Source organism: Acinetobacter baylyi DSM 14961 = CIP 107474 (genome assembly GCF_000368685.1).
Classification (GTDB): domain Bacteria; phylum Pseudomonadota; class Gammaproteobacteria; order Pseudomonadales; family Moraxellaceae; genus Acinetobacter; species Acinetobacter baylyi.
Genome location: NZ_KB849628.1, coordinates 919,907 through 1,035,249, shown reverse-complemented (window position 1 = coordinate 1,035,249; position 115,343 = coordinate 919,907). Strand labels below are relative to the sequence as shown.

Sequence of the window (115,343 nt, the reverse complement as noted above, 5' to 3'; positions counted from 1 at the left end):
CGACTCTAAAGCTTGGTTGGTAAAGTAAATAACCTTGATGCCACCTTCAACAAACTCAAATTTAGAAAGTTTGAAATGCAAGTTTTCATTTAAAAAAGTCCACATCGCCATAATAGAGGGAAGTTGTTTGGTCATTTCAGTTTTCATGAGTGTTCTGTTCTTATTAATGATGCAGCTAAGTTATCATTGATCAAAATGCTCAAATAGAACCAAGCTGTTATACAAATAATGTGCTCGCGCAACAAAACGTTGGTTTTCCTTTAAATATGTAATTTTATTTAAATATAGATACATAAACTTTCTCACGATAAAGCGCAAATTGTTAGGCATTTAGCCTGATATGAAGTTTAAGTTTTGGGGATTATCATTTTTTTGATTCACGGAATACTTACAAAGGCTCACGTGCTGTATAAAATCTAAACATTAAACCTTCACTTGAAATGACGATTCGGTTTTAGATTGATAGACCCATGCTTGATCTTATTCCAAGGAAAATATATGTCACTTTATGAAAATGAATACAAGACAACATTAGAAAACACAAAAAATAAGGCAAAGTTATATGTGAAAGACTGGGGACAAGGTGAACCAGTTGTGCTTATTCATGGTTGGCCATTGTCATCAGATAGCTGGGATTGGATTGCCATTAAATTGGTAGAGGCGGGTTATCGGGTGATTAGTTATGATCGACGTGGTTTTGGTCGTTCAGAACAGACCTGGTCTGGCTATGACTACGATACTTTTGCAGATGATTTGCGCGGCGTGATTGAAGACAAACAACTCAGCAATGTAACCTTAGTTGGTTTCTCGATGGGCGGTGGTGAAATTGCACGTTATTTAAGCCGTTACCAAGCCAAAGACATTAAACAAGTGGCATTAATTTCGTCTGTGGTGCCATTTTTATTAAAAACCGATGATCATCCAGAAGGCGTAGACGGTTCCGTTTTTCAGGGTATGATTGAAGGTATTCTCGATGAACGCCCTAAATTCTTTAATGATTTCTTTAAAGATTTTTACGGTGTCAGCTTATTAAGCCATGCGGTCAGTGATGAGTTTATAAAATGGAATACGCAAGTCGCAATGCAGGCCAGCCTGAAAGCCACAGTCGATTGTGTCAGAGCATTTGCCTATACCGATTTTAGACCTGATTTGGCTGCGTTTACTGTACCCGTATTGGTCATTCATGGCACAGCGGATAAAACCGTTCCAATTGGTATCACTGCACACGCTGTGAAAAAAGCAATTCCAAGTGCAATTCTCATTGAATATGAAGGAGAGCCACATGGTGTGCTAGCGACTCAACAAGTACGTGTCGCACAGGATTTACTTGATTTCTTGGGCGCTACTCACTCGCTAGATCGTTTTTAATGGTGATGTTCTAGCCATTTCTTCGTTTTAGACTTTCATTTCAATCTCATCAACCTGCTCTAAGTGGCAGGTTTTTTTGTGAAACGAATTAAATTTGGAAATGAGTGACTTTCGTGATTTGACTCAAAACGTTTAAATGATGCTCGAAAATTTTTGCATAATCCAGTAAATTACACTGTTTTTTTGATTTGCGTATCGCTCTATGACGATCATCTGGATTTTATTTACGCTGATGGCGGCATTTATTTATGCAGGCATGGCGTAATGCATTTCAAAAGCAATTGAGTACAAGCGTCGATATCTATGGGACCACCTTAGCGCGATTTTTATTCTCTCCTATATTTGCATTTAGCTATCTGGCTTTTTTGTATAGCCAGCAACCTGTTACGGTGCATGTCAGTTTTTCTCACAAATTTTGGCTGTATATTGTGATTGCGGGTATTAGTCAGATTTATGCCACCGCGTTGATGGTTAAACTGTTTCAGCAGAAAAATTATGCCATTGGTGTAGGGCTTGCCAAAAGTGAAGCCATTTTGGCAGCTTTGGTCGGGGTGTTATTTTTACAAGAGCATTTAACGGCATGGGGCTGGGTCGGGGTTTCAATTGGTGCGGTCGCGGTATTTTTACTGAGTAAAGGTCGCCAGCACAGTGAGCTTTCATTTAAAACTTTGATAATTGGTTTGGGAAGTGGTCTTTGCTTTGCCATTACATCATTACTGGTGCGTGAAGCCAGTTTAGAACTTGGCATGTTGCCATTTTTACATCGGGCAGCATGGGTACTGTGCAGTCTGATCAGTTTTCAATGCGTGATCATGCTGTTGTATCTTGGGCTTTTTAGTCGACATACCCTATACCATATGTGGCAGAGAATTGGCCTGACCTTCAAGGTCAGCGTGTGTAGTTTTCTGGCATCATTAGGCTGGTTTAGTGCCATGAGTATGCAAACCGTCGCGATTGTAAAGACCCTAGGGCAGGTTGAAATTTTATTTAGCTTACTCATTTCGGCATTTTTCTTTAAAGAAAAACTGGCAAAAACAGATCATCTAGGCTTATGGCTTGTTATCGTTGCCGCGATTATGGTGATTTGGGCTTAAACTGAAACAAGTACATGGATAACTCGGCTGACAGCAGATCACTAGATCCGACATATTATCTTGATTCAGTGCATGTCATTTTAATCCTTTTAATACATCTTTTGCATCTTGATCGCCTGCATTGGCAGCGCGTTGTAACCATTTTTTGGCTAGAGGTGGGTTTTTAGAAGTCCCTTCGCCGTTCAGATACATGATGCCAAGGTTATATTGAGCATTACTTTGCTGATGTTCTGCGGCTTGAGTATACCACTTGATGGCTTGCTGTTTATTCTGGGCAACACCACGGCCATCGTTGTACATTAAGCCCAGACTAAATTCCGCAGGAGGATAACCCTGCAACGCTGCTTTTTGAATCCATTCAAATGCTTGAGGCATATTTTTTTCAACGCCTACACCTTCACTGTACATGCGTCCGACGGTATATTGTGCTTGAGCATGTCCAAACTTTGCAGCTTTACTGAACCATTCAAATGCAGTGGATTGATTTTGAGATACCCCCGTTCCTGTCATATACATCAAACCCAAGCTATATTTAGCACCTACGCTACCATTTTGATCGGCAAGCGTGAGCCATTTAAGCGCCTGAGTTGTATCTTTGGTGACGCCTTGTTCACCACTTAAATACATCATGCCAAGATGATATTGTGCCGTAGATTTGCCTTGTGCCGCCATTTGTTTGATGTCGCTGAGGGTAGGCTCGGCGTAAGTTTGAAAGCTGATCAACCCAATGCTTAGAGATATGATCAGTGTAATTGGAAACATTCTTTTGCGCATAATGATGGTCACAATGATCTGCAATGCATTTAACTCTAGAGATAAATTCTTGCAAACTCAATGATCGTTCGGTCAACAAAACCACTGGATCAGGCGATCCAAGAGAGGATTAAAGTACTTAGATCAACTTATAGAATTGGGATTACTGCTATCAGATTGAAGTAAAAACTAATTTGCAGGCCATTCCGAGTAACACTACTCCAATGCTTCGTTCAATCAAAGATTCTTTCTTTAAAAATGCCTGACGAATCCTGCTTTGAGAAAAAAGCAAACTGACCAATATGAACCATACTGCATTGACCATACACATCCAGACACCATAGAAAATTTGAATTTTTAATGGGGTTTGTGCACTGACCAAACTGGTAAAAATTGCAAGAAAAAAAACAGTCGCTTTGGGATTCAGTGCATTGGTCATAAATCCTGTACTCAATGCCTTGAATTTACTTATGGAATCTTTTGGCATTATGTCTTCTTCCCACATCGCAGGTTGAGCTGAACCCTGGCTTTTTAAAAGTGTCCACCCCAGATAGCACAAGTAAGCTGCACCTGCAATTTTAAAACCAAACATCAGCCATTCATGTTTTTGAATAAATAACCCGATACCAATCAGGGTATACAGTACATGTACAGAAATGCCCAGACCAATGCCCAATGCAGTAAGACATCCAATGACATGACCATAACGCATGCTTTGTCGAACCGTAATCGCAAAGTCTGGTCCAGGTAAAATGACCGCAAGAAAATGGACAATTGCCAAACTTAAAAACTCTGGCCAGTATTGAGCAAGCATCGATTCAGCCCTAACAATAATTCTTCCAATAGTTTAAGAAAGTAATGCAATGGTGATAATCTAGTAAAAAATCAAATCATTTTTGCGTCATGAGCACAAATCAAGGTATTCATCTTTTACAGGAAATGGCGATTTTTGTGAAAGTTGTCGAAACAGGTAGTTTTTCAGAAACATCACGTCAGATGGGAAGCACACCATCGGCAGTGAGCCGAGCCATTTCCAGACTCGAAAAAGCACTTGGAACACGGTTATTACAACGTACAACCCGAAAATTACGTTTAAGCGAAAGTGGACAGCAGATTTATGAAAACTGTCTGGATATGGTCAATGCTGCACAGGCAGTTATGCAAAGTTCAGGGCAGTTTCATGCAGAACCTCAAGGTACCGTGCGGATGAGTGTGCCTAAAGCGGTTGGGCATTTTATGATTCATCCTCACATGCCTGAGTTTTTGCAGCGTTATCCTAAAATTGATGTACAGATGTTATTAGAAGATCGTTATGTTGATTTTATTGATGATGGCGTTGATTTGGCGATCAGGATTACAGATCAGCCTCCAGGCGGTTTAATGGGGAGACGGCTAATTGAAATAGGGCATTTGCTCTGTGCTACGCCTGAATATCTTGCTATGCATGGAACTCCAGAGCATCCACATGATTTAAAACAACATGCGTGTATCTATTTAGGTGAGCAACCAAGTGATTCAAAATGGAAATTCCAGCAGGGCAGTAAAAGCATTACAGTTGCTGTGAAAGGACGCTATTCGGCCAATCATACTGGAATCCGTCTGGATGCTGCACTCAAGCATCTTGGTATTGCCAGTTTGCCATATTTCGTGGCTCGTCATGCGCTTGAGTCTGGAGATTTGATTCAGGTTTTGCCAGACTGGTACTTCAAAACTTATTATAGTGGCGATGCATGGTTGCTTTATCCACCCACTCGGCATTTACCTCCTAAGCTCAGTGTATTGATTCAATTTTTGGCAGAAAAACTGGCACAGGAGCCAAATTTATCATCGTTTTTTCAGGGAGATAAAAGCAGATATTAAATGACGATCTTAATGATAATACCGATACAAAAATACGCCGATAACAACATTATTTCTTGATGAAAGATCGTGATAATTAAACTTTCTATTTTAGACAGTAAAAATGGTTGAATGAAAAAAATGGTTTGTTCAACTGAATAGAGTACAAAAAATAAATCTTTTGAACGGTGAAAAATATGAGTGATACAACAGAAAACAGCCTGGAATCAGGGCAACCAACCTTAACGATAAATACCACAACAATCCCAAGATTTGCCTCCAAATACTGGCGTGTCGAAGGGCCGCAAACCATGTCATTTGCGATCACGAATTTCGAAAATGGCTTTGAAGCTGTATTTCGATCACGAATGAGTCATGATCTGGTGGGGATTATTTGGGATTCTGAGGATGTCAAGGATCATGCCTTGCTCGCCTACGAAACTCAATTCGATTATTCAGGAATGGTTTGGGATTTTGATCTTGCAGTATCTTCGAGTATGCCAGTATTCAACAATTCATCACTTGCATTAACATTGACTGTCATTTATGAGGAAAATAATCAGCAACATACGGCATATATCGCACTATTTAATTATGCAAATCATCCCGATGCCAGAGCCGCTCATATCCAGATTGACTGGAATACTGTAAAAGCAGGATTTAATGCAGATCAGGCATTTCCTGTAACCAATATTCGCAGGATCTTTTTTTCAGGATTTACATCAAGTCATATCTCCAACCCAGATAGCAATATCGCCTTAGCGACACCAGAAGATGGTTATTTGAGATTAACAAATTCGATTGTGACGGGTTCAAATTCAACATTGTCCTTGCAACAAGTTGTTGTAGCGCCACATCAGCTAGGCATATGTACCAGCTATGATGATCATTATGATCTGAATCCACAGCGGATAGTCGATAATTTGACTGCTCTGGGCTATCAGGGAATGATTAACCATTATTGTGGAATGTCGCGTTATCCCGAAATGTATTGGGACAGTTCTGTGCAGAAATGGCAAATTCCAGATCCATTGAATACAGGAATGAGTGTAGTCAATCCTTGTGCGTCTAAATGGCATCAGTTTTTTAGTACAGCACTACATGTTGCTGCATATCGTCCTGTATTTGGAATCAGTTTTGAAATGTATTCGCTGGCAGCCAATGAATATTGGGCGCAAAAAGACTGGAATGATCAATTGGGGCAAACGGGTTATACCCCGCCAAGTTATTTCTTCAGTCCGTGTCATGTCAATGCCATGGCATATTTGGATCAGGTATTTCAGGAATTTGCCAGCACATTGACAGTAGGTGGATGTGATGTGGTGATGCAAATTGGAGAACCGTGGTGGTGGTATAACAATTCTAGCAATCTCCCATGTGTTTATGATTATGCAACACGATTGGCTTTTCATGACGAAACTGGATTGTATGCCCCTGATTTAGGTACAATTACAGAAGCCATGACTAAGTCAGGTACGCCTTATGATGAATTTAAACTTTGGTTAAAGCAGAAACTGGGACAAACCTGTCAAAATATTCGAAGTCATCTAAAAGCACAGTATCCAGATGCAGAAGTAGGGCCTTTAATTTTTCTACCTTCGATTAATACTGATCCTGCTACCTTAATGACGCAGATTAACTATCCCGAATCATATTATGCTTATCCAAATTTTGATTTTGTGATGACAGAAGCCTACGACTGGATTTTGCAAGCCCGACTGGATCTGACGCATTTGGCTATTCAACAGATTCCTCAGACTGAGCTTGCTTATCCCTCCAATAAAGTCGGATATTTAGCTGGCTTTGTACCTGATGCGCAAATTGCTTATATTTATGGTTTTGATGCCACCAAACCTTATCGATTGCCTATTTGGCAAAGGGTGTTAGGCGATGTTAAAAATAATGAAGCGTCCATGATCATGAAACAGTTAGTTTGGGCGTATCCTCAAGTGATGTTTGATTCAATTACCATTGATGCTCAATATCCTGATGGTTTTTTCTCAGATCAAACCTATTATGATTTGATACAGGATAATACGCCTTATCCAGCGAATATCCTTTTATAAAATATCTTGGCTTCAATAGGTCTTGTTTATACGTACATCTAAATGACGTTGAGTCTGTACAGCGTCTCAGTTTGAGCAGGACTTTGTTGTGATTATGTTGTTAGCCAAATAAAAATCCAAAGTGAAACAAAAAACATGTTTCACTTTTTTGTTTTAAATTTTAATTAAAATCAGTAGCCTAAGTAAAAGTCATGGTCATGCATTCATTGTATAGAAGTAAAGCTGTTCGTCAGGGTATCCTGATCGAATAGGGTGCTGTCTGCTTTACATAGGCAGTCACTTCACTATAATAATAGACGACTGGTCTATTTTTAAATTGCAATGACAACACATCAAGTAAAGAAATCTGAAGCAAAACGACAGCACATCTTGGATTCAGGCTTTCATTTGGTTTTACGTAAAGGATTTGTTGGTGTCGGTTTGCAAGAAATTCTAAAAACCAGTGGTGTACCAAAGGGTTCCTTTTATCATTATTTTGAATCCAAGGAAGCCTTTGGTTGTGAGTTACTGAAGCACTACATCTCTGATTATCAAATACGCTTAAATCAACTGTGGACTACAGAGACCTCTGCACGTGACAAGCTCATGAACTATTTGCAGTGCTGGGTTAAAGATCCTGCAACCGAGCAGAGTTGGGCAGAATCTTGCCTGATTGTCAAAATGGCAGCAGAAGTGGCGGACTTGTCTGAAGATATGCGTTTGATCATGAATGATGGTGTCAAACGATTGATCGCGCGTATGGCAGATTTAATTCGTATAGGGCAGCAGGAGGGATCTATTCAAACCTCCGTAGTTCCAGATGTATTGGCTCAGGTGATTTATCAGATGTATCTGGGCGCAGCGTTATTAAGCAAACTTTATAAACATAAAGCACCTTTATTCCAAGCTTTGGAAAGTACCAAGATGATGCTGGATGGGTGTAATCACGTTCAACAGGATAAAAATCAATGAAAATTTTAATGGTTCTCACCTCTCACGATCAGCTTGGTAACACAGGCCATAAGACTGGATTTTGGTTGGAAGAATTTACTTCGCCTTATTATGTATTTAAAGATGCAGGTGCCGACATTACGTTGGCATCACCTAAAGGTGGGCAGCCGCCTTTAGATCCAAAAAGTAATGACCCAGATGCACAAACAGATTCAACACGTCGTTTTGAGCAAGACAAACAGGCTCAGCAGGCGCTTGCCAATACAGTTTTGCTGGATCAGGTACAGGCAGAGGATTTTGATGCGGTATTTTATCCTGGTGGACATGGCCCGCTGTGGGACTTAACGAATGACAAAAAATCGATTGAACTGATTGAGCAGATTACTGCTATGGATAAACCTTTGGGTTTGGTTTGTCATGCACCTGCTGTGCTTAAAAATGTCAAAACTGCAGCAGGCGACTCTTTTGTGAAAGGCAAGCATGTGACTGGTTTTTCAAACAGTGAAGAGGCTGCCGTGCAGTTGACTGATGTTGTACCGTTTTTGATTGAAGATGAATTTAAAGCTCAAGGTGCACATTATGAAAAAGGTGCAGACTGGCAATCATTTACAGTTCGGGAAGGGCAATTGATTACAGGTCAAAATCCTGCCAGTTCCGAAGCCGTTGCCGAGCATCTACTTGCACTTTTAAAAGCTTAATATTTTTATCATTTCACAACACGAGATAAGTTTAGAGTTTTATTATGCAAAGTATTATTCATAAGACGTTTGGTGAACCTGTAGACGTACTGGAGTTGGGTGACATGCCTATTCCACAACCAGAAGCAGGTCAAGTTCGTATCAAAACCATTATGACGCCAATCCATAATCATGATGTATGGACAGTTCGTGGAAGCTATGGCTATAAACCTGAATTACCTGCTATTGGTGGTAGTGAAGCAGTGGGGCTAATTGATGCTTTGGGCCAAGGTGTCGACCATGTGAAGGTTGGACAGCGTGTTGCTGTTGCATCTGTACACGGTTCTTGGGCTGAATATTTTATAGCGCCTGCCAATGGGCTCATTCCATTACCGGATGAAATTGATAATGAAACCGCGGCGCAACTGATTGGTATGCCCATTAGTGCACTCATGCTGCTCGATTTTATTGCAATTAAGCCTAAGCAATGGATGATTCAAAATACCGCCAATGGCGCAGTTGGAAAAACTGTTGCCCTTATTGCCAAATCTCGTGGTATTGGGGTGATTAACCTAGTACGACGTGAAAGTGCAATTGAAGAAATGGCTGCCCTTGGAATTGAGCATGTGGTCGCAACAGAACAGGCAGACTGGAAAGATCAGGTCAAATCTATTCTGGGGGAAAATACTTTGGTTGCGGGCGTTGATTCGATTGGTGGACAAGCCAGTGGCGAGATGCTGAACTTACTGGGTGAAAACAGTACCCTGGTTTCATTTGGAAGTATGACAGGAGAGCCGATGAAAATATCATCGGGTGATCTGATCTTTAAACAAGCGGTGGTCAAAGGCTTTTGGGCAAGTGTTGTCACTAAAACCATGGATCAGGCACGTAAGCGTGAATTGATAAGTGAGTTGTTACACTTAGCAGCGACCCACCAGTTACAGCTCCCTGTGGAGGCTGTTTTAAGATTTGATCAGGTCGATGAAGCAGCTAAACTGTCTACACAGGGTGCACGTAAAGGCAAAGTACTATTCAAATCGGGTATCTAAGCTTTAAAATTTAAACTCTCTTGATCATCGGAAGTGAAATCACCATTTCCGATGATTTTTTATAGTATAAAATCTTGATCTGTTATATTTTTTTGAAAAAATTCTGTATCTATTATTTCATAATGATCCTATTACACTCTAAACTGATCTAGTTTTAGGGCATCGCCATGAATTTTTTAAAAAAGAAAAATAAAGCGAGTTTCGTATTTTTTATTATTACATTTTATGCTTTGATCGGATTCGGTCTTGGATATGTCATCTGGGAATATTGGTTATAATCAAAGCACGACCCTTAGTAAAAAGACTGATATGTTGAAAAGACATTTGAGAAGCTTGGCTTTTTGAGTTTAAGTGTTTTGATGTGCAGGTGTGATTTTATTTTTTGTTTGAATGTTGTGCCAACTGCATCATCATCGGTTAAGATGATTGGCATAAGAAATATAAATTTGTATATTGACAGATCCAGCAGCAAATTTAATTTCGATTTCAAATAAACAATAAATGGAAATTTGCTCCATGAGTCAACCTTCCTCAGATCAATCCGTCGCATCTTTTGAATCGAAGTCTCTCAACATTTTAGGAGAACATATTCCTGTATCTGAATTGGCAGGTTGTGAAGAATGCGATACGGTTTATCGCAAAGTTAAACTTGCAGCAGGTGAGCGTGCCTATTGTGTGTGCTGTGGCGCCGAACTGTATCGAAAAACCAGATCTCTCACCTCATTGCTGGCTCTGGTTGTCACTGCACTCATTATTTTTGCAATTGCCAATAGTTTCCCTATTGTTAAGGTCGAATTACAGGGCAATACCTCTCAAACTACATTGCTTGGTGCAGCTTGGACCATGTTTCAAATTGATCGGGCATTAGTAGGCATATTAATTCTATTTACTACGTTCATTGTTCCATTACTTGATTTATTGCTCCTCACTTATATTTTGTCTTCTGTTGGAATTTTTAAGCAGCGCCCTCCCTATCTAAGATTGGCACTCAGAATACTGTTCCTGTTTCGGGTATGGGGCATGGTTGAAGTCTTTCTCATTGGGGTTTTAGTGACTTTAGTGAAATTGGTGGGCATGGTGGTGGTGATTCCAGGTGTAGCACTTTGGGCCTTTGCAATCTTAAGTTTACTGTTGGTTTATATCGCATCGGTCAAAATCAAGGATATTTGGGATGAAGTAGACAGGTGTGTGCCATGAGTCAAGAGCATCAAAATCCTACGCCGTTACCACAAGTTTCCGATATGGCTCCAGTGAATCCACCCAAAAACCAGCGCTATCCAAGAGCGGTAGATTTGTCCTTGATCGAATGTCATTGCTGTGGTTTGCTCAATCAGGTTGATTCTGATCATTCAGAACAAGCTCATTCTAGGCATTGTATACGCTGTCATAGCCCTTTACATGTACGTAAGCCCCGCAGTTTGGATCGAACACTGGCCTTGGTCATTGCTGCCAGTATTTTGTATATCCCTGCAAATGTCTTACCGATGACCATGACAGATTCGTTGCTTGGTCGTCAGCAAGATACTATTATGAGTGGTGTGATCTATTTCTGGCAAAATAGTGATTATTTGGTCGCAGTCGTCATTTTTATGGCGAGTATCTTCATTCCTATGTTAAAACTAATTATTCTGTGCTTTCTACTTATTGCAGTACGGATGCAGGAATCATCAAAATGGCATTTTTTGCCTGAACACTGTGCATTGTTATATCGAATTGTTGAATTTGTAGGTCGCTGGTCGATGATTGACGTATTTGTTGTGGCGCTTCTGACTGCTCTCATTCAGATCCAATCACTTGCAACAATTCTGGCAGGGCCAGGGGCTGTAGCATTTGGTGCAGTGGTGGTTCTTACCATGTTTGCTTCATTAAGTTTTGATCCACGCATCATCTGGGACAATTACTATAAAGCACAGGCAAAGCAGCATGATCCATTGCAGACGATAGACAATACATCTTCTATTTCTGTAGAACAGTAACATTGATAAACACTTTTGATTAATTCTGACCAATAAAAGAATGATAAGCATGTCTGAACATACGCCGAATACTGAACTCGCGGTTACTGATGAAAACCAGAAACAGCAAGGATTGCCAGAGCCCCAAAAGAAGAAGGGGCGTTGGCGACCTGCGTTGATCTGGCTAGTACCACTGGTCGCTTTGCTCATTGCGCTTTCTTTGGCTGTAAAAGCAATTATTGATACTGGTCCAAAAATTGATGTGTCTTTTCGCACAGCAGAAGGATTGGTCGCTGGTAAAACCACAGTTCGTTATAAACAGGTCGATATTGGTCTGGTTCGTCAGATTGATTTGGCAGAAGATGGCTCACATGTGATTGCCAAAATTGAACTACGTAAGGACGCGAGTAAATTTGCATCGAAAGATTCACGGTTCTGGGTAGTTCGACCACGCATTGGAACCAGCGGTGTATCGGGTATTGATACCTTGCTTTCTGGTGCATATATCGAGGTAGATGGTGGTCGGTCTAAAGAGAAGAAGGATGAATTTACGGGACTTGAGGTTCCACCTGTGGTTTCATCAGATGTTCCTGGAAAAGTTTTTTTCTTAAAAGCAGATGATTTGGGTTCGCTGGATGTCGGTTCCCCAATTTATTATCGACGAATTAATGTGGGGCAGATTACAGCTTATAATTTGTCTAAAGATGGAAAAAGTGTCGAGTTACAAACATTTGTTCGTTCACCTTATGACAAGTTTGTAACCACCGATGCACGGTTCTGGCAAGCAAGTGGCGTAGATGTGACATTAAATGCATCTGGATTTAATCTGGATACGCAATCACTTGCGAGTATTGTTGCGGGCGGGATCGCATTTGGCTATCCAGAATCATCAAATGCAGGTGTGGCAAACAATCATAGTCATTTCAATTTGTTTGATTCGCGCAGTGATGCCATGAAAGAGCCTGATGGTCGGCCACGACACATTATTATGTATTTCAATCATTCTTTACGCGGTTTATCGGCAGGTGCACCAATTGATTTTATGGGCATTGAAATTGGAAATGTAAAATCCATCAATGTTGAATTTAATGCGCAATATACGCAGCTTCGTATGCGTGTAGAGGCAGTGATCTATCCTTCACGCCTTGCACATGGTAAAGAGCTTGATCCAAATGGTGAAATTTTCAGATCGTTTATTCAGCAAGGCTGGCGTGCACAAATGCGAACAGGTAATCTGCTGACGGGTCAAAATTACATTGCACTGGATAAATTCCCTAAAGCCAAACCAGCTAGTCTGATCATGCATGCAGATGGTGCGGCTGAAGTACCGACGACACCGACTGAACTCAGTGGTTTACAGGCACAGGTATCACAAATTGCAGATAAGCTAACCAAGTTCCCATTGGTTGAAATTGGTCAGGATGTACGCAAGACACTCAATAATATGAACACAACGATTGAGTCGACGGATAAGCTGGTCAAACAACTTGATGGTAAAGTTGCGCCAGGTTTCCAAGCCACACTGGATGATGTCCGACGTACCATGCAGTCTAGCCAGTCGATTCTGTCAAGTGATGCCCCGATGCAACAAGATGTACGCCGTGCATTACAACAAATGACACGTGCTGCGGCTTCGTTACAATTGATGGCTGATTATATTGAACAACACCCAGAATCTCTGATTCGTGGAAAAACCCCAGAGGCTGACCGTGATAAATAAAAAAATGAGCATCACACGTGGGATAAAGCGCAGCGCAGGTTATGGTGGAATATTGATGCTACCCGTACTGCTCAGTGCCTGCTCAGGTTCTCCTACGCCAAACTACTATTCGCTGACACCCCAAGTCATGCCACTGGCCAGTTCTAGTGTGCGCGTGATTGAGGTATTACCTGTTGGCTTGCCAGACCGCTTAAGTCGGTCACCCTTGGTGATACAAGAAACCAACGGCCAGTCTAAAGTTCTTGACAATGAGCGCTGGACTTCAACATTCGATGCCGAGTTAAGAGATGGTCTTTCGGCAGGATTACAACAGAAACTCGGTGCTGTTGACCGTTATAGTAGTGGCATGACAGGGGGCAAGGTTTCATATCGTATTGCTACCGATTTTTCGCGTTTTGACATCGTGAAACAAGCAGAGTCCGGTAATCTGAATATTGATGTGGCTGTCGCCTGGATCATCAAGCGCGATGATCCTGCCAAAGCACTAACGTTACCAGCAAATGCCAGCCAGGCAGCAGACTGGAGTCGACAGTTAAGCTGTCGTTTGGCTTTTCAGCAAAAGGTAAGTAAAGGTGGACACGAAACTCGCGAAATCGTTCGTGCTTCTAGCTTGGCACTGAATCAAGTCGTTGAGGCAGTCTCTGCTTCAGTAATCGCATCAGAGGCTAAAACACCAGTCACGATGCAAGGTGTTATCTGTTCATCGTAGAAATCATAAAACTTCCAATGTGTTCGAGCCATTACATTTGATGTAATGGCTTTTATTTTTGTGGATCAAGCAATTGTATCGGTATCTTTACGGGAATAAAAAATTCATTTTGGGACAAGCTTAGAGTTGAATAACCAAGTCTGATTGACAGCATATTGAGAAACAGCTATGTTTTCATTAATAAGTTCTAAAAAGGAACTTTTTAATGAGCAGATTATATGTGTTAGGTGAGTGATATCTCTGTCGAAAAAATCAAGGCAAAAAGTACATGCATCTATACTAGTAGATTATACGGACGATGAGTTTCAGAATATTGAAAGATATGGCTGTAGAAGTACCTGACTATTAGCTCAAACAGAATTGAACATGGGGGCAGATTTAAGCCATGTTCAGTTAAACAGGAATGGATACTTCAAAGATTACCCGTTAAATTTTACCCAAGGAGATAATAATGAATCCACAACAAATGACTGGACTTGAAATCATGCAAGCATTTCAAAAAGGACTGGTACCAGCTCCTGGAATTGCCAAAACGATGGGCATGGATGAAGTGGCCGAGGTGGAATATGGCCGTGTGATATTTGTGGCGACTGCCGATGAACGTCATAGCAATCCATTAGGTGGTGTGCATGGTGGATTTGCAGCGACAGTGCTGGATTCGGTCACAGGCTGTGCAACACATACTGTGCTTACAGCGGGTGAAGGATATGGCACAACAGATTTGGCTATTAAAATGTGTCGACCTATGCCATTTAACAAAAAGTTAATTGCTGAAGGTAAAGTGATTAATACAGGTAAAAATTTAGTGATTTCAGAAGGTTATTTACGTGATGAAGATGGAAAACTGTATGCGCATGCCACCGCGACCAATATGATTATTCGACAAAAATAGGCATAAATCTGAACGTATTTGATTGAGCATCATAATTTTAAGCGCTTTATTTTTCTGCCAAATGATTACTCATCATGTATGTGATGTTCGCTTCAGGCAAGATTGCGTCATTTGACCAGATAATTAACAAATGAATGGGCAAGGGATGCAATCAAGCCAGATGGCGCAAGATTAATCATTCAAGTTACTCTAAAATAAACCCAGATTTAGCAGGCATGACTAAAGCCAGCAATCAGAGGTTGTAGACCTCTAGTAATATCTTGCAATGTTGAACCATCTATCCAGAATGTCTTCTTTAGCATTAGTGTCGTCATAATATGCTCGGCTTGTTCGGTATCTTTACAGACCAGCCCATAACGATTTTCTAGGATTTTATTATTTTCGATAAACTGAATGTAGTAAGCATGTAGCTCTTGGGCATAACCTAAAATTGCATCACGTTGATTCTTCATTTTAAACTCCCTATCAGAAATTGTAGATAATTTGATCTGATGAGGATCATTGTTATGCAAAAATTATCGTGCGTCAACTTGAATTTGTAACGATTTCAAGTTAGATTATTTTAACTTGAGAAAACATTGTGTTAGGAGGGCTGATGTCACAACAAAATAAAAATGAGCATGGTGGTGCCCGCACCAATGCTGGACGTAAGGCCAAATACCAAGAGCCAACTAAAGTCATTCGAGTGCCAGAATCTCAGGTTGCTTTTATTAAGCGTTGGCTTTTAGATAACGTGAAAACCGACAATCTTATTGATTTTAATTCGGCACTGAAAGTCCAGGCGATACAGCCCAATCCAACAAAGATCTACCAGATTCCGTTAGCAACAGAACGTGTTGCTGCTGGTTTGCCATCACCTGCACAGGAGCATGTCGAGCAGAGTCTGGATCTGAATGAATATTTGGTTCGTAATGAAAATGCGACGTTTATTGTAAAGGCCAATTCGTTATCTATGCTGGATGCAGGCATTGATATTGATGATCCATTGATTGTAGATCGAAGTATTACGGCCAAAGCAGGTGATATCGTGATTGCGATGGTTGACAATGAGTTTACGGTAAAACGTCTGATGATCGATCATCATTTTCATCCGCCTAAAGTCTGGTTAAAAGCAGAAAATCCTGATTTTCAGAATATTTATATCGATGAAGGTCAAGAACTCGTGATCTGGGGTGTAGTAACTTACAATCTGAAACCTATGCGTTAGTCATGAGTCAGAGAATCTTTGCGCTCATTGACATTAACAATGCCTATGTCAGTTGTGAGCGCATTTTTGAGCCAAAATTAAACGGACGCCCTGTGATTGTACTTTCAAGTAACGATGGTCAACGTTCTCCATTAGATTATGAAAAGACCCATTAAAAGATCGTTATGCGTGTCTAGAATTTTGGCGGCTATTCAGAATATATTAAAAGCCATCCAGATATGTCCCAAATACTTTGCCACAAATCACAAAGATATTATCCAATTAAATAATTAGTAAAAGAATCAAGAAAAATAAATATATCAATAAGGTAAATAATAATTTAAAGACTCGTATTTTATATTTTTTGGGGTCGTCATTAATATGGATATGTAAAGTTTTCATTCATTCTAAATGGCTTTTTCATTTTATAGACGGTCACAATATGGACTCTCTAAGAGTGAGTCGTAAAATTCATTAATTTTTCTCGTAAAAAATCAATAAAAACTCGAACTTTTGCAGGAAGTAAACGGGTTTCTGTCATTGCATAAGCAGGTAGAAAATCGCCTTGCCATTCAGTAAGAATGGGTACTAATAGCCCTTTATTTATATCATCATAAACTATCGCACGAGGTGTAAAAATAATTCCTTGGCCGAGAATTGATAATTTTCGCATCATACCAACACTATTTAGCATGAATCTTCCAGTAATCTTAACATCTACAGTCTCATTTTTATGATTCAGTTTCCACAGTAAATTGTTTGGAAAACTCAGACATTGATGATGGACTAAATCACTTGGATGATTTGGATGTCCATTTTTTTCTAAATAATCTGCGGATGCATAAAGTTGTCCTCGAAATTGCATTAATTTGTGGCCGATTAAATTTGAATCTGGTGGGTTTCCCATTCGAATAGCTACATCAATATTCTGTTTAACTAGATCAACCAGTTTGGGGGTCAAATCAATTTCAAAGTTAATTTCAGGATAAAGTTCTGCAAATTCTGTGAGTAGTGGAGCCAAAATCATTACTCCAAAATCAACCGGTAAAGAAATACGTAGTAACCCACTGGGTTTAGATAACATTTCTCCAAGCTGTTCATGAGCCAATAGTGCTTCGCTGACAATTGGTTTACAACGCTCAAAATAAACTTGGCCTGCTTCTGTTAGCTCTACTTTTCTTGTTGTTCGATGGAGCAATCGTAAACCTATTTCTTTTTCTAAATGACCAATTCTTCTTGATAGTGTTGAACTAGGCATATTCAGCTTATCAGCAGCTTTTCTAAAACTCATCACTTTGCAAACTTCTACGAACAATGCCATATCGTTAAGAAATTCCATCCAGATTATCCCAATAATGGATTAATAAGTTCCATTTTACCATATTTATCCCAAAGGCTGACTCGTTAATACTATTTCTACTTACTGGCATCTTTAACTTTTAATAAGGAATAGTGTCATGTCTAAAGGGACTATTGTCATCACTGGTACAGCAAATGCTATTGGTCAAGCTTACGCTTGAAGATGCAGTTGCAACTCGTCAGCTTGTTGCAGCAGATGATGGTGAAGTTCGTATCTAAGAAAATTAGATTAAGTTGCATCAAATTATCTAAATCAATTTATTGGACAGTGAATCATGAATCAAATATTTAAACCTATTCTTATCGGTCAGTATCAATTAGCAAACCGACTAGCTATGGCACCAATGACACGATCACGTGCTCAGTTTGATGGCACACCTAGCGAATTAGCAGCTGAGTATTATACTCAGCGTGCAAGTGTGGGATTAATCATTGCTGAAGGTGCACAGCCCTCTGAAGATGGTCAGGGCTATTTAGCAACGCCGGGTATTTATACAGATTCACATATTGCGGGCTGGAAAAAAATCACCAATGCAATACATGCTAAAGGTGGACGCATTTTCATTCAATTGATGCATGTTGGTCGTATGTCACATCCTGATAACACCCCGCATCATCGTCAAGCTGTTGCTCCTTCATCTATTGCTCCAGGTACAGTTACATTCACACCCACTGGAATGCAAGAAATTCCGAAACCTCGTGCATTGACGATTAAAGAAATTAAACAGACTATCCAGGATTTTAGACATGCTGCTCGATCTGCAATTGAAGCGGGTGCGGATGGTGTGGAAATTCATGGCGCCAATGCTTATCTATTTCAGCAATTTTTTGCACCAACGGCAAATACCCGTACAGATGAATATGGTGGTTCTATTGAGAATCGCGCTCGATTTGCTATTGAAGTAGCAACTGCTATTGCAGAAGAAATTGGTGCTGATAAAACTGCGATTCGTCTTTCTCCAGGTTCTTTGCTTTGGGGAATTGATGAAGGTCAAGAAGGCCCAGAATTATATCATTATCTTGTAAAAGAGCTTAATAAACTTGGACTTGTGTATCTACACATTATGCATCTTGGCAATGAAACATTGTTGCAAGATATACGTCAACTATGGACACAGGCATTAATAGTTAACCGGCCCGGACGTCCGCGTGAACAGATTGGAACAGATGTTGAATCAGGTTTAGCAGATTTAGAGTCTTATGGCGAAATGATTCTTGCAAACCCAGATTTTGTAAATCGTCTGCAACAAAATTTACCAATGAATGAAGCAGATAAAACGACATATTACGGTGGTGATGCAAAAGGTTATGTCGATTATCCAGCTTTAAATGCATCTGATAAAATTTAAAGGCTGCAATTATGTCTATTGTTATCGCTAAAGTTCAACGCGCTAGCCATGGTAATCAATTTTATGGCTATGGATTACGTGCAGAAGAATCGCTAATTTCTCCAATCTTGGGTGTCGATCATTATTGGATGAATGCTCCAACTTTCCCTCTTCACCGTCATCAGGGTATATCAGCTGTCTCTTACTTGTTAGAAGATTCTGAAACAGGAATGTTGAATCATGACTCTATTGGGACTCAGAATCTCATTCAGGCGGGGGGGATGCATTGGACCACGGCAGGCCGTGGGATCTCGCACGAGGAAGTTCCTGCCGAAACTGGAAAAACTGTCCATGGATTACAAATTTTTGTAGGTCTCTCTGAATCAAACAGTCAAATCGAGCCTTTTCCATTAATTCTTGAGGCTCAAGATGTCCCTGTAATTCACCTGTCAAACGCAACAGTTCGAGTACCTTTAGGTCGTTATGGTGATGTTCATTCCCCAGTGAACCCACCTACGGAAGTGACAATGCTCGATATTTCACTACAAGATGGTGCCGAGATTAATTTACCAATTGCAATTGGTCATAACATGTTTGTCATGCCTATAGCTGGAATATTTGAAGTAGAAGGTCAAAAATTTAATCCCGAGAGTCTTATAACTCCTGTATTCCCAGCCCAAAATTTTTCTCGGTATATGACATTTAAAGCCCCACAAGGGAGTGCCCATATCGTATTGTTCAGCGGACCTCCATTATATGCTTAATCCAAATTTAACAAGGAATTTACCATGACTAATCAACGTTTTACTCCTGAAAATTCAGCATTACTCCTTATTGATCACCAAGTTGGTACGATGCAACTGATAAAAAATATAGACAAGGAACTCGCTGCTAAGCAGTCAATTGCATTGGCTAAAATGGCTAAGATTCTTGGGATACCAGTAGTTATTACCTCTAGCCAAGAAGACAATGCGCAAGGACCAATTCTGCCAGAAATCGCAGAAACTTTACCTGAAGCCTATGAAGCTCGTGTTAAGCGTCTAGGTGTGGTTAATGCTTGGGCGGATCAAGAATTCCATGATGCTGTAGTAGCAACAGGTCGAAAAAATCTAATTATGGCGGGTGTTACTACAGATGTATGCCTTATTTTTCCAGCAATAGATGCTGTAGCTGAAGGATTTGCTGTACAAGCTGTGATAGATGCTTCTGGCTCACCAAGTGATTTGTCAGAAGAATTTTCTCGTCAGCGTATGCACGATGCGGGCGTTGTACTCACAGCCACTAATACACTCATGGCAGAAATCGCGCAAGACTGGTCTTCTCCCACGGGGCAACAATTGATTGGTCTGTTGTTTACAGATGTATTTCCAGCATTAGGTGCTGAAATTGCTTAAATGTTACTAGAGGGTCAAGGCTATATGTTTCGACAGATAGCCTTAACTAATCTAAACGTGGCTCTCATATCTATCGTTCCTTCAAATGAACTCTGGGTCAGTGTTAAGTTCAAAGAATCTCCACTAAAATATCTTTGTATTGGTCAACCTGTTGAATTGGCATCTGATGTATATGGACGAAATGTTCTTTACCATAAAAAAATCGTTGGTTTTCCTACTACACAGTTATTTCCAACAGTTAGATAGAAGTTTTACGTCATCATTTACTCATTGGCCTTACATAATATATTTAATGGTTGGTTCAAAACTATGAGTACTACACATCCAAAAATTGTAATTGTCGGTGGATCACTTGCAGGACTTACTTTAGCCTTAGCATGTGCTGTTAGAGGCATTTCCGTTGTCATCGTCGAACGTTCATCTCAAAGAAAACATGGCGGTGATAGTTTAACTATTGATCCTGACGCTTTAGCAGCAACAGTAGGTTATGATCCACGTAACCAACCCATTTTATCTGTTGTGCCAGCCTACCGACCCTTGACCACATGGTCTGCATTGTATTCATGGCTGTACGCTCATGCAGTTAATACGTCGAATATCATTATTGAAGAAAATAAAAATGTTAATTCAGTCGAAAATTTTGGTGAACAGGCAAAAATTATTTTTTCAGATGGGACTGTAAGTATAGTTGATGCAGTAATTGGTGCGGATGGTTATCAAAGTATTGTGCGACGTGCGATAGCTCCAGATGAACCATTCGCCACCTATGCAGGCTATCTCGTATGGAGAGGGCTGGTTGATGAGCAAAAATTAAAACGACCAGTGTCATGGCCTTCAAATGGTGGTCTATGGATAGATTTAGTTAAAGGCTATCGTTTAGTCGCTGCTGTGTTACCTGGAGAAAATGGGTCTATAGAAATAGGCCAACGTCAAATTACCTTTGCATGGTTTGATATTAATCAAAAAACTTTGCTTCGTGAAACTAAATGTCTTACTGAAGATGGCTATATCGTAAAAACACTTGCGAAAGGAATGATTGATAAAGATGTTCGAAATAAGTTAGTTAAGCTTGTTCCACAGCTTTGGCCAGAAATTTGGGCAGAAGCGGTAAGAGTAGGGTTACTATCAGATAATGTTGTCAGTGGAGCTCCTATCTGTGAATACAAACCAAAACGATTAGCATATGGGGCTCTAGCTATCATTGGGGATGCTGCACATGTAATTTCGCCAATGACAGGTCGTGGCTTTGCAACAGGTGTGGATGATGCAATGCTATTAGCAAATATGTTAGCTCATCGACAGGAGAATGAACCTATATCGTCAATATTCTCTGAATATAATGCTTTAAGATTGCCATTTATTCAGGCCTTAGTTACTCATTCAAAGCATCTTAGTGCTAACTATGTTAATTATGCAGATTCGAACTAATTTTTATTATATATAGTTCAAGAAAAGAATGAAATTATTAACTATATAACCAACTTCAGCTAAATAAGCTGAATGTTTGCGATATAGTTAAGAAACTTTTTAGTTAATGAAAATAGACATGGTATCTAAAACCCAAATAGGTTAACAAATATATTTTGCTTCTGAAGTTAAAATAGTTACTTCTATAAGTGTATGAAATAGTAAATATTTTTAAAAATTTATTATTAAACCTCATTCATAAATCAAAAAAATCATCTTTTTGTTCAATCTTTATTCTGTAAAATTTTAGATTTTTAAGCATAATCTATATATGAAATATCTCGATTCAAAAAAGCTTTCCAATTCTCAGTTTAAGCATTATACAGATATATCTCATTCAACATTTTCTCTAATGCTTGAACACATACAGATGCAAATTCCCTCTAACGGCAGCCCATTCGAGATCAACAAAATTTGGGTGAAGCACTCACACAATTTACCCAACGTGCGGTTAAAGGTTATACGCACAAAAACTACTATGTAAGGCAATTGGGATTAGCATCTGAACCAATCGCTTTGCAGATCATGACTATTTTCATCCTTATACCATTGTGCATTTAAAAGACTATACCGATAATCTGCTTGAAATTAATCAGGCGGTTCAATCCGGTTTAAAAATCATTTTTAAATCAGGTCATATCTATAAAAAAGCAAGAATTACTTTGCTGGATATTATTCCGAAGCATCATTATGCTCCAGATCTATTTGTCAATTCTGATCAAAGAGTTAAAAATCAAAAATTATTAGACACTTTAATCAAGATTAATACCAATCATGGTAAGAACCGAATTGTATTGGCTTCTTTGATTCATCATCAACCAAGATGTTGGGAAATGAATCAGTTATACAAATCGCCAAGCTATTTAATGCAATCAAAAGCTCTTTTACGTGTAAATTAAATCTAGATTGAACAATAAATTTATCCAGAAGCACTTTGAAGCAGCTTTAAAATAAGGTTATCTTGTCTCTAGGATACTATGAGTAATCCAAAGTTCTGGTCGCAGTCTTCCCCAAGATTGTACTACCTTATTATTTAAATAGAGAATTAGTTATAAACATAACTGATATTCTAGGAGATGATGATCAAGTGATTGATATTACATACATCTATACTTAGCAAAGTTGACTATAATATCAGTGAAAATTATGTTTCCTTCCGAAATGCAAATAAAAGGAAAAGTATAAAATACGCAGAGAAGTATCCTATTATAAAAAATTGTCTTAAACTTTCTTCAAAATACATAGGATATATGATTCTAATAGAAATAGAGAAAAAATAGATAAAATCATAAATACTAAAATGTAAAATAATTTTAAAAACATTATGTAATTTTTAGATTGATTTTTTTTGTTGAAGATTGTGCGTATTATTTTTTCTGTGAAAAATATAGAGACTATGGAAGATGATATACCATACAGAACACTCAATAAAATTATATTTAACATTTAAAAATCCTGCTATTAAAGAATAACCTAATTTTTGTGCTTCTTGAATAAATCATGAAGCACCAAAACTTTACCACTATTTCTTGGTTGCCACCAAGTATTATTATTTAACTGGGTTTTATCAGATGATTACTTTTTTATTAAAAATATAAGTGGTTGATGTGTTAATACTTTTGATCATAAATGAAGTCCTCACTTATTTTTAGGTGAGGACTAATTTAAGATTTTTAGAAATGTTGTGTAATGTTTGTCTAATGGGCGCTTACATAACTCCTTTTTTCTATAAATCTGGATTTCTAACTCTTTAGCATTAAATTTTCATAGATCCTAGTCTGAACTTCTATTTGATTACTGTATTCATCAATACTACCAATCAATTCAATCCAATACAAAGCACTACCTTTGTAAGTTATACAAAACAGTCGTCCATTTACACAAAATATATCAGCATCTAATTTATTAGATTCAAATTTGAGAGTCGTCGTCGCTAATAGAAGCTCTTCAGTTTTATTGGGGAATCTTAATAAATCGTCAAAGATAGGCTTTCCAGTTTTTAAATCAATGACGTAAAAATCACTTTCTACGCCATGAGGAAGTCGTTGAACTTTATTAATTAATTTTACTTGATTGTCCCATAAATTGATAGCTTCAGGTGATAGTTCACTACGAATGTTGTCTAAAATCAACATTTCTAACTCATTTAATTCGTTTAGACCATACAATTTTTTTTTAATCCAATTAATCATCGCTAATTATTCCTAAAGAGCTATAAGCACCATCTACAATAACGCCTTTATAAACTAAAGGTATTCTATTATATTATTGAATATAAGTATCTGACATCAAATTTTTTTCTTTAAATATTTTAGATATGGATTGATTATTTTCTAAGTTTTTCTTCGCTAGGTGCAAAGAAAATTGAACCTCCATCTAACGAAATAAAATGCGAATATAACATTGTGCTAGCGATAGTTAAATATATATAGAAGGAAAATAATGGCCTTCTATATATTTGAATAAAAATGAAAGATTTATATCCTTATGATGTATTAAAATATATCATTCCGTATTGCTATAACGACTAGAACAAGTAAAAAAGTTGCTACTCCTGCAGCACCACAAGCTAATGATAATAATTTTAAACCTAATTCATTAATAGATATAGTTCCATTATAAAAGAACTGTATTTGTTTCCAGTCCAAAGGGAATGATTTTGCCAGAATTAAAAAACAGATATCGTAGTTCCAAAAAAAACTAATGGTATTAGATATTTTAATTTCCAGCCAACTCTTACAATTAAAGATCCTATAATTAATAGAGTGGTAAAATAAAATAAATGTTCTAAAAAAGACATAATATTCTTATCCACTACTTAGTATGAGTTCATAATATATCGATTCCAATTTTACTCTGTTCTCTAAGTAATATCAAAACCTGATGAGTTCGGAGATAAGATTATCGTTGGCAAAATACCTCCAGTTCATGAGAACTGTGATTTCATTTGATATTGTTGATTTAATAACTGTTGATTCAATTGCATATTCATCTGTTGCATCGATCTTTGATCATTATAACTGCTTAACATGAGGCTGGTTGATATCTTACCTGCTGTTAAGTTTCCTGTAACGACTAAGCCTGCCATAGTGCTATATTCTCTTACCTTATTTGTATACGCATTATTAATCCATTTAGTTAATTTTTGGCTAATTGGTGCTCCTGTTGGAAGTGTGGTTTTTGCAAGGCGCACATCAACTGCTAAAAGGCTGCCTTACCTATTCTTCCAAATGCAGCCCCTACAACCATTTCTTGGCCTAGTTCAGTTCCTGAAAATGAATTATTAAAATTATCCCATGTTCCACTCATTAAACTTTGATTATTTTTTCTTGCATCAATAAATGCTCTTATACCAACCTTAGTTACGTATAAACCACCATTTATACTGGCTCCAACTCCCATTGCAATTATTACAGGATTTGTACCTGTTGTATCTACATACATAACAGGATTATCCAAAGCATAATTGTAAGGATTCAATCCGCCTTGTAAACTAATTGGATCAGGTTCCACATAACGACCTAGAGCAGGGTTATCTTACGCAGCTTTAATCTCTGCTCAGATTATGGTTGTAATTTTACGCCGTATATGGCTCATTAGTCACTTCATCATAGTACTGACCTCGGAAGCGGAAATTAAACTTCACAATCTGATTGCTCAGTCATTTTGTTATAGATAGATTCTGTAGAAAGTGCTTAACAATCTAATGATTTAAAAAGAGTCGAATTAAATCTGATTCCACTACAAAAGTAGTGAAATCACTATGGTTATATATATTGTTTTGGGAAGTATAAATAAATAAAACTGCTCATTGTTATTAAATAAACTATATATAATATAATTTTAATTTTTTTTAAATTACCTTCTTTGTTGGTAAGAAGAAAAAATGGAATAGTAAATAAAAATACTAATATTGAAATAAAAGTTATTGTTACCAAACCTTCTTTTTCATACATATTTAAATTTACTATATTATAGTATAAGTAGTGATATTTTGTATACGCACATATTAGAAGAATTAAAAAAAATAAAAAAGTAATATTAAACAATTTTCTCATTTTAAAGCTCCCATAATTTGGTTATATCTCTTAAATACTGATTCACCATAACTGTTTTTCCCTGGTCCATTGTACATATTTAAGATTCGAATATTTTGCTCTTTAGTTAATTCAATTCCACTAATATTAGGATAGAGGTCTTTTCTAATTTGGTCTAATAAGATTGCAGAATTCAATAGTGATCTATTTGTAGCATTATATCCAGTTCTATTAATCTGATATAAAGCCTCTGCTTGGCTTTTAATAGAACTATCAGTAAAATGTCGGAGCTGAACGGATGTATCTCCTATAGAAGTTTTTCCAGGGTCTTTGGCAAGAGTTTTTATACTACTTTCATAACCTGTTAAATTGGCAAAAACTTTATTTGCACTTCTAACTGTCCAAGCAATAGTATCCATAATTGATGGCATGCCCCTATATTCATTGAATGCTATGCCCGCTAATAAGATAGGTGATAAGTCATATTCTCGTGATAAAAATTGAATAGTAAAACGGTTATAATAAACAAAAGCATACTTATCATTCATGATATTATAGTTACCTATGCCTAATTGGCTTAAACCATATTGAAATCCCTGATTAATAGTAGTGTATAGTCCAGATGAGTCTACACTATTAATAGGATTTCCATTGGCATAGATGTAAGGATTCAATCCGCCTTGTAAACCAATACGGTCAGATTACACATAACAAATTAGTACAGGGTTATCTTACGCAGCTTTAATCTCTGCTCAGATTATGGTTGTAATTTTACGCCGTATACGGCTCATTAGTCACTTCATCATAGTACTGACCTGGGAAGCGGAAATTAAACTTCACAGTCTCAACACTTGGCGTACCTACACGAAAGGCCTTGCGCAATGACAAAGCTATAATCGTTTTGTTCATCATTGCTCATCCCATGCCCAAACAGTAGTTGTGCCATCAGCAGCATTGATTAAACGACGTGGAGTATTTTGAGCATCGGTTGTGATCCAGTAAGTTTTTGCTGTAGTACCCGCGCCATAGGTTGCTGCAACAGGCTTATCGCCTAAGCATATATATTTAACCAGTGGCACACCATCAGCATTGTATTCACCAATCAAGTGACTGTTTTCGTTATAAACAAATTAACTATATTTTTTTATATAGGATAAAAGACTTTCTTCATAGAAATCAAAACACATTTTTATATAATATGCAGATATATCACAAAGAATAAATAACCATTTTAGTTCTGAAGATATACCTTCTTGGTATAATCCGTGTTGAAAACCAAGATTTTCTATGGCAGGATGGTCAATCCTATTAAATATAAATTGATATGAATCAATATACATTCCTCCTATAATGAAAATTGGAAATGGAGGTAATCTTCCATATTTTTCTATTTCTTTATTGATGCATTTTGTATTTATTTCTATGAAAAAATAAGTGTCTTCTTTAATGTATTTCTTTATAATAAAATTTCCTTTAGTTTTTACTATAGAAAATTCTTTTCCTAAAGAAAAATGTAAAAAATTTGCGTAAGCTTCTCCATTAATCTTTATATATTTTTTTGTTTTTTCACTGAAAAAAAATTTCTTCTCCGAATTTAGGTTGTTCCAGTAATATTCATATAATTTTTTTTGATAAATATTGAATTTTAAATAATAGTCATCAGGTATTTTTCTTATGAAATCAAATTTTTTATCAAAATTTGAATCATATTCGTTTGTAAAAAAATCAGAAGGTTTGCTGATGGTATATGAATATTTCATCACTTCATTAAATAATCTTTCTATTCTATTCTTCATAGATTCCCCATAAAAAACAATCCTATCATCTTCATATTCACATAGTTTAAATGCATTCATAAGTAGATAACAATTTTCATTCAGTGTGGATATAATAAGAGCACGGCTTAACATTTTTTCTGAATTTTCTAAAAGAAAATTATTAAAATATTTTTTGAAAAGATCAATTTGGTCCATAGTGATTATCCTTTGTATAAAAGATGACTTATGTTATAAAGCCATCTTTTATATTGAGTTTTAAGGAATAATAGGAATTAATCCTGGTACTGGAAGGATGAATCCATACATTTCTAGTATTGGTTGCCATTTCAAATGATTTGGGAATATATGTTCCTTTCAGTAATGGTTGAATTTCTTTAATCCAGTCCAATACTAAATATTACCGGGATAGTTCATATTGAGCGATGTTACAGGTGCAATTTCACTTGTTAAGAAAGCTCTTTAATGGAAGAAGTTTTAAAGGCTTACCATTTAATTTCATAAATTTATGAGATATTTTTGCTATCAGGGTCGATTTCTGAGTTTAAATTTTTAAGTAGGTTATAAGTATAAGTTGTGCTTTTACCAGTAATGGTTTGATAGTTTTTTGATTGAAAATATCCCATCTTGTAATGATGGGATATTTTGCTAATTAATACTGAAAAGTTATACCTTTAAATTCACTTGTAAAGTCATCAATAAAATTAGTGCAAGCATTTATTAACTCTGGGTGTGATACATAAATATCACTTTGATCTTGGTTAAACCAAACCGAGTTGATTTTCCATAATTTGTCCTCCTTTTTTTCGAATGACAGAATAGGTTTTTCCTCAAATTCCATAGATTCATATATAAAATTTGAGTCTTTATCGCTATCAAGCCATTTTTTAATGTAAATAGCAAATTCCAATAACAGTATATCTTCTTCGTTGAAAATTGTATTATTTTTAACCTCTATCCTTAAGGTGCCTTCAATTTCTGATGCAACAATAGGATTTATAATGGAGCTTTGAGGACCTTGTGTGATTTTGTAAGAAATTTTCATATTATTTTACCGGGTATGCTGTCCAAATTTTACCATTTTTATCTACAATAACTTTAAGAGATGTCTGACCTTTTGTACCGATTACTCTATTCATATTAGTTATAACCTGATATGAATTTGAAGAAAAACCGTTAGATAAAAAAGTTGCATTTGGTGAGCGTAAAGCTTCAATTACTCGATCCTTTACTATTAATTGATCATTAGTATTAAATTTTGCATATTTTTTTGCGGTACTATTCATCATATGTTTATCTTTAGGGAGCCAGTTTTTTGTGTTTACTGATGCTCTATAAGCGCTTTCAGAAGCACTAGAGAGTGAAGTGCTTTTATCTACTAATGTTGAGGGTGCTGTTATTTTTTCAAAAAAGAAGGCTTCATTAGAGAATAGGTTAAATTTAGGTAAAGGCGCTAGAGTAACAACATCACTTGCAAAATTCTCGGACAACCGATCAGTAAATGAGCCACCTGTTGCAGTGTAGAAATTCGAGCCATCATCAACCCAATAGCCATTTACAACTCTAGCTGCCAGACCAGTAATATCTATACTATTAATTGAATTTGAGTCAACATAAATATAAGGATTCAATCCACCTTCTAAACCAATACGGTCTGGTTCCATATAACGACCTAGAGCAGGGTTATCTTACGCAGCTTTAATCTCTGCTCAGATTATGGTTGTAATTTTACGTCGTATACGGCTCATTAGTCACTTCATTGTAGTATTGGATTGGGAGAAGCAGGCTAAACTTCACCGTTTCAACACTTGGCGTACCTACACCAAAGGCCTTGCGCAATGACAAAGCTATAATCGTTTTGTTCATCATTGCTCATCCCATGCCCAAACAGTAGTTGTGCCATAAGCAGCATTGATTAAACGACGTGGAGTGTTTTGAGCATCGGTCGCAATCCAGTAAGTTTTAGCTGTAGTGCCAGAGTCATAAATTGATATAATAAAAAGGCTGGATTAATCCAGTCCTTTTATTATTTTTCTTTCCTATATCTAAAATCAAAACTTTTACATGAAATCACAATTTTTGTATCACTTGAAAATACAATATAGTGCTTTGTTAATTTATTTTTTTGGTCATATTCGATAGAATCCCATAGGAAGGTACCATGAATACTCATGGATTTGTCATATGTCTTTTCTAATTCTGGCACGCAGTCAATAGAATAACTAATAACATTTTGATATGAGAAATCCAATATATAGTCTTGATATGATCCTATTAAAGTGATTTTTAAATCTAAAGCATTTTCACCATTGTCAATCATATTAATTCTTTTAAGGATTGCATCATGTGGAGAATAATGGATATTCGTATCATAATGCCAGTCAGCAATAGCATAATTATATACAGATTGAGTAATGTGTGGACGAATTGAGTCTAAGTAAGCGTAGTACTCTTTGCGAAGCTTATCATACTCATCTATGGAGTCGCCTTCTAATATGTTGATATCTAACCAACGGAGAAACATCATATATTTAGTTCCTATAGTCTTGATAATAATAGTTAGTATTACCTGAACTATCTGCTGGGAATGTTATAGAGGGTGTAAATAAAGTCGAATTTCCTGAGCGACTAATTTCCCCTAGATCAATTAATGCATCATCTATCGTATAATTTGGATTGTTGTACAATTCGTATCCAATGAAGCCAATTCCTATGTAACTCAAAGCTTTTCCTGTTTTTGAAAAATATTCAAAATTTGTCGTAGCGTGTCTTTGAATTGGGTCTGCGATTTTATCTCTGTATTTCAAATCCTTAATGTTTACTTCTCCTCTAGAAGGTAATTTATTCATTTTGCTTAGTACTTTGATTCTAGCCAAAATAATAGACATATAGTTTCTCTAAAGATAAAGTTACCTTAACTTTTGAAATTTAAATAAAAGTTATCCTGCGCAGGAATGCTACTCAGATCCTAAATTCAAACAACAAGCAATTCATTATGCACTTGCAAACTTACATGAGTCTGTAGTTATGATCGCTTAAAAATTAGGGAGAACTGGACACAGTCTTTGATCGCACTGAAATAATGAATTTAAAAATTTCGACTTGGTTTTTGGTAAAAACAACCTAAATAACATCTATTGTTGAAATATAAGTTTGGTTTAAATTGGTTTAATTGAAATAATTTTCTATAATTTCTTAATATTTGAAAAATATTATCAAATATACAAAAAAAAAGGATTTTTTAGGGAAACAATCCCAGCGCGATCTGCCTAAACTATATCTCAAGGGTGTGATAGGGATCGAAAAGAGTAGCATGCACCAAAACGTATAACGTTAGTGTGTACTCACCCAAAAGGTCTCGATTCGGCTTAGGACGCTATAAATCAAGAGTTTATAGGCAAAAGTTATCGCTTACAAAGCTATAATGGTTGAAGTTAAACGAACTGTTTTCCCTAAACATCCTCAAGATTCTACATAATAAAGTTAATAATCAATTAAATTAAACGATAACGAAAGCAGCAACAGTTCTGATCTTTATTCCTTCCATTAGTCAAATTTCAACACTTTCCTTTTATGTCTATTTAGTATTTCTATCCTAACCAGTCACCGCATAATGATGCAAAATCATTTAAAATGTGGTTACTCAATAAAAATGTATATGGACAATCGAGACAATGAAATTTCCTCCTCAGAAAAAAATCGCAGCAACCTATATGCGTGGTGGAACCAGTAAAGGGGTATTTTTTAAGCTAGATGATTTACCTGAAGATGCACAGGTGGCTGGAGTTGCCAGAGACCAACTGCTACTACGTGTCATTGGAAGTCCCGATCCTTATGCCAAGCAAATTGACGGCATGGGCGGCGCAACATCGAGTACCAGTAAAACAGTGATTCTAGCCAAAAGCCAACAAGCTGAGCATGATGTTGATTATCTTTTTGGGCAGGTTTCGATTGATCAGCCTTTTGTGGACTGGAGTGGTAACTGTGGTAATTTGACCGCAGCAGTGGGCTCTTTTGCCATTAGTCATGGTTTGGTTGATGCAAGTCGAATTCCTGAAAATGGAATTTGTACAGTACGAATCTGGCAAAAAAATATTGAAAAAACCATTATTGCGCATGTTCCTATCACCCATGGTCAAGTACAGGAAACAGGTGATTTTGAACTGGATGGTGTGACTTTTCCAGCAGCAGAAGTACAAATTGAGTTTCTTGATCCTGCTGATGATGGTGACGATGGGGGAGCCATGTTCCCAACGGGTCATGTCGTCGATGAGCTTGATGTACCAGAAATTGGCAGCTTTCAAGCAACATTTATCAATGCAGGTATTCCTACAATTTTTCTCAATGCAGAAGAGCTTGGCTATGTAGGCACAGAATTACAGGATCATATTAATAGTGATCCTGCTGCATTGGCACGTTTTGAAACTATTCGTGCTTATGGTGCAGTGCAAATGGGCTTAATTCAACATATTAGCGAGGCTGCATCTCGTCAGCATACCCCTAAAATTGCTTTTGTTGCTCCAGCTAAAACCTATCAGGCTTCTAGTGGAAAATCAGTAGATGCCGAACAAATTGATCTCTTGGTTCGTGCATTGTCTATGGGCAAATTACACCATGCCATGATGGGAACGGCGGCAGTGGCAATTGGTACCGCGGCGGCGATTCCTGGCACCTTAGTCAATCTTGCTGCGGGTGGTGGAGAGCGTGAAGCAGTACGTTTTGGACATCCATCTGGCACATTACGGGTTGGAGCACAAGCCATGAAAGATGAAAATGGTCAATGGCAAGTCAAAAAAGCCATCATGAGTCGTAGTGCACGGGTCTTGATGGAAGGTTTTGTGCGAGTTCCTCAATAGCCAAGTGAGAGAAACGATCAACTGGCTGCATTGGCAGTTAATTGGCCTTCTGCAATTAACTGCTCAGCCATTTCCTTGGTTTTTCTCAAGCCTGGCATACGGTATTCGGTGTGTCCATAGTCCTGAATTGATTTCCAGCGGCCACCCCAAGTTAGACCTACAGATTCTGCAACTTCTCCATAGAGTTGATAGCCTCGCATTGCCCAGGGGTCTCTTTCAGAAATGACAACCTTACCATTGCGTTTAAACGCAACATCTGCGGCAAGACCAAATTGATGATAGCTTTGATAACCTCTAGCGCGTGTGGTATTTGGATTACCTGAGAGTAAATTTTGACGTTCAGGACTTCGATAACCCTCCAGTAGAACCAGCTCATACCCATAGCGTTCTTTCATTATTTTAAAGACCATTAACAGACGTTGCTTATAGCGCGGATTCATTTTGTCCCATTTACGGTCAACAAATTGGGTATCTATCAAATTATGATGCATCAAATTTTCAGATGCAGATGGGGCATTTGTTTCACTGTGCTGGCTTGCATATTGTTGTTCAAGTTGATTGGCTTCTACAATTGCAGCACTAATTAACGATTCATCGACTTCAGGCGGAGGCGTGAGCATTTCACCATTGAGTAAAGTATAAATTTGTGGATCAACTTCTTTTAAATACTCTGCTTCGATTTTGGTGGAACTAATCGGTCGAGTAAACGCAAACACCAGTACACTTCCAAAAAGAAAAAAACCCGCAATTAAAATCCACCATTGCTGCAAATGCCAGTGTGATTGTAATTGATCCGAGGCAGAGGCCTGATGCATTTTTTTTGCAAAATATTTTGCGTGCTGAAGTTTTTGTTTACTCTGAGGAAGTAGCGCTTTAAACATATCCAGTATTTTGAACCTAAATTCATAAGACATGAAAAAAGCAAGGATAAGGGCAACCCCAATAAAGCACAAAAAGATCAGCACTATCATAAAATTTTTATTACTGCGCCTCTGTCGGTTTTGGTGTATTTACAATGGCTGGTACAGTTTGAGATTCTTCAGTTTTTTTAGGCGCAGGTTGTGAGCGCTGTGTAGGAAATGGATCTGCAAAATTTTTGGCTGTATTTGGGCCGTCCAGTGACGAGGTTGTTTTATTAATCGCTGCTTTAGGCTGTGGCTTCGGATTATGCTCAAGAGACGAGTTGCGTTGCGCAGCAACCGCTGTGGGGGTATGTGAAAACAGCTGACTTAACTCGCTCTCCTTGGGTTGCTGAATGGTGGCTTCTGACTCATCTGTTTCATTGGATGATGAGAGGGAATGAGAATGACCTGTTTCTGTAGCCGGATGAGAACCAGATGCAGTGTGTGGTGCAGGATCTGTTGTTATGGCCTCAAGCACATGAGGTGTTTGCTGTTCAGATGTAGTAGCGACATTAATCGACGGTTGGAAAATGATAAAAAATGCGATTAATGTCACGCCGACACCTGTAACAAAACCCACTAAACTAAACAATAATGGGGAAACTGATTTCTTTTTAGGTGTTTGTAAAATACGTAGTGATGTTGGTTTTTCTTGTGCCATAACTGCGCTCTTATGGTAAATAAATCGTAATATGTGCTTCTTCGGCAGGTGCAGAAACGACATTTTGATAAGGCGCAAGCGCACGATCTGTTTGGTGAGACAACATATATCTTAGTCCACCGAAAGTAAGTAAGGCAAAAATCAGCAGAATAATCAGAATCCAGAAAAACGGCAATTCACCATGGATCATGTGTCTAATCTGATCAGGGATGGCGGAAAAAGGCGAAAACGCAGCCTTTTTTCCTTTCAGATAATCAATTTCATCTCCAACGCGCGCGACCAAATGGTTAAGACTTTCAATTGATTCAATGCGGTATTTACCCTGAAATCCTAGAAGTAAACAATAATGAAAGACTTCGAGTGAAGTCAGACGCTCTTTGCCTTTACTTCTTAATTGCTCCAGTATTTCAAAAAAGCGATAACCTGCAAGCTGAGAACCAAACAGGCTAAGTTGCAAGGGACTAATGAGCCAAGCATTTTGTAAATGAAAAAAGTTTGGGTCTTGTTGAGTCACAATTGTTTCATCAAGCAAAGCACAAAACGCATATTTCGCATCATAGATATCATCGCCTGAAAATTGCATTTTCTTTGCTTGCTGTTCAAAACGATTAAGCAAATCAAGGATTTTTTGACGGAACTCTTCAATATTGGCAGGTACGTATTGATTGCGAATCAGAAAAACAATATAAAAACCATCATGTAATAAATCGACCAGATTGACAGCCTGGCTGACATTTTGAGTATTTGGGGGAGAAAAATCTCCACCTATTTTGCCATCATCGAACAGAGAAGGGATGCCTGTAGGTTGACTCATATTTATTCTCCTTAGGCATTCATTACAGCAATTAATTCAATGCTAATGTCTTGGAAACCTGAAGGGATATAAATACATATCGATTCTGACTCTAGCATACGTTGATAAAGTTCATGATGGGGTTCAATTTCAAAATAACTCACACCTGAGCGTACAGGAATCGCGGTAGGTACCTGCATCAGGTGGTGTAATGGAATTGCAGGTAAAGCTGCGACAACACGTTGTTCAACATCCACCGTACTCCCCACTTTAAAACGTAAAGGAACAATTTGAACCAGTTCGTGGGTCTGCATCATGCTACTTGAAACCGCAATATAAAGTCTGCTATCTCGCGTAATTTTGTCTGATTCCAAGCTTCCGATCCAATAAGATGGACGAATCTCTTTAAGCGCAATACTGATATAGCGACTAGAAATAATGGTGTCTAACAGATCACGCAAAATCACATCAAGTTGCTGAAAACTATCTTGTAGTTGGTGATGTCGGTATTGAGGAAGATGATCTACTTCATATGCTGTAGAAAATGTTAGCAAAGAACCTGTCAAACGGAGTAATTCAAAGAAAAGTCGTTCGGGATGTATTTGCGGGTGTTGAAGCAGATGGTTGAGTGTGGCGTGAGCTGTGTTTAAAGCATTGACCAGCCAAAAAGAAACGATATCACCAGAACGGAATTCAATCAGTTTCTGTTCGTTTTCTCGATTATTGGTTTGAATGGTCTTAATTTTTGCTCGAATGACATTCAGAGTCCGTTTAAGATTTGAGGTCAGTGTATCTGATGCTTCAATATGTAAAATTGGTGGAATAAATTTTTGATCCAGCTCAAATGAACCAGAACTTTGGCGCTTGATCCGACCTAAAGGTAAATATAACAAACCATCAAATTCTTGTTGTGGCTCGGACAGAGGTGCAAGCAATCTAAACATTGCACGACGCCGTAACAGCGTAATGTCTGCAGCCTGAGCATTGGTATACAAATCGTGTGTTTCGGTTAGATGTGAGTGATAACGGCCAGATCGATGATCATCACCATCATGCAAGATATTTGTCTTATTGGGTTGTAATAACGGCAGGGTGAGATAGATCAACATCTCTCCCTTAAAATTGAGGTCATCGAGTAGCAAAGGTTCTGGTAATAAGTCGGTGCTTGGGGCTTGGTAAATTTCGCCGTCTTGCCAGATCATTTCGATGCTTTCTAATGCCAGTACATGATTGCCCAGTTGCAGCTCGTCGAAACGCAATTGATTAATCCCATAGGCGAACGGAATGGTCGCACGAATGGTCTGGTTTAAACGTTGCTCATGGTAACTATCCTGAATCTGGAAATGTTGCGGACGTAAAAATAAGCCTTCGCCCCATAGGATTTTTTCTGCTTTAAACATTTTGATCTACCAACATTTATTCATATTCATTTTTAGGTTGTACACCAAGAGCTTCTTGTACCAACTGTAACGGATGCTCATCTTTAATGACTTGTGCTAACCATTCATGTAATGGCATCTGGCTCCATTTAATCGTTTTTTGCAGCATATAACTGACGGGACTATGAGGCTCATTTGCCTGAAAGTAGTCAGAAATATCTTGCAATACCCGAATCGCTTGTTCACGATTTTGAATGTGATTTTGGGTTTGCGGTTGAAAGCTCGGCTGGTTTACATTGACATTTGAGGTAGGCATAGGCTCGGTACTCAATGTTTCAGAAGCATGGCTAGAAGCTGTAGCCGATGAAGTTGCTACTGGATTTGTATCGAAGGCTTCGGCTTTATAAATTTTACGGAGATTGACATCAATATCTTGCAGGCTGGAATCAATTGCTGCGAAACTTGGAGCATCCACTCCCATCAGGCGATCCAGTACATCCTTAAGCTGTTGCCATTGAGATACAACATGCTTAAACATTTGATAATTCTGATATTGAAAACTTTTTGATGTATTAAATAAAGCTTGTTCAAATAGTTCGATTTCAGAGGGACCATCTAACTGTTCATACTCGTCGCTTTGCTTACGTCGAATATTCTGATGATGTAAAAAATTTTCGTAATTGAGCAAATGATAATAAGGCGACGTATTAATTAAAGGTGTTTTCTTGATGAGTAAGGGCAGTTGATTAATTAAGCCCTGTAACAATGCGATTCTTTGATCCAGATCATCATCTTCTACCACAGGATGGATGTCATTCCAGAATTGATCCAGTAAACGATGACTTAATTCAATGCCCTGATAAATACCTTCAAATCCATATAGATTAGCCCATCCTTCACTCAGCCAAGTAAGTAAGCGAATATCCTTGGTTTTTGTTTTTAATAGGTTTGATGAGGTACTGGTCACTGTTTCCCAATCAGCCTGTTTCAATTCAGTGACCCAATCGCCCTGATCAAGTAAGACATCATCTTGTGTTCTGGCTTTTTTGATCAGATGAAATTCATTGGAAAATGAGTAATCCTCTCCACATGGAGATTGTTCAGTAATTGGCTGTAACAACTCTGAAATGTTTATACTCATGGTATGACTCTATTCTTAAGCTTCGGTTTCTTTGATGGTTTTAGCACTACGTTTCTTGGCTATCTTTTTTTCAACGGGATCAAGTTGATAAACGATGTCATCATTTTTGACATCAATCATGATGTGCTTTGGTAACTTCTGTTCTGCAAGTGCCACCAAAATCTGAGTAGCCAGTTCAGGTAATATGGTTGAGTTTAAGATGTGATCTACATTGCGTGCGCCACTATCTACTTCGGTGCAGCGTTGTAAAATTGTCTCAACCAGTGGCTCTGAATATTGCACTCGTGTGCCGTATTGTTTTTCAAGACGCGCAGTTACTTTACCCAGTTTATGGTGAATAATTTTAACCAGTAAATCGTCATGTAGTGGGAAGTAAGGCACAATACGCATGCGCCCCAAAAATGCGGGTTTAAATTGTTTGTAGAGACTTGGTTTTAGATGTTCAATTAACTCAATGGCATCTGGCCATTCCTCTACAGGCTGACTCAGGCAGACTTTCATGATCGCGCTTGAACCCGCATTTGAAGTGAGGAGAATCGTCGTATTTTTAAAATCGATTAAACGTCCTTCACCATCTTCGAGCATACCTTTATCAAAAACCTGATAAAAAAGTTCCTGAACATCGCTATGTGCTTTTTCAATTTCATCAAGTAAAACCACACTGTACGGGTGACGTCTTACTGCTTCTGTTAAAACACCGCCCTGACCATATCCAACATAGCCAGGAGGCGTACCTTTAAGAGAAGATACGGTATGGGCCTCTTGGTATTCAGACATATTGATAGTGATTAGATGCTGCTCTCCACCATAAAGCTCTTCAGCCAAGGCTAAAGCTGTTTCTGTTTTACCCACGCCACTTGGGCCAACCAGTAAAAATACACCTTGAGGTTTATTGGGATCTTCAAGTTTGGCTTTAGATGTTTTGATACCTTGAACCAGTTGCTGTAACGCATAATCTTGTCCCATTACGCGCTGAGCAAGTTTTTGTTCAAGTTGTAAGATATGCTGGATTTCATCATTCACCATATTTCCAATAGGAATACCTGTCCAGTCAGAAATAATTTCATTAATCATCTGAGCATTAACTCGCTCAAAGACTAGCGGTTCATGACCCTGTAATTGATAAAGCTCGGATCTTAATTCATTTATTTGTTGATCATCTGCTGTCTCAGGAGCATCTGTATTTATTTCAATATTTTGAATTTTTTGAACGAGCTCTCGTTCTTGTTGCCAGCGTTTATAGACTTCATCGATATTTTCTTCAAGCTGGCTAATTTCTTTGGCAAGTTTGGTCAGGCGTTCTTCATGCATAGAAGAATGGCGATGTTCAGTGTCTAGAATGTTTTGTTCGAGTTTTAGATTGTGTAGCTTGGCTTGTAACTGATCCAGCTTCACGGGTTGCGCATTTTGGGTCAATGCGACTCTGGCTGCTGCTGTATCGAGTACACTAATGGCCTTGTCTGGAAGCTGTCGCCCACTGATATAGCGATGAGAAGCATGTACTGCTGTAATGATGGCCTCATCGTCTATTTGTAGTTTAAAATGTTGCTGCATTACCGGAATCATGGCCCGTAGCATATCAATTGCAACAGTTTCGGTTGGCTCTTCAACCTTGACGACTTGAAAACGACGACTCAGCGCGGCATCTTTTTCAAAATATTGTTTATATTCGGCCCATGTTGTTGCCGCAATAGTGCGCAGCTCACCGCGTGCCAGCGCTGGTTTTAATAAATTAGCTGCATCATTCTGACCTGCTTGACCACCTGCACCAATTAACGTATGAGCTTCATCAATAAACAAAATAATAGGATGAGTAGAAGATTGTACTTCTTGAATAACTTGTTTTAGACGGTTTTCAAATTCACCTTTGACACTGGCTCCTGCTTGTAATAAACCAATATCTAAACTGTGAAGCTGCACATTTCTTAAAGCTGGAGGTACAAGACCCTGAGCAATTTTCAGAGCTAAACCTTCAACGACAGCCGTTTTTCCAACCCCTGGCTCACCTGTCAGAATAGGGTTATTTTGTCTTCTACGCATTAGAATATCGAGCATCAGTCGAATCTCGTATTCGCGTCCAATAACAGGATCAATCGAACCACTTTTTGCTTTTTCAGTAAGATTAATAGTGAATTGATCCAAGGCAGGTGTTTTATTTTTAGTTTCTATTGAAGCCTGTTGAGATACTGGATTTTCATCTTGTTGTAACTGAGCATTTTCTACGCTTTTTATACAATCTTCAATAAACTTATGTTTCATTAAATCAATAGGTAAAACATCGAATAAATCAGATGCGCGTACGGCAATCTGATAAAGATCTGGTGCTGTTAATAAAGCAATTAGTAAATGTCCACTTCGGATAATTGGGTTTTGATCTGCAGAGGCAAGTAACCATGCTTGTTCCAATAATCTTACAATCGATTTAGAAAAAATAGGGGTACGATTATTGCCTTTAGGCAGGCTAGATAGAGCCCTGTTTAAATCCTCTATCAACTCCTCAGTATTAATTTTGTATTTTTTTAGTAAAATCTGTATATCATTTGAACTATTCTGATTTAGTAATTCCAAAAACAGATGTTCTATTTCTATTTCAAAGTTTTGTAACAAAATACATGAATTTGCAGATTTTTCTAATGCTGTCCGAGAGTTACCCGATAATTTGGTAATTAGAATTTTTAAATTGCTCATCATAAATCTCAAGTCATTTTATTAATATCAATTCGGATTGTTGAATAAGAAAATCCATAATTTTAGAAAATAAAAAACATCTTTTTTAAACATAAATCATTGTTAAATAAACATTTATGTTTTTATTGCTCAGATGCAACTTTTATTTTACATAAAAAAAAGATTATTGGGTAGTTTGAAGTAATCCGATAAAATCATATTTTAACCATTATAGCTTATTTGTTTCATATAGGTTTAAAATAAATAGACAGATTAGTCTTGACGAACTTGGTATGTTTGTTGGTAAAATCCGTCCGTTCACATTTTATAAAAACTGATGAGCGTATTTGTGGTTAACAATAATTTGTAATGACTATCAATGATAAATTTAAATGATTAAGAGGCATATTTTGAGAAAAAGTATTGTATTTTCAGCGATTTTAGTTGGCTTATCATTTTTAAATTTTGCTCATGCTGCTGAAGAAAGTATTAAGTTAAAAAAAAGCTGTATACGCGATTATCCCCAAGTTTCTGGCCAAACTGATCCAGAGTTATTGGGTATTTATTCTCAGGTATGTGACAAGAAAAATGCCAGTAACAAAAATGATTTATTGGCACAAGCTGCAATGCGTTTTCATCAGCTTGGCCAGAATATGAATGCGTTATATCTCGCAAATAATTTAAAACAGCAAAATGTACGTGGAAATATGCTGACAGATGTTATTTTTCTCTCAAGCGTATCTATTGCAAATAGCAGCTTGAAAGAAATGCGGAATAACGAAATGCGTTATTTAAGCGAGGATGTGACGTATCCACCTGCCAAAGAGTTTGCGGACGCGATTAAAGCTTCTGTTCCAGCGCCAACCATGCATTCAAATTCGAAAGCAATTACGGATGAATCGATCAAATCTCAATCTCGTTCAAGCCGTTCCAATGTTGCTTCATCAAATACTAAACGTACAACAAAAACCACGAGTAAACCTCGATCTACAACACCTGCTGCAACCCCAAAACCTGCTGCTGCAGCAAATAAATCGAGTACCAATCCATTTGAATCTTTAAAGTAATTACACAGGAAAATTGACCATGGCGAAAAGAGAAAGCGTTCAAAAAAAGCTTCAGCGCATTCGACCACCACGTGTTCAGCTCACCTATGATGTTGAAATTGGTGATGGTAAAGAGGCGAAGGAATTACCATTTGTCGTGGGTGTAATGGGGGATTTTTCGGCTGCATCCGAGCTTGAAAAAACCAAACTTAAAGATAAAAAATTTATTAATGTTGATTTGGATAATATCGACGATGTTATGCAGTCTATGGCTCCACGAGCCGCTTTTGATGTCGAAAATACACTGACAGAGGAAGGCGGACGCATGAACGTGGATTTAACCTTTAATTCAATGCAGGATTTTAGTCCTGAACAAATTACACAGCAGGTAGAGCCATTACGTAAATTGGTAGAAGCCCGTGAAAGACTGACAGACTTGCGCAATAAAATTTCTAATAACGAGCGTCTAGAAGACTTGCTGGATGAGGTTCTAAAAAATACGGATCAAGTACGTAAACTCAGTGCGGAGGTTGATCATGAATAATCCTCAACTCGCAAATAATACTGCACTTGAACCTGAAAATACGACGTTGCTTGATTCGATTGTTGAGCAGAGTCGAATTGCCCGAAATGATGAAGAGCATGTTCGGGCTAAGAACCTGATCGGCGAGTTGGCAAAAGAGGTGATGGCTGGAACAATTACTGTTTCGGAAAATATGACTTTGTCGATTGATAAGCGTATTGCTGAAATTGATGCTCTTATCTCAGCACAGTTAAGTCAGATCATGCACCATGAAAAGTTTCAGAAAATTGAATCGACATGGCGCGGCTTATATTATTTTTGTCAGGAAACACCTTCAAATCCGCTGATTAAAATTCGGATGCTGAACACCACCAAGAAAGAACTGGTCAAAGATTTTCAGGGTGCAACAGATTTCGATCAGAGCACTTTGTTTAAAAAAATTTATGAAGAAGAATATGGTTCCTTTGGTGGAGCCCCTTATTCTGCACTGATTGGTGATTTTGAATTTGATCGTACCCCATCAGATATGTATTTGCTTGAGCAAATCTCACATGTTGCTGCTGCTGCTCATGCGCCGTTTATTTCGGCGGCAGATCCAAGCATGTTTGGTCTGGAAAGTTATACCGATATCGACCGTCCGCGTGACGTCTCCAAAATTTTTGAAACAGCCGAATATGTGCAGTGGCGATCTTTCCGTGACAGTGAAGATGCACGTTATGTCGCATTGACCATGCCGCGCGTGCTGGGTCGTTTGCCATATCATCCTAAAGAAGGAACCGCAACAGAAGGTTTCAATTTTATAGAGGATGTGACTGGTCAGGATCACAATGAATATCTATGGATGAATGCTGCTTATGCATTTGGTACACGTTTAACCAATGCCTTTGATTTGCATGGATGGTGTGCTGCGATTCGCGGTGTCGAAGGTGGTGGTTTAGTTGAAGGCTTACCTGTACATACCTTTAAGACTCACGATGGTGAGGTGGCGTTCAAATGTCCAACAGAAATTGCAATTACTGACCGACGTGAAAAAGAACTGAGTGATTTGGGTTTCATTCCACTCGTTCATTGTAAAAATACCGATTATGCCGCTTTCTTCGGTGCGCAATCGACACAGAAGCCAAAAAAATATGACAGTGATACTGCCAATGCCAATTCGGCATTGTCTAGCCAGATTCAATATATTATGGCGGTATCCAGAATTGCACATTATTTAAAAGCAATGATGCGCGATAAAGTCGGAAGTTTCGCTTCAGCAGGGAATGTCGAAGCATTCTTGAATGAATGGTTGTCTCAATATGTATTGCTTGATGATGGTGCTTCACAGGAAGCCAAAGCCCAGTATCCACTTCGTGAGGCATCCGTAAAGGTTGTAGAAGACCCAGCACAGCCTGGTCACTACAAATCTGTGGTCTTCTTAAGACCGCATTTCCAGCTGGATGAGTTGTCAGTTTCTTTAAGACTGGTGACGGAACTTCCGCAGTCCTCTAACTAGAGTGCAGCTCATAATAACGTTAAATTAAAATAGGATAATTTTGAAATGAAAGATATATACGTTCAATTTCGAGGTAAATATAAGGTTGATGGTGAGTCACGTGATTCTGAGCACAAAGACTGGCTTGAAGTCAACTCGTGGTCGCATAATATTCGCCAGCCAAAATCTGCAACTTCAAGTAGCGTAGGTGGTCACACTGCTGAACGTGTTGAGCATTCAGATATGCTTTTTGTTAAAGATTTGGATGCAACCAGCCCTAAACTGTGGGAAGCATGCTCTGCAGGTTATACCTTTGATGAAGTACAGATCGATTTTTATCGTGCCAATGGTGATAAACGTATCAAGTACCTTCAAATCAAACTCAAACATGTTTTAGTTTCAAGTGTAACTCCGACTGTAAATGAAGAGGGTGTACCTACTGAAGTGTTTGGTTTGAAATATGCTGCAGTTGAGTGGACTTATAACCAGCAAGACATTAACGGTTCTGCTAAAGGTGCTGTGACTAAAAAATGGTCTCTTTCAAATAACACTGCATCTTACGCTGCGTAATCATGTTTTGATGGATTTAATAAAGCGCAATACATTATTGCGCTTTATTAAGTTTAAGAATTTGAAGTTATGAATCTCGATCATTTGTATCCTTTTGGATTTAGGTCAACATTGTTTGATCGACTCACGCCTGAATATGAAGATCTAAAAGGTTTATCTATTCATCAGTTGCGTGAATCCGTCGCACGGGATCTGGAAGATCTCTTAAATAGTCGTGTGGCTAAAATGGATGATGTACTGGTTAATTATCCTCTGGCGCGTCAGTCTATTTTGCAATTTGGGATCATTGATTTTGTAGGATTATCGACAGCCAATCCGATGGATCGAGAAAAAATTTGTCAGTCTATCGAGCAATCGATTGCTGCACATGAGCCTCGATTAAAACAGGTAAAAGTTGAAATGCTACTGGATGGACACAATATGGGGGCGCTGTGTTTGAGTATTCAGGCCTATCTTAATATTCATCCACTCTATGAACCTGTTGTTTTTGATGCGTTGTTAAAGCCGACAACACAACAATATGTCATTTCTGCCCAGACTTAAGTGGAGTTGCTGTGATCGAAGAACTTTTGCCTTATTATGAAAAACAGCTTCAAGAGTTTAGTCAGCAATCACGTGAATTTGCGCTGAAATATCCTAAAATTGCACAGCGTTTGGCTTTAAATCAGGAACAAATTGACGATCCACATATTGAGCGTCTAATTCAGGCCTTTTCATTAATTGCAGCCCGAATCGATAAAAAAATTGCTGATAGTTATGATTTTTTTACACGTTCTCTATTTGAGGTGATGTTTCCACAGTATTTAAGACATTTTCCTGCGTGTAGTGTGGTCAGTTTTGAAGATTTGCAAAAATTAAAACAATTGACAGAGCCACATATTATTCCAAAGCAAACGAAACTTAAATCAAGAAGCTTTAAAGGCGTTCAATGTGAGTTTAATACGGCTTATGAGGTTCGATTATTGCCGATTAGTCTGGTCAAACTTGAATTTAAGACCTTACAACATACGCATGCACATCTCACACAAAATGCGAGCCTGAATTTTCATTTTAGCTTACTCAATCCTTTACAATCTTGGTTATATCAAGAAAAATTACCTATCTATTTAGATGCGATCTCTAATTTTCCTTTACAACTTCTTGATCAAATTTTTAAAAAAGAAACTCGTTTTTCTCTGCGTGTAGGGCATCAATCTTTTGATATTAATAATCCATTTGAAATGATGGGTTTTTCAGAAGCTGAGGCATTACTCCCACTTGACCAGCATACCCATCATGCTTATCGCTTATTGATGGAGTATTTTTGTTTCCCTGAAAAATTCAATTATTTGAATTTGAATTTATCACAGCTTAAGGCATTCATCACTACCCAAACTGAGTTTGAGCTTTTAATTCATCTAAAACTTAATCTGAATGATCCTGCAAGTGTGCGTAATTATTCAGAACTTGATGTCGAAAATTTTAAGCTTTTTACTACACCAGTGATTAATTTATTTGAAAAGCAGGCCGAACCGCAAAAAATCAATCATCAACAGCTTGAATATCCGTTAATCACAGATGCACATTATCCTGATGCTTATCAGGTGTATTCCATCATTGATATGCAAATGATTCGTGAAAAAACACATCAAGAGCAAGCGATTGTTCCTGTTTTACCCTTTTTTGCAATGAGTCACTATCATGATCATCAGGTTAAGTTTTTCTATGCATTACATCAGCAGAAGCTGACTAAACATCATGTAGAAACTCGTTTTTCCATTGTATCTAAACAGCTTGAACCCTATAACACCACTTCTGATTTTGTAAGTACTCAATTACTTTGTTCTAATCGGGATTTACCGTATGAAGTGCTTGGGCAGACTCACACTTCGCTCAATTTAAATGACAGTAATCTTGCGCGCCGCGCTGTAGTGTTAAAGAGACCAACACTGCCTTATCAGTTTGAGCAACATAAAAATGAGCAGTGGAGAATTATCTCCCATCTTTCATTAAATACTTTGGCACTGATGAAAGGGGAAAGTTTGTCTCATTTAAAAGAGCTGTTGGCTTTATATAATTTGCCACGTTCTAAAGAGAATCATTTATTGATTGATGCGATCAAACAATTGAATTTTAGTCTGACGCACAAGCTAGTTGAAGCCAAACCGTTTCCAATGTTTGTTCGTGGGGTCAAGGCCGAGATAAGTATCGATACATCAGTCTTTAGAGGTCATAGTGTTTATATTTTTAGTCAATTAGTGAGTCACATTTTAAATCTTAAAGTTCAAATGAACAGTTTTGTAGATGTGGTGATTCGGGATAGTGTTCGTCAACAGGAGTTATACCAATGCGTACAGAACGTTGGTGGCAAGACACTTCTGTAACCGATCATTTGTTTCGGCAATTTGGCAGATTTGAGTTTATTCAGGCAACACGATTATTACGTCATGTACCTTATCACATGGATCAAACTCAGTGGGCCAGTGAGTTCCAATTTGGTTCCTCTTTAGCACTTAGTTTTCCCAAGACTGAAATCGAGCATCTTGCTCAAAGCGATGAGCGGATTGAGATGACTAGTCTAGTAGTCGGTTTAACTGGAACACAAGGGGCTTTGCCTTATACCTATACCAATAAACTCAAGCAAAGTTCACGTCAGCAACGCCGTGAGATTCAGGCATTTTTAGGTCTGTTTAATCACACTTTAACTGTACAGTATGTCGATGCTAGTTTGGTTCATCATCTACCTGTACGTTATGAGGTAGAGCAAGAAAATCATTATTTAAATATTTTACATGCCTTGAATGGATATATTTCATCACATCATCAGCACAACGAATTAGATGAGTATTTTGCTGAATTTGCAGGACTAATGCAGGGACAAAATAATACTGCACATGCCTTAACTACAATGTTGACATGTATTTTTAAGCAAAAAGTGATGGTTAAAGAGTTTATTCGAGAAAAATTTTATTTAAGTGACGAACAAAAAACCTGTTTGGGAGGGGCACAACCCAGTTTGCTTGGTATCAATACTTTTTGTGGCGATACAATTGAACAGATTGATGGAAAAATTGAAATTCAGATTGGCCCTTTAAAACGTAAACAATACTTAGACTTTTTACCGAGTGGGCGCGCGAGTACACAGCTTAAGCATATTTTAGCAACATGGTGTAGTCCCACTTTACTGGTCGATCTACGCTTAATTCTGGATCAGGATGATGTACAACCTTTTTGTCTGGATTCAGTCCATCAAATGGGATTGGGACAGGGTGTTTTTCTGACTTCTCAGGCTTCCAATCAGGATAATCAAGATACGTGTTATTCGCTGATAGGAGCCGTAGCATGATTAAAAAGATTATATCTGTTCTGGTACTGGTTTTGGTAGTGGTCACCAGTGTCATGATTGTGTATTGGAAAGATAGCCAGTTTGATCCAAGTGCTCAAGATATCTGGCTTTATTTGGTGATACTACCACTGGTTCTTGGCAGTGTTTTACTGGCACCATGGTTGTTGTTTAAAGCATATCGTGCTTATCGGCAACGTCAGCAAGAGCTTGCTATACAAAAAGAAATAACGCCTGAAAAGTCTGAAATAGCATCTGAAACTACGCCTGAGTGGATTACACTTAACGTTTTTTCGAGTTATGCCTTTGCAACTGCTGGAGAGAATAACGAGCTTCTGGACGCAATAATGGACTATCAAAGTCCACAGTTGGATACCGAACTGGTCAACGCATATGGTCTTCCAATCTTGTCATATCGGATTACAGATTTAACCCTAGAACAAAACGAAACCGAGTATTCAGCGCGTCAGCAACGAATCCGTGCGTTGATAACTCAACAAATCCAACAACAACACATGACCTTATTAAACATTGCAGAGCATTTAAAGCATTCTAGCTTGTTTTATGAGACAGAACATGTACAGGCTTATCGGATGCATCCCGCCTGGATCAATGAGCAATATACTGATCAAGAAGAAGATTCCTCTCAAACTGCTCCAGAACCAGTTTCACAACTAACACGTTTGAATGTACACATTTTTTTACCAGAAGATTTGCTGCATTTTTGGAATGATGATGAAAATAATGATTTCCTAAATCAGCAACTTATACAGCTAGGTTTTATTCCAGAAAAAATATTCATTGAATATCAATTTGTCAGTGCTGTGTCTGCTTATACTGAATGGAACGAGCTATTAAAGCGTATTGCGATAAAAACAGATGAAGTGACTTTAGTTGTTTCAGTCGATTCTGAAATTGATCAGGAGCTGATTGAAGAACGATTCTGGCAACATCAGAATTATATTCCATCAGAATTTATTGCCAGTTGTTGTCTAGCTGCTGAATCAGTATTGATAAATTCACTGCAACCCTTAAAACAGTTAAAACTCTGCACCAATCATTCAGATACTGCTTTGGCATTAAACCATCTGCAATTGCATGATTTGCCACAATATCAAGATGAGCAGCCTTTTGTTTTTATTCTTGAACAAGCGGCCGATTTCGGGATGTCGAAATCACTTGATCAGCATTTTAATCGAACCTCCATCGAGCCACATCATTATCTATATGCATGTTCGCTAATTGGACATACTCAGCAGGTCAGTAAAATTTATGGTGCAATGCTGGCTTTGCAAACGATAGATCAATCTGTTGCATTTATTTTTAGTCGTCACGCGCTTTCGACATTCACTGTTGTTCAGAATGCAATCTCGGAAATAGAGCAAGAAGAAGAGGCAGCATGACATTACTTTATTTTAAATTTAAAACGAGAAACCGATGTATACAATTTTAGGCTACTTGTGGCAGTACATCACCAATCCTAAAGCAATCATTGCATTGTCGTTGCTGGTTGCGCTGATTTCAGCATACTCGTCTATTCCTCGACATATTTTCTGGATATTGGTGGCATTATATCTGTTGGGGATTTTAGCCTATGGTATTTATTGGCTCATTCAGCGACGTCGTCATGCACAGCAAGGTGAGCAACTTGCACAAGCCATAGAAAAAGATATTGAAGTAGAAAGTGGACTTCATAAAAATAAAGAAGAGCTCAGTTTAATCCAGCAGCAAATGAAAGAATCTGTGCAGCTCATCCGTAAATCTCGTCTTGGAGATAAAAAGGGCAATGCTGCACTTTACGAATTGCCTTGGTATATGGTGATTGGAAATCCAGCGGCAGGAAAAAGCTCTGCAATCTACAATTCGGGCTTAAAGTTTCCATTTGAAGAAAGTCATCAAAAAATGGTTTCTGCTGGGTTAAGTGGTACGCGTAACTGTGACTGGTTTTTTTCAACAGATGGTGTATTGCTGGATACCGCAGGTCGATATTCTGTTTACTCAGAAGATCATTCTGAATGGCTCGGATTCTTGAACTTACTCAAAAAGAATCGACCAAAAGCACCTGTGAATGGTTTGATTGTTATTGTGAGCATCGCGGAATTGATTAGTCAAAGTCCAGAAAGCTCCTTAAAACTTGCCAAAAATCTGCGCGCCCGTATTCAGGATCTCACTGAAAAACTGGAAGTGATTGTTCCTGTGTATTTGGTATTCTCCAAAATGGACTTGATTGCAGGCTTTACCGAGTTTTTCGAATGCTACGAAGCACAAGAATACAATCAGGCATGGGGAGCCACCTTGCCTTATGAGCAAAATTCCTCGCAAAATGCCGTCGATTTATTTGAGCAACATTACACGATTTTGTATGAAGGGCTTAAAGGGGTTAGTACAACGCATTTGAGTCGTCGCCATGCTCAAAATATTTCTCCAAGTGTCATGACCTTTCCGCTAGAGTTTAAAACGCTTAAACCAGCATTAAGAAGTTTTGTTTCAACATTATTTGAAGATAATCCTTATCAGTTCCAGCCTGTATTTAGAGGATTTTATTTCACGAGTGCATTACAAGAAGGGATTGTTGAAAGTCCAATGACTGAGCAGATTGCTCAGGAGTTTCATCTACATCCGATTGAAAATTCTGATCAGCAAAACCAGCATAGGGCACACGGACAAAATCATGGCTATTTTCTCAAAGGACTGTTTTCTGATGTCATCTTAAAAGATAAGGAGTTGGTGAAACAACATATCAATCCTGCCAAAAAACGCAAGCGTCATATTGCCTTTATTGGATCGTTGGTAGGGGTATCCATCATTTTAGGTGTTTGGGTTTGGTCGTATCGTAATAACCAACAACTGATTCAAGATGTTCAAGCCGATTTGAATAAAGTGGTACAACTGGAAAAAGTTTCTGGTCAACAATTATCAACACAGCTTGATGCCTTGCTTATTTTACAAGAGCGCTTACAACAGTTAGATGAATTTGATGAACATCGACCACTTAAATTCAGCTTTGGTCTTTATCAGGGCAATCACTTACGTGAACAACTCAAGACTGAATATCTTAAGGGTATCCGTCAAATTGTGTTAACACCAACCCAGCAAAATATTGCCCAATACTTGCAACGGGTAAAAGGAAATGAAGAAACACTCAAGGCCAATCATTCTAATGTTGAAATTAAGCAAGTTGCCAAGACCCAGCAATATCTAGAGCCATCTGATAGTAATCCTCAGGACGCTTATAATGCCCTGAAGGCTTATTTGATGATGAGCAATCCGCAATATCGTGAATCGAGTCATTTAAGCGATCAGGTGACACGCTTCTGGCGTTCATGGCTGGATGCCAATAAAGGACAAATGCCACGTGGTGAAATGATTCAAAAAGCAGAGCAGATTTTATCTTATGCGATGACTTTATCATCTGATACCCAATTTCCTGTTTTGCAGGCAGATAGCCAACTGGTAGATCAAACCCGACAAGTTTTATTGTCGGTGATTCGTGGCATGCCAGCACGAGACCGTGTTTATAATGAAATTAAAATGCGTGCTGCGGTCAGATATCCAGCCGTAACGGTCACCCAAATTGTTGGAGAGTCGAGTAAAGGAATCATTCTGGGAAGTTATGCTTTACCAGGCATGTTCACGCACAAGGCATGGACAGATTATGTCGATCAGGCTATTGAAGATGCAGCAAATAAACCAACCGATAGCAAGGATTGGGTACTCAATAGCCGTCAGTCAGATGATTTAACCTTTTCTGGTAGTCCAGATCAGATTCGCAAACAATTAACAGCACTCTATAAACAGGAATATATTGAAGAATGGCGCAAGTTCTTAAATGGTATTCATTATGCCAAAGCTGCTCAGTTTGCCCAGCAGGTTAAAAATATTGATGCATTGGGAGAGCCTCAAAACTCACCAATTCGAACCTTGCTTGATCGTGTCGCAATAGAAACCAACTGGGACAACCCTGTTGTTCAAGCAGAACTTGCAGCACCTCAAAAAGGTTTTGTCGCTTGGTTTAAGCGTAAAGTTCTCAATCGGGATGATCAGAAGCTCAAGCAACAAGCGATGGCCAAAGCTCAGGGACAAATTTCGCAACAGTATCAAATGTTTTATCAGTTGGTACGCAAGCGTGATGACCAGCAAAACAAGTCCTTGCTGGATGAATATATGGAAAGTCTGGCACAAGTACGAAGTAAATTTAATGAATTGAAAAATGCAGGTGAAATTGGTCCGAGCGCAATGGCACTGGTGAAACAGACTATTAATGATCAGAATTCGGTGTTTAATACAACACAGAAAATTATTGATGAAAAAATGTCTGTGGGAGTAGGTGAGTTGGATCAGCAATTATTGCAGCGTTTTCTTGGCGCTCCGCTGACTCAGTCATTTGATAGCCTTATCATTCCTGCTCAAGATGAAATGAATAAGCTGTGGGTGATGCAGGCTTATCAACCATTTACGACCAATTTAAGCCAAAAGTATCCATTTAATTCTTCTGCGAGTTTGCAAGCGACCAGCGCCGAAATTGGACAAATTTTTGGTGAGAATGGCAGTATTGCCCGATTTGTAAAAGAAAATCTTGATCCTTTGGTGATTCGTCGTGGTTATACCTTAACCTCTAAAACATGGAAAGATCTGGGAATTAGTTTAAATCCACAATTTGTAATGAACTTTCAGCGTTATGTCGCACCAACCAATGGTATGGCAACGGGAGAGTTAAATCAGGCACCAGCAGCTGCACCTGCGGCCAATCAATCCAATTTCCAGTTTTATCCATTACAAAATCCGCAGTTACTTTCATATTCCATCGATATTGATGGACAGCGTATGACCTATGAAAACGGCATTCAGCAATGGGTAAATTTTGTCTGGCCAAATCAGGGTGCAATTCCTGGTGCACGAATCACGGCAGTAGATTTACAAGGCAAAACACATACGATATTTGATGAGCCAGGTGAATACGGAATTAACCGTTTGATTGATAGTGCTCAACGTAAAGAACAAAATGGCAGCTTTGAGATGATCTGGAAAAGCAAGGCGGATCCGAATCTATTTGTCAAAGTCAATTTCCGTCTGATTAGTGGTAACCATTCAGGCAATATTGGATCAAGTCGTGGTTATGCAGGTTTACAACTGGTGGATAAGGTCACTACCACTAAAGCCGTACGTGTGGTTGCTGCACAACCAGCACCAGCATCATCTGTGGGTCAGGCGCAGAATCAGCCAGCAGTGACAACACCGCCACCTGTGGGAGAGCGCTAATGTTTTGGAATGAAGATCTAAAAATAGTAGGGGGGGTGATGTGCAACAGATAAATACAACGCCTTTATACTATGGAAAAAGTCCAGCCAGAGGTGATTTTCTCAAAAGCAAAGGGCAGCATACGCTGATTCAACTGATTGATCAGTGGATTACCGAAGCTTTAGAACATGCAATGCAAAAAGATCAGTTTCGGGAAGCTTATGCAAGCTTTCCAGCATTGGACTTTTTTATTGCAAATCCTCAGGAGAAGATGTTTCTCGCTGCAAATTTAATTACCAGTCGAGATAGTTCAGGGCGACCATTTCCTATGGTGCTTGGACACTTACTGGATGTCGAGCAGCCTTATGAAAACATGCTGTTTGCACCTTATCGTTATAAAATGGTGCTGGTCGATTTATATCAAAAAAATAAGGTTCTTAAAACCATTCAGGAACCTTCTATTCTGTTAGAAAAGCTCAATCATTTATCGCCGCAGGTTCAAGTTTTTACCACGACTGAATCTAGCAGTTTTTATGAAAATCATACAATGCATTCATTTGCACAACTAATGAAACTGAATGTCTATCAGCTGGTACAAAGTATGATTGGGCTGGGTTTATTGTTACAACCAATTTTGAAAAATGGTACCAGTCAGCTCAATAAGGTTCTGATTTTACCGCTCAATAATCCGATGTATTGTTATGAAATTGCTGCATTTTGGGTCAGTCTGATTGGACGTTTTCTGCAAAAAGACAATACAGAAGTTTTGATTGGATTATTACACAGAGAGCAACCCGTATTATTGTTTGGTTTTCAAGGTGCAGACATTGTGGCTTTGAGTGATTTGTTCATACAAAATATGCAAGGCTCACACTGGGTTTCATTGGTCGATGCACAGTGGATTGATACCTATTTAGAACAGAATGCAGGGTTGGCAACTCTGGAGCAATCTTTATGTCAAAGACAACTGAGTCTGTTACAGGGATTGAAACTTTTTCGGCAAACTTTTTTAGACGAATAATTATGAAAACTAGACATGCGACACAATTAAAATTATGCATATTCGTAAGTGGTTGGTTATCACTGACATCTGTATTTGCTCAGCCGATCATTGTTGAGGGGGTGGTTCCAAATGAAGCATCCAAACAAGCGATTCTACAAAAAATGCAGGCGGTATATGGTGCAGACCAAGTCGTTGATAAAGTACAGGTGCGTCCTGTATCTGCACCTTATGGCTGGAGTGACTCTGTAACGCAAGTGATTAGTCCTGATTTGAAAAAAGTCAAACAAGGCAAACTTACGGTACGTGGAACACAAGTTGAATTAACTGGAAAAATGAGTAATCCGAATGATATTCAACCGACTATCAGTCAATTTCAGTCACTGGTTCAGCCTCCTTATCGCTTTAATTCTCAGCTTACAATCAATCAGGCTGAACAAAAGATTGTTGATGATGCACTAAAAAATCGGATTATTGAGTTTGAATCTGGTAGCGCAATTCTCACTGCATCAGGCCAGCAGATCCTGGATGAAATGGCAGCCGCTTTGAAGAAAGTGGGGGGCAAGAAAGTTAAAATCATTGGGCATACTGACAGTTCAGGAGATGCCTCGAAAAACTTGGTACTCAGCCAGGAACGTGCAGTGGCTGTAAAAAATTATCTGATCACTAAAAATATATCTTCAGATAATCTAAGCACGGAAGGTGTAGGTTCAAATAAGCCTGTTGCAGACAATACAACAGCAGAAGGGCGCCGTAAAAATCGACGAATCGAATTTGAAGTCCTATAAAACGGTTTTAAATCAGATAAGGAAACCTTATGTCCCGTCCATATATTACCATTGGATCACCCACTACAGGCGGTGGTAAAGTCATTACTGCCAATCGTCGTTTTCTGATTAATGGCAAAGCGATTGCATGTGTTGGAGATAAAGCCACGTGTCCAACACACAAGACTGTCGCAACGATTATTGCTGGCGATAATCATATGCTGGTGATGGGGAAAGCTGCCGCGCAACACAATTCACCTTTGTCATGTGGATGTAAATGCATTGCTGATCAGTCGTTAACTGTCGGGAATAACTAGAAAGTATTGAATACGTCAATGAAAAGTAAAATTTTTGAGCGTATTGGTGTGGAATAGAAGATAAAGTTTATTTCATTTGACTTAAAAATGACAAATTTATAAGATCAAAGTGATTCTACATACTTATGATTATATTAAAAAATAATAAATCAATCGTTTGTGTCTATGATCGAAAAATTAAGTTTTTTTAAACTTATTGAATGAATAAATAATATATAGGAAATAATTATGTCACTTTCATATGAAATAGAAAATAATGGTGCATGGCAAACCTATTTGGCGCAGGTAGATCGTGTTGCACCTTATCTTGAAGCAGATCTCATTCCTTATATTAATACCTTAAAGCGACCAAAAAGAGCGTTGATTGTTGATGTTCCGATTGTGATGGATGATGGGGCGATCCAGCATTTTGAGGGTTACCGAGTCCAACATAATTTGTCTCGTGGTCCAGGCAAAGGCGGGATTCGCTATCATCCAGATGTTGAGCTCAACGAAGTGATGGCGCTCTCGGCATGGATGACGATCAAGACAGCAGTTTTAAATTTACCTTATGGCGGGGCAAAAGGAGGGATTCGAGTTGATCCTAAAAAGCTATCAGCCCGAGAGCTGGAACGTTTAACCCGTCGTTTTACCAGTGAAATTAGCCCGATTATTGGCCCACAGAATGATATTCCTGCACCAGATGTAGGAACCAATGCCGATATCATGGGCTGGATGATGGATACCTATTCAAGTATCAAAGGCCATACGGTTACAGGTGTGGTCACTGGTAAACCTGTCCATTTGGGAGGTTCCCTCGGGCGAGTACGCGCGACGGGTCGTGGTGTGTTTGTCACTGGACTTGAAGTCGCGAAAAAGATTAATTTGTCTATCGAAAATAGCCGTGTGGCTGTACAAGGCTTTGGTAATGTAGGTAGTGAAGCTGCTTATCTGTTTAATAAAGCGAATGCCAAAGTGGTCTGTGCACAGGATCATACAGGGACAATCTTTAATGATGACGGATTGGATGTTAAAAGTTTACAAGAGCATGTGGCACAAACAGGTGGTGTTGCAGGCTTTCCAGATTCAAGCAAAATAGAGGATGCTGAATTCTGGAATGTCGAGATGGATATTCTGGTTCCTGCTGCACTTGAAGGTCAAATCACAGCCGAACGTGCACAAACGCTGAAAGCAAAACTAGTGTTAGAAGGTGCAAATGGTCCAACGTATCCAGATGCAGATGATGTGTTGGGGCAGCGAAATATCATTGTAGTTCCTGATGTATTATGTAATGCAGGTGGTGTCACCGTCAGTTATTTTGAATGGGTACAGGATATGTCAAGTTATTTCTGGACTGAGGACGAAATTAATGCACGTTTGGATAAATTAATGATTCAGGCTGTGGATGATGTCTGGAAAAAAGCCCAAGAAAAATCTTGTACGATGCGTACAGCCGCTTATATTCTGGCCTGTGAGCGCATTTTAAAAGCACGTAAGGAACGTGGTATCTTTCCTGGTTAATAGCTTTAGCCAGAGCAGTTTATCATCAGAGACAAAAATAGAGTGTGATGACAGTGTATCAAGAATAGTACTAAATACGCTGTCATTTCTATCGGTTCAAATTTTTTGAATCAGGAGCTATACTAACAAAAAACAAGACTGCGTTGAAGTCGTGTTGGACATTGAGGTTAAGGAAAACCGTTGGGCTTTTACATGTGTAATTCTATGGCATATGAATTGCTTGAAAACAATTAAAGTATAGCTAGGTGAAAAAGGTATGTTATCACTCAGCCAAGAGATGGATTTGAATCATTATTCGAGTCAGGCAGATTTTGCACATCATCTAATGTCTAGCATTTGTGGTGAACATCGGCTTGAAACAAGCTGCCGAGACAAATTAGATTTTCATTATGAAGGTATTCGTCTGCCACATAAGCGTTTGGCCATGGGCAAAATTAGCTATGGCGCCCATGTATGTATCAATACCTCCAACTTACGTGCTTATAGCATTAGTCTGCCAGTTCAAGGCAAACAGGTTCTAAATGTGCGCGGCGCTGAATATATTTCTAACTGTGACAAAGGATTAATCCTCTCAAATAATGAATTACAAGACTTGGTTATTGATAAAGATTGTATTAAATATCAGGTTGTGATTCCTGAACATAGTATGCAACAAGTACTTGGTGAGCTTTTACATCAGCCGCTTGATTATCCCGTTCTTTTTAATCCAGAAATGAATTTGAATGTGGATAGTTCGCTCTTTGTCTGGTGGAAAAATATTGACAATTTTTTGAACTTGCGTGCCCAATTTAAGGGCGTACAGGGAATGCAGCTCTGGTCTGAAGATTATGAAAATTTTTTGATTAAAGCTTTACTACTGTCACAAGAGAATAATTATTCTGGCATGCTTCGTGCCTTATGCAATCAATATGAGCCAGAATATCTGCGTAAAATATGTGAATTTATCCGGCAACATGCGCATGAAAATATTTGTGCAGATGATTTACATCGTATCGCTGGCGTCTCGAAAACTAAATTATACCAAGAATTTCAACATTATTATGGAACCAGTCCTTTAGCGTTCTTACGTAAATATCGTTTGCAACAAATATATAAAATTCTAAAGAGTTCATCCAATAAAAAATTATCAATTTCTAAATTGGCTTATGACTGGGGCTTTAATCATTTAGGACGCTTTTCTCAAGAGTATCGTGATGAGTTTGGAGAAACTCCAACTGAAACTAAACATAAAATCAAATGGGAAAATACTAACAATTAAGCTCAATTGTTAAGTGCTAAAACCAGCCGTCGTTAGAATCTAAAAATAGTTAAAGCTTTTTAGCCAGAAATCTCTATTCTTTGAGCCCATATTATCATCCAGATTTTCCGTGTGATTTCACTTTTATGTCATAACAACAAAAAAATTTACTCTAGAAAGTTTTTTTTCATTTTGAAGAAACATTTCGCAGAAGCTGGATAATCCTCGCAGATTTTGGACAGACGCTAGTCACCTTTCACAGACATGATAACTGCAAGAGTTAGGTCTGGAGTGGGTGAAATGGCAGGTCAATATATTGAAGTAAAAACACAAACAGGGACGTCATTTGTTGCTTATCTAGCAGTTGCAGAAGGTGGACGAGGTCCTGGAATTGTACTGTGTCAGGAGATTTTTGGTGTTAACGCTGCCATGCGCGCCAAAGCAGATTTTCTGGCAGAAGAAGGTTATACCGTTATTGTGCCAGATTTGTTCTGGCGTACTGCACCGCGCATTGAGCTAGGTTATACCGAGCAGGACTTTCAAAAAGCGTTTGAGCTATATCAAAATTTTGATGAAAACTTGGGTGTAGAGGATATTCGAGAGACCTTGAACTATTTAAAAACACTTGCAAGCTGTGATGCCGATGCTGGCCTGGGGGTGGTGGGATATTGTCTGGGCGGTAAGCTGGCTTATCTGGCAGGCTGTCGTATTCCTGAGGTGGCTTGTGCCGTCGGTTACTATGGTGTAGGAATCGAAAAGGCCCTAGATGAACTTGCAAATGTTAAAGGCCGTATGGTGTTACATATTGCAGAACTGGATAAATTTACCCCACCAGAAGCACGTCAACAGATTTTGGATGCTGCCGCACAATACAACAATGTCAATGCTTATGTTTACGAAGGCGTAGATCATGCCTTTGCCCGTCCAAATAGCGAGCATTATCACAAGCCATCTGCACGTTTTGCCCATGAACGCAGTGTCACTGCACTGCATCAAACCATTGGGCCTGTTTATGATTTAGTTGCTTTATGGGAAGAGCACATCCGTCACGAATTTGATACGCGTGATGTGCCTGCCACGATGGCGACCATGGTTGCCGAGCCCTATGTCAATCATATTCCAACACTTACGGGTGGTGTTGGTTATAGCCAGCTTGCGCGTTTCTATCAATATCATTTTGTGCATCAGAACCCTCAAGATATGAAGATTACGTCGATCTCACGTACCGTCGGTTCAACGCAGGTGGTCGATGAATTCATTATGAGCTTTACCCATGACAGTGAGATTGACTGGTTGCTTCCTGGAGTTACACCGACAGGTAAATATGTTGAAATCCCGATGCTAGGCGTCATTCAGTTCCGTGGTCCAAAGCTTTGTCATGAACATATTTATTGGGATCAGGCTTCTGTTCTGGTCCAGATCGGATTGTTAAATCCTCAAGGTCTACCTGTTGCTGGTATTGAAACTGCCCAAAAACTGCTGGATGAGGAAATGCCATCCAATACTTTAATGCCGTCTTGGTCGAGCAGCGAAGGCAAATCGATTTAACGATTGAAAGGAATCATCAGGAGCAAGAGATGAATATTGAATTGAATCAAAAAATTGCCGTGGTGAGTGGTGGTGCGACACTGATTGGTCAGGCAGTGGTACAAGCATTGGTCAATGCGGGTGCAAAAGTTGTGATTCTGGATATTGCCGAGCAGGGGCAACAGGTCGCTGATGCCATGAACGGGCAGGCACAATTTATTCAAACCGATTTAAGCAGTGATGTCGCGATTGCCCGTGCAGTCAAGACTATTCATGAAACATTTGGAAAAGTCGATTACTTGGTCAATCTGGCCTGTACCTATCTGGATGATGGTTTTAAGTCTTCACGTGGCGATTGGTTACAGGCACTGGATGTCAATCTGGTGTCGGCGGTCGAATTGACCCGTGCTTTTTATCAAGATTTAAAAATTAATCAGGGGGCGATTGTGAATTTCACATCCATCTCTGCCAAATTTGCACAAACAGGCCGTTGGTTGTATCCCGTTTCAAAAGCGGCAATGCGCCAATTGACTCAATCCATGGCGATGGATTTTGCAGCTGATGGTATCCGTGTGAATTCGGTATCGCCAGGCTGGACATGGTCACGTGTCATTGCAGAAGTGAGTGGCAATAATCGAGCTAAGGCAGACGCTGTGGCAGCTGATTATCACTTGCTTGGACGCTTGGGCAATCCTGAAGAAGTCGCCAATGTTGTTTTATTTTTACTTTCACCCGCCGCAAGTTTTGTGACAGGTGCTGATTATGCCGTCGATGGAGGCTACTCCGTCATGGGGCCAGAAGGGAATCAACCTGCTATTCCACGCTTAAGTAATGAAGCGTAATAGCAAATCAATGTTTAAACCTTAAATGATTTAAAAAAATGTGGGAGAACCATGATGCGTCGTATAGCAATTGTTGGAGCGGGTCAGTCTGGATTACAGCTCGGTTTAAGCCTGTTAGACACAGGTTATGATGTCACAATTGTGACCAACCGTACCGCAGACCAAATTCGTCAGGGTAAGGTCATGTCAAGTCAGTGTATGTTTCATACCGCTTTGCAAACTGAACGTGATGTTGGGCTCAACTTCTGGGAAGAGCAATGTCCCGCTGTTGAAGGAATTGGATTTACCCTGGTTAGTCCAGAGACAGGAAAACCTGCATTTTCGTGGAGTGCACGTCTTGAGCGTTATGCTCAATCGGTGGATCAACGCGTAAAAATGCCTTACTGGATTGAAGAGTTTGAACGTCGCGGTGGCAAACTGATTATTCAGGATGTTGGGATTGATGAACTAGAACAACTGACTACCGAGTATGAACTGGTGTTGCTGGCAGCAGGTAAGGGCGAAGTGGTGAAACAGTTTGTGCGTGATGATGAGCGCAGCACATTCGATAAGCCACAGCGTGCGCTTGCTTTGACTTATGTCACAGGGATGAAACCGATGTCGCCGTATTCACGGGTGACCTTTAATGTGATTCCGGGCGTTGGCGAGTACTTTTGTTTCCCTGCACTCACCGTGACAGGCCCATGCGAAATTATGGTGTTCGAAGGGATTCCAGGTGGGCCAATGGACTGCTGGCAAGATGCCAAAACGCCTGAGCAACATTTGCAAATGAGTAAAGACATTCTCAATACCTATCTGCCTTGGGAAGCTGAGCGTTGTGAAAATATTGAAATCACCGATGCAGGCGGCTATTTGGCTGGACGCTTCCCACCGAGCGTGCGTAAACCGATACTGACGCTACCATCTGGTCGTCAGGTGTTTGGTATGGCAGATGCGCTGGTCGTGAATGATCCGATTACGGGTCAAGGTTCAAACAACGCCGCCAAATGCAGCAAGATTTATTTTGATGCCATTTTAGCGCATGACACGCAGTCTTTTACGCCTGAATGGATGCAACAAACCTTTGAACGTTACTGGTCTTATGCCGAAAAAGTGGTGGCTTGGACCAACAGCTTACTGGTTCCACCTCAGCCACAGATGATTGATGTATTGGCCGCAGCAAGCCAAAACCAAGCCATTGCCTCCACGATTGCCAATAACTTTGATGACCCTCGTAATTTCTCTCCGTGGTGGTTTGATGCAGAGCAGGCACAGCATTTTATCGAATCGAAAAGTTGTCAGAAAGTGGCTTAACACACAAGGAAGGTAAAAGGTGAATGTCATGAATATTAATACATCACATGAGCTCGGTTTAAAGCCGATTGATACAGAAAATCCGAGAGAAATCCGAAATTTACTTGGACAGTTTGCAACTGGCGTAACCGTGATTACCACGCGTGGTCGTGATGGACGAAAAATCGGAATGACCGCCAATTCATTTTCATCATTATCACTTGATCCACCCTTAATTTTGTGGAGTTTGTCAAAAACTGCACCGAGTCTGCCAGACTTTACTGAGGCGGAATATTTCGCGATTCACATGCTGGCTCAAGAGCATCATTCACTTTCTGGACATTTTGCACGGGGTTCAGAAGACAAATTCGCCAGTATTGCACATCGTGAATGTGAACGTGGCCTACCTTTGCTTGAAGATGTACTTGCGACATTGGTGTGTAAAAACATTAACCAATATGAAGGCGGTGATCACCTGATTTTTATCGGTCAGATTGAGCATTATCAACAACGCATCGGTGAGCCATTGGTTTTTCATGCGGGTAAATATCGTATTGCAGCAGAGCATCCAGAGCTCAGTGCATAACTACAATTATCACGATCACTTATGGTCGTGATTTTTTTCGGGGATCGAAGATGAAGAACAATGTGATTAAAAGAGGTTTTCTTGCTGGAACAGTGGTCATGACTGCATGTGCAGCGCAGGCCTATGATTTGCCAACAGTGAATCTGGGTATGACCAGTTTTCTGGATGGTGGTTTACCTGCTGGGCCAGGTTGGTATTCACAAACCTACTTTCAAAATTATGACTCCAATAAATTAATGGACAACCAAGGCAATAAACTGCCTTTGCCTAAAACAGATTTAAACTATCAGGTGATGGTTGAGCAAATCAGCTATATGTCCAATGTACGAGTAGGAGAGCATGCCGCACTGGGGCTGAATTTTCTGGTTCCATTTGTAAGTAAAATGGATATGGACGATGGCCTAAACAATGCAGCAATCAAAGCACAGGGTGGCTTTGGTGATCTGATGATTGGTCCATTTATCCAGTTTGATCCAGTAATGGGAGCAAATGGCCCAAAATTTGTACAGCGTGTTGAGTTTCAGGTCAACTTGCCAACTGGGAAATATGATCGAGAAAAGAATATTAATCCGGGTAATAACGCCGTATCGCTTGATCCCTATTGGGCTGCCACCTATTGGTTTAACCCAAAATGGACAGCTTCAACCCGTATTCATTATTTGTATAATTTTAAAAATGATGACCCGAACTATACTTACGGCACTGCTGATGATTTTCAGGCAGGGCAGGCGATTCATGCCAACTTTGCCACAGATTATGCGGTAACACCCCAATTACGTTTAGGTGTGAATGGCTATTGGCTTAAACAAATTACAGATAATGAAGTCAATGGTGAGAAAGTGAAAGGTGCCCGTGAACAGGTATGGGCAATTGGTCCTGGTGCAATGTACAGTTTTTCAAAAAATGACCATGTGGTTGCCAATGCTTATTTTGAGCAGGACGCCAAGAATCGACCTGAAGGCACACGTTTGCAAGTCCGTTACATTCATCATTTCTAATCAATTGCTATAAGCAATGTTTGACAGTGACTTCCTTTTGCCTATTTAGAGCGTTCTAAATAGGTTTTATTATTGTTTAAATTGAACGAGCGCTTGATCATAATGATCACGACAGATTGCCTATGGTTTAGTGATGAATACGAGAAAAATCTACATAATATAATTAAAAAATTGGGTCTATAGATCATGGGCTTGAGGCAAAACCTCTACTCAAAATAAATTTAGAACAGATGATTTATTTCGATGTCGTCAAATATTTTAGTTTGATTATGAATATGCTCTTAAGCCCATATCCTGATGTTCTATGGTGGCACGGCGCGTGCACGATGGTAATTCACCATAGCGGCGTTTATATTCTTGAGAAAAACGACCAAGATGAGTAAAACCCCATTTGAATGCAACATCAGTGACTGAAACATCCTCGTTACGTAACAATTCAGTATGTGCCTGTTCAAAACGCAATTCTTTGAGATAAGCCATTGGAGTGGTGTTCAAAAAGCTTTTAAATCCTGCAAATAAGGTACGTACACTGACACCAGCATGTTCGGCCAATTGCTCAATGGTGAGCGATGCATGCAGATTTTCACGCATAAACGCTTCGGTGCGTTTGATAAAATAAGGAGAAATTGCTTGTTCTTTGGCCTGTTTAATACGTTCTAATAAAGTATTTTGTTGTCCATAAATCAGCGCATTAAACAGACTGGATTCAAATTGTTTGAAGGCCATTGGATGATGCAACGGATGTTGTTCACAGCCTAAGGCATCGATGAGGGTACGCATCAGTTGTAGGAAGTAGGCTCCGCCCTGAGTCGAAAAATCAAGTTTAGGCTCAAATAAGGGCAAATGATGTGGTGCATCTGGAAGATGCTGACGACAATGCTGTAAAAGATCTTCTTTATCAATTTTGAGAATTAACTGAGGAGAGTTTGCATGCCAGCGCATTTTCAAAGATTGATCGGGAGAAATGAGTGATGCAACTTGTGTATAAGAAATAAATTTTTGCCGATTAATTTCAATTTCGGCATAGCCCTGCATCGGAATCTGGATCAAATAAAATTTTTCTAAGTGATCAGGCTCAATATAAACGTCGGCGCCGTATTCAAGACGACTAATGGATAGTCGACCTGCCTTAAGATGGTGCATAGATGAGTAAAAATCGTTGCGTTGTTGCACAATTTTTAACAGATGTGGCTTAAAGATTTGTCCCACACTTTTGCAGGTTTCGCCTAAGTCCTGATGTTGAAACACCAAGTTTTGTGATGAAAAAATGGAACATTGTTGTAGATGGCGTCCATTTAATTCCATAGCGGGATTGACCTGACTCATACATATTCCTTTTGGCTGGCTTACTGAAAACATCACAACTGTGTCGACCAAATGACCAGATTGAAATGTTGCCAGCAATACTTAAACATTTAAGTGGCTCGCAATGACATAAAGAATTAAGCAAAAAATAGACCAACTAAAGCAGTTGGAATACTATTTTTAAACCTGCTTAGGCATGATCTAAGGCATTAAAAAAAGGGGATGTTTATTTCAGACTAAAGAGAAAAACTTGATCACGCCTTGTGCTCTTTATACGATCTTATTCCTTAAGATCAATGTTTTATATATAGCAAATCTGAGCAAAATGATCAATTTATTTCAGTTATATGGTGTGATTTTAACTGTATGAAATATATTGATTATTTTGATGTAATTGAAAATTTTTTAATAAAATTAAAACAGATAAAATCAAATGGATTGAAAATTAAATAAGAAACGCTAAATGTCAAAAAACGAGCGGAGGAGTTGGTCAGTTATATTTATGTATTACTCAAATAGATGATGAATCAGAGCAAGGTGAGAGAGAATGTCATATCTGATGATATGACATTGCAAGGGAAATGGGCATTAAGTTTTTGCGGTATTACTTTGCAAGAATTTTTCACTATAGATGTGACAATCTGCAATCGCCTGTTCATCTAGCCAGGTTTTAACGGCTTCAATCATGGGTGGTGGACCACAAAGGTACATATCAAAGCTCTGTTCAGACAATTGATTTTTATCCAGATGCTCATGAATAAAGCCTGATTTGCCTTGCCATTGCTCTGATGCTTTAGAGATAATTGGATGGTAACTAAAGTTTTTAATGCGTTCGGCATAGGTAGTTAAGCGTTTTTGTTCACATAGATCTGCTTCGGTATTGACACCATAATATAAGTGAACTGATGGCTGATTCGGTTGTTCAGCAATATTGTCCAGCATGCCTAAAAATGCCGATAAACCTGTACCGCCTGCGATAAACACCAGAGGACGTTCAACTTCGCGCAGATAAAAACTGCCTAAAGGTGCTTCCATTATCAAGGTTTGTCCAACCTGACAACGTTCTCTTAAATAATTACTCATCACGCCATTTGGCAACAGGCGAATCAGAAATTGAAGCTGATTACTGGCATTGGGGCGGTTGGCAAATGAGTATGAACGCCAGTCATCTGTATCAGGAATCTGTAATCGTGCATATTGACCCGGTAAAAAATCGAGCTGTTTGACATGCTGACTGGCATCCAAATGCAAAATAGCTGTCGTTTCCGATACCAGTTCTACACCTGTGACAACGGTTGCAATTTTTAAGGTTTCACCAGCATTACAGATGCTAGAATGATGGTCAAAATAAAATGCTGCATTAGATTTGACGCGGGTTTGACAGGCCAGCATTTTGCGCTTAGCCAGATCACGTTCGCTTAATGCATCTTCATCCACATATTCTTGTTCATAAATCCCAGTTTCGCATGTTCCCTGACAGGTGCCACATACGCCTTCGCGGCAATCTAAAGGTAGATTGATGCCTTGACGAACTGCTGCATCAAGCAGTAATTCATCTTCTTGTACCGCGATAAAAAAGGTTTTACCATCGGCAAAGTTGAGTGCAACAGAATGATTCATGTTGATTCTCCTTAGACGTGATAGAAATCGAGTACCGAATCGATCTTGTCATTCAGTAGAACACTGTGCTGACGACGGATACGGAAACTATCTTCTGTAGGACGCAATACATAGGTGGCACGTCCATAAAAGCAACCTTCAAGTCCTTGACGGTTGTACAACGTTCGCCAGCTCACTTTAGCTTCAATCAAACCGTCCTCCAGTGTTTTGACCTGTACATTATGAATGTTGTGTTGGGTACGCGGTAAAGGTGTTGCCGAAGCTGCTTTGCCAGTACGAATACGAAATACCCGATCTTCAAGGCCAGAACGATCTTCATAGTAAATATAGGATAAGCCCTGATTTGGATCTTGAACGTAGTTGTGATCATCAATCCATTGCGGGATATGGTATTCACTGTCTTCATCATATAAATCGATGTAAGCATCCCAATCGTAGTTGTCGCATAGTTCTGCTTTTTTATAGAGGAACTGTGAAACTGCAAAATGAAGTTCGAGAGACATGATTACACCTCATCCATAACAGATTGATTGTCAAAAGTAACATCGTGCATTTTGAGCGCTTTTTTGTTTAGTCCATCCAAAATGAGACGTTGCCACTGTCCATGTTGATTGACATATAGACCTTCGTGAGTAAATTCACGCCCAGTAATCACAGGCTCAATCCCTAAATCTTGCGAGTTTTGTGTTGGGCCATAGGTCCATTGATGGTAACCACGTGAAATATCACTCCAGCGTTCGATACGTCCCTGAAATCCTTTTTGTTGTTCACGAAATTCAACCAGATCATCAGGTGTACCTAAACCCGAAACATTAAAGAAGTCTTCAAACTGGCGAATACGGTTACGACGTGCTTCACTAGACTCGCCTTTAACACCAATACACTGACTAATCACCTCAGTTTTATTCCATGCCACTGGGCGAATAATACGTAGTTGAGAACTGATCTGATCCATAAAGAACAGGCTTGGGTACAAATTCAAGTTACGTAAACGGTGCATGGCCCATTCGGCACGTTTCTCGCCAAACTTTTCCACCAAGTACGGCATGACAGTATTGTAGCCAGGACGCACGGTTGGATTTGGCATATCACTAAACAGTACGCTGTGACCATTTTTAAAGCTGAACCAACCATCATCGGTTTCAGAATCACCTGCACCGAGTTTGCTGTAATCCAGTGTGTCAAGTTCATCGCCTTTGGCTGCATTGACTTGCTGGCGGTGCTGTACAGTAGAGACATAGTTATAATGTACGGTACTGACGTGGTAGCCATCGAGGCCATTTTCATTTTGAAGTTTCCAGTTACCTGCAAATGTGTAGGCAGACTTACCTTGCAGAACTTCAAGTTCACCTGTCGGAGACTGATCGACCATCAGGTCTAAAAATACTTTGGCATCTCCTAAAAAGTCTTCGAGAGAATCTGTCGCTTGGGTATCTAAACTGACAAACACAAATCCACGATAGCTGGCAATACGCCCTTGTTTTAAGCCGCGACTTGATTTATCAAAATCTTCGCAGTATTCGCCAGGGGCTTTAACCTTGACTAAACGACCGTCAGATTTGTAGCACCATGCATGAAATGGGCAGGTAAAAACCGACTGATTGCCTTTGGCAACTCGGGTCAGTGTCGCACCACGATGTTCGCAAGCATTGACCATCGCATGTAATTCGCCTTTACCATCACGGCTCACAATCATCGGTTGGCGGCCAATCTGTACGGTAACGAAGTCGTTATTATTCGGGATTTCACTTTCATGGCAGGCGTAGATCCAGACCTTTTCAAAAATGAGTTCCATTTCAAGTTCAAATAACTCAGGCTCGGTAAACATATCGCGAGCAATTCGATAAACACCATCATTCGGGCGAAAATCGATACAACCTTGTACAAAATTTTGCCATTCGGCGAGGTTACGTGCAGTCATGGGCTCTTCCTCTATCCAATCAGTGCTTTTGTCTGATTGAACCGCGAATTTGAGAAGTGCTCTATCCAGATTTTCCTTGTCTTTATCCACTTTATGCAGTTTGTTGTAGTTAAGGTATAAAATAAGTCGCTTATAAATGATTAAGTCTTTGATTCAATTTTTAAAATTTAAATTTTGAACAACTTTTCAGAGTTATGTGTAATCCTGAATGAGTGCTGTTACAACATGTGTAAATTGCTAGATTCCGTTATACGATTATTTCAGTATAGGTGGAGACAATAGAATTTATAGGATCAGTATCATGGCAGTGAAGCATATCTTGTTAAAATATTTTTCTATTCTGGGTTTTGTGGCAAGTTCTGCCTTGACCAGTGCAACCTTCGCAAGCTCCGAGCAGGCATGGAACAAACATGATCTGGAGATCAAATCGGCTTGTATAAAAGCCAGTCAACTTAAAAATGCCAAACCAGTGAGTAATATCATGCTGTTTGAAGATCGTGTTGGTTATTCTGCACTTCTGATTCAGGGGCAATATCCACAAGCCCATATGAAAAATAAAACAGGTCAAGAACTGTGTCTATGGAATAAAACCACCAAAAAAGCTTATTTATCTGAAGCAAATTTGAAGAAGCGTTGATAAGCTGATTAAGTATGTTGCAATCCAAATCTGTAAATTTCAGAATTTACATGGTCACCTAAATTTTCACGCGTTATCATAGCGATGTTGAAATCATGAGGCTGGACTATGAAAATTGTCGCAGATGAAAATCTTGCGTTTACAGATTACTTTTTCTCAGAATTTGGAGAAATTCAACATCGGGCAGGACGTCTTTTGACTGCGCATGATGTGAGTGATGCTGAAGCCTTATTGGTTCGTTCAGTGACCAAAGTGAATCAGGCACTGATTGAACACAGTCAGTTGAAATTTGTAGGCAGTGCTACAATTGGAACAGATCATCTTGATATTTCAGCATTGCAACAGCAAGATATTTTATGGAGCAATGCACCTGGCTGTAATGCGCAGGCGGTTGCAGAATATGTCATCACGGCATTATATCATCTTGATTCGGATGTATTTGAGCGGGGACAGGATTTTACCTTAGGGATTATTGGACTGGGAAATGTAGGACGCCGACTTGCGAAGATGGCAGCGCTGTTAGGGTGGAATGTCATTGGTTGTGATCCTTTCGTTCAGTTACCAGACATTCATAATCTGAGCTTTGATGATGTGCTCCAAAAAAGTGATGCAATTTCGGTTCATGTTCCATTGACTCACTCAGGTTCACATCCGACCTTCCATTTGTTCGATCAACACGCTTTTGCATCTATGCCTGCAAGCACTATTTTGATCAATAGTGCGCGCGGCCCAGTGATTGAGGAGCAAGCCCTGATTCAAGATATCTACCAAACTGGACGTAAAGTGGTGCTGGATGTATTCGAGCATGAACCTGTAATTTCCGAACAATTACTGGATGTAGTGAATTTAGTCACGCCGCATATTGCAGGTTATAGTTTGGAGGGAAAGGCACGTGGAACCCAGATGATCTATGATGCCTTTTGTAAAGTATTTGGCTATGAAGCCAGTAAAAAATTTGAAACACAATTGCCAGTTTGTGAACCTTTTTTTCAACAACAGGATTTAAAGCAAATACTTAAAGCTCATTTACGTGCTATTTATGATATTGCACAAGATGATCACAATTTACGTGCTTGTGTAAAAGATGGACAAGTTGATCAGTGTGCTTTTGATCAGCTTCGAAAGGAATACCCGCTTCGCCGTGAATGGGCAGCGCATGGAGGCCCTGTCGCGTGAATTTAGAGCATCACTCAAATCATTATCAACCTACGTGTTCTATCGAGGCACTTCAAGCCCGTGCCAAGCTTTACCAAACTATTCGCACATTTTTTGCAGAGCGCGGCGTACTTGAAGTTGAAACACCTATTATTTCTCAGGCAGGGGTGACAGATGTACATTTGGCTTCGGTTAAGGCATTACGCCATATTGAAGGTAAAGAACGTACTCAATATCTGCAAACTTCACCTGAATTTGCGATGAAGCGTCTACTCGCCAGTGGTAGTGGGCCAATTTATCAGCTCTGTAAAGTATTTCGTGATGATGAACATGGACGAAAACATAATAGTGAATTTACCATGCTGGAATGGTATCGCCCAGAATTCGATTTGAAAGATTTAATGCATGAAACGGCTGATTTACTTGAAACGTGTTTAAAGCAACGTTTTGATGAAATTCGCCCCATGATTTTGAGTTATAAACATGCCTTTCAGGATCGTTTAGAGATTAATCCATTACAAGCAACGTTAAAGCAGCTTAAAGATACGGCTGATCGTGTAGGTTTAAATCTCGACTTGGGTAATGATCGCTTGGCCTATATAGATTTACTATTTTCCCATATTGTTGAACCGAGTCTAGGCTTCGATACGCCTGTATTTCTGACCGACTTTCCACCAGAAATGGCATCGCTTGCCAAAGTACGTATAGATGAAGATGGAGAAGAAGTTGCCGCACGTTTTGAGGTATATATCGAAGGACTGGAGCTTGCCAATGCTTATGACGAGCTTCTTGATGCAAATATACTCAGAGCACGCTTTGAAGCAGATAATTTAGAACGCAAATTGCAAGGTTTGGCAGAAATGCCACTCGATGAAAACTTGCTGGCTGCTTTGCCTCATATGCCAGCCTGTGCGGGTATCGCACTTGGCGTAGATCGGTTACTGATGATTGCAACTCGACAGCTTAAAATTGAACAGGTGATTGCATTTCCTGCTGCAATTGCTTGATAAAAAATAAGCCGCTGATCGCGGCTTACTTTTTATGATGTCTTTAATTAATCCTGCTGAATACCAGCCACTTTCCACTCTTCAGTTGAACCTGCTGGTTTTACAAAGTGCCACACTTCAGAGAATGGTTGCGGCTGACTGTTCAAGTCTTCGCTCACTGTACCTGTAAAGCGTACACTTACAATGTATTGACCATTTTCAGTCGACGTATCTGCCACCATCGCATTCAGATTGCTAAATTCTGCAACATCTTGATCCTGATTTGCCATGATATCGCTATACATTGAGGCATATAGATCTGGTGTCAAATAACGACGAATTTCTTCAATATTACTTGCAGAGTTCACTGACTGAATGTGGTTAAAACGCTGACGTGCAATACGCAAGAAGGCCGCAGGTTCTGTACCGTCAGGTAGCTGGTTTCCACTGTTGCTATACGCTGTGCCAAAAGGTGCAGCCGTTGGTGCAGCACCGCCACCTACAGATTGACCAAAAATATTGGTGTTATCGGCACCTGCATTTGAACGTGGTGTTGTAGATGTAGAAAACGGTGTTGATCCACCTGCATTATTTGGGGCGTATGGATTATTACCAGCTAATTTTTTTTTAGCTCCGAAACGACGGAAAATAAAGAAAGCAATTGCAGCGATCAGGACAATCCAGATCCAGCCAGGTAAGCCACCTTTCTTTTCTTCCTGTTGTTGGGCTTGAGTCGCTTGTTGCGCTGCCTGCTGTTCAGGAGAAGTGGAATGCTTATCGTCAGCCAGCGCATTGGCAGCAATGGCACCGACTGCCGCACCAGCTACACCGGCTGCAACCATTGAGCCTACCCCAGGACCCGAACGTTGAGGTGTACCCGCAGGCGCCGTTTGAGGCGCTGGAGTGGCCTGACGAGGCTGTTGATAAGATTGGCTTGGCGCTGCTGAACGTGACATGCCATGGCTTTTGCCACCACCAGCACGTTTAGCTTCAGCCAGTGGAGCAATGACTAAAGCAGCCATCATGATGCCCGTTATAAGGCCACGCTGTCTTACTTTCATTAAAAATTCCTGTATAAAAAATAAAATCAAAAATAAAATAAGTTAAGAGTGTATATATGCAGGCTTTTGTGATGAATTTCAATAATAAAAATATGTTTTTTATATCGAAACATCGTGGCTTGATTAATACATTTGATTCTGAAAGCAATTTAAGTTTTTGGTATATTTAATGGGGATACGTACTTGAATCATTTATGATATAGCAAATGATCTAAAGACCTCATCATGCTATAGCTTAAGAAGTGCATAACATGATGAAAATAACTCACCGAATTTGAGAACTTGAACCACATCCTTATCTCATGAAGAAAGCTCCATTGCAGTTTGCAAGGCTTCATGTAAGCGCGCTACCGCAATGACGTGTACACCTTCAATTTTTTTCTGAGGTGCATTACCACGAGGTAAAATGATGTGTGTGAAACCATGTTTTGTCGCTTCTTTTAAGCGCTCCTGACCATTAGGGACAGGACGAATTTCACCAGAGAGGCCAACTTCACCAAATACAGCAAGCTGTTGAGGCAAAGCTTTTCCTCTTAAACTAGAGGCACAGGCGAGAAGGACTGCAAGATCAGAACCCGTTTCGGTAATTTTTAATCCACCCACGACATTGACATAGACATCCTGACCAGAAGTTTGTACTCCTCCATGACGATGCATCACAGCCAAAAGCATATTGAGACGATTTTGCTCCAAGCCCAAAGCGACACGGCGCGGTTGTCCTTGAGCATCATCCACCAGTGCTTGTACTTCAACTAAGAGTGGTCGAGTACCTTCACGGCTAATCATCACAATTGAACCTGGAATTGCCTCATCGTAACGACTCAGAAAAATAGCAGAAGGATTGGCAACTTCGCGAAGTCCCTTATCGGTCATACCAAAAACGCCCAGTTCATTCACCGCACCAAAACGGTTCTTAACAGCACGAATCATGCGATATCTTGAATCTGACTGTCCTTCAAAATATAGGACACAATCGACCATATGTTCAAGCACGCGCGGACCAGCAAGAGCACCTTCTTTAGTCACATGCCCCACAATAAACAGCGCAGTACCGCTATGTTTTGCAAAACGAGTCAGTAAGGCTGCCGATTCTCGGATTTGAGATACGCCACCTGGTGCGGACTGTAATGTTTCGGTGTAAAGTGTTTGAATCGAATCTAATATAGCAACGGTAGGGCGTTCATGTGCTAATATTTCACAAATACGCTCGACACAAGTTTCAGCCATGACTTTCAATTTGTCTGTCGGTAAGTCGAGCCTTTGGGCACGTAAAGCCACTTGAGATAATGATTCTTCGCCTGTCACATAAAGTGCAGAGCTATTGCTGCTTGCCATATAAGTTGCTGTTTGCAGCAAAATGGTCGATTTACCAATACCAGGATCTCCGCCAATCAGTACAACTGAGCCTGTGACTAACCCCCCACCCAGCACTCGATCAAACTCACCAATTCCAGTGGCCACCCGTGTTTCGTGTGAAACAGAGATCTGATTTAAGGTAGTAACAGTTGAAATTTCTCCTGCATAACCACCGAGTTTGGGTTTGGCGCGATGATTGGTACTGGTTTCAAGCCGAACTTCAGTCAAACTGTTCCATTCTCCACACTCAGAACATTGTCCAGCCCATTTAGGGTGATCGGCTCCACATTGCTCACAGCGATAAACGGTTTTGACTTTGCTCATATTTGGTGCATATTTAGATGGCGTTGATGACGAAATGTAGCAATAGCGTGCCAGAAATACAAATTTTTAGCTTAACATCACCTAATTTAAGTTTGGCACGTAAACTGCTAACTCAGGGAACGATAAAAGCCTTGCGATATCACATGGAGAAATTGTGTTCAAACACTGCGTTGACGCATGGTTATTTCCAAGAATATTGAATAAATGCCGAAATAATCTTTTTTATTTTGAGCATTTTGGGCTAATTTTGAAATACAAAATTTGAGAGTTGAAAAAAAACAATGTCAAATGAAATGCACGGTCAACCTTCTGGAGAAGGTGAGCTTTCGAGAAGCTTATCCAATCGACATTTGCAACTCATTGCAATTGGCGGCGCAATTGGTACAGGATTATTCATGGGTTCGGGTAAGACGATTAGTCTGGCTGGCCCATCTATTCTTTTTATTTACCTGATTATTGGTGTTATGGTGTTTTTTGTCATGCGCGCGCTTGGCGAGTTACTCTTATCCAATCTTCAATATAAGTCATTTATTGATTTCTCGACTGATTTGATTGGACCTTGGGCAGGCTATTTTGTCGGCTGGACCTATTGGTTGTGTTGGATCACGATTGGTATCGCAGACTTATCTGCCATTATTTATTATTTGCAATTTTTCAATAATGGTATGCCCTTTACACCAACTGAAGGGGCAATGATCAGTGTCGCTGCAATTTTCTTTATCATGGGGCTTAATCTCATGACGGTTAAATTGTTTGGCGAGCTTGAATTCTGGTTTGCCATGATCAAGATTACTGCAATTGTGGTTTTGATTTTGGTAGGACTCTGGATGATCTTCACAGGCTTTACCTCCACCAGTGGTGAAGTGGCTTCATTTACCCATTTGTGGGCCAATGGCGGGTTTTTCCCAACAGGCATGCATGGCTTCCTGGCGGGCTTCCAGATTGCGATCTTTGCTTTCGTTGGTGTTGAGTTGGTTGGGACCACTGCTGCAGAAACCAAGAACCCTGAAATTAACTTACCTAAAGCGGTGAACTCGATCCCAATTCGTATCATTATTTTCTATGTACTGGCACTACTTATTGTGATGTCGGTGACACCATGGAATCGGATTGATCCAAATATTAGCCCATTTGTAAATTTGTTTAGTCAGGCAGGTATTGCTGCTGCTGCCATTATCATGAATTTGGTGGTACTTTCTTCAGTCATGTCATCTATGAACAGCGGTGTATTTTCAACCAGCCGTATGTTGTTCGGTTTGTCTAAAGAGAAGCAAGCACCTCAAGCATTTGGTGCATTAAATAAAGGTCGCGTTCCTGCAAATGCGCTGTATTTTTCAACTGTATGTTTACTGCTAGGTGCGGCTTTACAATACGTTGTTCCAAATACGGTTGAAGCCTTTACACTGGCAACGACTTTATCAACGATTTTATTTATCTGCGTATGGCTCATGATTATTTGGAGCTATATGGTGTATTACAAAAAACGTCCAGAGTTACATGCAAAATCAATCTTCAAATTACCAGGTGGTCTATTTACCTGCTGGATCCTGATTATCTTTTTTGTAGGTATGATTTATGTTCTGTCATTGGAACCAGATACGATGAAAGCTTTGATGGTAAGTCCAATCTGGCTGGTTATTTTAGTGATTGGTTACTTCGGTTTTTACAAACCAAGGTTAAAATCTAAGAAATAATTGAAAAAACGCCAGTCGATGACTGGCGTTTTTTTTTAGATCATTCTAAGCTTTGTGGTTTTCCACTTTGGTCATTAATTTGATCACGGTATAATCTGTCAAATTATTTCAAAAGGTGATCAGATGCGCCGCGTCATTTGCTACGTAAGTTTATTTGCAACGAGTTTGTCGTTACTAGGTTGTGGCCAAACGGGGGCACTGCATTTGCCATCCGATTCAAAACATGACAAAGGTGCAAAATATTTAATTTATTCTCATCCTGAAGCTGAACATACTCAAAAGGATTCTGCTAAAGAATCTGCTGCTTCTCAACCTGTATCATCTTCTTCACCTTAAGCTAAAAATAAGGATGCATTCATGAGTTTCTCCCGCATTAATGGGGTATTGCATGCCGAGCAATGTTCACTCGATCAGCTCGCGCAGCAATTTGGCACACCGCTTTATGTCTATTCAAAAGCTGCTTTTGAAAAGCATTATAAAGACATGGATCGTGCTTTTGATTTTATCGATCATCAGATCTGTTTTGCAGTGAAATCAAACTCTAATTTGGCGGTACTCAATGTTTTGGCAAAACTGGGTTCTGGATTTGATATTGTGACAGGTGGCGAACTTGCACGTGTATTGGCGGCTGGCGGTGATCCAAGCAAAATTGTATTTTCAGGTTTAGGTAAATCCGAAGCTGATATTCAAAAAGCGCTTGAAGTTGGAATTGCCTGTTTTAATGTTGAATCTTATGCAGAGCTAGATCGAATTCAAAAAGTAGCGGTGCGACTTGATCAAAAGGCGCCTGTTTCTTTACGAGTGAATCCTGATGTCGATGCCAAAACGCATCCTTATATCTCAACAGGTTTGAAAGAAAACAAGTTTGGTATTCCAAGTGATACCGTATTTGAAACTTATCAATACGCAGCATCCCTGTCTCATCTGGATGTTGTTGGAATTGACTGTCACATTGGTTCCCAATTGACCGAAACTAAACCTTTTGTCGATGCGCTTGATCGCGTGATGGTGATGATCGAGCAACTGAACAAGCTAGGAATTAACCTTAAACATATCGATATTGGCGGTGGTCTGGGGGTTTGCTACAAAGATGAAACACCTCCAAGTGTTGCAGAGTATGCCAATGCGCTCAAACCAGCTTTAGAAAAGTTGGGTTTAAAAGTTTACATGGAACCAGGACGTAGTATTAGTGCCAATGCTGGTGTGTTATTGACACGTGTGGATCTGCTCAAACCGACCAATCATCGTAACTTTGCTATTATTGATGCAGCAATGAATGATTTGATTCGTCCTTCACTTTATGAAGCATGGATGGATATTCAGTCTGTGAATGAAAGCACATCAGCAGAAGCGAAAGAGTGGGATGTAGTGGGGGCTATTTGTGAAACGGGTGATTTTTTAGGCAAAGCGCGTACGCTTGCGATTCAGGAAAATGATATTTTGGCAGTACTGGGTGCTGGCGCATATGGTTTTGTCATGAGCTCAAATTACAACACTCGTGGCCGTGCTGCTGAGGTCATGGTCGATGATGAAAAACCTCATCTGATTCGTGAGCGTGAAAGCATTGAATCGTTGTGGGAAAGAGAGCGTTTGTTGCCTGAGGAGTAAGACATGTTACTTGAGTTTACCAAAATGCATGGGTTGGGTAACGACTTCGTTGTCCTTGATCTCATCAGTCAGCGTGCCTATTTAGATACCACCACCATCCAGCGTATGGCCGATCGTCACTTCGGTATTGGTTTTGATCAGTTACTCATTGTTGAGCCACCTGATTATCCAAATGTTGATTTCAAATATCGTATTTTTAATGCAGATGGTTCAGAGGTAGAGCAGTGTGGAAATGGTGTACGCTGTTTTGCACGTTTTGTACATGAGCGCCAACTCACCAAGAAAACCAAAATCAAGGTACAAACTAAAGCGGGTATTGTCGAGCCAGAGCTAGGGCCAAACGGATGGGTTCGTGTAAATATGGGCTATCCGAAATTTATGCCACATGAAATTCCGTTTGTAACCGAAGAATTTGAAGCACTGTATACGCTTGAACTTGCCAATGAGCAAAGTTTAAAAATTGATGTGGTTAATATGGGTAATCCACATGCAGTGACCATTGTGCCAGATGTTTTAACAGCAGATGTTGCAACGATGGGGCCACAAGTAGAGTCTCATGTCCGTTTTCCTCAGCGCGTTAATGCTGGCTTTATGCAGATTGTGGATGAAAAGCACATACGCCTACGAGTGTTTGAACGTGGTGTGGGTGAAACACTTGCCTGTGGTACAGGTGCATGTGCTGCTGCCGTGAGTGGTATGCGACGTGGTTTACTTGCCAATGAGGTGGAAGTGGAACTGGCTGGTGGAAAACTGCAAATTGCCTGGCAAGAAGGTGATGTGGTCTGGATGACGGGTCCAACAGCAAATGTTTATGAAGGGCGTCTGGATTTACGTTACTTCCAAAGCTGATTGTAGATTAAATCTATACATTAAAAGCACTATTTTTAGGATAGTGCTTTTTTTATGGGGCATTTCAGCGTAAGGTGATTTTTCAATATCAATACAATGGATTCGAATCTGCAATCTATGCCACAGCTTATTTTTTTGCCAGGTGCATCAGGCAGTACGACATTTTGGCATCCCTTAATTGAAAAACTTCCTCAGCATTACCAGACTAAAATTATTGGTTATCCAGGTTTCGGCGATAAGCCTGAATCTTTAGCGGTAAAGAGTTTTAAAGACCTAACAAATTATGTGGTCGATCAAATTAATGAAGAATCTGTAATTGTTGCGCAATCAATGGGCGGTATTTTTGCGATTGCTGCCGCATTGCAAAAAACTCATTTGGTACAAGGATTGGTATTGATTGCAACCTCAGGTGGTATCGATTTAACTAAGTTTGAGGTTGCAGATTGGCGAGAAGCCTACTCAAAAGAGTTTTTAAATTATCCTGAATGGTTTATAACGACCAAAGTGAATTATGAACAACGACTTGCTGAAATAGCACAAAAAGTTCTATTGATTTGGGGAGATCAAGATCCAATCAGTCCTGTTTCGGTCGGTGAATATTTGCATGCAAAACTGCCAAATGCACACTTAGAAGTGATAGCAGATGGTCAGCATGATCTTGCAAACCAACACGCCAAGCAGGTTGCTGTTTGTGTATTAGACTATTTAAAAAGTATTGAATCTAGGCTGGAGCGCTGAACAGTCATGTATAACAATCAGCAACTTTTAGCAATGTGGTTAAAAGAGCGCATGATTCAGAATCAGTCTGAGCATACGCTAAATGCTTATCAAAGAGACTTAACCGACTTTTTTGATTTCTGTGAAAAACGAAAGCTGGAGTTGATGCAAGTTGAAGCCTCAGATTTGCGCGAATATTTGGCGTATCGCGTGGAGCAGTCAAATCTAAGTAGTAGCAGTATTCAACGGCACCTTTCTTCAATCCGTCAATTTATGAAGTGGGCGCAGCAAAGTCAGTTTCTCAATATGAATCCAGTTGAAGATTTTAAACTCAAACGGAAATCTCGTCCTTTACCAGGCATGATTGACATTGAAACCGTGCACCAGATTCTGGATCAAACCGCACCAGAGGATGAGCTTGGTACACAGCTTTGGTTAAGAGATAAAGCAATATTGGAATTGTTATATTCGAGTGGATTACGTCTGGCAGAATTACAGGGTTTGAAACTGATTGATCTGGATTTTAATCGACAGTTATTACGAGTCACGGGGAAAGGTAATAAAACACGGGTGATTCCCTTTGGGAAAAAGGCAAAGCAGAGTCTGATTGACTGGTTAAATGTGTACCGTTTATGGAAAGGACAATTCACCCAGCAAGATCCACTGTTTGTATCACAAAATGGCGGTGCACTCACGCCGCGTCAAATTGAAAATCGAGTAAAACATCAGGCTTTACGTGCTGGTGTGAATGTCGATTTACATCCGCATTTATTACGCCACTGCTTTGCCAGTCACATGTTATCGGCCAGTGGTGATTTACGTTCTGTACAGGAAATGCTGGGTCATTCCAATCTAAGCACTACTCAGATTTATACCCATATTGATTTTGATCATTTGGCACAAGTTTATGATCGTGCCCATCCAAGAGCACAAAAAATAAAGTAATTAAAATGTAAAACGTCACAATCTGAACGGATCATCATCCTAAAATTCAGCATAAGATTTACAAAATATAAAACCTTACCTGACTGACAATTTTGATCTCAGCAGTCAATCTGAGACAAACTGATGAGGAACTACGCCTTTTTTACATATTTTAACCAAAGTATCAGAGCTGCTGATGAAATAAATCAGATAAAAACATAATATAAATCAATAAGTAAAAAAATCATAAAAACATAGGAAATTCAAAGACAAAAAGAGGTTTAATAAAATAATGAACTGATGATTTCTCAATTTTATTCGATTTTTCACAGTGTTGCTGTAATTGTGACTTGACCGAAATGCCAAACACATTGCAAGATAAAGCACCTAAAAAATTTAATTTGAAGCGTTAATATAACTCTTCTGAACATTTACTTGCTGAAACAGCCGAGGATTACATGAAGGCTCTTGTTGCTGTAAAACGTGTGGTTGATGCCAACGTTAAAGTTCGCGTAAAGCCGGACAATAGTGGGGTTGACTTAACCAATGTTAAAATGTCAATCAACCCATTTTGTGAAATCGCAGTGGAAGAAGCGGTTCGCTTAAAAGAAAAAGGAACAGTATCTGAAATCGTTGTGGTTTCTATCGGTCCTAAAGAAGCACAGGAACAAATCCGTTCCTCAATGGCTCTAGGTGCAGATCGTGGTATTTTGGTCGAAACTGCGGATGAAATTGGTGCTTTAGAAGTTGCTAAAATTCTAAAAGGGATTGTAGAACAAGAAAAACCAGAATTGATTCTTCTTGGAAAGCAAGCCATTGACGATGACTCAAATCAAGTCGGTCAAATGCTTGCAGCTTTATTAGATGCAGGTCAGGGTACTTTTGCTTCTGAAGTTAAAGTAGACGCTGGAAAAGTTCAGGTTACTCGTGAAATTGACGGTGGTCTACAAACGGTTGAGCTGACACTTCCTGCCATTATTACCACAGATTTACGTTTGAATGAGCCTCGTTATGCGGCACTTCCAAACATTATGAAGGCGCGCAAAAAGCCACTAGATACCAAATCTCCAGCAGATTATGGTGTTGCAACAGGTACAAAACTTAAAACTGTAAAAGTTGAGCCACCTGCTGATCGTAAAGCTGGCGTACAAGTGAAATCAGTCGATGAACTTGTTGAAAAATTAAAAAATGAAGCGAAAGTGATCTAATACGGAAGGATAAAATCATGAGTATTTTAGTTATCGCTGATCACAACAACCAAACACTTAACGGTGCAACGTTAAATGTTGTTGCGGCAGCACAAAAAATCGGTGGTGATATTACTGTATTGGTTGCGGGTTCAGGCGCTCAGGCAGTTGCAGACGCTGCTGCAAAAGTGACTGGCGTAAGCAAAGTATTACTTGCTGACAATGCAGTATATGCAAACCAACTGGCTGAAAATGTAGCCAAGCTGGTGGCTGATCTTGCTAAAGGCGGTTACAAATATGTATTAGCAGCATCGACCACCACAGGTAAAAATATTCTTCCGCGTGCGGCTGCTTTACTTGATGTCAGTATGATCACCGACATTATCGCGGTTGAATCTGCAAATACATTTAAGCGCCCAATCTATGCTGGTAATGCGATTGCAACTGTCCAATCTGACGAAGCAATTATTGTGGGTACAGTACGTGGTACAGCATTTGATCCTGTTGCTGCAGAAGGTGGTTCTGCTGCGGTTGAAACTGTAGGTGAAGTCGCTGACGCGGGTGTTTCTTCATTCGTAAACGAAGAAATTGTTAAACTTGATCGTCCAGAATTAACTGCTGCTCGTATTGTTGTTTCTGGTGGTCGTGGTGTGGGCTCTGGTGAAAACTATCACAAAGTTCTTGATCCGTTAGCAGATAAACTAGGTGCTGCTCAAGGTGCGTCACGTGCTGCCGTCGATGCTGGTTTCGTTCCAAACGACTTTCAGGTGGGTCAAACGGGTAAAATCGTTGCCCCAGATCTTTATGTTGCGGTGGGTATCTCTGGTGCGATTCAGCATTTGGCTGGTATGAAAGACTCTAAAGTGATTGTTGCGATCAACAAAGATGAAGAAGCGCCAATCAACAGTGTAGCTGACTACTGGTTAGTGGGTGATTTGAACACTGTGATACCAGAATTGGTATCTAAACTTTAATTCTGTAAATTAAAGTTTAAAAGCGCTCTTGCGCGGGTAGCTAAGGTCATGCTTTGCTGCTCTGCTCAGGAGCGCTTTTTTTATGTTAAAAAGCATGATCAATTGCGCGAGTGAATTATGAGTACGTCATTTAAACATTATTTTCTGATGATGGCTTATTATAATCAGTGGGCGAATCAGAAATTGTTTGCAGCACTTTCAAATTTAACTGAGGCGCAGTTAAATCAGGATGGTGGTGCCTATTTTAGAACTGTGTTACATACTGCAAACCATTTGCTGATCGGCGATATATTGTGGTTTGAGCGTATAAGGGGATTAGAGCCTTCAAATTATGCCTTGGATGATTTGATCTATACTGAGCTAAAACAATTAAAACAAGCACGTTTCGAGCTGGATGTAAGGCTATTGGATTTGATTATGCAATCTGAACCGATCAAATTCGATCATTTCATCAAGTATCTTCGTCGTGGTCAGTTTTATACAGAACCGCTCCATGAAATACTTGCCCATATTTTTAATCATCAGGCACATCATCGCGGACAGATGCACAGTATGCTTCACGCTTTGACAGGTGAATCACTAGAACTGGATCTGATCTTTTTTCAACGTGAATATTCACATATATACCGCTTACCACAAATCTGAACAATAGAAACTTTGGTACTTAAAAAATAAGAGATTTTTGATGGTATTTTGATCGAATAAACCTGTTTTTGTTTTTTTAATTTTAAACTAAAAAATATGTTTTTAAGTAATTGTTTTTGATTATTTTTTTATTTTTAAAAAATACTATTTCCAGATCATTAAACTCCCCGTTATGGAGAGGTTTGTGCTATAATTTTTCGCTGTATTTTTTATTTTTGGTTCAGTTTTTGAACTGAATTCTATTGCAAGATCAAGACATATTGCAGCAGGTTTTTCGCTTGCTGTATACAAGGAGTATGCATGAGCGTATCGGAAATCAGACCGATTGCCATTGAGGACGAACTCAAGCATTCATATCTAGATTATGCGATGAGCGTAATTGTATCTCGTGCATTACCAGATGTAAGAGATGGCCTTAAGCCTGTGCACCGTCGTGTGCTTTATGCCATGCATGAGCTAGGCAATGACTATAACAAAGCCTATAAAAAATCGGCACGTGTCGTGGGTGATGTGATCGGTAAATATCACCCACATGGTGATACCGCTGTTTACGACACGATCGTGCGTATGGCGCAGGACTTCAGTCTGCGTTATCTATTGGTAGACGGTCAGGGCAACTTTGGTTCGGTCGATGGCGATAGTGCTGCGGCAATGCGTTATACCGAAGTTCGTATGACTAAGCTTACCCATGAGCTATTGGCTGATCTTGAAAAAGACACCGTAGACTGGGTAGATAACTACGATGGTTCAGAACGTATTCCTGATGTTCTTCCGACACGCATTCCAAATTTGCTGATTAACGGCGCTGCTGGTATTGCAGTAGGTATGGCGACCAATATGGCGCCTCACCATCTCAATGAAGTGATTCATGCGTGCTTGGCTTATGCAGATAACCCAAATATTTCCATTGAAGGTTTGATGGAGCATATTACAGGGCCAGATTTCCCGACAGGTGGCATCATCTATGGTAAATCAGGCATTGTGGATGCTTACCGTACGGGTAAAGGTCGTTTACATATCCGTGGCAAATATCATTTTGAAGAAGATGAAAAAACGGGTCGTACCACCATCGTATTTACCGAAATTCCATATCAGGTCAATAAAGCACGCGTCATTGAACGTATTGCCGAGCTGGTTAAAGAGAAAAAACTGGAAGGAATTTCAGAGTTACGTGATGAGTCTGATAAAGACGGTATGCGTATTGCGATTGACTTGAAGCGTGGTGAAAACGCTGAGGTCATTGTGAATAACCTGTTCTTAAATACCCAGCTTGAAAACTCATTTAGTATCAATATGGTGTGTCTGGATAACGGACAGCCAAAATTGATGAATCTAAAAGATATCATTGCTGCATTTATTCGCCATCGTCAAGAAGTGGTGACGCGTCGTACCATGTTCGAATTGCGTAAGGCACGTGAACGTGGTCACATCTTGGAAGGTCTTACAGTAGCGCTTGCCAATATTGACGATATCATTGAGACGATCAAGACCTCGGCAAACCCAGCAGAAGCGCGTGAGCGTTTACAAGCTGGTGAATGGGCTGGCGGTGGCGTTATTGCTCTGCTCGAAAAAGCGGGTTCTGTATCTGTGCGCCCAGACGAGATTGAAGGTGAAGATCCTGCGCGTCCATTTGGTCTGTCTGAGCAAGTGTATCGCTTATCTCCTACTCAAGTGGCGGCAATTCTAGAACTTCGTTTACATCGTTTAACGGGTCTAGAGCAAGACAAGTTACATGCAGAATACACCGAGATTTTAGGTCAAATTGCTGAATTAACAGCGATTTTGAATGATTTTAATCTGCTTATGGGTGTGATTCGTGAAGAATTGAGCTTAATTTTGCAACAGTATGGTGATGAGCGCCGTACACAGATTGTAGAATCACGTATCGATTTCTGTCGTGAAGATTTGATTCCAGAAGAGCAGGTGGTATTGACCGTTTCACAAACGGGTTATGCAAAAACGCAGCCATTGTCGGATTACCAAGCGCAGCGCCGTGGTGGCCGTGGTAAATCTGCAACATCGATGAAAGATGACGATATTATTCAGCATCTGATTGTGGCATCTAACCATGCAACCGTATTGTGCTTTACCAATGTAGGTAAAGTGTACCGTCTGAAAGTATTTGAAGTACCTCAAGCATCTCGTGGCGCTAAAGGTCGTCCAATGGTGAATTTATTGCCACTGGATGCCAATGAATCAATTACTGCAATTTTACCTCTAACTGAATTCCTAGAAAATCATTATGTCTTTATGGCAACAGCTTCTGGAACAGTTAAACGTGTAGAACTAGAGCAGTTTGCCAATATTCGTTCAAATGGTCTGCGCGCTATTGAACTTAACGAAGAAGATACCTTGATTGGTGTCGCAATTACCGATGGTCAACAGCAAATTATGCTGTTCTCTAATGAGGGTAAAGCGATTCGTTTTGCAGAAACTGATGTGCGTGCTATGGGGCGTACAGCGAAAGGTGTTCGTGGTATGCGCGTGACGCTGGCTGCTGCTGTGGATAGTGAAGACACAGAGTTGGATCATGATGAGTTGGACGATTCAGAAGAGTCCACCGATTCAAGTGTGGTGAGTCGTATTGTATCGTTAGTCGTTGTACCTGAAACTGGTGAGGTTTTATGTGCCAGTGCAAATGGTTACGGTAAACGTACTCCAGTAAATGACTTCCCAACCAAAAAACGTGGTGGTAAAGGCGTTATTGCAATTAAGACTTCCGAGCGTAATGGAGAGTTGGTTGGCGCAGTATCTATTGATGGAACTAAAGAGCTGATGCTGATTTCAGACGGCGGTACTTTAGTGCGTACCCGCGCGGCCGAAGTCGCAATGACGGGTCGTAATGCACAGGGTGTTCGCCTGATTCGTTTAAGTGATGCTGAAACCTTAGTTGGTGTTGTTTCGATTGAAGCGGTTGAAGATGATGAATTCATCGAAGTGGTAGAAGAAATTGCTACTGAATCTGAAATAACTGAAGTTGATCAGCCTGAAATAGATTCAGAATCAAGCGACTCAGCTGCTACTGAGTAAATATTTTTCAAATAAAAAGGAAGCTTCGGCTTCCTTTTTTATTTTTGGTTTTTAGCTGAAGCAATAACGAGACGATAATAGGCGAGACTTAAAAAAATAGTGGCCATACTTGCCAGAATGATAAGTTTGGGAACGACGAGTAGCGTAGGTACACCCATTTGATTGAGTTGAATAAACAGTTGTACACCATGCGTTGAAGGCAATGCCAAAGAAAATAGATGCATCCAGTCGGGCATGGCCTGTAATGGCCATGCAGTACCAGTGAGAAGAAAAAGGGGAATAGAGGTAAATACCAGAAAATGCCCTGCACGTTCAGACATATCGAGGACTGAACCAAACAATAACCCTAAAGCGACCACACAACTGATAAAAATCGGAACTGCGCATAACATTCCCCAAAAATTACCGCCATGTGGATAATCATTAAGCCAAAAAATAAAACCAAACAGGTAAAAGCAACCTAAGCATCCGATTGTAAAAAAGCTAAAGAAGATTCCCCAAAACTGGGATGGCGTAGACCACCAGTTTTTTTCACGATATCCCCCAATCAGCATGCCCAGACCTAGCACAATAGTTTGATGGATAATAAGCGGTGCAACCGCAGGAAACACATAGCTGCCATAGCCAGACAGGGTATTAAATAAAGGAATCTGATGGATAGATAATTCAGGTTTAAAGTGAGTAACCTCAGCAAATTTCTGTGCATGTTCCTGTATGATATTTTCAATCGCAGTTGCGAACCCAAGTCCAATTTCTTTGGTCTTTAAAAAGTAGGCTGTACTGATATAAAGACCAATTCCGCCCATTTCTCCTCGTCGGATACTATTAGATAGATTATCAGGCAAATACAAGATGCCATCTGCCTTCTGATTTCGAACCATATTTTCTGCTTCCAGAAAATTACCTGTGATTGCCACAATTTTTACATTGGGGCTTTCACTGACTTTCGAAATAATTTTGGATGTTATTGGGCTTTGTTCTTCATCGACCACCACTACAGGTAACGATTCTGCATGTTCGGCTTTGTAAGCAGTAGGGTAAAAAAAACTATAAAAAAATACCGATAATACCACTGTGGTAAGGATTGATGAGTTTTTGACAATATCTTTAAATGTCTGACAATAGTGATACCAGAATTTCTTCATTGATCACCGCCTAAGATACGTTTTCTTAAAAGAAAGCGACTGAGTGCAAAATAAAAAATACAGTACCCACATAAAATCAGTAACGGCCAAATAGAAACACTCATATCACTGCCAACAACCCACTGTTCGGTTTGTAGTTTTGCATAAGGCGTGTAGGGGATAATCATCGACCAAAATTGAGTGAAAATGGGGGCATTATTCAGCGGAAGTGTGACGCCTGCGAAGCTCAAAGATGAGCCACCATAAACTGCGATAAAGCCAAAAGTACGGCTCAGACTTTGGGTGGCAATCACAACCGTTGAGCTAATTAACGCATAGGCAAAGTATAGAAAGACCTGACCCATCAATAAAAGACTAAGGTGACCCGCAACGAACCAGCCGCGAATCTCAATCAGCCAAAACATCCAGACCCATGTCCAGATACAGAAAATGGCAACATACACCAGATTTTTTGCAAAAAGCACAGAGATAAAATTGTGCTGGTTGGCCCAGTCTTTAAGTGTGCCACGTTTAAATTCCTGACCAATCGAAAATGCCACACAACAACAGAGCAATAAGTGCAAAATCGCTGGAATCATGAAGGGTTCAAGATAAAACTCATAGCTTAAGGAAGGATTGTATAGTGTTGATATTTTGACATGCGGAGTTGGGAGCTCTATATAAGGAATCATATTTGAGAAATAATGTTCGCCGCCAAAAGTTCCCATTGCACGCAATGTACTGATCAGCATGGCTGAAGAAATAGAATTACCTACGCTAAAAAATGACTGATTAAATGCAATGCTAATCTGCGCATCCTGAGCTTTAACTAAACGTGTCTCTGCACCCTCTGGAATATGAACATAGCCCCAGATTTTGGTTTGATTTAACAGTTGCTCTGCTTCATCTTGATTTTGAAGTTGATAACGTATTTCGAGTGTACTGTTGAGCGATAAATCCCGCTCAATCAAACGGCTGAGCTGACTATGGTCTTGATCAATGATTGCAATAGGTAAATGCTTGGGTTTACCTTGATAAAACATACTGCTAAATAAAATGATCACAAACAGTGGGGCAAACGTCACCATTGCAAGATCCCACTTATTTCTAAGTAGATAGAGCAACTCACGCCGTATACAGGCCCACATACTTATTTGGCCTCTAATACATTGAATATCACACTCATGCCGACTTTAAGATCTGTAACAGGCTGTACAGGGGTCAGGTGAAGCTTAAAACTGCGAATATCATAACCACCAGTTTGACGAGTGGTTTTAATGGTTGCAAATTCACCTTCTGCATCAATATGCTTGATTTTAAATTCCACTTTTCGATCCAGAGCTGGGATATAACCTTCGAGCGTTTTTTGTTGATAGACCGAACGATATTGGTCTTCACGTACATTCAGACTGATCCAAAGGTCATGATCTTCCAGAATACTCAGCACTGGAACAGCCGCCGCGACAAGTTCTGATGGTTTTGGATATATTTTGGAAATGGTACCGTTAACAGGTGCATACAGTTTGGTTTCACCTTCAAGAGATTGTGCTTCACTTAAAGCCGCACGTGCAATTTCGACTTGAGCATCGGCCATAGATTTTTGCTGTGGTGTACTGCCACGTTTGGTACGCGCATATTGTTGATACGCGGCTTCGGTTAATGCTTGAGCAGAACGTTGCGCGGCAAACATTTCATCGCGACGCTGACGTGAAATGACACCTTCCTTATACAGGTTTTCTCCACGACGATAAGTGGTTGCTGCCAGTTCGGCCTGAGCTTTTACGCTTTGCCAGTTGGCATAAAGTGTTTCGATATTTTCTTCTTGAGAGCCACGTTCTGCGGTGGATTGTAAAGCCAGTGCTGATTGCAATGCAGCCTGAGCCTGTTGTTTTTTTGCTTCGACTTCTGGGCTGACTAAGCGAATAAGCGCTTCTCCTTTTTTAATCGCTTGTCCTTCCTGAACATAAATTTCATCTACCCGGCTAGGAACCTTGGTACTGATATATATCGTTTCTGCTTCAACACGCCCTTGGAGTGCGACCTTACGCGGTTGATAGGCTTTCCATAAGCCATACAAAATCAAAGCGATTAAGAGAATAACAATAATCACACCAATCAGTTTAACTATCGATTTCTGACTAGAAGACGATCTTAAATTTTCTGTTTTTTCTTGAGCGTGATGAGAAAATTCAGGGTCTTGTTGAGATCGTGTATCTTTTTCAGTTTCTGTTGCAGAGGAAACCGAATGTTCCATATCTGAAGATGAGTAATCTGGCTTCATGATTCCCTCTGAATTAACGGATATAAACCGTATTTGGCTGGTTGAGATAAGTTTTAAATTGGTCAATTGAGCCATGGCTTTGTAATAATGTGGCCAGCGACATTACATATTTATAGGCATTAATTGCCATTTCACTATCGAGAACATTTAACGCATTTTGAGCATCAATGACCTGATTAGCAGTTCCCATATTTTCTTTAAACGAAAGATTTTGTATGCGTAAATTTTCTAGAGCTGCCTGTTTATTTTCTTGTAGTAGTTGCTGTGTTTTCTGTGCAGAAATCATTTCGCTATAGGATTTTTGAATAATATTTTCAACCTCCTGTTTGGTGCGTTCTACCAAAAGCTCACTGGCGTAACGTTTAAGCTCGGCAGACTGTATCGTTTTGGTTTTATCCAGCCCCCCAAATAAGTTGTAGCGTGCCACAATGCCTACAATCCAGTTTTCGTTTTTATCTAAACTATATTCGGCAAAAGCAAATAGATTCGGTTTTTTAGCCGCTCGTTGAGCTTTAATATTCTCATCGGCAAGTTGAGTATCTACTTGCATTTTTCGAATCAGTGTCGATTGATCAGGATAGGTGGTGAGAAATTGGTTAATGGGTTGAGCACGCGTTACATTCACAAATAGAGCGGTTGAAAGATCGCTAAACTGTTGTTGATGAAGTAGATGATTCAGTTGAAATTGGCTGGATTCAAGGTTTGACTGGGCATTTTGCAAAAGTCGCTGGGCATTGTTACGTGCTACTTCAAACTGCATACGCTGTCCCTTGCTAATGAATCCTTGCTTTTCAAGTTTAAGTGCATTGTTGGCATGCAGTTGCATGGCATCCAAATTAAACTGACTGGATTTGACCAACTGCTGTTGCAACTGGACATTAAAATAAGACTGAATGATTTCAAAGCGCCGGATATCTTGCTGTTGTTCTGTACTGAGTTGTGCCCGCATGGCCTGTATGGTAGCAATTTGCTTGGCGCTTTTAATAAGTCCACCTGTATAAATGGGCATCACCAAAGAAATTGTAGGGCGAATCACCTCATCCTCAACTGTGAGATTGGCATAATTGGGAAATTGGTTAATGCCATTTTGAATCACGCCATTGACACCATTTTGAATATTACTCAAAACATCTGAAGGAATAGTGCCGCTCCATTGGTTCAGTTGATCGCTTAAACGTTCGCTTAGGGTATTCTCAAGATTCTGCTTAAAACTATCGAGAGGAACATCGACTTCACTATGAAATTTATAAGCACGAACATTTAGATCGACACGAGGTAACCCCAAACCTTTGGTCGCCTCTGCATCTAAACGCGCGGCTTGCTCTAACGCACTATTGGCTTGAGTCGTATACGAGCTTTGCAATGCCTGTTGTTCAGCTTCTTCATAACTCATGCTATGTGCAAAAATATGCGTACTGAATACAGACAAGACTGCAATAAATAGACTCGGCATTGCAAAAGCTTGAAAATACAATGCAGGTGAGTTCGATTTTTTTATCATGTGTTGATATATAAATTTCATGTAATGTTGTTTATCCATCGTCCCTGAAAGTATAGTCTTTTTTATGAGAACGTGAGTTATAGTCTTGTTTATTATACAATTGTATATCATAAAAAATCATCGATTTGCAATCTTGTTTGAATAAAGTACAAAATTAAATAACAGAATAATCGACTAAATTGAGCTATCTAATCGATTGAAGAAATAAAAGCAATTCCCTGTGAATATTGAAATTTTTGTTGGAGTAACTACTGCATGACCAGAAAAGATGTGGTTAAATGCCAACTCTAGTTTTGTTTCACTCAACAAAGGAACGATCATGCGTGCGTACAATTTCTGTGCTGGCCCAGCTGCTTTACCCACTGCTGTTTTAGAAAAAGCTCAACAAGAATTGTTGGACTGGCAGGGTAAGGGGCTTTCCATCATGGAAATGAGCCATCGTAGTAAAGACTATGTTGCAGTTGCTGAAAAAGCTGAAGCTGATCTCAGAAAGTTAATGAATATTCCTGAAAACTATCAGGTACTATTTTTACAAGGCGGGGCTTCTTTACAATTCTCAGCAATCCCTATGAATTTACTGGGAAAAAATAGCAAGGCTGATTATATTCATACTGGAATTTGGTCAGAAAAAGCGCTGAAAGAAGCGCAGCGCTATGGCGATATCAATGTCATTGAAGCAGGTACCAGTATTGATGGCAAACTGGCCATTAAGAATCAAAGCGAATGGAATTTATCCCAAGATGCCGCTTATGTTCATTATGCAGAAAATGAAACAATTGGTGGTATTCAGTTTGCAGATATTCCTGATGTCAATGTACCACTAGTTTCTGATTTGTCTTCAAGCATTTTATCTGCGCCTTTAGATGTCTCTAAGTTTGGTTTGATTTATGCAGGCGCTCAAAAAAATATTGGTCCAGCAGGTTTAACGATTGTCATTGTACGTGATGATCTCCTTGATCAGTCCCGTTCAGATATTCCGAGCATTTTAAAATACTCGGCTCAAGCTAAAAATGGTTCGATGGTAAATACACCAGCAACTTATGCTTGGTATTTATCTGGTCTGGTATTTGAGTGGTTGCTTGAGCAAGGTGGAGTAGATGCTATTCATCAAGTCAATTTGGAAAAAGCTAAATTGCTTTATGGCTATATTGATTCTAGCGATTTTTATAATAACCCGATTGCTGTGCCTAACCGTTCCATCATGAACGTGCCATTTACCTTGGCAGATGAAGCTTTGGAAAAATTATTTTTGCAAGAAGCAGAAGAGAATCATTTGCTTAATCTTGCAGGTCACCGTTCCGTAGGTGGTATGCGTGCCAGTATTTATAATGCTGTTCCTTTAGAAGGCGTACAAGCATTGGTTAACTTTATGGATACTTTTGTTCAAAAACACGGATAATTTTCCAGCAAAAAGCCCTCATCCAATCTAATTGATGAGGGCTTTTTGACATGTGCAGTTTAGACTGGAAAAAAACCAAGATGATGAATAATCATCGCGGCTAAAAACATACCTAATGCAAAAAAGCATATTGCAGCAGTATCGAGTTTAATACGCTGCTGCCCACTCAATTGAATTAGATTGGTCGTTTGTTCAGGTATAATTTTCATCAATACGCCTAGATGATTAATTTTGTGTGGAAATATATTAATTTACACTACTTTTAGCATAAATATTCGCCTGAATCCAGATATTACCGCGAATATATTGGCCAATTTCAAAATTTTTGTATGAATTATTTTGAGTTGCAATCCGAATTAATATCGCAGGTAAATGATCTTCCAATACTAAGGTCACATCATATAACGTATATTCTTGATCCATAAATGTCATGGATGTTTTTCCAACAATATTTCCTTGAAACCATGCTTCATCTTCTTGCCCCATGGTTTCGCCATATAAATATGCCACCATTTTGGAAAAATCGACAGTCACAGGTTCTTGATCTTCTGGTGTTTTAGGCTTCCAAGCATTAATTAATTCTTGTAGATTTTCAGGGGCGACTCCATTATGTGCCGTTAAAATATCATTGAGGGCACGGTGATGTTTAATCGATGCAGGATCATCGACCAAAATTGTTTCATTGGCCGCGACTTCCTCTAAATGATATGCCCATGCATTTAATTGAACCTGATAAGTTTGATTGTTTTCATAATGGCGACTATTTACGCTAAACAGATTATCAAATGCATAAATAATGGTATTTTGATTCAGTCGAAGTCTTAAAACTGCCTGTGTTTCAGATTTACAGGTAATAATACGTTCAATCGACGCATTATATTTATAAGGACTTTCAAAGGTAGGGAACGCTGTTTTAAGTGCTTGAGGTTTATTATTTTCAACTGCAATAATTTGCGTCACTTTAAGATGCGATTGAGAAGGACCCTGAATTAACCAAAAGTTGGCATTCATCTCATCTTCATTTTCACATAATCCCATGGGCATTACAGGTGCATCTAATGCCATTCCAAGCCATTTAGGAACATCCTGTTCTGGAGTATCACTCAATAAAGCCCAGTGTTCACCATGGCTGCCAAAACCTTGATCTTGAATAGTAACGATTTCTGGACTGTTCTGATTTTTCATATGACTCGGAGTAAGATTTAACGATTTATATTATTAAATCGAGCATATCTAATTTTTTTCAAGTCTCAAGATACAATTATGTAAAAAATACTCTGTTTTTCTTTTTTAAATTCATGATGATGTCATCTATAGCGAGTACAAATGAAAAAAAGCGCAGGCGGTTTGTGCGGCTCAGAGTCAACTCTGTTAAAATACGGTCATTTTTATCACGGTTGAACTTGAGTGCTGCCATTTAAACTCTGGGTAGATGCGGATGCTTTGCCAAGAATTTTGCGTGAAGTTATTTTACGTGCTTCAGATCGTTACCAACTGGAAGTTACTTTTGTCGCAAATCAGAATGTCGGGATTACGCCGTCAGTCAGAATCAAGTCTATTCAGGTGATGAGTGGTGCAGATCGGGCTGACCAAGAAATTGTAGATCGTATGCAGGCCAATGATATTGTGATCACTCAAGATATTCCTTTAGCGGCGCAAGTCATTGAAAAGGGCGGAATCGCGATTCATCCACGCGGTGAGGTTTATACCACAGCCAATGTAAAAGCTCGGCTACATCTACGTGATTTTATGGATACGTTACGCGGCGCAGGTGTGCAAACGGGTGGTCCACCACCTATTTCTGAACGGGACAAACGTGAATTTTCAAGTGCATTGGATCAAACGATTTTAAAGCAAAAACGTAAAACTGCGTGAGAGCAATTATGCCCACCAAAACTAATATTATGCTGACCTATATTGTGTTGGTATTCATTTGGGCATCTACACCCCTGGCAATTGTCTGGAGTGTATCTGACCTAAATGTTTTATGGGCGATGGTTTTACGTTTTTTTATTGCTTTACCCTTAGCTGTCATTATTTTATTTGTGCTGAGAGTCAAATTTCCTACCGATAAAATTGCTGTGCATAGTTATATTGCTGGATCATTTAGTTTGATCGGTTCTCAAGTATTTACCTACATTGCAACCCAGTATTTGAGTTCGGGTATTATTGCTTTAATGTTTGGCTTGGCACCCATCATTGCAGGGTTGATCGGTTGTTTTGCGTTTGGACAACAGTTAAATCGTTTGCAATGGCTGGGTATGGCAATCGCAATAACAGGTCTGGCTGTGATTTGTGTTGGTGGTGCATCGCAGCATATTCATCCTTTAGGCATAGGTCTGATGCTGATTAGTGTATTTACCTATTGCTGTTCAATTTACTGGGTCAAAAAAGTCAATGCGGATGTACAACCAATTGCACAAGCAACAGGCTCAATTCTGATTTCAACTTTGGTTTCGTTGTGTTTATTACCTTTTATTTGGGCACATGCACCTACGCATATTCCAGAAATTAAATCACTGATGGCCTTACTTTATACAACAATTATGGCTTCTCTGATTGCGATGTTTTGTTATTTTAAATTGGTTAAAAATATCCAACCGACAACATTATCACTCACCAATGTAATGACACCAATATTGGCTTTGGTGATTGGAGCGCTTTTTAATCATGAGCGAATTTCACTCATGGTCGTGATCGGCGCTATGATTATATTAAGTGGCCTATTTTTATATTTTTATCGTGATATACAGGCCAATCGACGTTTTAGCCAACATATGAAACAGCAACTTCGTCAAAAATAATATTGCTTTGGAAAACTGCTCTAACAAGTTACATAACCTACATACATTAAATCAATCTGTTGATATTTTTGAGTTAATTGTTCTAATTCGTAGTTTAAATCAGGATCAAATTGATCTCATGGACCAACTAGTACAAAATAGGGCCGCAACAAATAATCAGAATCGTAAGGGTCATTATAAGAAAGAATCGGTTTAACCCGCTGTGTTAACCCAGATTCTTTTGGTGTATCAATACGTGTTAGATGCTGATCGCAGTATTGAGTGCAATACTGTATTTCCGATAATGAAATGACCTTGGACTAATTGGTATGTTTAAACCAATCTCGCTGTATATAGGGTTGCGATATACTCGTGCTCGGCGTAGTAATCACTTTATTTCTTTTATTGCCTTAGTTTCGATGATTGGTCTGACCTTAGGTGTTGCGGTATTAATCACCGTTTTGTCTGTGATGAATGGTTTTGACCGTGAATTGAAAAATCGTGTGCTGGGAATGGTTCCACAGGCCACAATTTCATCAACACAGATATTGACCAATTGGCCAGAGCTTGCAAAAAAAGTTGAAGGACACAAGCATGTGGTTGGTGTTGCACCATTTACACAACTGCAAGGGATGCTGACAGCACAAGGTCAGGTTGCAGGCATTATGGTCAGCGGAATCGACCCGCAGTATGAAAAAAAGGTATCGATTATCCAGAATCATATGGTTGCGGGTAGTATTGATAATCTTAAGAAAGGTGAGTTTGGGATTGTACTGGGCAAACAGATGACAGATGCATTGGGGCTTGGCCTCAATGATAATGTGACTTTGGTTTTACCTGAGGCAACACCTTCTCCTGCTGGAGTAGTTCCTCGTTTTAAACGTTTTAAAATTGTTGGGATTTTTAGCATTGGTGCAGAAGTTGACTCAATGATGGGTTATATCGCTTTAAACGATGCTTCAACTTTACTACGTTTACCAGATGGCGCTCAGGGAATTCGTTTAAAACTGGATGATATTTTTGCTGCTCCTCAAGTGGCAGATGATATTGTTAGAACCTTACCACCTAATTTTTATGCGTCTAACTGGACCTATACACACGGTAACCTATTTAGTGCGATTCAGATGGAAAAAGCCATGGTGAGCTTGCTTCTATTTCTGATTGTACTGGTGGCTGCATTTAATATCGTTTCATCTTTAGTGATGGTCGTCACAGACAAAAAATCTGATATTGCGATTTTGAGAACGCTGGGTGCTTCGCCAGCAACTATTACTAAAATTTTTATGGTGCAGGGCACAGTGATTGGTGTGATTGGTACGGTGGCTGGTGCGGTTCTTGGGGTTATTTTTGCATCGAGTGTGAGTAATATTATCGACTGGGTAAATACCGCTTTAGGTCTTCATTTATTTGATGCTTATTTTATTAATTATTTGCCATCTTACTTGCGCTGGCAAGATGTGGTCCTGATTGTGTCGGTTTCTTTATTGTTAAGTTTCCTTGCCACTATTTACCCAGCATTACGTGCAGCTAAGATTCAACCAGCAGAGGCATTACGTTATGAGTAAAATTGTGCTGGAAGCAAAAGATGTTTACAAACATTTTACTGATGGTAAATCGACAGTAGAAGTGATCAAGGGATTATCACTCAAAATTGCTGCGGGCGAATTTGTATCGATTGTGGGTGCCAGTGGTTCGGGTAAGAGTACCTTGCTGCATATATTGGGTGGATTAGATCAACCTACGCAGGGGCAAGTGTTCTTAAATGAGCAACGTTTTGATAATTTGGGCGAAGCGGAACGTGGCTTCAAACGTAACCAGTATTTGGGTTTCGTTTATCAGTTTCATCATTTGCTGCCAGAGTTTTCTGCGCTTGAAAATGTTGCCATGCCTTTAATGTTACGTGCGGATACCAATTACAAAGAGGTCAAACAACAGGCTGAGCACTTGCTGGATCGTGTTGGCCTATCACATCGTTTAACCCACAAGCCAGGTGAGCTTTCGGGTGGTGAGCGTCAGCGTGTAGCATTGGCACGTGCTTTGGTTGCCAGACCTGCGGTGATGCTGGCTGATGAACCAACTGGTAATCTTGATCGTAAAACGGCATTTGGTATATTTGAATTACTCAGTGATCTTAAACAAGAATTTAACATGGCCATGCTGATTGTTACGCATGATGAGCAATTGGCCCAATCTGCCGATTCAATTTTGCATATGCAGGATGGTCTATGGGTTGATCATTCTTAGTAAATTGATTTAAAGGATAAAGTTTTTCCGAGAGCTTTATCCTCTATTTAATATTATATAAAGCAATTACTTTAGTTTATAACAATGTTTAAAATTATTTTATTGGGGTGGATTGCTGGCATTGCCATGATGGGCAGGACACTGGAATGCATTGAACCATTTACATGCATTACAGGAATTCTGACTTTTTTGATATGGGCTATTTATTTCTACAAAAAACGAAAGCATCAGATTGGTTCTGGATTAAGAGCACTTGTTATCTTAATTTCTGCCAGTTTCTTATTTGGTATAGGCGCACAATACGCAGATTCTGCTCTTGAGGAACGCTTGTATTATAAAATAATGCATTCGGATACACATGAGGTGATTATTTACGTTCATCAAATGGGTGAATCTTCAGATAAAGGTATAAAACAAGTCGCTGAAGTACTCAACATTCATCCTGATGTCGTGAATTGGGTATTTTATATTGATCAGAGCTTACTGGGGGCTGAAAAAAGCAGTAGCCTTGAGCTTGGTCAGTATTATCGAATCACTGCTAAGACCAAGCCGATACATAGCTATGCACTTGAAGGTGCATTTGATGTGGAAAAATGGTTTGTTCAGCAAAATTGGCAAGCGACTGCCCAAGTTTATCGTATACAAACCTTAAGCAAACAAGAGGTGATGAGTGCAGGTTTTTATTTACATGTAAAACAGCAACAGACATGGCGAGCACAGTTTTTACAGTCTGTTGAAAAGCTCAGGCTTAAATTTCGGAACTACTTTATAGATTCATCCTTATCACATCATGCACTCTTACTGGCGCTCCTAACAGGAGACCGCAGTTTACTCAATCCAGAGCTTGAGCAGCAATTTCAACGTTTTGGCATTTCTCACTTGTTGGCGATTTCGGGACCCCATGTGCTCATTTTTGCTGCCATGGTAAGCTGGATTTTTACTCGATTGATTCATCGGTTTAAACCAGAAATTTACTTATCAATTCCACGTCAAAAATTGGTATTACTCCCTTTTTTAATGTGTGTGATTTTATATTGTGCTTTTGTTGGCTTTGAAATCCCTGCACTTAGAACGCTGTTTACTGTAATGCTTGGCAGTATTTTACTTTTGATACGACATCATCTAAGTGCTTTTTCACTTTTGGTCTTGAGTGCATCCTTACTGTTATGGATGGACCCCTTTAGTATTTTATCCGCTGCATTTTGGCTATCTTATGGTGCATGTTTTATTTTGATCAGAATTTATCAAGATATGACACAAGCACAGCAGTTTCATCAGACTCGTTTTACGCGTGGGATGCAGATTCTAAAAGCATTGGTTAGATCACAATGGAAAATTTTTGTCGCTCTGATGCCTTTGACGTTAATTATTTTTAAGCAAATATCATGGATTGCTCCATTATCTAATCTAATCGCAATTCCGATATTGGGCGGTATTATTGTGCCTCTAGATATTATGGCTGGATGCTTATGGCTATTCATTCCATCACTTGGAAATCTGTTGTTTTATTTAAATAATAGCCTGCTCGAATTATTTATCGGAATCTTAAAAGGTCTTGATCATTTATTTAATCCTCAGCTTCAATATTATGCATTTACGCCGTTACTACTGATTTGTCTCACTTTAGCCATTGTGATCCTATTTCTACCCAAAGGCGTGGTTCCAAAATTCTGGTCAGTTTTATGCTTCGTTCCACTTTTAATTCCTTCTAAAATGATTCGGCCCACTCAGATTAGTATTTTAGATGTAGGACAAGGCCAGTCAATTTTTATTCAGGACCAAACCCAGCGTATTTTGCTAGATACGGGTGGATACTATGATGAAAGTAAATTTAGTATTGGCAAACAGGTCGTGGTTCCATTCTTGAAGTCTCAAGGTGTGCATCAACTGGATCGAGTAATTTTGACTCATCTTGATCAGGATCATAGTGGTGGACTACCTGCAGTATTGCAATTGATCCCAACGCGTATGATTCAGGCCAATGAAGAAATTAAAGATTTATCTATTCCATTCTCATTGTGTCATTCTGGTCAGACTTGGGAAACATCAGAGCTAAAAATCCAGATATTGTCACCAAAATTAGAAAATTTACAGTCTACGGTATTTAATCGTAATGAAGCGTCTTGTGTGATGTATTTACAGCTTAAACAAGCATCAGATTTAAAGTATTTTCTGATGATGGGGGATGCAGGCTGGGAAACCGAATATCAGCTATTACAACAATATCCCGATCTTAAAGTTGATGTTTTAATTTTGGGGCATCATGGCAGCCAACACAGTTCATCTTATGATTTTCTCAAGAGATATCATCCCAAAATTGCGATTGCTTCAGCAGGGTTTGAAAATGGATATGGTCATCCGAGTGCTGAGGTAAGCAATCGTCTGCAAGATTTGAATATTCCCTTATTGAGTACAACTGATAAGGGAGCGATTCATTTTAAGTTTGATTCAGGGAATGAGCAGACAGAATTTTATCGTCAGTCGTATAAGTGGTTGCAGCGTTAAGACGCTCTCTGTTGGCTTGACGTACCTGTTCTACATTGGCTAAAGCATCTTCTTCATTGAGCGTGTATAGATTATCTAGTTCAGGATTGGCTTTGAAACGTTTATAACTCCAGTGGTAATGATCTGGATATTTTCTGATGAGGTCTTCAATGGCATGATGAATCACCAGTGTGCCATCATGATCTGTACCTTGATAAATCGCAGGATCCATGGGTTCAATAAACATATCAAAACCATGATTTTCATTGCGAATAGCATATAAAAAAAGAGCTTTTGCCTTGGTTTTTTGAATCAATTTAGCGCTGAGATTACTTGATGCGAGGGGAATGCCAAAATAATCAACCATTTCACCGCCTACATTCGGGGTATGATCAGGCAAGATCACGGTGGTTCCACCTTGCTTAAGCGCCTTAAAAATCTGACGAACGCCACTTTCATCTGTTGGAACCAGTTTAGCCTGCTCTCGGCTTCTTGCTTCACGTACAAAACGATCGGCATCTTTATCTTTGACAGGTTTATACAAAATTGTCATGTCGGTATATTGAGCGCACCAAGCATTCATGATTTCCCATGTTCCAAAATGTGGAACAATGAGAACGATACCTTTATTTTCGGCAATAGCCTGATGAAAAAAATCTGCACCTTCTACATGATGAATGCGAGAGATATTCTTTTGATTGGATGAACCCCAGATACTGAAAAACTCCATGTAAGAGGTGAGTTCGTTACGAATCGCATTTTGGATAATACGTTCTCGTTGTTGGTCATTTAGATAGGGCAGCGTAATTTTAAGATTAAGTTGAATTGTTCTGGATGTTTTTGTGAGTTTGAGCGTATTCACCAAGCCTGCAAGCATACGTGCAAATAAACGTGAAAGCTGAATAGGTTGTCGGCTAATAAACTTAAGCAAACGATACATAAAGCTGCGTGAATCAGATGTCGTCATTATAAAAGTGCTTAGAATCAAGAACAGGGGCTTATCGGATAAAAATATTATAAGTTAAATTATAACGATTAAACAGTTTTTACCGATTCAGTGTATATAATGGCAGTGTTTTTAACTTTTTGGGTTATTTTTTATGTCAGATTGGCCACCTAAACCACAAAATGAAGTGCAAAATAGTAATAATAAAACTGGTCAGGAATGGCAGATTTTAGAGAAAGCTGTTTTGGCCTCTGTCGAGGAACAACGTCGTACTAGACGTTGGGGAATTTTCTTCAAATTTTTGACCTTTCTTTATTTGTTATTCGTTTTTGTATTGTTGGGCCGTGGCTGTACAACGTCTGAAAGCTCTGGTGGTACATCAAGTTCAACCGCGCATCTTGCTGTCGTTAATATTATTGGAACGATTGACTCGAGTAATCAGTCGGTCAATAGTGAAGACACCAACAAAGCACTTGAACGAGCATTTGAAGCAAAAAATAGTAAAGCTGTCGCCTTGAATATTAATTCACCAGGTGGATCACCTGTTCAATCTGATGAAATCTGGCAAGAAATTCGTTATCTGAAAAAACAGCATCCAGACAAGAAAGTCTATGCTGTAATTGGTGATATGGGCGCTTCAGGTGCGTACTATATTGCTTCTGCGGCTGATGAAATTATTGTCAATCCATCAAGTTTGGTGGGTTCTATTGGTGTGATTATGCCGAATTATGGCATCACTGGATTGGCGCAAAAATTAGGAATTGAAGACCGTACACTGACTTCAGGCTCAAATAAAGATATCTTGAGTATGACAAAACCGGTTAATCCTGCTCAACGTGAACACATTCAGTCTGTACTGGATAATGTGCATGCTCATTTTATTAACGCGGTAAAAGAAGGGCGTGGTACACGTTTAAAATCGAACGACCCAGCTATTTTTTCAGGTTTATTCTGGACAGGCGAGCAAGCCATCCAACTGGGTGTGGCTGACCGTACAGGTAATTTGGATACCTTGATGCGCGAGCTTAAAGTTGAAAATAAAGTGAACTATACCATTGAGCGTAGCCCATTTGAGTCTATTTTAGGAAAAATGGGATCAGAGTTGGGGCAGGGGATCAGTCAGTCTGTTTCTCAACAATTAAAAACTGAACAACAGGCTAAATTACAGTAGATCTAAACGCTATGCAGAATAAACCGATCATTCATTTTGCGCATGCCAATGGTGTACCGTCCAAAGTATACCAAAAGCTCTTTGATCAATTAAGCGATCAGTATGAGGTCATTTATGTACCATTGATTGGGCCAGATAAACGTTATCCAGTCACAGATCATTGGCCTCATCTGGTCGATCAGATCATTGATAGCATTGTGCGTCAAGCAGGTGGGCGTCAAGTGATTGGATTGGGGCATTCTCTTGGGTCTGTACTGACCATGATGGCAAGCTACAAAAGACCTGAGCTATTTTCTCAGGTAATTATGCTCGATCCTCCTTTGATTCTTGGAATACACTCATTGGGTTTGCATCTTGCCAAACATTTGAGTCCAAAAACAGTGGATCGCATGACCCCAGCAGGACTCTCAGCGCATCGTCGTGATCATTGGGAATCTCGTCAGCAAGCCTATGAACTGCTTCGATCAAAAGGGTTTTATAAAAACTTTGATGAAGATTGTTTTCAGGCTTATATCGATTATGCATTGACTGATGATGCTGTACGCGGTGGCGTGACGCTGACTATTCCTAAAAATGATGAAGTCATGCTTTTTCGGACCAATCCTTCGTGGTGGTGGCTGACATTGCATCGTGCTTGTAGTGTTCCAATTGATTTAGTTGTGGGAGCGCAAAGTGATTTTCTAAAGCGCGGTATTCCTCAAAAAGCGAAAAAGAAGCTTGGTATTCCTTTTACTGTGGTGGAAGGTGGGCATATGTTTCCCCTTGAACATCCGCAGGAAACTGTAAATCAGATTCAGAAGTTGATTCGAGCATAAATAGACATAAAAAAGCGCGCCTGGATGGCGCGCTTTTTTATGACATATTGGGTTGATTTTTAAATCTGACAGAACTGTAACGGCTTGAGTAAAGGCTTACCTTTTAATAATACCTGATCTGACTGATACTGGATTATATTGGTACAGATCCACTCAACCACTTGAGGATAAATGACATGTTCCAGTTCGTGGATCCGATTTGCTAAAGTAGCCACTGTATCGTGTTGCTCAACTTTTAGCACACCTTGTAATAGCGAAGGACCAGCATCCAACTCTGCTGTCACGTAGTGAACTGTACAGCCATGATAAACATCACCAGTATTTAAAACGCGCTGATGAGTATGCATACCTTTGTAAAGTGGGAGCAGAGAAGGATGGATATTAATCATTTTCCCTTGCCACTGCCTTACAAACTTTTCACTTAAAATTCGCATAAAACCAGCAAGCACAACCAAATCAATATTCCATTCAATGAGTTGCTGATGCATCGCATCATCAAACAGCTCACGAGTAGGATACGTTTTATGCTCAATCACTTTGGTTTGGATGTTGGCTTGTTCCGCACGTTTTAAAGCATACGCATCAGGTTTGTTGGAAATAACACCGACTATGCTGCCTGACAGATTGGCATCTATCAGGGCTTGTAAATTACTACCATTTCCAGAAACAAGTACCGCAATTTTTATCATGCAAAGATCACACGAATTTTTTCGTCTGCACCTTCAATAGATTCAGCATTATCTTGAATATGACCAATTTTCCAAGATTTTTCACCTTGAGCATTGAGCACTTGAATTGTTTTGTCTGCATCTGCTGCATCAACTGCAATGACCATACCAACACCACAGTTAAAGGTACGGTACATTTCAAATTGCTCTACACCGCCTTCACGCTGTAAAAGTTTGAACAATTCAGGCCATTCCCATGATGCTTCATCAATCACAGCTTGTGCACCATTTGGTAAAACACGCGGCAAGTTGCCTGGTAAACCGCCACCAGTAATATGCGCCATTGCATGTACATCGACTTGTTTGCAAAGTTCAAGTACAGGTTTCACATAAATACGTGTTGGTTCCATTGCAGCATCTGCCAAAGAACGACCATCAATTTCCTGGGTTAAATCTACATTTTTAACATCAAGAATTTTACGGAGTAATGAGTAACCATTTGAGTGAGCACCACTCGAAGCAACCCCAATTAAAACATCACCCGCTTTGACTTTAGAGCCATCAATGATTTTACTTTGCTCAACCACACCTACTGCAAAACCAGCCAAGTCGTAATCTTCGCCTTCATACATACCTGGCATTTCGGCAGTTTCACCACCAACAAGCGCACAACCAGCAAGCTCACATCCTTTACCAATACCTGTTACAACATTGGCTGCAACATCGACATTTAAATGACCTGTTGCATAATAATCAAGGAAAAATAATGGTTCAGCACCACATACCAGAAGATCGTTTACACACATGGCAACTAAATCCTGACCAATGGTGTCGTGACGGTTAAGGTTAAGTGCTAAACGTAATTTAGTCCCTACACCATCTGTTCCAGAAACCAGAACTGGCTCTTCATAGCCTTTAGGAATTTTACAAAGTGCGCCAAAGCCACCAAGACCGCCCATTACTTCAGGACGAGTAGTACGTTTAGCTACCGACTTGATACGATCGACTAGCGCGTCGCCCGCTTCAATGTCGACACCCGCATCTTTATAGCTTAAACCAGTATTAGGGGTAGAAGTTGAGTTGCTCATAGTGAAGTCTCCGCATTGGCGGCAGATTATAACCTGAATATACGAAACTCTTATGGTATTTATGACCGAAAATGCTATCTTTATTTAAATATTTTTGCATCTATAACGAATACATTAGAAAAAGGCTAGAATTTATGCAAGATCGTATGCTTCGTCGCGTCTTCATCCTAGCAGGTATAGCACTTCTACTTTGGGTATTATATTTACTCAAGCCCGTGGTCATTCCATTTGTTGGTGCTTTCTTAATTGCTTATCTGTTTAGTCCACTGGTAGAAAAACTTTCAAAAATCGGTTTGCCGCGTTGGCTTTCGATTAGTATCGTATTTATTGGTATTGGTGTTTTACTGACTTGGGCCATGTGGTATGTGGTGCCGCTAGTATGGCAACAGCTTATGTATGCCCGTGACAGTATTCCAAGTGGTATTCATTGGGTTAATGCGACTTTCTTGCCATGGGTGTCGCATACCTTCAACGTAGAACGCATGGAAATTGACACCGATCAAATTTCAACTGTAGTCATGGAATACATCCAGACCAATTACAGTGCAGATAGTATTCAAACCATGGCGCTACGTTTGGCACAGTCTGGTCTGAACTTTATCCAGATTGGGGGCACAATTGTGCTTATTCCGATTATCTCATTCTATTTTTTACTTGATTGGGATCGGATGTTGAACAGTTTACGTCGTTTGATTCCTCGGCCTTACGAAGAAAGTACTTTACGTATTGTGTATGAATGTCACAGCGTGCTCGGTGCCTTCGTTAAGGGACAGTTTCTGGTCATGTTACTATTAGGTATTGTATATGCCGTAGGTCTTCAGTTGATTGGTCTTGAAGTTGGCCTGATTATCGGGATGGTGGCGGGACTCGCCAGCATTATTCCTTATCTCGGTTTTGCTGTGGGCATAATCGCTGCCGTCATCGCCACGGTTTTTCAGTTTGGTGTAGACTGGATGCAGCTCGCCTTGGTGGGTGTGGTGTTTATGATTGGACAGGCTGTCGAAGGCTATATTCTTCAGCCATTTTTGCTTGGTGATAAAATTGGTTTGTCTCCTGTAGCGGTGGTTTTTGCAGTTTTAGCAGGCGCACAGCTTGCTGGATTCCTTGGAATGTTGATTGCATTGCCTGTTGCTGCAGTGATTGTCGTGTTACTTCGACATTTAAGGGAAGCTTACGAACATACACAGATGTATGCAGGAACAGCGACGGTGGTTTCGACTGGCAATGGTGAGCATATCAGTATCGAAACTGAAAATCTTGATCTTGATATTGAAGTGAAAAACCCGCAAGATACTGATACGTCGATTGATAATGATCGGAAGTAACTCGAAGGTCTATTACATTTATGCGTCAACTACAGTTGGATATTGAACCTCAGCTTGATGCCCGCATTAGCGATTTTTCAGGGCCAGGCTGGGGACATGTGGTTGATGCTGTTCGCCAGTTGCATGCTGGTTTAATGAATCGTTTCTATATTTATGGTGGAGCAGGATCTGGTAAAAGCCACCTGCTTTCAGCGATTTGTGATTCTTATCTGGAAATTGGCAAATCTGCCATCAAGGTCTCTTTATTAGAGCTTTTAGATGCGCCCATTGAAGCAATTACTTCTTTAGAACGCTATGATCTAGTTGCATTAGATGATATTGAAGCGATTAGTGGGGTGCCTCACTGGCAAAAAGCAGTTTTTCATTTAATTAATTATAATAATGAAGTGGGCGGACAACTGGTATTTTCATCACGTGTTGCTCCTATAGAGTTACGGTTGGAATTACCAGATTTACAGTCTCGTCTGACTCAGGCAGTCAGTGTAAAACTTCCCAATGGTAGTTTATTTGCAGACCGTCAGGCGTTAATTCTTTCCACCATGTCACGTCGCGGTTTGCAATTTGATCCGCAAATTCTTGACTATCTGCTATTGCATGGTCCGCATCAAGCGTCTTTACTACTCAAAACCATTGCACAGCTTGAAAAATTATTAAAGGGTGAGAAAACCAAATTATCCAACGCAACTTTGCGTCAGATTTATGCACTGATTGATGAATATCGGCAGTAAATTAAATCTTGAGTAATTACTCTAGCTGTGACAAAGTAGGCAAAGATTTCAAAGTTGTTCGGATGAATACAACTTTAAAAAAATAATGAAAAATGGAAAGCTAAGGAGATAAATATGCTCAAGCGGGGCTTAGGCATTGGATTGCTATGCATTGCGGGACATGCTTATTGTGACAATATCACGGTCAATACCACTACAGATGATGTCAAAGACGATAATCTTTGTTCACTTCGTGAGGCCGTTGAATATGTAAATCAAGGGATGCCAGAGGCAGGATACAATGGATGTGGTGGCAAAGGTGCCAATCCTATTATTTCGCTTGAGCAAAATAAAACGTATGAACTAAAAAATAAAATAGAGATTAAAAAGACGCTTCAAATTCAAACGATATCAGATGCTTCAATTACCGATCAGCCAGGTGTCAAGAATGCCACGATTAAAATGGTAGGATCTGATCAACTCTTCAGAATTTTGGATGGTAGTAAAGATAATACCCAATTTAATGTGATTTTTTCTCAGGTGAATCTTGAGGGGTGTGCTAAAGACTGCGGAATTACTCAGGGGGGACTAATTTATAATCAGGAAACATTATATTTAGAGTATGTCACCCTAAAAAATGGCTATGCTAATCAAGGAGGAGCCATCTACAACGCACAGGTATCTGATACAGATAAATCTGATGGGGTGGTTACCATTGAAAATAGTTTGCTACAAAATAATAATGCGACTCAAGGTGCTGTTATTTATAGTGAATTACCAAAATTTATCGTTTCACAGTCGGTGATTAGGGACAATAAAGTTACAGGAGCAAGTACACCAGCATTATTTTATAGTGCAAATAAGTTCAGTGATAGTGATGCTTCAAGTGCTTTTACATCTCAAACCTATGGACTAAAAAATAACAGTATTTTTAGTAATACGGGCTATTTAATTAACTTACGTGATGGACAAACGCTTAATAATCTGACACTTGTGCGTAATAGTGCCGGAGTTTATTTTAGTGCGCCATTAGGTAAAGCCTTTCTTTCAAATAGTATTGTGGTCGAGAATGGCCAAATTAACGACGAAGTATTACAAACTGCAAAAAACTGTACCTTTGCAGCAGATGATCAATCGATTGTCCAAAATAATTTAGTTAATAATGACTGCGCCACAAAGAATTCTAACTACCCGAATATTAATATTGGCTCAAACAAACTTTTTGCAGGAACTGGTGTAGAAGGACAATGTAATCTTGCACCTGCTGATGGATTGTTGTGCCCATACAGTATCCCCACGAAAGCGTTTTTAGGATACTTTAAGCCTCGACTTTTAATGAGTTATAGCACATTAGGTCAGTCTCTGATTGTTGATCGAGGTCAAATCACAGGTACAGGTGCATGTGAGTCGATTGATCAACGAGGTAAAACACGCAGTAATAGCCAATTATGTGATCTTGGTGCAATTGAATTAGTGATTGATACATCGTCTATCAGTGTGGTGGGAACTGATATTTTTTATGGTCAAGTGGCGAAGTTCTCAATTGGAGATCAGTTGACGGATGGAGAGTTAGTACCTGCAAGCGCCTGTGATGCAATTTTGGGTAAACGTAGTGATGGCAAAGAATGGCAAGTAGGATGTGCAGAGGTGATTCAAACCAATACACCATCTAAAGGAAAAATTACGCTCGACCAAGAGGGTAATGTTGTGTATACCCCTGATGGCAATTGGCACGGTACAGAGGAATTTAAAATAAGAGTCGTCACGACATTAACTCGTTTCAGTACGTCTAACAATAGTAAATATATCGATATTCCAGTACGTATTGTTCAGAATCCACCAAATACTTTTGAAGATAAAACCGTTAATTTGGGTGGCGGCGGTAGTATAGGGCTAGGAGCCATTTCTATATTGCTGAGCCTTATGGTTTGGCGCCGTCTGGGAAAAAGCAAGGATTAAGGAATAGCCATGCAAAATTATAAGAAAGGACTACTGATCGCTATGGTTCTTTCAGCGATGTCGTTGATGGCCGCTGAAGATAAGACCATTTATGTCAATACTTTTGATGATATTGATGACAACAATAGTTCCAAGTGTTCATTACGCTTAGCGCTGAAAACTGCTGCTGCGAACAAAGCATATGGTGGTTGTAACGTTGGAAACACCATACCGTCAAGTGCCGATACAATTCAGCTTGAAGCGGGAACATACAATCTGAATTCAGAATTGGTTCCGACCTCAGAAGTTGTGATCAATGGCAAAGAGCCTTCAGATTACAATCAAAAAGATGCCATTACCAATCAATATCCGGCGTTGACAACATTACAAACAAAGATTTCAGGACAGGGAAAGGTTCGTCTTTTTAATACAACCGATGCTAAGACTGGACTCACTTTAAATAATATTGAACTTATACAAGGCAAAAGTAATGATCGAGGTGGCGCTTTATATCTGGGTGGGACAACAACGCTGAATAGAGTAAATGTGCTCAATTCAAGTGCAGCCAGTGGAGGGGCGATTTACTTGGAAAATGGTACGAATATTCTTAATATCAGTAATAGCCTAATTCAGGGGAATACGGCATCATCTGGCGCTGTGCTTGATATGGCTTGTCGTGATGCTCTAAGCTTTAATACAAGAACGATCAACTTTAATCAAAACAGTATTGTGGAAAATGGTTCAAATACTAATAACACTGTCTTGGTGTTTTGCGGAGCACCTACAGCGACATTAACCGCAAATACGATTGCCAAAAATACAGCCAATACTGGCTCTGGTAGCATTCTAAAATTTAATAATGATCAAACAACAAATAGTCTGGCTCAAACCTCAAGCTTAACTTTGGATAGTAATACTATTGTTGAAAATACGGCCTATAGTACTTTTTTGTATGATCAAATCGGTACCAAAAAACTTATTCTTAATGCTTTATTTGGTAATACAGGAAAATCATGCCGATTTGCTTCTGGTGATGTCGCACAGCAAACATCAACGGGTTTAAGCCTGTCGTATAACGCACTGATGTTATCTGGAGCTAAAGACGGGCAGTGTGATGTGAGCAATGAGGTCTTAAAGACCGAACATAACACGGTTGATGTAAGCAATATAAGTTTTAGTAATTTACTTGAATATGTAGCAGCTTCTGCAAACACGAATTTCTTGCCTGTATACTTTCCTAAAAACAATCAAACACTGACAGATCTTGTGAATGTGGGCACTTCGGTTTGTAATGGACAGTCAGACCAGCGTGGCATTAAGCGTATTACCGATGGTACCTTATTACTGAACCCGACTGAGAATAATAGCTGTGATATAGGATCGATAGAATTAGTCAAATTGACTGCTGCGGATGTAAACGCTTTGGTCAACACGTCTTTAGTAAATTTATTTACCAATAGTAATAATAGCGGCTATGAAAATCAGCGTGATTACTATAAAAGTTTAATTGATGATTCTGCTACAGATTCGAAACTACTGCCTGCTTACAATGAACAATATCAAAAATATAATGATTTGGTGATTAACACCAAAGCCAATTTAAAATACCGTGCAATTTACGTAGATCCTTTTACTAATAGTATAGCTGATGAAGATTCTAACCATAAAATTTTGCCGCTCAATACCGATAATTATAAAGTAAGTGTCGAACGCTATGGAATTGGAACATTGTCTAGTTCAGGGAGCAGTGCAACAGTAACCAAACTGCGAGATGATGAGAATTTATTGTGTGAATGGAATCCAACACTCAAACGGGTTATTATCTCACGCAAGGATGATCAGATTACTCAATCTGAAGAATATAATATTTGTAAATATACACTCACTTCTAAGGTAAATCAGAGCAGTACTTCTTCGGGTTTGCTGTTTGCACAATTTAAAAATATAGCACCTATTGCTACAAATGATGAGTACACGATTCAATATGGTAGTGACCAGAAATTGACAGTAAATTTGCTTGCAAATGATAGCGACGATGGAGATGGTCCAACCTCAACACTTGTTAATAACCCAAATAAACCAAAATTTTATCGAAATTTTGAAGATGTTGAGCTGCCTATACGTTTAACGAATGTACCAAGTGGTATCACAGTTACAGCAGATCGTAGTGGGACATGTCCTGGAGATGATATTGCAAACATTTGTTATGGCGGCAATTTGTATATTCAGGTCAAAAATAATTTTAACCCATTCAATTACCAGTTTTCTTATGTGATTTATGATGCTGAAGGCTTAAAATCCAATGAGGCAACTGTGAAGCTAATTAATACTGCGACTACAACAAATGATAGTCGGGGAGGAGGCGGAAGTTTTGGAATTCTTTCCTTAATTGGCTTAATGGGATTAGTGGGTTACAGACGATTTAAACGATGATTCGAAAAAAAGAGGTCCAATTGACCTCTTTTTTTTAAATTAAAACTTTTATTGATCAACATTGGTTAAATACTTGTGCATATATTCTTCACGAATCTGAGTTCGTTCTTCATTTGAGGCATTTTGCATTCTTTTACGTAGGTCATTGCGTTCCTGCGTACTCATCTTTTGCCATGTGTCGCGCATTTTCTGTTTCTCTTGTTCTGGTAGTTGCGTGAACCAGTCCATGCGTTGTTGTAAATCTACTTTTTTATCTTTAGGTGCATCTTTTAGTGATTGATAGCGTTGAATCAATGCACGTTGTTCATCATCGGAAAGTGCATCCCATGTTTCATTGACTTGTCTATTGGCATCTTTTGAAAAAAACCAAAAGCGCTCAAAACCAGCAAAACTGGTTTGTAAAAATCCAAGGGCACACAAGGCTAAGGCTATTCTTTTAGCTACCATGAGGCACCTTGTCTTCGCCAAGTACGCTCAACATTTCAAAATCCTCCACCATTTGCGGTGAAAGTTTTGGTGTGACAATAACCTGATTTTGAGGTTTCTCCGTCATATCTACTGAGTTGGGTAAAATAACAAAACCAGTAATGGCTGCTGCCAGAGCAAAACCTGACATCTTCCATAGACTATAATATGACTTTGGTTCTTCTTTTATTTTCTCAAGAACATGTGTCATGACAACGGCTTTGTCTTTATGGTGACGTGCTAGTCCATCAAGCTTAGACGTCACATGCTTTGTGAAATCATCTTGATTCATCTGATGAACCTCCCAAAGATGGATTTAAGTGGGCTAATGAGGCACGTAATCCTTGAATCGCACGATGATAGTGAGTTTTAACACTGCCTTCGCTACAGTTCATGATTTGTGCAGTCGTTTGGGTATCAAAACCTTCCCATGCGCGCAGCATAAATGCTTGTTGTTGTCTTACAGGTAATTGAGCAATCGCTGCTTGAATTTCTTCAATTGTTACGGCTTGATCTAAAAATTCGAAAGGATTTGGTGTCGTTTCATCTACAACATCGGTTACTTCCTCATCAGAATCTAAACTCACTTTTTTAAAGAAGGAAAATGGATTGGAACGTCTGGCTTCTTTACGACGCCAGTCTTGGAGCTTGTTATTGAGTATGGTGTAAAACAGTGGATACCATTCATCGGTTGCTTTATCTGCATACGACTTATGTAATGCAATAAAGGCTTCCTGAACAAGGTCCATCGCAATCCCATGTTGTCCCTGAGTTGCACTTTCCATCATCACTAGCGCACGACCAGTCACATCTTGCATAAAAAACTTAAGACGTTGTTCGACCGTACCTTCATGAGTACTACGGTCAGATCGAGACTGTTTGGGTGCTAAATCCATAGAGATGGAAAATCCTGTCATTGGATACCCAATCTTCCTTTCAGATTACATATTCAATATAACGCTGAAAATGAAGAATGGGTTGACAACATAAACAGTTATTTTTTGATAGTTTAAATGATTTTATTCGATAAAAGAGAGACTTTAATATAAATTAACGTTTCTATTGTCGTTGACGAACCATTTCAAAAAAGCAAATTGAACCTGCAATTGCGACGTTTAATGATTCCTGACCACCTGGCTGCGGTATGGTTATAGCTTGTGCGTGACTGAGAGCATATTCTGAGGCACCTTGTCCTTCATTTCCTAAAATCCATACACAAGGTTTGGTGAGATCTTGATCATATAGATTAGTTGCATGATGTGAACTTGTCACGAATACTGGAATATCAAATTGTTCCAGAATCATATCTAACTCAATATTTTCAAAAGTATACAAGCTAAAATGAGCACCCATGCCTGCCCGAAGTACACGTGGTGACCATAAAGATGCTGAACCTTTGGTACACACCACCTGTTTAATGTTGGCTGCAGCCGCAGAGCGTAACAACGTACCTACATTGCCAGGGTCCTGAATATTTTCCAGAATAAGAGTATCTTTTTTAAAGTCGATGGCTTGGCTTGATTGTGGTAAATCAATGACTGCCAAACAGGCAAGCGTAGTACCTAAAGTGCTTAGATCTCGATAAAGACTTTCAGAAATAACAAAAATTGCACCCTGATAGATGTCAATAATTTTTTCAAAGTCGGCATGTTTAAGGGCAACTTCGGTCGTAAACAAAGAAATGATTTTTCGTTGTTCTTGCAACCAAGACAAACATAGATGTGTGCCTTCAAGTACGGTCTGTTTCTGTTTCTTACGGAAGGATTGCTGTTCGATTAAACCGCGAAGGTGTTTGATTTTGGCGTTATCTTTAGATTCAAGATAAATAATTGACATAAATGGCGTCCACTGTGATGCCAGAGAGTCGGCATCACAGTTTGATGGTTTATTAGTGGTAACTGGTGACTAGATCGACTTCATTTTTTGATCCAATAATCACAGGAACCCGTTGGTGTAGATCATTGGGTTGAATGTCCATAATACGAACCCGACCTGTTGTTGCAGAACCCCCAGCTTGTTCAATAAGAAAACTCATAGGATTTGCTTCATACATCAAGCGTAAACGACCTGCTTTACTTGGATCTTTTAAATCATAAGGATACATAAAAATGCCAGAACGGCATAAAATACGGTGAATATCTGCCACCATACATGCTACCCAGCGCATATTAAAATCTTTGCCGCGAACGGATGTTTTACCTGCTAGTAATTCATCTATATAGCGTTTTACTGGTTCTTCCCAATGGCGCTGATTTGAAGCATTAATTGCAAATTCTTGAGTATCTGCATCAAGCTGAATTGCATCTGAGGTCAAGATAAATGTTTGGCTTTCAGGATCAAAGGTAAAAAATGCGACACCTTCACCACAGGTAAGCGCCATCATGGTAGATGGACCATACAATACATAGCCAGCAGCGACTTGTTCAGTCCCAGCTTGCATGAAATCTTGGGTTTGGGTAATACTGTTTTTTGCAGGTAAAATTGAAAAAATAGTACCTACACACATATTGATATCGATGTTACTTGAACCATCAAGTGGATCAAATAATACGAGGTATTTGCCATCTTGTTGGCCAGGTGTAAATTCATCCAACTCTTCAGAAGCTAAACCGCCAACGTGTGGATGAACTTTCAACGCATCGATCAGAAAATCATTTGAAAGAACATCAAGTTTTTTCTGTGTTTCACCTTGAACATTTTCATTGCCTGCGCTTCCAAGCAGATCTGCCAATGCTCCTTTTTGAATGGCATGATCGATTTTTTTACATGAATTAGCAATCGTTTCAATTACTTGTGCTAACTCAGGTGTCAAATTCCCATTTTTTTGTTGTAGATATTGAGCCAAGGTGAGATTTGACATACAAAATAACTCCGAAGAAGAATAAAGGTGGTGATCCCCAACTGCGCTATAGTTTAGATGAGATTGGACAAAAAGAAAAATTATCTTACTTTATTTACGGTTAATTTTTGCTTGCAAGCTTGAAAGAACATGCTATGTTTAATTGGATAGGAGAGATCCGAGGGTAGGAGTAGCGAAAATGACAATGAAGAAATTTGAGGAAGGTCCCACCCCAAACGAAGCATTAAGTTTGGATGATATCTCAAAAGAAAGTATTGCAGCGGCATGGGAAGGATATCAGGTAAAACCAGAATACAAAGAGTTTAACAAACATGATTTGATTGAGTCTTTTCAGAAACATGAATCAGATCAGGGTTCTCAGCAGCAATCGCAATAACGTAATTTAATCAATAAAATGTAAAAAAGCGCCTTTATGATAAAGGCGCTTTTTATTAAATCATGATTTATTTAAGAAGCGGGGGAACAGCTTCGTAGTTAATTTCAACACGACGGTTTTCTTTCCATGCTGCTTCGTTATGGCCTGGATTAATCGGCATCTCTTTGCCGTAACTGACGGCTTCTAATTGTTGTGGGTTTACACCATTCGTAATCAAATAGCTTTGTACTGCTTTTGCACGACGCTCACCGAGTGCCATGTTATATTCACGGGTACCGCGTTCGTCTGTATGACCAGTTAGGGCAACACGTGAATTGGCATTTGCAATCAGGAACTGTGCATGTGCTTGAAGCGTCTGATAATCTTCAGTCGATAAATCACTGCTATCGTAATCGAAATGCACCACACGTTTAGCTAAGAATGCACGGTTTGCTGCAGTGACGCCTTTGGCTGAAGCACCCGTCAGATTTTTTGCATTTAATGCAGCATCTTCACTTAAACCTTCTGTGCTTACCGTGGTAGCTGTAGAGGGCGTGTTCGCGGCAGATACTGGTGCAGCAGGTTTACGGCTTGCACAACCTGTCATTACTAAAGCCGTAGCCAAAACAGGTAAAACAAATAGTTTCATAGCGTTCATTTTTATCTCCATGGAGGTGATATCAGGTAATTACTTTGGTGCCCAAGCTGGTTCTCTTACTTCGCCTTGTTCGCTTGGAAGATTCATACGGAAACGTCCATCAGTCGACATGATAGAGAGCAAGCCACGACTCCCTTCATAGGTTGCATACACCACCATTTGTCCATTTGGAGAAAAGCTTGGTGATTCATCCAGGCTGGTTGGGGTCAGAATATTTACAATACCAGTCGAAATATTCATGATGGCAACTTTGTAATTGCTGCCAGAAGGGCGATGAACCAGCGCGATATTTTTACCATCAGCGCTGAGCGTACCACGTGCATTAAATGCACCACGGAAGGTCAAACGTTTAGTTGATGAGTCATCAAAACTGTATCGATAAATTTGCGGAGAACCACCGCGATCCGATGTAAAGATGAATGATTTACCATCTGGTGCGTAACGTGCTTCTGTGTCAATAGCATTGTCATTGGTCATGCGTTGCAATTGTCTTGTTGATAAATCCATTTGATAGATTTCTGGATTACCATTCATCGATGCTGTAAATAACATCGATTTACCATCTGGAGAGAAGCTTGGTGCGCCATTTAAACCTTTGAAGCTGGCGAGGACTTCGCGCTGACCAGTAGCAAGGTCTTGTAAATAAATCGCTGGGCGTTTGGTTTCAAATGAAACATAGGCAATTTTTTTGGCATCAGGTGTCCATGCAGGAGACAAGATAGGATCGCGTGAAGATAAGACTGTTTTAGGCTGCTCACCATCGGTATCCGCAATCTGTAAGGTATAACGTTGATCTGGCGTTGCAGGATTGCGTAATACATATGCGATACGTCCGCTAAAATCTCCAGCAATACCAGTAAGTGCCTGATAAATGGCATCACTAATCATATGCGCTGCCTGTCGCACACGTGATGCTGGTACAGTTAGAACTTCATTGAGCAGATATTGCTGTTTTTGTACATCATAAAGTTGGTAATGCACTTCAAATGCATTGTTGGCAGCAGGTTTTAGATTGCCAACAACTACATAGGGGATACCTGCAGCCTGCCATGCAGATGCCTGAATCGCATCAATTGAGGCTGTGGTTGGTAGATTTTTTGATGCGCTGCTAAAACGGCCTGATCGATTCAGGTCATTTTCAACAATAGGAAAAATTGACTGGTCATTCCCAAAAGGCACAATCGCGATTTTAGGAGCCTGTTCTGGCGCTTTGGCAATTTCTAAATGTAATTGTGCAAAGGCTGTAGAAGTAACGGTCATGCCGAGTGCCGTCATCAGGGCAAATGAAAGTATATGTTTGCGCGTCATATCCATAATCGTGATAGCTTGGGTTGGTTTGAGTTGCTCGTGTGTTGTTTTAGCACGATTACATACTTTGAATCCATGTAAAGCATGTAATCGTGAGCAAATTTTTATTTTGCAGTAAATGATGAAGTGAATGTGCGTGCTTCACGTCGTGCATCTGCATCTGATGGCATTGGATATGGCGCGGCAGATCTTACAGCAGCCTCTACACTTGCCTTCACATCTGGATCACTTGAGTTTACAACCACAGATAATACAGATCCGCTATCACTGAGTGTCACACGTGCAGTGGCTTTTTTACCTGTAGAACCCATTGGAATATTCCATGCACGATAAATTTTTTGCTCAAAATCCTTTTTGGCACTTGATGCTATTTTTCTAGATTCTGCTTTCTTCTGGGCAGCTTCTTGCTCGGCTTTTTGAGCAGCTGATGCTTTCGCTTCTGCTTCCTGTTCAGCTTTTGCTTTAGCAGCATCGGCTTTTGCTTTGGCCTCTGCTTCGTTTTTGGCTTTAGCAGTAGCCTCGGCTTTTGCTTTAGCATCTGCTTCGCGTTTGGCTTTAGCAGCAGCCTCGGCTTTTGCTTT

109 protein-coding genes and 3 pseudogenes (1 of these 112 cut by a window edge) are annotated in these 115,343 nt (G+C 39.5%); 67 read left to right on the top strand and 45 right to left on the bottom strand.

The annotated features are described in order from the left end of the window. Positions 1 to 135 carry the 5' portion of a hypothetical protein gene (locus F952_RS14205; RefSeq protein WP_227499408.1) on the bottom strand. The gene continues 33 nt to the left of window position 1, outside the view, so the window shows 135 of its 168 coding nt (coding positions 1-135); the start codon lies at positions 133 to 135; the stop codon falls past the left edge of the window. A 363-nt stretch (positions 136 to 498) separates the two neighbouring features. On the opposite strand from F952_RS14205, the gene F952_RS14200 reads away from it, so the two are divergent. Next, positions 499 to 1,368: an alpha/beta fold hydrolase gene (locus F952_RS14200; RefSeq protein ID WP_004929135.1), complete on the top strand. Its 870-nt coding sequence runs from the start codon at positions 499 to 501 to the stop codon at positions 1,366 to 1,368. 202 nt (positions 1,369 to 1,570) lie between these two features. Beyond that, positions 1,571 to 2,462, top strand: a pseudogene (locus F952_RS14195) (DMT family transporter). Positions 2,463 to 2,537: 75 nt separating this feature from the next. On the opposite strand, the gene F952_RS14190 reads toward F952_RS14195, so the two are convergent. Then, positions 2,538 to 3,242, bottom strand: a complete 705-nt coding sequence (locus F952_RS14190) for a tetratricopeptide repeat protein (RefSeq protein ID WP_026056968.1) — start codon at positions 3,240 to 3,242, stop codon at positions 2,538 to 2,540. A gap of 145 nt (positions 3,243 to 3,387) precedes the next feature. Continuing rightward, complete coding sequence (locus tag F952_RS14185) at positions 3,388 to 4,029, bottom strand: LysE family translocator (protein ID WP_004929130.1); 642 nt, start codon at positions 4,027 to 4,029, stop codon at positions 3,388 to 3,390. Positions 4,030 to 4,118: 89 nt separating this feature from the next. Between F952_RS14185 and F952_RS14180 the strand changes: the two genes are divergently transcribed. The 11 genes from F952_RS14180 (at position 4,119) to F952_RS14135 (ending at position 15,052) form a co-directional block, all read left to right on the top strand. Next, entirely contained in the window at positions 4,119 to 5,075 is a 957-nt protein-coding gene (locus F952_RS14180; protein ID WP_004929129.1) for a LysR family transcriptional regulator, read from the top strand. Between the two features lie 176 nt (positions 5,076 to 5,251). Next, positions 5,252 to 7,120, top strand: a complete 1,869-nt coding sequence (locus F952_RS14175) for a non-contractile tail sheath protein (RefSeq protein WP_004929126.1) — start codon at positions 5,252 to 5,254, stop codon at positions 7,118 to 7,120. Between the two features lie 321 nt (positions 7,121 to 7,441). Next, positions 7,442 to 8,071, top strand: a complete 630-nt coding sequence (locus F952_RS14170) for a TetR/AcrR family transcriptional regulator (protein ID WP_004929123.1) — start codon at positions 7,442 to 7,444, stop codon at positions 8,069 to 8,071. Then, positions 8,068 to 8,748, top strand: a complete 681-nt coding sequence (locus F952_RS14165; protein WP_004929119.1) for a type 1 glutamine amidotransferase domain-containing protein — start codon at positions 8,068 to 8,070, stop codon at positions 8,746 to 8,748. Before F952_RS14170 ends, F952_RS14165 begins: the two co-directional genes overlap by 4 nt. Positions 8,749 to 8,792: 44 nt before the next feature. Next, entirely contained in the window at positions 8,793 to 9,776 is a 984-nt protein-coding gene (locus tag F952_RS14160; RefSeq protein WP_004929117.1) for a zinc-binding dehydrogenase, read from the top strand. Positions 9,777 to 9,943: 167 nt separating this feature from the next. After that, on the top strand, positions 9,944 to 10,054 hold the full coding sequence (locus tag F952_RS16900) for a hypothetical protein (protein ID WP_004929115.1): 111 nt from the start codon (positions 9,944 to 9,946) through the stop codon (positions 10,052 to 10,054). A 238-nt stretch (positions 10,055 to 10,292) separates the two neighbouring features. Then, positions 10,293 to 10,973 carry a paraquat-inducible protein A gene (locus tag F952_RS14155; RefSeq protein WP_004929111.1) on the top strand — a complete coding sequence of 227 codons (681 nt, stop codon included), beginning with the start codon at positions 10,293 to 10,295 and terminating at the stop codon, positions 10,971 to 10,973. 44 nt (positions 10,974 to 11,017) lie between these two features. After that, positions 11,018 to 11,752 (top strand): paraquat-inducible protein A, encoded by a 735-nt coding sequence (locus F952_RS14150; protein WP_050816570.1) that lies wholly within the window; start codon positions 11,018 to 11,020, stop codon positions 11,750 to 11,752. 43 nt (positions 11,753 to 11,795) lie between these two features. Continuing rightward, positions 11,796 to 13,451, top strand: a complete 1,656-nt coding sequence (locus F952_RS14145; RefSeq protein ID WP_161634730.1) for a PqiB family protein — start codon at positions 11,796 to 11,798, stop codon at positions 13,449 to 13,451. Positions 13,452 to 13,455: 4 nt separating this feature from the next. Further along, positions 13,456 to 14,160, top strand: a complete 705-nt coding sequence (locus F952_RS14140) for a PqiC family protein (RefSeq protein ID WP_017385246.1) — start codon at positions 13,456 to 13,458, stop codon at positions 14,158 to 14,160. Between the two features lie 451 nt (positions 14,161 to 14,611). Then, complete coding sequence (locus F952_RS14135) at positions 14,612 to 15,052, top strand: PaaI family thioesterase (RefSeq protein ID WP_004929102.1); 441 nt, start codon at positions 14,612 to 14,614, stop codon at positions 15,050 to 15,052. 206 nt (positions 15,053 to 15,258) lie between these two features. Here F952_RS14135 and F952_RS14130 read toward each other — a convergent pair whose 3' ends face one another. Next, positions 15,259 to 15,504 (bottom strand): hypothetical protein, encoded by a 246-nt coding sequence (locus F952_RS14130; protein ID WP_004929099.1) that lies wholly within the window; start codon positions 15,502 to 15,504, stop codon positions 15,259 to 15,261. A 143-nt stretch (positions 15,505 to 15,647) separates the two neighbouring features. On the opposite strand from F952_RS14130, the gene F952_RS14125 reads away from it, so the two are divergent. Further along, entirely contained in the window at positions 15,648 to 16,259 is a 612-nt protein-coding gene (locus F952_RS14125) for a LexA family protein (RefSeq protein ID WP_004929097.1), read from the top strand. Positions 16,260 to 16,261: 2 nt separating this feature from the next. Continuing rightward, positions 16,262 to 16,378, top strand: a pseudogene (locus F952_RS16970) (Y-family DNA polymerase); the annotation flags it as partial. 311 nt (positions 16,379 to 16,689) lie between these two features. On the opposite strand, the gene F952_RS14120 reads toward F952_RS16970, so the two are convergent. Next, on the bottom strand, positions 16,690 to 17,577 hold the full coding sequence (locus tag F952_RS14120) for a LysR family transcriptional regulator (RefSeq protein ID WP_004929090.1): 888 nt from the start codon (positions 17,575 to 17,577) through the stop codon (positions 16,690 to 16,692). Between the two features lie 113 nt (positions 17,578 to 17,690). On the opposite strand from F952_RS14120, the gene F952_RS17140 reads away from it, so the two are divergent. The 6 genes from F952_RS17140 to F952_RS14090 all read left to right on the top strand — a co-directional run bounded on the left by F952_RS17140 (position 17,691) and on the right by F952_RS14090 (position 22,685). Next, positions 17,691 to 17,816 (top strand): hypothetical protein, encoded by a 126-nt coding sequence (locus F952_RS17140; RefSeq protein ID WP_261630735.1) that lies wholly within the window; start codon positions 17,691 to 17,693, stop codon positions 17,814 to 17,816. 56 nt (positions 17,817 to 17,872) lie between these two features. Next, entirely contained in the window at positions 17,873 to 18,946 is a 1,074-nt protein-coding gene (locus tag F952_RS14115; protein WP_004929087.1) for an alkene reductase, read from the top strand. An 11-nt stretch (positions 18,947 to 18,957) separates the two neighbouring features. Continuing rightward, a complete protein-coding gene (locus F952_RS14110) occupies positions 18,958 to 19,689 on the top strand; it encodes a pirin family protein (protein ID WP_004929085.1) in 732 nt (243 codons plus the stop codon). Between the two features lie 24 nt (positions 19,690 to 19,713). Continuing rightward, positions 19,714 to 20,319, top strand: a complete 606-nt coding sequence (locus F952_RS14105; RefSeq protein ID WP_004929082.1) for an isochorismatase family protein — start codon at positions 19,714 to 19,716, stop codon at positions 20,317 to 20,319. 309 nt (positions 20,320 to 20,628) lie between these two features. After that, a complete protein-coding gene (locus F952_RS14095) occupies positions 20,629 to 21,747 on the top strand; it encodes an FAD-dependent monooxygenase (RefSeq protein WP_004929078.1) in 1,119 nt (372 codons plus the stop codon). A gap of 590 nt (positions 21,748 to 22,337) precedes the next feature. Beyond that, positions 22,338 to 22,685 (top strand): DUF4113 domain-containing protein, encoded by a 348-nt coding sequence (locus tag F952_RS14090; protein ID WP_004929075.1) that lies wholly within the window; start codon positions 22,338 to 22,340, stop codon positions 22,683 to 22,685. A gap of 843 nt (positions 22,686 to 23,528) precedes the next feature. On the opposite strand, the gene F952_RS14085 is transcribed toward F952_RS14090, so the two are convergent. From F952_RS14085 to F952_RS14035, 10 genes are all read right to left on the bottom strand, one after another. Then, positions 23,529 to 23,978: a hypothetical protein gene (locus F952_RS14085; RefSeq protein WP_004929072.1), complete on the bottom strand. Its 450-nt coding sequence runs from the start codon at positions 23,976 to 23,978 to the stop codon at positions 23,529 to 23,531. 734 nt (positions 23,979 to 24,712) lie between these two features. Next, positions 24,713 to 24,979, bottom strand: coding sequence for a hypothetical protein (locus F952_RS14080; protein ID WP_011182594.1), 267 nt, complete (start codon positions 24,977 to 24,979; stop codon positions 24,713 to 24,715). 8 nt (positions 24,980 to 24,987) lie between these two features. Further along, positions 24,988 to 25,299, bottom strand: a complete 312-nt coding sequence (locus tag F952_RS14075) for an RHS repeat-associated core domain-containing protein (protein ID WP_004929065.1) — start codon at positions 25,297 to 25,299, stop codon at positions 24,988 to 24,990. Between the two features lie 541 nt (positions 25,300 to 25,840). Beyond that, positions 25,841 to 26,371, bottom strand: a complete 531-nt coding sequence (locus F952_RS14065) for a hypothetical protein (protein ID WP_227499406.1) — start codon at positions 26,369 to 26,371, stop codon at positions 25,841 to 25,843. 360 nt (positions 26,372 to 26,731) lie between these two features. Then, positions 26,732 to 26,929, bottom strand: coding sequence for a hypothetical protein (locus tag F952_RS14060; RefSeq protein ID WP_011182593.1), 198 nt, complete (start codon positions 26,927 to 26,929; stop codon positions 26,732 to 26,734). 24 nt (positions 26,930 to 26,953) lie between these two features. Next, positions 26,954 to 27,796 carry a hypothetical protein gene (locus F952_RS14055; protein WP_004929052.1) on the bottom strand — a complete coding sequence of 281 codons (843 nt, stop codon included), beginning with the start codon at positions 27,794 to 27,796 and terminating at the stop codon, positions 26,954 to 26,956. Between the two features lie 454 nt (positions 27,797 to 28,250). Further along, positions 28,251 to 28,643 (bottom strand): DUF7878 domain-containing protein, encoded by a 393-nt coding sequence (locus tag F952_RS14050; protein ID WP_004929049.1) that lies wholly within the window; start codon positions 28,641 to 28,643, stop codon positions 28,251 to 28,253. 1 nt (position 28,644) lies between these two features. Further along, a complete protein-coding gene (locus tag F952_RS14045; RefSeq protein ID WP_004929047.1) occupies positions 28,645 to 29,262 on the bottom strand; it encodes an RHS repeat-associated core domain-containing protein in 618 nt (205 codons plus the stop codon). 362 nt (positions 29,263 to 29,624) lie between these two features. Further along, the gene (locus F952_RS14040) at positions 29,625 to 30,125 is read right to left on the bottom strand and encodes a hypothetical protein (protein WP_004929041.1); all 501 of its coding nucleotides are present in this window, start codon (positions 30,123 to 30,125) and stop codon (positions 29,625 to 29,627) included. A gap of 4 nt (positions 30,126 to 30,129) precedes the next feature. Then, complete coding sequence (locus F952_RS14035) at positions 30,130 to 30,486, bottom strand: hypothetical protein (RefSeq protein WP_004929038.1); 357 nt, start codon at positions 30,484 to 30,486, stop codon at positions 30,130 to 30,132. Positions 30,487 to 31,272: 786 nt separating this feature from the next. On the opposite strand from F952_RS14035, the gene prpF reads away from it, so the two are divergent. Continuing rightward, positions 31,273 to 32,454, top strand: a complete 1,182-nt coding sequence (gene prpF, locus F952_RS14030) for a 2-methylaconitate cis-trans isomerase PrpF (RefSeq protein WP_004929035.1) — start codon at positions 31,273 to 31,275, stop codon at positions 32,452 to 32,454. 17 nt (positions 32,455 to 32,471) lie between these two features. Here prpF and F952_RS14025 read toward each other — a convergent pair whose 3' ends face one another. The 6 genes from F952_RS14025 to tssH are packed head-to-tail and all read right to left on the bottom strand — an operon-like array spanning position 32,472 to position 40,021. Continuing rightward, a complete protein-coding gene (locus tag F952_RS14025) occupies positions 32,472 to 33,425 on the bottom strand; it encodes a M15 family metallopeptidase (RefSeq protein WP_026056969.1) in 954 nt (317 codons plus the stop codon). Between the two features lie 10 nt (positions 33,426 to 33,435). Continuing rightward, positions 33,436 to 34,017, bottom strand: coding sequence for a hypothetical protein (locus F952_RS14020; protein WP_004929031.1), 582 nt, complete (start codon positions 34,015 to 34,017; stop codon positions 33,436 to 33,438). 10 nt (positions 34,018 to 34,027) lie between these two features. Next, positions 34,028 to 34,831, bottom strand: coding sequence for a type IVB secretion system protein IcmH/DotU (gene icmH, locus F952_RS14015; RefSeq protein ID WP_004929028.1), 804 nt, complete (start codon positions 34,829 to 34,831; stop codon positions 34,028 to 34,030). Between the two features lie 11 nt (positions 34,832 to 34,842). Beyond that, complete coding sequence (gene tssK / locus F952_RS14010) at positions 34,843 to 36,210, bottom strand: type VI secretion system baseplate subunit TssK (RefSeq protein WP_004929024.1); 1,368 nt, start codon at positions 36,208 to 36,210, stop codon at positions 34,843 to 34,845. A 16-nt stretch (positions 36,211 to 36,226) separates the two neighbouring features. Beyond that, positions 36,227 to 37,330: a type VI secretion system protein TssA gene (tssA, locus tag F952_RS14005; protein ID WP_004929021.1), complete on the bottom strand. Its 1,104-nt coding sequence runs from the start codon at positions 37,328 to 37,330 to the stop codon at positions 36,227 to 36,229. Between the two features lie 15 nt (positions 37,331 to 37,345). Next, a complete protein-coding gene (gene tssH, locus F952_RS14000; protein ID WP_100222860.1) occupies positions 37,346 to 40,021 on the bottom strand; it encodes a type VI secretion system ATPase TssH in 2,676 nt (891 codons plus the stop codon). Positions 40,022 to 40,407: 386 nt separating this feature from the next. Between tssH and F952_RS13995 the strand changes: the two genes are divergently transcribed. From F952_RS13995 to F952_RS13905, 19 genes are all read left to right on the top strand, one after another. Continuing rightward, positions 40,408 to 41,064, top strand: a complete 657-nt coding sequence (locus F952_RS13995) for a hypothetical protein (protein ID WP_004929016.1) — start codon at positions 40,408 to 40,410, stop codon at positions 41,062 to 41,064. Between the two features lie 19 nt (positions 41,065 to 41,083). After that, positions 41,084 to 41,587: a type VI secretion system contractile sheath small subunit gene (tssB, locus tag F952_RS13990; RefSeq protein ID WP_004929014.1), complete on the top strand. Its 504-nt coding sequence runs from the start codon at positions 41,084 to 41,086 to the stop codon at positions 41,585 to 41,587. After that, complete coding sequence (gene tssC, locus F952_RS13985) at positions 41,580 to 43,061, top strand: type VI secretion system contractile sheath large subunit (protein WP_004929011.1); 1,482 nt, start codon at positions 41,580 to 41,582, stop codon at positions 43,059 to 43,061. Before tssB ends, tssC begins: the two co-directional genes overlap by 8 nt. 45 nt (positions 43,062 to 43,106) lie before the next feature. Next, complete coding sequence (locus F952_RS13980) at positions 43,107 to 43,610, top strand: Hcp family type VI secretion system effector (RefSeq protein ID WP_004929007.1); 504 nt, start codon at positions 43,107 to 43,109, stop codon at positions 43,608 to 43,610. 69 nt (positions 43,611 to 43,679) lie between these two features. After that, positions 43,680 to 44,153 (top strand): type VI secretion system baseplate subunit TssE, encoded by a 474-nt coding sequence (tssE, locus tag F952_RS13975; protein WP_004929004.1) that lies wholly within the window; start codon positions 43,680 to 43,682, stop codon positions 44,151 to 44,153. 11 nt (positions 44,154 to 44,164) lie between these two features. Next, positions 44,165 to 45,973, top strand: coding sequence for a type VI secretion system baseplate subunit TssF (gene tssF / locus F952_RS13970; protein WP_004929001.1), 1,809 nt, complete (start codon positions 44,165 to 44,167; stop codon positions 45,971 to 45,973). Next, positions 45,937 to 46,935, top strand: a complete 999-nt coding sequence (gene tssG / locus F952_RS13965) for a type VI secretion system baseplate subunit TssG (protein ID WP_004928999.1) — start codon at positions 45,937 to 45,939, stop codon at positions 46,933 to 46,935. The genes tssF and tssG overlap by 37 nt, the downstream gene beginning before the upstream one ends. Next, positions 46,932 to 48,335, top strand: a complete 1,404-nt coding sequence (locus tag F952_RS13960) for a hypothetical protein (protein WP_004928997.1) — start codon at positions 46,932 to 46,934, stop codon at positions 48,333 to 48,335. Before tssG ends, F952_RS13960 begins: the two co-directional genes overlap by 4 nt. Positions 48,336 to 48,369: 34 nt before the next feature. Then, positions 48,370 to 52,191, top strand: coding sequence for a type VI secretion system membrane subunit TssM (gene tssM, locus F952_RS13955; RefSeq protein ID WP_004928993.1), 3,822 nt, complete (start codon positions 48,370 to 48,372; stop codon positions 52,189 to 52,191). 40 nt (positions 52,192 to 52,231) lie between these two features. Further along, on the top strand, positions 52,232 to 53,191 hold the full coding sequence (tagF, locus tag F952_RS13950) for a type VI secretion system-associated protein TagF (protein ID WP_004928987.1): 960 nt from the start codon (positions 52,232 to 52,234) through the stop codon (positions 53,189 to 53,191). Positions 53,192 to 53,193: 2 nt separating this feature from the next. Further along, positions 53,194 to 53,958 carry an OmpA family protein gene (locus F952_RS13945; RefSeq protein ID WP_004928979.1) on the top strand — a complete coding sequence of 255 codons (765 nt, stop codon included), beginning with the start codon at positions 53,194 to 53,196 and terminating at the stop codon, positions 53,956 to 53,958. Positions 53,959 to 53,987: 29 nt separating this feature from the next. After that, the gene (locus tag F952_RS13940; RefSeq protein WP_004928977.1) at positions 53,988 to 54,254 is read left to right on the top strand and encodes a PAAR domain-containing protein; all 267 of its coding nucleotides are present in this window, start codon (positions 53,988 to 53,990) and stop codon (positions 54,252 to 54,254) included. Between the two features lie 225 nt (positions 54,255 to 54,479). Then, positions 54,480 to 55,754 carry a Glu/Leu/Phe/Val family dehydrogenase gene (locus tag F952_RS13935; protein ID WP_171056930.1) on the top strand — a complete coding sequence of 425 codons (1,275 nt, stop codon included), beginning with the start codon at positions 54,480 to 54,482 and terminating at the stop codon, positions 55,752 to 55,754. A gap of 256 nt (positions 55,755 to 56,010) precedes the next feature. Next, positions 56,011 to 57,012, top strand: coding sequence for an AraC family transcriptional regulator (locus F952_RS17260; RefSeq protein ID WP_004928972.1), 1,002 nt, complete (start codon positions 56,011 to 56,013; stop codon positions 57,010 to 57,012). A 279-nt stretch (positions 57,013 to 57,291) separates the two neighbouring features. Next, on the top strand, positions 57,292 to 58,539 hold the full coding sequence (locus tag F952_RS13925; protein WP_004928970.1) for a dienelactone hydrolase family protein: 1,248 nt from the start codon (positions 57,292 to 57,294) through the stop codon (positions 58,537 to 58,539). Between the two features lie 29 nt (positions 58,540 to 58,568). Further along, positions 58,569 to 59,360 carry an SDR family oxidoreductase gene (locus F952_RS13920; protein ID WP_004928967.1) on the top strand — a complete coding sequence of 264 codons (792 nt, stop codon included), beginning with the start codon at positions 58,569 to 58,571 and terminating at the stop codon, positions 59,358 to 59,360. A gap of 54 nt (positions 59,361 to 59,414) precedes the next feature. Further along, the gene (locus F952_RS13915; RefSeq protein WP_004928964.1) at positions 59,415 to 60,653 is read left to right on the top strand and encodes a styrene monooxygenase/indole monooxygenase family protein; all 1,239 of its coding nucleotides are present in this window, start codon (positions 59,415 to 59,417) and stop codon (positions 60,651 to 60,653) included. 28 nt (positions 60,654 to 60,681) lie between these two features. Further along, a complete protein-coding gene (locus F952_RS13910; protein WP_004928961.1) occupies positions 60,682 to 61,218 on the top strand; it encodes a flavin reductase family protein in 537 nt (178 codons plus the stop codon). A gap of 50 nt (positions 61,219 to 61,268) precedes the next feature. Then, on the top strand, positions 61,269 to 62,216 hold the full coding sequence (locus F952_RS13905; protein WP_004928957.1) for a SphA family protein: 948 nt from the start codon (positions 61,269 to 61,271) through the stop codon (positions 62,214 to 62,216). Positions 62,217 to 62,483: 267 nt separating this feature from the next. Here the strand turns inward: F952_RS13905 and F952_RS13900 are convergent, their stop codons facing one another. The 4 genes from F952_RS13900 to antA form a co-directional block, all read right to left on the bottom strand. Beyond that, the gene (locus F952_RS13900; RefSeq protein ID WP_004928955.1) at positions 62,484 to 63,542 is read right to left on the bottom strand and encodes an AraC family transcriptional regulator; all 1,059 of its coding nucleotides are present in this window, start codon (positions 63,540 to 63,542) and stop codon (positions 62,484 to 62,486) included. Positions 63,543 to 64,109: 567 nt separating this feature from the next. Further along, positions 64,110 to 65,147, bottom strand: coding sequence for an anthranilate 1,2-dioxygenase electron transfer component AntC (gene antC, locus F952_RS13895; protein ID WP_171056929.1), 1,038 nt, complete (start codon positions 65,145 to 65,147; stop codon positions 64,110 to 64,112). A 5-nt stretch (positions 65,148 to 65,152) separates the two neighbouring features. Further along, positions 65,153 to 65,644 (bottom strand): anthranilate 1,2-dioxygenase small subunit, encoded by a 492-nt coding sequence (antB, locus tag F952_RS13890; protein WP_004928948.1) that lies wholly within the window; start codon positions 65,642 to 65,644, stop codon positions 65,153 to 65,155. A 2-nt stretch (positions 65,645 to 65,646) separates the two neighbouring features. Next, positions 65,647 to 67,062, bottom strand: coding sequence for an anthranilate 1,2-dioxygenase large subunit (antA, locus tag F952_RS13885; RefSeq protein ID WP_004928945.1), 1,416 nt, complete (start codon positions 67,060 to 67,062; stop codon positions 65,647 to 65,649). A gap of 301 nt (positions 67,063 to 67,363) precedes the next feature. On the opposite strand from antA, the gene F952_RS13880 reads away from it, so the two are divergent. The 3 genes from F952_RS13880 (at position 67,364) to epmA (ending at position 69,861) form a co-directional block, all read left to right on the top strand. Continuing rightward, the gene (locus F952_RS13880; RefSeq protein WP_004928942.1) at positions 67,364 to 67,699 is read left to right on the top strand and encodes a hypothetical protein; all 336 of its coding nucleotides are present in this window, start codon (positions 67,364 to 67,366) and stop codon (positions 67,697 to 67,699) included. A 108-nt stretch (positions 67,700 to 67,807) separates the two neighbouring features. Next, a complete protein-coding gene (locus tag F952_RS13875; protein WP_004928940.1) occupies positions 67,808 to 68,875 on the top strand; it encodes a 4-phosphoerythronate dehydrogenase in 1,068 nt (355 codons plus the stop codon). Next, positions 68,845 to 69,861 (top strand): EF-P lysine aminoacylase EpmA, encoded by a 1,017-nt coding sequence (gene epmA / locus F952_RS13870; RefSeq protein ID WP_050816565.1) that lies wholly within the window; start codon positions 68,845 to 68,847, stop codon positions 69,859 to 69,861. The genes F952_RS13875 and epmA overlap by 31 nt, the downstream gene beginning before the upstream one ends. Positions 69,862 to 69,908: 47 nt before the next feature. On the opposite strand, the gene F952_RS13865 is transcribed toward epmA, so the two are convergent. Next, the gene (locus F952_RS13865; protein ID WP_004928935.1) at positions 69,909 to 70,901 is read right to left on the bottom strand and encodes a Tim44 domain-containing protein; all 993 of its coding nucleotides are present in this window, start codon (positions 70,899 to 70,901) and stop codon (positions 69,909 to 69,911) included. Between the two features lie 300 nt (positions 70,902 to 71,201). Beyond that, positions 71,202 to 72,581 (bottom strand): DNA repair protein RadA, encoded by a 1,380-nt coding sequence (radA, locus tag F952_RS13860; protein WP_004928927.1) that lies wholly within the window; start codon positions 72,579 to 72,581, stop codon positions 71,202 to 71,204. A gap of 281 nt (positions 72,582 to 72,862) precedes the next feature. On the opposite strand from radA, the gene F952_RS13855 reads away from it, so the two are divergent. Both F952_RS13855 and lptM read left to right on the top strand, forming a co-directional pair. Continuing rightward, positions 72,863 to 74,275: an amino acid permease gene (locus F952_RS13855; protein ID WP_004928926.1), complete on the top strand. Its 1,413-nt coding sequence runs from the start codon at positions 72,863 to 72,865 to the stop codon at positions 74,273 to 74,275. 123 nt (positions 74,276 to 74,398) lie between these two features. Then, positions 74,399 to 74,611, top strand: a complete 213-nt coding sequence (gene lptM, locus F952_RS13850; RefSeq protein WP_004928924.1) for an LPS translocon maturation chaperone LptM — start codon at positions 74,399 to 74,401, stop codon at positions 74,609 to 74,611. Here the strand turns inward: lptM and F952_RS17195 are convergent. Continuing rightward, positions 74,608 to 74,664: pseudogene (locus tag F952_RS17195) on the bottom strand (hypothetical protein); the annotation flags it as partial. The gene lptM and the pseudogene F952_RS17195 sit on opposite strands and share 4 nt — an antisense overlap. Between F952_RS17195 and lysA the strand changes: the two are divergent. The 8 genes from lysA (at position 74,660) to gyrA (ending at position 84,209) form a co-directional block, all read left to right on the top strand. Further along, a complete protein-coding gene (lysA, locus tag F952_RS13845; RefSeq protein WP_353744284.1) occupies positions 74,660 to 75,883 on the top strand; it encodes a diaminopimelate decarboxylase in 1,224 nt (407 codons plus the stop codon). The pseudogene F952_RS17195 and the gene lysA sit on opposite strands and share 5 nt — an antisense overlap. Positions 75,884 to 75,886: 3 nt before the next feature. Further along, positions 75,887 to 76,732, top strand: a complete 846-nt coding sequence (gene dapF, locus F952_RS13840; RefSeq protein ID WP_004928920.1) for a diaminopimelate epimerase — start codon at positions 75,887 to 75,889, stop codon at positions 76,730 to 76,732. A 117-nt stretch (positions 76,733 to 76,849) separates the two neighbouring features. After that, positions 76,850 to 77,470, top strand: coding sequence for an alpha/beta fold hydrolase (locus F952_RS13835; RefSeq protein WP_004928915.1), 621 nt, complete (start codon positions 76,850 to 76,852; stop codon positions 77,468 to 77,470). Positions 77,471 to 77,503: 33 nt separating this feature from the next. Continuing rightward, positions 77,504 to 78,394 carry a site-specific tyrosine recombinase/integron integrase gene (gene xerA / locus F952_RS13830; RefSeq protein WP_161634731.1) on the top strand — a complete coding sequence of 297 codons (891 nt, stop codon included), beginning with the start codon at positions 77,504 to 77,506 and terminating at the stop codon, positions 78,392 to 78,394. A 437-nt stretch (positions 78,395 to 78,831) separates the two neighbouring features. Next, a complete protein-coding gene (locus F952_RS13825; RefSeq protein WP_004928910.1) occupies positions 78,832 to 79,581 on the top strand; it encodes an electron transfer flavoprotein subunit beta/FixA family protein in 750 nt (249 codons plus the stop codon). Between the two features lie 17 nt (positions 79,582 to 79,598). Further along, positions 79,599 to 80,534 (top strand): FAD-binding protein, encoded by a 936-nt coding sequence (locus F952_RS13820; protein ID WP_004928908.1) that lies wholly within the window; start codon positions 79,599 to 79,601, stop codon positions 80,532 to 80,534. A gap of 117 nt (positions 80,535 to 80,651) precedes the next feature. Then, entirely contained in the window at positions 80,652 to 81,179 is a 528-nt protein-coding gene (locus tag F952_RS13815) for a DinB family protein (protein WP_004928905.1), read from the top strand. A 300-nt stretch (positions 81,180 to 81,479) separates the two neighbouring features. Then, on the top strand, positions 81,480 to 84,209 hold the full coding sequence (gyrA, locus tag F952_RS13810) for a DNA gyrase subunit A (protein ID WP_004928902.1): 2,730 nt from the start codon (positions 81,480 to 81,482) through the stop codon (positions 84,207 to 84,209). 38 nt (positions 84,210 to 84,247) lie between these two features. Here the strand turns inward: gyrA and F952_RS13805 are convergent, their stop codons facing one another. From F952_RS13805 to F952_RS13790, 4 genes are read right to left on the bottom strand one after another with little or no spacing between them, the layout of a single operon-like run. Continuing rightward, positions 84,248 to 85,354 carry an ABC transporter permease gene (locus F952_RS13805; protein ID WP_004928898.1) on the bottom strand — a complete coding sequence of 369 codons (1,107 nt, stop codon included), beginning with the start codon at positions 85,352 to 85,354 and terminating at the stop codon, positions 84,248 to 84,250. Next, a complete protein-coding gene (locus F952_RS13800) occupies positions 85,351 to 86,481 on the bottom strand; it encodes an ABC transporter permease (RefSeq protein ID WP_004928895.1) in 1,131 nt (376 codons plus the stop codon). Before F952_RS13800 ends, F952_RS13805 begins: the two co-directional genes overlap by 4 nt. Before the next feature lie 2 nt (positions 86,482 to 86,483). After that, complete coding sequence (locus F952_RS13795) at positions 86,484 to 87,614, bottom strand: HlyD family secretion protein (protein WP_004928893.1); 1,131 nt, start codon at positions 87,612 to 87,614, stop codon at positions 86,484 to 86,486. Positions 87,615 to 87,627: 13 nt separating this feature from the next. Next, on the bottom strand, positions 87,628 to 89,067 hold the full coding sequence (locus F952_RS13790; protein ID WP_050816569.1) for a TolC family protein: 1,440 nt from the start codon (positions 89,065 to 89,067) through the stop codon (positions 87,628 to 87,630). Between the two features lie 367 nt (positions 89,068 to 89,434). On the opposite strand from F952_RS13790, the gene serC reads away from it, so the two are divergent. Continuing rightward, entirely contained in the window at positions 89,435 to 90,514 is a 1,080-nt protein-coding gene (gene serC, locus F952_RS13785; RefSeq protein ID WP_004928889.1) for a 3-phosphoserine/phosphohydroxythreonine transaminase, read from the top strand. A gap of 59 nt (positions 90,515 to 90,573) precedes the next feature. Here serC and F952_RS16965 read toward each other — a convergent pair whose 3' ends face one another. Further along, positions 90,574 to 90,723, bottom strand: a complete 150-nt coding sequence (locus F952_RS16965) for a hypothetical protein (RefSeq protein ID WP_004928886.1) — start codon at positions 90,721 to 90,723, stop codon at positions 90,574 to 90,576. A 37-nt stretch (positions 90,724 to 90,760) separates the two neighbouring features. Then, positions 90,761 to 91,699: a hypothetical protein gene (locus F952_RS13780; RefSeq protein WP_004928876.1), complete on the bottom strand. Its 939-nt coding sequence runs from the start codon at positions 91,697 to 91,699 to the stop codon at positions 90,761 to 90,763. A 222-nt stretch (positions 91,700 to 91,921) separates the two neighbouring features. On the opposite strand from F952_RS13780, the gene F952_RS13775 reads away from it, so the two are divergent. From F952_RS13775 to F952_RS13755, 5 genes are all read left to right on the top strand, one after another. Next, complete coding sequence (locus tag F952_RS13775; RefSeq protein WP_004928874.1) at positions 91,922 to 92,389, top strand: YaiI/YqxD family protein; 468 nt, start codon at positions 91,922 to 91,924, stop codon at positions 92,387 to 92,389. 8 nt (positions 92,390 to 92,397) lie between these two features. Then, positions 92,398 to 93,318, top strand: coding sequence for a DMT family transporter (locus F952_RS13770; protein WP_004928871.1), 921 nt, complete (start codon positions 92,398 to 92,400; stop codon positions 93,316 to 93,318). 308 nt (positions 93,319 to 93,626) lie between these two features. Next, positions 93,627 to 94,862: a lipoprotein-releasing ABC transporter permease subunit gene (locus tag F952_RS13765; protein ID WP_004928869.1), complete on the top strand. Its 1,236-nt coding sequence runs from the start codon at positions 93,627 to 93,629 to the stop codon at positions 94,860 to 94,862. After that, positions 94,855 to 95,541 carry an ABC transporter ATP-binding protein gene (locus F952_RS13760; protein ID WP_004928867.1) on the top strand — a complete coding sequence of 229 codons (687 nt, stop codon included), beginning with the start codon at positions 94,855 to 94,857 and terminating at the stop codon, positions 95,539 to 95,541. The genes F952_RS13765 and F952_RS13760 overlap by 8 nt, the downstream gene beginning before the upstream one ends. Before the next feature lie 84 nt (positions 95,542 to 95,625). Beyond that, the gene (locus tag F952_RS13755; RefSeq protein WP_004928865.1) at positions 95,626 to 98,046 is read left to right on the top strand and encodes a DNA internalization-related competence protein ComEC/Rec2; all 2,421 of its coding nucleotides are present in this window, start codon (positions 95,626 to 95,628) and stop codon (positions 98,044 to 98,046) included. Here F952_RS13755 and F952_RS13750 read toward each other — a convergent pair. Further along, entirely contained in the window at positions 97,979 to 98,992 is a 1,014-nt protein-coding gene (locus tag F952_RS13750; RefSeq protein ID WP_011182575.1) for a lysophospholipid acyltransferase family protein, read from the bottom strand. The genes F952_RS13755 and F952_RS13750 overlap by 68 nt on opposite strands. A gap of 133 nt (positions 98,993 to 99,125) precedes the next feature. Between F952_RS13750 and sppA the strand changes: the two genes are divergently transcribed. Both sppA and F952_RS13740 read left to right on the top strand, forming a co-directional pair. Next, positions 99,126 to 100,142, top strand: a complete 1,017-nt coding sequence (gene sppA, locus F952_RS13745) for a signal peptide peptidase SppA (RefSeq protein WP_004928863.1) — start codon at positions 99,126 to 99,128, stop codon at positions 100,140 to 100,142. Positions 100,143 to 100,153: 11 nt separating this feature from the next. Continuing rightward, entirely contained in the window at positions 100,154 to 100,957 is an 804-nt protein-coding gene (locus F952_RS13740; RefSeq protein ID WP_004928859.1) for an alpha/beta fold hydrolase, read from the top strand. 59 nt (positions 100,958 to 101,016) lie between these two features. Here the strand turns inward: F952_RS13740 and purN are convergent, their stop codons facing one another. Continuing rightward, a complete protein-coding gene (purN, locus tag F952_RS13735) occupies positions 101,017 to 101,646 on the bottom strand; it encodes a phosphoribosylglycinamide formyltransferase (RefSeq protein WP_004928858.1) in 630 nt (209 codons plus the stop codon). Further along, positions 101,643 to 102,713 carry a phosphoribosylformylglycinamidine cyclo-ligase gene (gene purM / locus F952_RS13730; RefSeq protein WP_004928857.1) on the bottom strand — a complete coding sequence of 357 codons (1,071 nt, stop codon included), beginning with the start codon at positions 102,711 to 102,713 and terminating at the stop codon, positions 101,643 to 101,645. The genes purN and purM overlap by 4 nt, the downstream gene beginning before the upstream one ends. Positions 102,714 to 102,847: 134 nt before the next feature. On the opposite strand from purM, the gene cxpE reads away from it, so the two are divergent. The 4 genes from cxpE to F952_RS13710 all read left to right on the top strand — a co-directional run bounded on the left by cxpE (position 102,848) and on the right by F952_RS13710 (position 109,116). Further along, positions 102,848 to 104,038, top strand: coding sequence for a chloramphenicol efflux transporter CxpE (gene cxpE / locus F952_RS13725; RefSeq protein WP_004928856.1), 1,191 nt, complete (start codon positions 102,848 to 102,850; stop codon positions 104,036 to 104,038). A gap of 20 nt (positions 104,039 to 104,058) precedes the next feature. After that, positions 104,059 to 104,766, top strand: coding sequence for a DnaA regulatory inactivator Hda (gene hda / locus F952_RS13720; RefSeq protein WP_004928855.1), 708 nt, complete (start codon positions 104,059 to 104,061; stop codon positions 104,764 to 104,766). Between the two features lie 114 nt (positions 104,767 to 104,880). Then, on the top strand, positions 104,881 to 106,704 hold the full coding sequence (gene rbtA, locus F952_RS13715) for a rhombotarget A (protein WP_004928854.1): 1,824 nt from the start codon (positions 104,881 to 104,883) through the stop codon (positions 106,702 to 106,704). 9 nt (positions 106,705 to 106,713) lie between these two features. Beyond that, the gene (locus F952_RS13710) at positions 106,714 to 109,116 is read left to right on the top strand and encodes a CSLREA domain-containing protein (RefSeq protein ID WP_004928853.1); all 2,403 of its coding nucleotides are present in this window, start codon (positions 106,714 to 106,716) and stop codon (positions 109,114 to 109,116) included. A 48-nt stretch (positions 109,117 to 109,164) separates the two neighbouring features. Here F952_RS13710 and F952_RS13705 read toward each other — a convergent pair whose 3' ends face one another. The 5 genes from F952_RS13705 to F952_RS13685 all read right to left on the bottom strand — a co-directional run bounded on the left by F952_RS13705 (position 109,165) and on the right by F952_RS13685 (position 112,441). Further along, a complete protein-coding gene (locus tag F952_RS13705) occupies positions 109,165 to 109,563 on the bottom strand; it encodes a DUF3106 domain-containing protein (protein ID WP_004928852.1) in 399 nt (132 codons plus the stop codon). Continuing rightward, positions 109,553 to 109,873, bottom strand: a complete 321-nt coding sequence (locus F952_RS13700; RefSeq protein WP_004928851.1) for a hypothetical protein — start codon at positions 109,871 to 109,873, stop codon at positions 109,553 to 109,555. The genes F952_RS13705 and F952_RS13700 overlap by 11 nt, the downstream gene beginning before the upstream one ends. Next, complete coding sequence (locus tag F952_RS13695) at positions 109,860 to 110,477, bottom strand: RNA polymerase sigma factor (protein WP_004928850.1); 618 nt, start codon at positions 110,475 to 110,477, stop codon at positions 109,860 to 109,862. Before F952_RS13695 ends, F952_RS13700 begins: the two co-directional genes overlap by 14 nt. Before the next feature lie 163 nt (positions 110,478 to 110,640). Continuing rightward, positions 110,641 to 111,417, bottom strand: coding sequence for a TrmH family RNA methyltransferase (locus tag F952_RS13690; RefSeq protein ID WP_004928849.1), 777 nt, complete (start codon positions 111,415 to 111,417; stop codon positions 110,641 to 110,643). A 52-nt stretch (positions 111,418 to 111,469) separates the two neighbouring features. Continuing rightward, on the bottom strand, positions 111,470 to 112,441 hold the full coding sequence (locus tag F952_RS13685; RefSeq protein ID WP_004928847.1) for a class 1 fructose-bisphosphatase: 972 nt from the start codon (positions 112,439 to 112,441) through the stop codon (positions 111,470 to 111,472). A gap of 178 nt (positions 112,442 to 112,619) precedes the next feature. Between F952_RS13685 and F952_RS13680 the strand changes: the two genes are divergently transcribed. Beyond that, positions 112,620 to 112,817 carry an NF038105 family protein gene (locus F952_RS13680; protein ID WP_004928845.1) on the top strand — a complete coding sequence of 66 codons (198 nt, stop codon included), beginning with the start codon at positions 112,620 to 112,622 and terminating at the stop codon, positions 112,815 to 112,817. A gap of 67 nt (positions 112,818 to 112,884) precedes the next feature. Here the strand turns inward: F952_RS13680 and pal are convergent, their stop codons facing one another. From pal to tolA, 3 genes are all read right to left on the bottom strand, one after another. Further along, positions 112,885 to 113,454, bottom strand: a complete 570-nt coding sequence (gene pal, locus F952_RS13675; protein WP_004928841.1) for a peptidoglycan-associated lipoprotein Pal — start codon at positions 113,452 to 113,454, stop codon at positions 112,885 to 112,887. 30 nt (positions 113,455 to 113,484) lie between these two features. After that, on the bottom strand, positions 113,485 to 114,768 hold the full coding sequence (gene tolB / locus F952_RS13670; protein ID WP_004928838.1) for a Tol-Pal system beta propeller repeat protein TolB: 1,284 nt from the start codon (positions 114,766 to 114,768) through the stop codon (positions 113,485 to 113,487). Between the two features lie 98 nt (positions 114,769 to 114,866). After that, a partial coding sequence (gene tolA / locus F952_RS13665; RefSeq protein WP_004928835.1) for a cell envelope integrity protein TolA occupies positions 114,867 to 115,343 on the bottom strand: 477 nt, incomplete at its 5' end.

Coding starts and splice junctions, on each gene's coding strand:
- gyrA (WP_004928902.1), top strand. CDS start 81,480: ATGAGCGTATCGGAAATCAGACCGATTGCCATTGAGGACGAACTCAAG.
- F952_RS14035 (WP_004929038.1), bottom strand. CDS start 30,486: ATGTCTATTATTTTGGCTAGAATCAAAGTACTAAGCAAAATGAATAAA.
- F952_RS14155 (WP_004929111.1), top strand. CDS start 10,293: ATGAGTCAACCTTCCTCAGATCAATCCGTCGCATCTTTTGAATCGAAG.
- F952_RS14085 (WP_004929072.1), bottom strand. CDS start 23,978: ATGATTAATTGGATTAAAAAAAAATTGTATGGTCTAAACGAATTAAAT.
- rbtA (WP_004928854.1), top strand. CDS start 104,881: ATGCTCAAGCGGGGCTTAGGCATTGGATTGCTATGCATTGCGGGACAT.
- purM (WP_004928857.1), bottom strand. CDS start 102,713: ATGAGCAACTCAACTTCTACCCCTAATACTGGTTTAAGCTATAAAGAT.
- F952_RS13750 (WP_011182575.1), bottom strand. CDS start 98,992: ATGACGACATCTGATTCACGCAGCTTTATGTATCGTTTGCTTAAGTTT.
- F952_RS14150 (WP_050816570.1), top strand. CDS start 11,018: ATGGCTCCAGTGAATCCACCCAAAAACCAGCGCTATCCAAGAGCGGTA.
- icmH (WP_004929028.1), bottom strand. CDS start 34,831: ATGAGTCAACCTACAGGCATCCCTTCTCTGTTCGATGATGGCAAAATA.
- F952_RS13980 (WP_004929007.1), top strand. CDS start 43,107: ATGAAAGATATATACGTTCAATTTCGAGGTAAATATAAGGTTGATGGT.
- F952_RS14105 (WP_004929082.1), top strand. CDS start 19,714: ATGACTAATCAACGTTTTACTCCTGAAAATTCAGCATTACTCCTTATT.
- tssC (WP_004929011.1), top strand. CDS start 41,580: ATGAATAATCCTCAACTCGCAAATAATACTGCACTTGAACCTGAAAAT.
- tssB (WP_004929014.1), top strand. CDS start 41,084: ATGGCGAAAAGAGAAAGCGTTCAAAAAAAGCTTCAGCGCATTCGACCA.
- tssM (WP_004928993.1), top strand. CDS start 48,370: ATGTATACAATTTTAGGCTACTTGTGGCAGTACATCACCAATCCTAAA.
- F952_RS13765 (WP_004928869.1), top strand. CDS start 93,627: ATGTTTAAACCAATCTCGCTGTATATAGGGTTGCGATATACTCGTGCT.
- F952_RS13755 (WP_004928865.1), top strand. CDS start 95,626: ATGTTTAAAATTATTTTATTGGGGTGGATTGCTGGCATTGCCATGATG.
- F952_RS13905 (WP_004928957.1), top strand. CDS start 61,269: ATGAAGAACAATGTGATTAAAAGAGGTTTTCTTGCTGGAACAGTGGTC.
- F952_RS13855 (WP_004928926.1), top strand. CDS start 72,863: ATGTCAAATGAAATGCACGGTCAACCTTCTGGAGAAGGTGAGCTTTCG.
- F952_RS13835 (WP_004928915.1), top strand. CDS start 76,850: ATGCCACAGCTTATTTTTTTGCCAGGTGCATCAGGCAGTACGACATTT.
- cxpE (WP_004928856.1), top strand. CDS start 102,848: ATGCAAGATCGTATGCTTCGTCGCGTCTTCATCCTAGCAGGTATAGCA.
- F952_RS13875 (WP_004928940.1), top strand. CDS start 67,808: ATGAAAATTGTCGCAGATGAAAATCTTGCGTTTACAGATTACTTTTTC.
- F952_RS14170 (WP_004929123.1), top strand. CDS start 7,442: ATGACAACACATCAAGTAAAGAAATCTGAAGCAAAACGACAGCACATC.
- F952_RS13680 (WP_004928845.1), top strand. CDS start 112,620: ATGACAATGAAGAAATTTGAGGAAGGTCCCACCCCAAACGAAGCATTA.
- F952_RS14185 (WP_004929130.1), bottom strand. CDS start 4,029: ATGCTTGCTCAATACTGGCCAGAGTTTTTAAGTTTGGCAATTGTCCAT.
- F952_RS13900 (WP_004928955.1), bottom strand. CDS start 63,542: ATGAGTCAGGTCAATCCCGCTATGGAATTAAATGGACGCCATCTACAA.
- F952_RS14065 (WP_227499406.1), bottom strand. CDS start 26,371: ATGAATGATAAGTATGCTTTTGTTTATTATAACCGTTTTACTATTCAA.
- tssE (WP_004929004.1), top strand. CDS start 43,680: ATGAATCTCGATCATTTGTATCCTTTTGGATTTAGGTCAACATTGTTT.
- F952_RS13945 (WP_004928979.1), top strand. CDS start 53,194: ATGAAAACTAGACATGCGACACAATTAAAATTATGCATATTCGTAAGT.
- F952_RS13790 (WP_050816569.1), bottom strand. CDS start 89,067: ATGCCGAGTCTATTTATTGCAGTCTTGTCTGTATTCAGTACGCATATT.
- F952_RS16900 (WP_004929115.1), top strand. CDS start 9,944: ATGAATTTTTTAAAAAAGAAAAATAAAGCGAGTTTCGTATTTTTTATT.
- tssA (WP_004929021.1), bottom strand. CDS start 37,330: ATGAGTATAAACATTTCAGAGTTGTTACAGCCAATTACTGAACAATCT.
- F952_RS13760 (WP_004928867.1), top strand. CDS start 94,855: ATGAGTAAAATTGTGCTGGAAGCAAAAGATGTTTACAAACATTTTACT.
- F952_RS13710 (WP_004928853.1), top strand. CDS start 106,714: ATGCAAAATTATAAGAAAGGACTACTGATCGCTATGGTTCTTTCAGCG.
- F952_RS13960 (WP_004928997.1), top strand. CDS start 46,932: ATGATTAAAAAGATTATATCTGTTCTGGTACTGGTTTTGGTAGTGGTC.
- F952_RS14180 (WP_004929129.1), top strand. CDS start 4,119: ATGAGCACAAATCAAGGTATTCATCTTTTACAGGAAATGGCGATTTTT.
- purN (WP_004928858.1), bottom strand. CDS start 101,646: ATGATAAAAATTGCGGTACTTGTTTCTGGAAATGGTAGTAATTTACAA.
- F952_RS13925 (WP_004928970.1), top strand. CDS start 57,292: ATGGCAGGTCAATATATTGAAGTAAAAACACAAACAGGGACGTCATTT.
- F952_RS13920 (WP_004928967.1), top strand. CDS start 58,569: ATGAATATTGAATTGAATCAAAAAATTGCCGTGGTGAGTGGTGGTGCG.
- F952_RS14055 (WP_004929052.1), bottom strand. CDS start 27,796: ATGGACCAAATTGATCTTTTCAAAAAATATTTTAATAATTTTCTTTTA.
- F952_RS17260 (WP_004928972.1), top strand. CDS start 56,011: ATGTTATCACTCAGCCAAGAGATGGATTTGAATCATTATTCGAGTCAG.
- F952_RS13780 (WP_004928876.1), bottom strand. CDS start 91,699: ATGAAAAATCAGAACAGTCCAGAAATCGTTACTATTCAAGATCAAGGT.
- tssH (WP_100222860.1), bottom strand. CDS start 40,021: ATGATGAGCAATTTAAAAATTCTAATTACCAAATTATCGGGTAACTCT.
- F952_RS13820 (WP_004928908.1), top strand. CDS start 79,599: ATGAGTATTTTAGTTATCGCTGATCACAACAACCAAACACTTAACGGT.
- F952_RS13695 (WP_004928850.1), bottom strand. CDS start 110,477: ATGGATTTAGCACCCAAACAGTCTCGATCTGACCGTAGTACTCATGAA.
- F952_RS14025 (WP_026056969.1), bottom strand. CDS start 33,425: ATGATAGTGCTGATCTTTTTGTGCTTTATTGGGGTTGCCCTTATCCTT.
- pal (WP_004928841.1), bottom strand. CDS start 113,454: ATGAACGCTATGAAACTATTTGTTTTACCTGTTTTGGCTACGGCTTTA.
- F952_RS14140 (WP_017385246.1), top strand. CDS start 13,456: ATGAGCATCACACGTGGGATAAAGCGCAGCGCAGGTTATGGTGGAATA.
- F952_RS13770 (WP_004928871.1), top strand. CDS start 92,398: ATGCCCACCAAAACTAATATTATGCTGACCTATATTGTGTTGGTATTC.
- F952_RS14125 (WP_004929097.1), top strand. CDS start 15,648: ATGTCACAACAAAATAAAAATGAGCATGGTGGTGCCCGCACCAATGCT.
- prpF (WP_004929035.1), top strand. CDS start 31,273: ATGAAATTTCCTCCTCAGAAAAAAATCGCAGCAACCTATATGCGTGGT.
- F952_RS13805 (WP_004928898.1), bottom strand. CDS start 85,354: ATGAAGAAATTCTGGTATCACTATTGTCAGACATTTAAAGATATTGTC.
- F952_RS16965 (WP_004928886.1), bottom strand. CDS start 90,723: ATGAAAATTATACCTGAACAAACGACCAATCTAATTCAATTGAGTGGG.
- dapF (WP_004928920.1), top strand. CDS start 75,887: ATGTTACTTGAGTTTACCAAAATGCATGGGTTGGGTAACGACTTCGTT.
- F952_RS13705 (WP_004928852.1), bottom strand. CDS start 109,563: ATGGTAGCTAAAAGAATAGCCTTAGCCTTGTGTGCCCTTGGATTTTTA.
- F952_RS13940 (WP_004928977.1), top strand. CDS start 53,988: ATGTCCCGTCCATATATTACCATTGGATCACCCACTACAGGCGGTGGT.
- F952_RS14165 (WP_004929119.1), top strand. CDS start 8,068: ATGAAAATTTTAATGGTTCTCACCTCTCACGATCAGCTTGGTAACACA.
- antA (WP_004928945.1), bottom strand. CDS start 67,062: ATGACTGCACGTAACCTCGCCGAATGGCAAAATTTTGTACAAGGTTGT.
- F952_RS14130 (WP_004929099.1), bottom strand. CDS start 15,504: ATGAAGAATCAACGTGATGCAATTTTAGGTTATGCCCAAGAGCTACAT.
- antB (WP_004928948.1), bottom strand. CDS start 65,644: ATGTCTCTCGAACTTCATTTTGCAGTTTCACAGTTCCTCTATAAAAAA.
- tssK (WP_004929024.1), bottom strand. CDS start 36,210: ATGTTTAAAGCAGAAAAAATCCTATGGGGCGAAGGCTTATTTTTACGT.
- F952_RS13800 (WP_004928895.1), bottom strand. CDS start 86,481: ATGTGGGCCTGTATACGGCGTGAGTTGCTCTATCTACTTAGAAATAAG.
- F952_RS13865 (WP_004928935.1), bottom strand. CDS start 70,901: ATGAAAGTAAGACAGCGTGGCCTTATAACGGGCATCATGATGGCTGCT.
- sppA (WP_004928863.1), top strand. CDS start 99,126: ATGTCAGATTGGCCACCTAAACCACAAAATGAAGTGCAAAATAGTAAT.
- F952_RS14200 (WP_004929135.1), top strand. CDS start 499: ATGTCACTTTATGAAAATGAATACAAGACAACATTAGAAAACACAAAA.
- F952_RS14050 (WP_004929049.1), bottom strand. CDS start 28,643: ATGAAAATTTCTTACAAAATCACACAAGGTCCTCAAAGCTCCATTATA.
- F952_RS14160 (WP_004929117.1), top strand. CDS start 8,793: ATGCAAAGTATTATTCATAAGACGTTTGGTGAACCTGTAGACGTACTG.
- F952_RS13690 (WP_004928849.1), bottom strand. CDS start 111,417: ATGTCAATTATTTATCTTGAATCTAAAGATAACGCCAAAATCAAACAC.
- F952_RS13825 (WP_004928910.1), top strand. CDS start 78,832: ATGAAGGCTCTTGTTGCTGTAAAACGTGTGGTTGATGCCAACGTTAAA.
- F952_RS13915 (WP_004928964.1), top strand. CDS start 59,415: ATGCGTCGTATAGCAATTGTTGGAGCGGGTCAGTCTGGATTACAGCTC.
- F952_RS13740 (WP_004928859.1), top strand. CDS start 100,154: ATGCAGAATAAACCGATCATTCATTTTGCGCATGCCAATGGTGTACCG.
- F952_RS14095 (WP_004929078.1), top strand. CDS start 20,629: ATGAGTACTACACATCCAAAAATTGTAATTGTCGGTGGATCACTTGCA.
- lptM (WP_004928924.1), top strand. CDS start 74,399: ATGCGCCGCGTCATTTGCTACGTAAGTTTATTTGCAACGAGTTTGTCG.
- F952_RS13880 (WP_004928942.1), top strand. CDS start 67,364: ATGGCAGTGAAGCATATCTTGTTAAAATATTTTTCTATTCTGGGTTTT.
- hda (WP_004928855.1), top strand. CDS start 104,059: ATGCGTCAACTACAGTTGGATATTGAACCTCAGCTTGATGCCCGCATT.
- F952_RS13685 (WP_004928847.1), bottom strand. CDS start 112,441: ATGTCAAATCTCACCTTGGCTCAATATCTACAACAAAAAAATGGGAAT.
- serC (WP_004928889.1), top strand. CDS start 89,435: ATGCGTGCGTACAATTTCTGTGCTGGCCCAGCTGCTTTACCCACTGCT.
- tolB (WP_004928838.1), bottom strand. CDS start 114,768: ATGGATATGACGCGCAAACATATACTTTCATTTGCCCTGATGACGGCA.
- xerA (WP_161634731.1), top strand. CDS start 77,504: ATGTGGTTAAAAGAGCGCATGATTCAGAATCAGTCTGAGCATACGCTA.
- F952_RS14045 (WP_004929047.1), bottom strand. CDS start 29,262: ATGGAACCAGACCGTATTGGTTTAGAAGGTGGATTGAATCCTTATATT.
- epmA (WP_050816565.1), top strand. CDS start 68,845: ATGGGCAGCGCATGGAGGCCCTGTCGCGTGAATTTAGAGCATCACTCA.
- F952_RS14135 (WP_004929102.1), top strand. CDS start 14,612: ATGAATCCACAACAAATGACTGGACTTGAAATCATGCAAGCATTTCAA.
- F952_RS14120 (WP_004929090.1), bottom strand. CDS start 17,577: ATGGAATTTCTTAACGATATGGCATTGTTCGTAGAAGTTTGCAAAGTG.
- F952_RS14110 (WP_004929085.1), top strand. CDS start 18,958: ATGTCTATTGTTATCGCTAAAGTTCAACGCGCTAGCCATGGTAATCAA.
- F952_RS14115 (WP_004929087.1), top strand. CDS start 17,873: ATGAATCAAATATTTAAACCTATTCTTATCGGTCAGTATCAATTAGCA.
- radA (WP_004928927.1), bottom strand. CDS start 72,581: ATGAGCAAAGTCAAAACCGTTTATCGCTGTGAGCAATGTGGAGCCGAT.
- tssG (WP_004928999.1), top strand. CDS start 45,937: ATGCGTACAGAACGTTGGTGGCAAGACACTTCTGTAACCGATCATTTG.
- F952_RS13795 (WP_004928893.1), bottom strand. CDS start 87,614: ATGAAGCCAGATTACTCATCTTCAGATATGGAACATTCGGTTTCCTCT.
- F952_RS13815 (WP_004928905.1), top strand. CDS start 80,652: ATGAGTACGTCATTTAAACATTATTTTCTGATGATGGCTTATTATAAT.
- F952_RS13700 (WP_004928851.1), bottom strand. CDS start 109,873: ATGAATCAAGATGATTTCACAAAGCATGTGACGTCTAAGCTTGATGGA.
- F952_RS14040 (WP_004929041.1), bottom strand. CDS start 30,125: ATGATGTTTCTCCGTTGGTTAGATATCAACATATTAGAAGGCGACTCC.
- F952_RS14020 (WP_004929031.1), bottom strand. CDS start 34,017: ATGGCACAAGAAAAACCAACATCACTACGTATTTTACAAACACCTAAA.
- F952_RS13910 (WP_004928961.1), top strand. CDS start 60,682: ATGAATATTAATACATCACATGAGCTCGGTTTAAAGCCGATTGATACA.
- F952_RS14175 (WP_004929126.1), top strand. CDS start 5,252: ATGAGTGATACAACAGAAAACAGCCTGGAATCAGGGCAACCAACCTTA.